The organism is Rhizobium sp. NPDC092011 (assembly GCF_044756305.1).
Classification (GTDB): Bacteria; Pseudomonadota; Alphaproteobacteria; order Rhizobiales; family Rhizobiaceae; genus Rhizobium.
In genome coordinates this window covers 114,232-229,574 of sequence record NZ_JBIVSO010000008.1, presented here as the reverse complement: position 1 = coordinate 229,574, position 115,343 = coordinate 114,232, and the positions used below count along the sequence as shown (strand labels likewise).

Sequence of the window (115,343 nt, the reverse complement as noted above, 5' to 3'; positions counted from 1 at the left end):
GAAAGTCGCGGGCATCCTCTCCCCGAGCGGCCAGCCGTGAAACAGTCGTGCCGTCGGCAAAGGCGCCGGCATTGTCCTCCGAGCCGTCGATGCCATCGGTATCGGCTGCGAGTGCCGAAATTCCCTCCTGGCCTGACATGGCGCAAGCCAGAGACAGCAAGAACTCGCTGTTGCGGCCGCCTTTGCCCTTGCCCTTGATGGTCACCGTCGTCTCGCCGCCGGACAGGACGAGGACAGGGCTTTGCGATACCAGGCCTCGTTTTGAGATTTTGGCCACGATCTCCGCGTGTTGGCGGCCGACTTCGGATGCTTCGCCTTCGATCGCGTCAGAAAGGATGATGGGCTCGACGCCGGCGTTGCGCGCCACCCCGGCAGCGGCCTCAAGGGCAATGGCCGCCGAGGCGACGAGTTTGACCTCGTTTCGGGCGAAGCGGGGATCCGATGGCAAAGGTGGTTTGTCCATGCCATTTGCGATGTGGCGTGTGACGGTTTCCGGCAAGTCGAGCCTGTAGCGGCCTATGATCTCAAGCGCTTCGTCGCGCGTGGCCGTATCGGCAATGGTAGGGCCGGAGGCGACGAGGGCAGGATTGTCGCCGGGAATATCGGAAACGACAAGAGAGACGACGCGGGCGGGGTAGGCAAGGGCGGCCAGGCGTCCGCCCTTGATGCGCGAGACCTGTTTGCGCACGGCGTTCATGGCGCTGATGGGCGCACCGGAGGCAAGCAGCGTCCGATTGACGGCGATCTCGTCAGCGAGCGTGAGATCGCCGGCCGGGGCCGGCAGCAAAGCTGAGCCACCGCCGCAGACCAGGGCAACGACCAGATCGTCCTCGGTAAGGTCACCCACCGCCGCCATCAGCCGCTCTGCAGCAAGCAGACCGCTTTCATCCGGTACGGGATGGGCGGCTTGAAGAACCTCGATGCGTTCACACGGGACCGCATAGCCGTAACGGGTGACGACGACGCCGGACAGCGGGGCATCCCACAGACGCTCGAAGGCGCGCGCCATTTGCGCCGCCCCTTTACCCGCGCCTACGACCACAGTACGGCCCTTCGGCTTTTCCGGCAGATGGGCAACAAGCGCCTTGTCCGGATCGGCCGCAGCCACTGCTGCATAAAACAACTTTTCCAGAAAGGCGCGAGGATCGGAAATGGGCGGCATCGAGCTTCTCACATTCCAGAGCGTTTTCGCCTTTCCGGAGAAGCGCGAAAACGCTCTATTTCAGTTTCGGTACGCATTCCGGTCGGAAAACCGCTCCGCAATTTTCCTGATGGTGTTTTAGGCGACGGGATGGTTCGCCATACGCTCCAGCGCCTTGACCAGCCCGGAGTGGTCGAGCCCGCTATCGCCATTGGCGGCGCACTGATTGAAAAGCTCCTGCGTCAAGGCGGTGTTGGGCAGCGAGACGCCAAGCGCCTTTGCGCCCTGCAGCGCCAGGTTCAGGTCCTTCTGATGCAACGAGATGCGGAAGCCGGGTTCGAAGGTGCGCTTGATCATGCGCTCGCCATGCACTTCGAGGATGCGCGACGAAGCAAAGCCACCCATCAGCGCCGCGCGCACGCGTGCCGGATCGGCTCCGGCCTTGGAAGCGAAGACAAGCGCCTCGGATACCGCCTCGATCGTCAGCGCGACGATGATCTGGTTGGCAACCTTGGTGACCTGGCCGTCGCCGCAATCGCCGACGAGCGTAATATTCTTGCCCATCAGCTGAAAGAGCGGCAGCGCCCGTTCGAAGCTTGCATCCGAGCCGCCGGCCATGATCGACAGCGAGGCATTCTTGGCGCCGACCTCGCCACCCGACACAGGCGCGTCAATATATTCGGCGCCGGTTTCGCGAACCCTCTTTGCGAACTCCTTGGTCTCGATCGGCGAGATCGAGCTCATGTCGATGACGAGCTTGCCTTTCGATAGACCATAGGCGACACCGTTTTCGCCGAAGAGGACATCCTTGACCTCGGGCGTATCCGGCAGCATCAGGATGATTGTGTCGACGGTTTCGGCAAGCACCTTCGGCGTCTCGACGATTTGCAGGCCGTGGTCGAGCAGCTCCTGGCGCGGCGCGATGGAGAATTTGGACGTGCTGACGGTATGGCCGGCGTCCTGAAGGTGGCGTGCCATGGGAGTGCCCATGATGCCGAGGCCGATAAATCCGATATGTGCCATGGTTCTTAGCTCCTGATAGTGAGAATTGCGGCGCTCTCGGCCTGGCGACCGGCTGTCGCAAACCAGCCGAGCCCTGCCTCGGTCGTGGTGCGCGGCTTGTATTCACAGCCGATCCAGCCGTCGTAGCCGAGCGCATCGAGCGCATTGAAGATAAAGGGATAGGCGATCTCGCCGGTGCCCGGTTCGTTGCGACCGGGATTGTCGGCAAGCTGCACATGGGCGATCTGGGCCTGATGCTTCTTGAAGGTGCCGATCAGCTCACCCTCGGTGCGCTGCTGATGATAGAGGTCATACTGAATGAACAGGTTGTCGCTGCCGACCTCTGATATGATCGAGGCGGCCTGGTCGGGCGTGTTCAGATAGAAACCCGGAATATCGAAGTGATTGATCGGCTCGATCAGCAGGCGAATTCCGTGCTTGCCCAATTCGGCTGCGGCATATCTGAGATTGGCGACGAAGGTCGTGCGCAAGATCTCATCGGACACGCTTGACGGGGCAATACCTGAGAGGCAGTTGACCTGGCTGCAGCCAAGCGCCTTTGCATAGTCGATCGCAGAAGCGACACCGCGTCGGAACTCGTCGATGCGGTCGGGGAAGATCGCGATGCCGCGCTCGCCGCCCGCCCAGTTGCCGGCGGGCAGATTGTGCAGGACCTGCGTGAGGCCATGACGATCGAGCTCGGCGCGAAGCGCGTCCCTCTCGAAGTCATAGGGGAAGAGATATTCGACGCCGTCGAAGCCGGCCTTGGCTGCGAGTGCGAAGCGCTCGAGGAAGGGCACCTCGTTGAAAAGCATGGTCAGATTGGCCGCAAATTTCGGCATTTGATCTCTCCTTCAGTCCAGCAGGGCAAGGGTTGCGGTGGGGGCATCCTCGCCGCGCTCGGCAAGTTCCTCGAATTCGACGACGGCATTGATGTCGGCGCCCATGGCGATGTTGGTGACACGCTCCAGAATGAACTCGATGACAACGGGAACCTGGTGTTCCGCCATGAGCTTCTTGGCTGTCGTGAACGCCTCCTGGAATTCGTTCGGGCTGCGCACGCGGATGGCCTTGCAACCGAGACCCTCGGCAACCGCCACATGGTCGACACCGTAACCGGGCTCTGAATCGTCTGACGCGTTGATGTTTTCGAAAGCGAGGCTGACCTCGAAGTCCATGTTGAAGCCGCGCTGGGCTTGGCGGATGAGGCCGAGATAGGAGTTGTTCACGACCACGTGCAGGTAGGGCAGCTTGTGTTGCGCGCCAACGGCCAATTCCTCGATGAGGAACTGGAAGTCGTAATCGCCGGATAGAGCGACGATCGGCCGGTCCGGATCGGCGGCACGTACGCCGAGCGCCGCCGGCAGCGTCCAGCCGAGCGGGCCTGCCTGACCGCAATTGATCCAGTTGCGCGGCTTGTAGACATGCAGGAACTGCGCGCCGGCAATCTGGCTAAGCCCGATGGTCGAGACGTAACAGGTGTCGCGATCAAACGCCTTGTTCATTTCCTCGTAGACGCGCTGTGGCTTCAGTGGCGTCTGGTCGAAATGCGTCTTGCGCAGCATGGTGCGCTTGCGATCGCGGCATTCTTCCGCCCAGGTTGACCAGTCGCGCAGCTTGCCGGCGGTCTTCCATTCGGTCGCGACGTCGAGGAAGAGCTTCAGCGCAGCACCGGCGTCCGAGACGATGCCGAAATCGGGGGCGAAGACACGGCCGATCTGGGTCGGCTCGATATCGACATGAACGAAGGTGCGACCTTCCGTATAGGTTGGTACGTTACCCGTATGACGATTAGCCCAGCGATTGCCGATGCCAAGCACGAAGTCCGAGGCCAGCAGCGTGGCGTTGCCGTAGCGGTGCGATGTCTGCAGCCCGCACATACCGGCCATCAGCGGATGATCGTCGGGGATCGTTCCCCAGCCCATCAATGTCGGGATGACCGGAACGCCGGTGATCTCGGCGAATTCGACGAGCAGATCCGAAGCATCGGCATTGATGATGCCGCCGCCAGCAACGATCAGCGGCCTCTCGGTAGCGTTCAGCATGGCTAGTGCCTTCTCGGCCTGCGCCCGCGTCGCCGACGGCTTGTAGGGCTCGAGCGGGGCGTAGGTGTCGATGTCGAATTCGATTTCCGCGAGCTGGACGTCAACGGGCAGATCGATCAGGACCGGGCCTGGGCGGCCGGAGCGCATCGTATGGAATGCCTTTTGGAAGACAAAGGGAACGAGCGCCGGCTCCATGACGGTCACGGCCCATTTCGTGACGGGGGCTGCGATCTTGGCGATGTCGACGGCCTGAAAATCCTCCTTGTCGAGTCGGGCGCGCGGCGCCTGGCCGGTAATGCAGAGGATCGGGATGGAGTCGGCAGAGGCCGAATAAAGGCCGGTGATCATGTCGGTGCCGGCCGGGCCGGACGTTCCGATGCAGACGCCAATATTGCCGGCCTTGGCGCGCGTATAGCCTTCGGCCATATGACTTGCGCCTTCGACGTGACGGGCAAGCACATGGCGAATGGAGCCCCGCGCCTTCATTGCCGAATAGAAGGGGTTGATCGCAGCGCCCGGGACGCCGAAGGCGCAATGGATGCCTTCCTTCTCCAGAACCAGCACTGCAGCATCGACTGCTCGCATCTTTGCCATGGGAATTCCTCCGTTTCTGCATCGAAGGTAGCGCATGCGCCGGTAAGCGCAATCATTAAATGGAAATCAATCCCATCATATGGAAATAAACATTTTCAACAAATCTGGAACAATCGAGACGAAGCGGATATGTCATGAAGCCGAAGCATGCCGCGTCGAATGGCGCAGCGCGGGTTCGATCGGGAATGGGAATCGTGGCGGAACATCGGGAAAAGACGAGGGGCAGGCCGGGTCGAAAGCCGGCAGAGAATGCGGCGGCTTCGTCCGTCCAGGTGCTGGATCGCAGTTTGAAGCTTTTGGAGCTCGTGGCCGAGGCAGACGGTGCCGTTTTGACCGATCTTGCCGATCAATCGGCCATGGCGCCGTCCACCGTGCACCGGCTGCTGACATCTCTCGCCCAGCACGGCATGGTGGCGCATGACAGCGAAACCGGTGCGTGGACCATCGGGGTCAAAGCCTTCGAGATCGGAACGGCCTATTTGCGGTTCCGCAAGCTCGGTACGATCAGCAGACCGTTTCTGAAGCAATTGATGGAGGAAACCGGCGAGACGGCCAATATCGCCATCGAGGAGGATGGCGACGTCGTTTTCATCTCGCAGGCGGAAAGCCATGCGCCGATGCGCGCCTTTTTCCGGCCCGGCCGGCGCGGACCGATCCATGCCTCCGGTATCGGCAAGGCGATCATTTCGACCTGGCCGGATAGCCGGATCGCATCAGTCCTTGGCGATCGCACGCTCCAGCATTTCACCGAGAAAACCCGCGATACGCTTTCTGCTCTGCTAAAAGACCTCGTCGAAATCCGCTCGCGCGGCTGGTCTATCGACGACGAGGAGCACACGCTCGGCATGCGATGTGTCGCGGCCCCGATCTTCGATGAATATGGCGACGCCGTCGCCGGCATTTCCGTTTCGGGTCCGGCTGTGCGCATGCCCGATGCGAAAGTTGACGCACTTGGCCCCGTCGTGCGGGCTGCGGCGGAAGAGTTGACAAAGGCCATGGGCGGACGCCCAAAAGGAACCTGAACGCCTTCGCCGCCGCCTCCCGATGAGAGAGACGACGGCGTTGGTGGCCCGCCGCATCAATGGTCAGGCAAGCTGAAGTGACGCTTGAGCCATTGTTGCCGGCTTGTTGTTTTTGGTCTTCATCGCTTTTCCGGCAACATAGACTTCGGCGACGCACCGGTCGTCGCCCATGGTTTGAAGAATGAAGAGCTCCTCGGCGAGCGAGGTTGCAGTGCGCATGCGGAATTCCATCGCCGACTTCGCACTGGAATCGAGGACGACGATATCGGCATCCGCCCTGGCCTGCAGCGAACCGATGTGCTGTTCCAGGCCAAGCGCAACCGCATTGCCGCGTGTCATGCGATAGAAGGAATTGAACGGCGTCAAACGCTGACCCTGCAGATGCAGGACCTTATAGGCCTCATCCATGGTTTCCAGCATCGAGAAGCTGGTGCCGGCGCCGACATCGGTCGCAACCGACCAGCGCGCACCAAGCTTGTCGAACTGTGCAGCATTGAAGAGGCCGGAGCCGAGGAAGAGGTTCGATGTCGGGCAGAACACGCCGACCGCGCCGGTTTCGGCCAGAACGGAAACTTCGCGCTCGCTCATATGGATGCAGTGGCCGAGCAACATGCGCTCGTTGAGCAGATCATAACGCGCATAGATGTCTGTATAGTCCTTCGCCTCGGGATAAAGGGAGGTGGCGAAGGCGATCTCGTCGCGATTTTCTGAAAGATGAGTTTGGACGTAGCAGTCCGGATGCTCGGCGACCAGCGTCTTGCTCATTTCCATTTGTTCAGGCGTCGAGGTGATGGCAAAGCGCGGGCTGATCGCGTAACGGGCGCGTCCGCGGCCGTGCCATTTTTCGATCAATCGCTTTGTCTCGTCATAACCCTGCTGCGGGGTGTCGCGCAGCGCGTCCGGCGCATTGCGATCCATCATCACCTTGCCGCCGATCATGCACATGCCGCGGGCCTCGGCCGCCGCAAAATAGGCATCGACGCTTTCCGGATGCACGGAGCAATAAGCAACCGCGGTCGTGGTGCCGTTCGACAGGAGTTCGCCCATGAAGCGGTCGGCGACTTCGGCCGCATGGGCGGCGCGAGCGAATTTCTGCTCCTCGACGAAAATATAGGTGTTCAACCATTCGAGCAGCTGCGCGCCATAGGAGGCGATCGCCTGCGTCTGCGGGAAGTGCAGGTGCGTATCGATAAAACCGGGAAGGATGAGGTTCGGTCGATGATCCAGGATTTTGATATCGGCGCCGGCAAGCTTGGTTATGTCGCCATAGGAGCCGATCTCCACGATCTTTCCGTTGCGGACAAAAACCGCACCGTCCTCGATATAGCGATAGGACGCGGCATCATCGATGCCTTTGGGCTCGGCAAGAAAGGTCAGGACACGACCGCGGATCAGGACTTCATTCATTGGGTCTTCTCCCCATTGACGGCGCTTTCATACCAGGAAACGAGCAGGCGCCGCTCCTCGTCGGTAATGTGCGAGGCGTTGGCGGGCGGCATGGCGTGGCTTCGGCCCGCCTGCAGGTAGATTTCGCGGGCATGGGCTGCGATGTCGCGATCGGTTTCGAAGACGACACCCTTGGGAGGGGCGATGATACCCTCCCAGCTCGGCTCCTTCGCATGACACATTGAGCAGCGACCCATGATGGTATCGCGGACTTTCGGGAAGGCCTGAGCCTCGACGAAGGGCTGCTGGATCGCGGAGATCTTCGTGACCGGTTCGCCGGTCAGAATTTTAGGAACGGTCGAAAGCCACATGATGACGATGAAGAGGACGACAGTAACGATCCAGGTCCAGGTCGGCTTGCCGGCATCGGCGTGGCGGGTGTTGAACCAATGGCGGATCGTCACGCCCATCAGGAATACCAGCGAGGCGATGATCCAGTTGAATTGCGTGCCGAAAGCCAGCGGATAGTGGTTCGACAGCATCAGGAACAACACCGGCAACGTCAGATAGTTGTTGTGCGTCGAGCGTTGCTTGGCGATGCGGCCGTATTTCGGATCGGGCGTGCGGCCGGCGATGAGGTCCGCAACGACGATCTTCTGATTCGGAATGATGATGAAGAACACGTTCGCCGACATGATCGTCGCCGTGAAGGCACCGAGATGCAGGAAGGCGGCTCGGCCGGTAAAGAGGTGTGTGTAGCCCCAGGCCACCGCGACCAGAATGAAATAGAGCGCCACCATCAGCCGCGTATTGTCATTGCCGAAGGGCGACTTGCAGATCAGGTCATACATGATCCAGCCGCCGGCGATCGACGCCAGCGAGATGGCGATCGCGACCGGCTTGGACACGTCGAGCACCGCCGGATCGATCATGTAGAGGTCGGCCCCGGCGTAATAGACGAGACACAGCATGCCGAAGCCGGAAAGCCAGGTGACGTAGCTTTCCCATTTGAACCAGATGAGATGGTTCGGCATGTTGGCAGGCGCCACCAGATACTTCTGGATGTGGTAGAATCCGCCGCCGTGAACCTGCCACTCCTCGCCATAGGCGCCGGGCGGCAGGGCAGGGTGCTTCTTCAGGCCAAGGTCGAGCGCCACGAAATAGAATGACGAGCCGATCCAGGCGATTGCTGTGATAACGTGCAGCCAGCGGACGGCAAAGGTCAGCCAGTCCCAGGCGATGGCATATTCGTACATGGGAACTCCCTCCCGATCTTCATGGGACTGTTTGCCACCATGCGATTTTCTCGAAAATCCCGGTGAGTCCGCCAACACTTTCAAAAAAATCTATAAGATGACCCCCGCTTTGTTCTGCTGTCCGATGTGGTAGAAGGAGGCATGTCCTATCTTGATAATGTGCGTGTCTTCGTTCGCGTGGTCGAACTCGGTACTCTCTCGGCGGCAGGGCGCGATCAACGCGTCACGCCGGCGGTTGCGAGCAATCGTATCAAGGAGCTCGAGCGGCATCTCGGCGTGCGCCTCTTCAATCGCACGACGCGTAAGCTCTCGCCGACCGAACACGGCCGCGTCTTCTACGAGAAGGCGGTCAAGATCATCGAGGCTGTCAATGAGGCGGAAGGGGCGATTGCCGACCTCTCTCGCAATCCGAAAGGATCGCTCAGGATCACAGCACCGCTTGGAATCGGGCGGCGACTTGTCGCGTCGGGCATTCCGGAATTTCACGACAAATACCCGGATATCGAGGTGCGCGTTCGCTTGTCGGACCACAATGTCGATATCTTGGCCGAAGGCGTCGACGTGGCCTTCAAGCTCGGCGTGCTTGAGGATTCAAACCTGCGCATGCGCGGCATCCTCAATTGCGAGCGCGTGTTGTGTGCTTCGCCCGCATATCTGGCGCGCCGCGGCATGCCGGAGACTGCCGATGCCCTGATTGCCGACAAGCATGACTGTCTTTTGCTGCGCTATCCCGGATCCAAGGAATATTACTGGACGCTGATGACGGCGGAAGGGCCACGTAAGTTCGAAGTCGCCGGACCTTACGACAGCGACGACGGCGATGTGTTGACCCAATGGGCGCTCGAGGATCGTGGCATCATCAACAAGCCGCTGTTCGAGGTGAAAGCCTATCTCCGGGAGGGCCGGCTGGTGGAAATTCTGAAGGAAAGCCCGCCGGCGCCAGTGCAGCTCGCTGCCATTTATCCGCACAAGCGCTTCCAGGATCCCAAGGTTCGTCTGATGATCGACTTCATGGCCGAGCGCTGTCAGCGGCTCATCGGCAAGCTGCTTGCGGAGGAGCCTGCCACAGCGACGCCATGATCCGAAGGCCTTGCCTCACGACACTGTCCCGTTGACCAAACGGATTTGGGGCGCGCTTTCTCTCGTGCGAGCGTGAGGAGGATGGTGATGGCGGGCCTTACCTCGAGGACAGACCTGGTTTGAGGGCGCAGTCCGGATGTTGCGATCGCTGCTTGATTAAAAGCAGTAAATTCTTATATGACTACTGGTGGTCATATGGAGAATTGACATGAAGGAGATCCAGTTCAAGGATGCCAAAGCGACGCTTTCTGCCGTCGTTGATCAAGCGGTGGCCGGCGAGCCGACCATTATCACGCGCCATGGCCGTAAAGAGGCCGTGCTCGTTTCTTTCGAGGAATGGGAGAGGATTTCCAGAGTGCCGGACTTTGCCGATCTGCTTTTGGCATTTCCCGGGGAAAAGACCGATATTCCAGAGCGCTCGGGAAAGACTGCCCGCGCATTGCGTGAAAACGGACTTTGACCGTGTATCTTCTGGATACCAACATTGTGTCGGCCGATGCTCCGACCAAGCGCAAGGTCGGTATCGACGCATTTGCCGCATGGATGCGTGCCAATAGCGGCCGACTTTATCTTTCGGCGATCTCTATAGCCGAGATAGAAGCAGGAATCGCGCGAGCAGCAAGGATCGAAGCGACGACTAAAGCAGCGCAGTTGCGCCGCTGGCTAGCTGCGGTAGAGCATTTTTATGCGGGCCGAATTCTGCCATTCGGAATGGAAGAGGCGAGACACGCTGGTCTTATGCTAGATCGAGCACGTGCTCACGATCCCGGCTTCGAGGACATCGCCATTGCCGCGACCGCTGCTGCGCATGGTCTTACTGTCCTGACGGTTAATGAGCGACATTTCGAGCCGCTCGGCGTGCCACTCGCAAATCCCCTAAAGCAGTTACCTGTTATCCAGTGATAGGATTGAGTGAGATTGCCTGCCTGCTGCACCCAACCGAGATCTTGCGATAGCCGTCGCAGGGCTATGATACCGCAAGGGTACTCAGCTCGTTGCCGAAAGGCTAGCGATTGACGGCACCTACAAGTTTGACCCGTTCCGTTGCCCAGCTCAACGCCGCCGTCATGATCTCAGCCGCGGCAAGTGTTGCAATCACGGTGGGGCGCTTGTCCTTTACGGCCGTTCCGCCAATTGGGCAGATGAGGCGATCGAATAGCTCTGCCTGGCCGCTTTCGCGTGTCAGCCAGTTGCGGAAGGTGGCACGCTTCGTCTTCGATCCGATCATGCCGACATAAGCGGCATCCGTGCGCTTGAGCGCTTCGGCTGTTATCAGGAAATCGAGTGCATGGTCATGGGTGAGGATGACGAAGCTGCTGCCGGCTGGCGCATCGCGAACGACGGCCTCCGGCATGGCCGTCAGGCAGGTTTCTATGCGTGGCACAGTGCAGGCGGTCAATTCATCTTCCCGCGTATCCACCAGGACGACACGCAACGGGGCAAGCGAAAGCGCCATGGCGAGCGCGTCACCGACATGGCCGGCTCCGAACACATAGACGTGCGGCCGCGCGGCCATTTCCCGATCGCTGCGGGCGACGAGGTCGTTGGCAAGTTCGAGATTGAGAGCCGTGAAGGCAAGTCCTACCCGGCCGCCGCAGCACTGACCGATCTCGGGGCCGAGCGGCACGTTCATCGGTTCTGCGGCAAGACCGGAGCGCAGAGCCCGCCGTGCCTGATCGATGGCCATATATTCGAGCTGCCCGCCGCCGATCGTTGCGAAGATCTCATGTTCCGACACCAGCATCCAGGCATCGGTATCGCGCGGCGCCGAGCCTGCGACCCCCGTCACTTCGACAAGGATCGAAGCCGGTTCGCGGCGCAGGAAATCCCGGATATCTTCACGGGCGGCAGACATGCTCTCACTCCTTGTTCGCCGCCTTGAGACGCTCGATTGCCATCAGCACCCTTTCCGGTGTCGCCGGCGCGTCGAGCCGCGGGCAGATCTTGTGATCGGCAACACTTGCGACCGCATCCGAAAGCGCGTGCAGCACGGCAAGGCCAAGCGGCAGCGGCGGTTCGCCGACCGCCTTCGACCGGTGGATCGTCGGCTCATAGGCCTCAGACCAATCGGTCAGTGCCACATTGAAAATCTTCGGGCGGTCGGATGCAAGAGGGATCTTGTAAGTCGACGGCGCATGGGTGCGCAGCCGGCCTTTGCCGTCCCACCAGAGTTCTTCCGTCGTCAACCAGCCCATCCCTTGAATGAAGCCACCCTCGATCTGACCGATATCGATCGCCTTGTTCAGCGAGCGACCGGTATCATGCAGAATATCCGTGCGCTCGACGATGTACTCACCGGTCAAGGTATCGATGGAGACTTCCGAGCAGGCCGCACCATAGGCGTAGTAGTAAAAGGCGTGGCCGCGGCCTTTGGAGCGGTCCCAATGGATCTTCGGCGTCTTGTAAAAACCCGCCGCCGAAAGTTGCACGCGGGCCATATAGGCCTTTTTGACAAGATCGTCGAATGGCATCTCGATATCGCCGATCCGCACCCGGTTCGGCAGGAATATCACCTGGTCGCGCGGCACCTGATGGCTTTCAGCGGCAAAGGCGATCAATCGCTCCTTGATCTGGCGCGCGGCATTTTGGGCCGCCATGCCGTTGAGATCGGCACCCGAGGAGGCGGCGGTCGGCGACGTATTCGGAACTTTGGCGGTGGTCGTCGCTGTGATCTTCACCCGATCGAGATCGATCTGAAACTCCTCCGCCACGACCTGAGCCACCTTCAGATGCAGCCCCTGGCCCATCTCGGTGCCGCCGTGGTTCATGTGCACGGAACCGTCGCTATAGACGTGGACCAGCGCGCCGGCCTGGTTCGACTCGGTCTTGGTGAAAGAGATGCCGAATTTCACCGGAGTGAGCGCGATGCCACGCTTGACGATGCGGCTCTTTGCGTTGAACTCGGCAATGGCCTTGCGGCGTCCGGCATAGTCGGCGCTTTCCTCCAGCTCCGCGGTGATGCGCTGGATGATGCAATCCTCGACCTTCTGGTGATAGGGGGTGAGGTTGCGCTCGCCCTCGGTGCCCATCGCGTCATAGAAATTCAGCTTGCGAATCTCGAGCGGATCCTTGCCGACGGCAAAGGCGACTTCGTCGATGACGCGCTCGGCGCCCACCATCCCCTGCGGTCCGCCGAAACCACGAAAGGCGGTGTTGGAAACGGTGTTGGTGTAAAGCGGCGCCGATTTTGCATGAACATGCGGGAAGAAATAGGCATTGTCGCAGTGAAACAGCGCACGGTCGCCAACCGGGCCTGACAGATCGGCGGAAAATCCCGCCCGAAGCGCGAAGGTATAGTCGACGGCAAGGATGCGGCCCTCGTCATCGAAGCCGACATCGTAGTCGATGGCAAAATCATGCCGCTTGCCGGTGGCGACCATATCTTCGTCACGATCGAGCCGGACCTTGACGGCGCGTTTCAGCTTCTTGGCCGCGATGGCCGCGATGGCAGCACACTGGTTCGCTTGCGTTTCCTTGCCACCAAAGCCGCCGCCCATACGGCGCACTTCGATCGTCACGGCATTGCTTGGCACGCCAAGCGCATGCGCGACCATGTGCTGCGTTTCGCTCGGACCCTGGGTGGAGCAATAGACGGCAACTTCGTCGTCCTCGCCGGGAACGGCGAGCGATATCTGACCTTCAAGATAAAAATGGTCCTGTCCGCCGAGCCGCATGCGGCCCGTCACGCGCCGTGGGGCATTTGCAAGGGCTGTTGCCGCATCGCCGCGCTTCAGCGTCAGCGGGGTCACGACCTGCCGATGGGTCGAGACGTCGAGGTCCCATATATCGATATCGGCAGGCAGTTCCTCATATTCGATCTTGGCAAGGCGCGCGGCCCGCCGGGCCTGCTCGCGCGTGTCCGCAATGACGCAGAAGATCGGCTGGCCATGAAACTCGACCTTGCCGTCGGCAAGCACCGGGTCGTCGTGCATGTAGGAAGGCGAGATATCGTTGACACCGGGTACGTCTTCATGGCTGAGGACGGTGACAACGCCGGGAGCGGCCCGCACCGCCGAAAGATCGACCGATTTCAGAATACCGTGCGCGACGGTCGACAGGCCAAGGCCGGCGTGCAGCGTGCCGGCGGGCTCTGCGATGTCGTCGATGTAGACAGCGGCGCCGGAGACGTGTTTGTGCGCTGAATCGTGCCTTGGGCTCGAATGAACGCCACCAATGATGGTTTCGGGTTTAAGGTCTGGAGCGTGCTTGTTCATGGCTTACGCGGCCTCGTATCTGGACACCTGGGCCGGTGTCGCATCGGACGTGGTTTCCAGGTAAAAGCGCAGTAGGAGGTTTTTCGCTGCCAGTGCCCGATATTCCGCAGTGGCGCGCATATCGGTCAGCGGTGAATAGTCCTCTGCGTATTTTTCCATGGCCGCCTCTACCGTCTTCTCGTTCCAGGGTTGGCCGAGCAACGACTGTTCGACCGCGATGGCCCGTTTAGGCGTCGCAGCCATGCCGCCATAGGCGATCCGTATGTCGGCGACCGTGCCATCGTCGGCAAGCGTCAGGCGGAAGGCGCCAAGCGTTGCGGTAATATCCTCGTCGCGGCGTTTCGTCACTTTGTAGATGGCATATTTTTCGATCGCAGCCGGGATCGGAATATGCACGGCTTCGACGAATTCGCCGGGCTGGCGATCCTGCTTGCCATAGGCGATGAAAAAGTCTTCGAGCGCTATGGTGCGTCGGACATTGCCCTTGCGCAGGGTGATCGATGCGCCAAGCGTTATCAGCGCCGGCGGCGTATCGCCGATCGGCGAGCCGTTGGCGATGTTGCCGCCGATCGTGCCCATATTGCGCACCTGCTGGCCGCCGATGCGTGTAATCAGCGGACCAAGTGCCGGGATATGCTGCGAGAGCGTCGCTATCGCCTCGGTATAGGTAACGCCGGCGCCGATGGTGATGACACCGTCTGCCACCGCGATGGACTTCAGTTCCTGCAGTCCGGCGATGAAGAGCACCGGGGTAATGTCGCGCATGTGCTTGGTGACCCAGAGACCGACATCGGTGGAGCCGGCCACCACGGTCGCGGTGGGCGAGGTCTCGAGAACGGCGGCAAAATCATCAAGGTTGGCGGGCACGACCAGCCGATGGCGGCCCTCGCCGATTTCCACGCGCGCACCATCGTGTAGGGCCTTCAGGCGCGCGATCATCGTCTTGCGTTCAACAAGCAACGGATCTTTTTGCGTTCCGCCGTAGCTGGAAATGGAGCGCGCAGCACGCATGATCGGCTCATAGCCGGTGCAGCGACAGAGATTGCCTTGCAAAGCCGTTTCAATTTGCTGGTCCGTCGGGTTCGGCGTCTGCATCCAGAGTCCATAGAGCGACATCACGAAGCCTGGCGTGCAAAAGCCGCATTGTGAGCCGTGAAAGTCGACCATGGCCTGCTGCACCGGATGCAGGCTGGTGTCGCTTGGGGCTAAATGCTCGACGGTGACCACGTGGCAGCCGTCCAGCGAGCCGAGAAAGCGAATGCAGGCATTGACCCCTTCATAGACGAGACCACCTGACGGCGTCAGCCGTCCCACAAGCACGGTACATGCGCCGCAATCGCCCTCGGCGCAGCCCTCCTTGGTGCCCTTCAGCGAGCGCGCAAGCCGCAGCCAGTCGAGCAGCGTCTGGTCCGGCGCGACGTCACTGAGCGCAATGTCCTGGCCGTTGAGAATAAAACGTAATTCGGAGCGGATCGTTACCGGCATCATTCCTAGCTCCCGCGGTAGGTGGAGTAGCTGAAGGGAGAAAGAAGCAGCGGCACGTGGTAATGCGCGCCCTCGTCGCCAAGGCCGAAGCGGATCGGGATGATATCGAGAAACATCGGACCTTCGGTCGAGCGACCGAGATAGTCACCCGCATGGAAGCGTAGCTCGTAGATGCCCGAAGTCATGGTGTCGCCAGCCAGCAGCGGCGCGTCGCAGCGGCCGTCGTCATTCGTCCGCACGGACTTCAGGAGATGCAGCGTCTCTCCATCCACCCGGTAGAGATCGATGCGCAGATCCTCCGCCGGCTTGCCGAGCGCCGTGTCCAGAACGTGGGTCGTGAGCCGGCCGGCTCCTTGCGAATGAGACTGCATTTTCTTCTCCCGAACGTAGCGCTCCTGCCTCCACTATCCGCTAGGCCCATCCCCCTGAAAAGCAGCGGGATCGTTCGAGACTTTCAAAATTTCCAAGGGGAATAGCGTGCGCGATTTGCGGTTAGAAATTTGTCATCGAATACATTTGGAGGAGTGTTTCATGCGATATTGCCGTGATATGCACGGGTATGGCCAGACGCCACCGGCCGCGCAATGGCCTGATGATGCGCGCGTTGCCGTACAATTCGTCCTGAATTACGAAGAGGGTGGCGAGAACTGCGTGCTGCATGGCGATGCGGCATCCGAGGCCTTTCTGTCGGAAATCGTCGGCGCTGCCCAATGGCCGGGTCAGCGCCACTGGAACATGGAATCGATCTACGAATATGGCGCTCGCGCAGGCTTCTGGCGTCTGCATCGGCTGTTTACCGAAAAGCAGGTCCCGGTCACCGTCTATGGCGTCGCGACGGCTCTGCAACGTTCACCGGCGCAGGTCGCCGCCATGCTGGAGGCTGGTTGGGAAGTTGCTTCGCACGGCCTCAAATGGGTCGAGCACAAGGACATGGAACCGGAAGAGGAGCGGGCGGCGATCGCGCAAGCAGTGCGTCTGCACACGCTTGTCACCGGCGCGCGGCCGCGCGGCTGGTATACCGGTCGCTGTTCCGTCAACACCGTCGATCTCGTAACGGAGACCGGCGGCTTTGACTATATTTCCGACACCTATGCCGACGATCTTCCCTACTGGTACGAGCATGGCGGACGTCACCAGCTCATCATTCCCTATACGCTCGATGCCAACGACATGCGTTTCGCGACGCCCCAGGGCTTCAACAGCGGCGACCAGTTCTTCAGCTATCTGAAAGATTCGTTCGATGCGCTTTATGCGGAGGGAACTGCCGGCCATCCGAAGATGATGAGTATCGGTCTGCACTGCCGGCTGATCGGGCGACCGGGCCGTGTCATGGCGCTGGCCCGCTTTATCGACTACGTCCAGAAGCATGAGAAGGTCTGGATCGCGCGGCGTGTCGACATCGCCGGACATTGGGCCGCGACCCATCCGCCCAAGCCGGTTGCCGAGCGGCCCTCGCAGATGCCGGAAGCCGAGTTTGTCGAGCGCTTCGGCAGTGTTTTCGAACATTCGCCCTGGATCGCAAAGCGGGCCTTTGCCGGCGAGCTTTCACCGGCAAACGACACCGCCATCGGCCTCCATGCCGCGCTCACTTTCCAGTTTCGTGCAGCCAGCGAAGACGAGCGGCTCGGTGTGCTCGTCGCCCACCCGGATCTCGCCGGCAAATTGGCGCAGGCCAAGCGCCTGACGGCAAGTTCGACCGAGGAGCAGGCATCCGCTGGCCTTGATGCGTTGACGGATGAGGAGCGCACGCGTTTCACCGAGCTAAACGACCGTTATGTCGCAAAATTCGGCTTCCCCTTCATCATTGCCGTCCGCGACCATACGAAAACCGGGATCCTCGCTGCGTTCGAGACCAGGATAGAGAACGACCGCGCCGACGAATTCGCCACTGCCTGCGGTCAGGTGGAGCGGATCGCACGCCTGCGGCTTGCCGCCATGCTTCCCGATGAGGGGGGCGAGCGACCGCGCGAACAGCGGCCTGCGGTATGAAGGACGGATGCATGCATGGGAGCAACAGAGACGAGGAGAGCGTGAATGAAAGTGATCGAAATTCAGCCGTTGACCAACGCAGCCTTCTTTCCGTTTGGCGACGTCATCGAGATGGAAGGGGCATATAATTACCCCATCAATGCCGGAAAATGCGTGCGCTATCATGATCTGGCGAAGATCGAGACAACGGGCGAAAAGGCACGCGCGATGATCAGCCTCTTGCGCGGCGAACCGTATGAGTTGCCGCTGGAGCTAAAAATGGTCGAGCGGCATCCCCTCGGCAGCCAGGCCTTCATACCGCTGACGGACTACCCGTTCCTCGTCGTCGTCGCCAAGGAGACGGCGAACGGACCGGCCGAACCATTGGCCTTCCGGACGAAGCCGGGGCAGGGCGTCAATATCGGCCGCAATGTCTGGCATGGCATCCTGACGCCGCTCGACGGCCCCTCGGATTTTGCCGTGGTGGATCGCGGCGGTGAGGGCGTAAACCTCGAGGAGCACTTCTTTGACGAACCATTCCTGATCCGCTGAACGGAACCAGCGGAAATAGAAGGGATGAATGGGGACATCGCGGCAGCGGTGCCCCCCTTTTTGAATGGTCAAGCCTTTGAAAAGTATGAGATTGGATCCAGCGAGAAGCTGAGCTTCAGCCGCGAAGATGCACTGCTCGTCCCTCCATAGAGTTTGCTGGTGGTAGCTGCATCCTTCATTGTATATAAAATACGAATATGCAGTGGTCCAAACCCCCAAAGCGAGGTTTTTGATCATTGCTGCGTCGAGGGTAATATTAGGGAAAATCAGATAGTTCATCGCTAAGTGCTGGTGAATTCAAACTACGTGCATTCGGAGGTCAACCATGGTTGCCGACAGGAAGCTTGATAAGCAGACGATTGAGGATGCCTTCGACGCGATCGCAGAACTGGCTTCACAACGCGGCATCGTGTTGGACATGGCGGTTTATGGTGGATCATGCTTAGTTTTGGCCTCCGATATCCGCATGGCGTCGGAAGACGTTGATGCCGTCTATCTTAATCATGAGGAACAGGCGAAAAAGATCGTAGACACCGTTACTCGGAGAAGCCGTCTCCCTGAAGGGTGGATGAACCAGGCAGCAAAGCAATTCGCTCCTCCACGAGGAAACCCTGCTCCTCATCTTCTTGAATTCAGAGACTATCCGAGAGATGGATCGGCGCTGGGGCTACGGATCTTCACACCCACCCCAGAATATTTGCTTGCGATGAAAGTGCTGGCCAATCGAGCATCCGATGATGATAAAAACGTTACGGATGTGACGGACGCTGTAGCGCTCATGAAGCTGACAGGGATCAACACCTTTGAGAAGATTGTTGAGCTCATGGAGCAATGTTATCCTAACATTCCGGGAGTCGTAGTTCCAACCGTGTCCACGCGAATGAGCGCGAAGATCAAGGGTCTGGTCGATGAATATAAAGGCGCCAATGCAGCAAATCCGACCTGGATCGCTGGCCGCGGCCGTCCACTCGCACCTTGAGACGGGTAGCGAGTTTCGCTACCACCTTGCCAGCTTTCTTGATGGTTTCTATCTAGATCCCTCCAGTCGGCGAAGGCGAGATAGGCTCGTTGATTCACCCGATCTGACGGGTGACGAGCGTTTTGATGCACTTGTCGGTGCGATCGGCGAGCATCTCTGCCGTCGATGGAGGTTGGGTCCGCCTCCGCTCTGGACAGAAGAACCTGAACGCTTCCTGAAAAGGCCATGGTTCCTTGGTTCAGAACGCATGAAGCCCTTCTTTCTCGTAGAGAGCCCCAGCGCTTACAGGCGCCGGTTCATTTTCACGGAGATGGAGCCTCTCCGTCGGGCGCGAATGCCTCGTGACGCTATGTGGTGGCATGCGGAGGGTATCCGGACCGGTATGACCCCACTCCCTGAGGATGTTGTGACGACCGAATTTCTGGATGAAATGACTGATATGTCGCCTGCAAATACAATGTGAGTGAGCGTCCTCCCGCTGCCTGGCTTTGACCGCCAACACGGCTTTCCAGCTTGGTAACAAAGCTACCAAAGGGCCGGGCCACCCCGTCGGATGGCCCGGCCCTTTGAAATGCGTTGCTGTCAGTCTGCGAAGAAGGCGAAGCGGACGATGAACAGGGCCGCAACGATCTGCGTTGCCAGATGCAGCGTCGACCAGCGACCAGTGAAGACTTTCAGGACGACGTAGCTGATGAAGCCGAAGGCAAGACCGTTGGCGATCGAGTAGGTGAAGGGCATCGCAAGCGCGGTGAGGGCTGCAGGTGCTGCCTCCGTCAGATCATCCCATTCGATTTCCGTGAGCTCGCGCATCATCAGTCCGGCGACGTAAAGCAGCGCCGGAGCAGTCGCATAGGCCGGAACCGAAGCGGCGAGCGGCGAGAAGAACAGGGCCGCGATGAAGAGCACGGCAATCGTCAGCGCCGTCAGGCCCGTGCGGCCGCCAGCTTGAACGCCCGAGGCGCTCTCGACATAGGCGGTGGTGCTGCTGGTGCCCATCAGGGAGCCAGCAACGATGGCCGCGCTATCGGCGAGCAGGGCTCGGCTGAGACGGCTCGGCTTGCCTTCCTCGAGCAGCTTGGCGCGCTTGGCGACGCCGATCAACGTGCCCGTGGCGTCGAAGACTTCGACCAGGACGAAGACGAGAATGATATGGACGAGGCCGCCATGCAGAGCACCGACGATGTCGAGCTGCAGGAAGGTCGGCAGCATCGAGGGCGGTGCCGAAACGATGCCGTGGAACTGGCTGACGCCGAAGATCCAGGAAAGGACGGTGACGGCGAGAATGCCGATCAGGATCGAGCCCTTCACCTTCATCGCATCGAGAACGGCGATGACGAAGAAGCCGAAGATCGCGAGGAGCGGGCCGGTCTGCTTCAGATCACCGAGGCCGATGAGCGTCGCTTTGTTGGCAACGACGATGCCGGCACTTTTCAGTGCGATGATCGCGAGAAACAGGCCGATACCGGCGGCGATAGCGCTTCTGAGCGAGCGAGGGATGCCGGCAATCAGCCAGCTGCGCACGCCGGTTACCGTCAAGAGGACGAAGATGGAGCCGGAGATGAAGACGGCACCGAGCGCCTGCTGCCAGGTAAAGCCCAGCGCTGCGACGACGGTGAAGGCGAAGAAGGCATTAAGTCCCATGCCGGGTGCCATGCCGATCGGCCAATTGGCGACGACACCCATGATGATCGAACCCAAGGCTGCGGCAAGACAGGTCGCAACGAAGATGGCATTCCGATCCATGCCGGTGGTCGACAGAATATCCGGATTGACGAAGATGATGTAGGACATCGTCAGGAACGTCGTCACGCCTGCGATGAGTTCCGTGCGGACGGACGTGCCGTGCTCGCTTAGTTTGAAAAGCCGTTCAAGCATTGTTCCTCCCAAAGCGTTCCCGACGCTCGTGAAATCAAGGGGCTCGCCTGCATCTCCTCCGATGCCGGCCGCGAGAAGCGCTCATAAACGCTCCGTAGCGAAGGTGGATTGTGCGCTGTTAATGGGTTTGGATGCTAGAGCCGGATTTCCCCGCAATTCGCGAAAGACATTCTAATTTTTCGCACTATTTCCGCGGGTATTGCGATCGATCTGAGGCCGATCGATCACTGCAAGGCCGGTGTCCTTGCAGGCGATATCGCCCAATTACGGGAGCGGGCAAGACTGTTACCAGTCATATCTATAGCGGGACTGTGACAAAGCCAACCTATTTCGCGTCGCACTGCGAAACCGTGATCACTCGTTGCCGGGTGAGAGCGGCAAGGAATGACGTTTATTTATCTCGCTGCCGCGAATGTTCAGCATCCGCAGCACCGAGAAGCTCGTGTCAGGCAGAATCGGTCGTCACCGTCGATCAGGCATAAACAGCATCGAACAGGCGTTGGCAGGCCTCCACCAGATTGCCGGTCTCCAGCAGGGCGCCTCCGACCAGGTACATGATGTCGTTGCCATACGCCGCACGCATCTCGCCCACTCTGTTCAACGTCATGCCGCCGCCGGGTGCTGGTACGACGGCTTTCAGTCCACCCAGTTCAACAGCGCAGGCACTGGCGATGGATAGGCATTCCTCGCGGGTGAAACCGAAGCGACCACCGAAATTCGGATAGATGACGGCGTCCGCACCCATCAGCCGATGAAGGGTTCCGAAGAAAGCGCGATGGGTAAATCCACAGTCGGGCGAAACCACATTGGCACCCGCAAAGGCTGGATGCGAGATAAGAGGCAAGCTGAAATCCGTATCGGCCGCAAGGGTGCGAATGACATCGTAGCCGGCCAGCGCCGGCGCAATCATGACGCCGCCGGCACCGGCTTCCTGAGCCTGCATGGCTCGGTCGATGATCGCATTGGCCGGACCAGTGATATTGGGCACGAAGCTCGTCTTTCCGCCGCTCTTGGCGTTGGCTTCGCCGACTGCGTCCACACAGGCCCGCAACCGCTCGCCAAACGGCGACGTCTTCTGATCGACGAGGCCGTGATCATCCTTGACGTAATGCATGCCGCCAAGTGCGAAATCATGGGCCAGACGGGCGAGTTCCTTCGTCGAGAGGCCGACCGGCTTGATCGCCGACATCAGCAAGGGCGTTTCGCCAACGCCGGCGCGAGCACGCAATCCGGCGATGCCGTGCCGTGGGCCCTTGCAGAGATCAAGGATACCGGGCGAAAGACCGATATCCTCCACCTTCAAACCAGGTTTGATGGAGCTGTTGCCGAAGACAATATTGAGAAATTGCGGGAAATCGCCGCCAATATCGTCTTCGGAATAAGAGATGGTTGCAAGGAAGCCCTGCCGCCCATCTCTATCCTCATCCAGCGCCTCCAGCCGGCCGAGAATTTCGTCTTCGACATAGCCTTTCGGCACGACATGACGCGGAATTTCGACGGTTTGTTCAAGCGCGATGTCGAGGGCACGCTTGCGTGCCTCTTCAGCATCCTCCGTCCGGATGAAATAGGTGACGGCAAAGCGCGGGGACATCAGAGTGCCTCGGCTTTCTGCGCGGAATGAACGTGATCGAGGCGGACCTCTGCCAGTTCATCTTCCCCGATGGCAAGCGGTTTGCCGAGGAGCTGTTCGATGGCTCCGACCAGCGCGCTGGCATCAAGTCCGTACTTCTTCATCAAATATGGTTTGGAAGCGCCATGCGCAAAGGTGTCGTTGAGGCCGAGGCGCTTCAGCTTGATGCCGATACCTTCTTCGGCCAGGATCTCCGCAACCAGCGAGCCGAGGCCGCCGACGATCGTGTGGTTTTCAAGCGTGACGACGCCTTTCTTGCCGCGGGCGGCCTTCAGCAGGCCATCACGGTCGAACGGCTTCAGCGTCGAGGCGTGCAGGTGATGAACGCCAACCCCGCGCGCCTTGAGCGGCCCGCTCGCGCGCAGTGCTTCCTCTGTGCAAACGCCTGAACTGACAACGAGGATGTCGTCGCCTTCGGAGAGCGTACGCAGCCGGTTGAATTCGAAAGGCGTCGAAAAGAGGCGCGGCACCTCGCCGCGCAGGACGCGGACATAGACGGGGCCATCAATGGCGTCCGCGACTTCGAGGACGGTTTCGACTTCCGTTGCATCGCCGGTTTCAAGCACGGTCATGTTCGGCACGGCACGCATGACGGCGATGTCTTCGATCGCCTGATGGGTGATGCCGCCCGGCGTCGTAATGCCAGGCAGAAAACCCATGAGCCGGACCTTGCGGTTGGAATAGGCGATGGAGTTGATCAGTTGATCGTAGGGACGGCGATACAGAAACACCGAGAACGTGTGGAGGAACGGGCGATAGCCCTGCATCGCAAGGCCGCCGGCAAAGGAAAGCATATTCTGCTCGGCCATGCCGAGCGTGAGAAACTGCTCCGGATGCCGGTCACGGAAGCCGTCGACCTCGCAGGAAGAGGTAAGATCCGCCGAAAGGCAGAGAACCTCGGGCCGCGCGACCGCAAAGGTTTCGAACGCCTTGGCATAGGGACGGTTGACGATCTCGACCATGTTCAGGTCCTTTCCACTGCGTTCATGTCGATGCCAAGCTCGGCGGCCAGTGCCGCCTGCATTTCCAGCCGCTCGTCCGCGCTCTTGAAGCGAACATAATGCAGTCGCGGGAAGCGCTTCTTGAGGAAGTTCATGCCCTGATAGGGTGAGGTATTGGCGAGGATCACCAGCGGCTTGCCGGCTTCCGCGCTTTCGGCTGCCTGCCGCATGGCGTCGAGGTCGTGACCATCGACCGAGCGGCATGTCACGCCAAAGGCGCCGACGCGCGCGGCGAGATCGCCAAGGTCAAGCACGGAAGACATGGCGCCATCGCATTGCTGACGGTTGACGTCGACGATGACGCGGATGTTGTCGATGCGATGATAGGCCATAGCCGCAAGGCATTCCCAGGTCTGGCCCTCCTGGAATTCTCCATCCGACATATAGACCCAGACCTTGCCCGGCTCGCCTTTCTTCTGTCTTGCCCAGGCGACGCCCGATGCCATGGAAAGGCCCTGGGCCAGCGACCCGGTCGTCACCTCCATGCCCGGACTATGTTCGGCGCCTATCATCTCCACGGAGCCGCCATCCTTGTTGAAGTGGTCGAGCGCATGTTCGTCCATCCGCCCCGTCTCGATCAGCGCTGAGTAGATCACCAATGCGTAGTGTGCGGGTGAAATGAACAAGCGGTCGAACTCGGGCGCGAACGGACCGTGATAGCCCGCGCCCGTGAAAGCGTCCGGATTGTCGGCCGAAGGCACGCCACGGAAGGGAAGCGGCACTTTCGGAAGCGTCGGTTCGCCGAGCTTCAGGAACTCGTTATAGAGAAGGGCGAGGCTCTCGGCGGCCGAGCAAGCCTGGCTCAGATAGCCGCCATTGTTCTTCATGGTGTGGAAGAAGACGCGACGGCGAATTCCAAGCGCAATATCTTCCGTGGATTTCTGATTGGAGAGGGTCATCGTCTCAGCTCCGTTCGGGGAAAAGGGCCTTCAGACCTTCCGGCGACGGCGTCGCGATGCCGCGTTCCGTTATCAGGCCGGTGATCAGGCGGGCAGGCGTAACGTCGAAGGCGGGATTTGCCGCAGGACTTCCTTCAGGCGAGATGCGAACGCTCGCTATCGAACCATCCCGTGCTTTGCCCTGAACGAAGCTGACTTCGTCCGCGGAGCGCTCCTCGATCGGGATTTCCTTGATGCCGTCGTGAACCGTCCAGTCGATGGTCGGTGACGGCAATGCGACGTAGAAGGGCACGCCATTGTCGCGGGCGGCAAGCGCCTTGAGGTAGGTTCCGATCTTGTTGCACACATCGCCGTTTGCCGTTGTCCGGTCGGTTCCAACGATCACCATGTCGATATCGCCATGCTGCATCAGGTGGCCGCCGGCATTGTCGACGATCAGCGTGTGCGGCACGCCATGGCCGTTCATCTCCCAGGCTGTCAGGTAGGCGCCCTGGTTGCGCGGACGGGTTTCGTCAACATAGACGTGGACGGGAATGCCTTCTTCCGTCGCCATATAGATCGGCGCAGTTGCGGTGCCGTAGTCGACCGTCGCAAGCCAGCCGGCATTGCAATGGGTAAGGATGCGGACAGGTTCGCCCGCCTTCTTTTTCGCGGCGATCTCGCGGATGACCTTCAAGCCATTCGCGCCGATCGCGCGGTTGAGCTGGACATCTTCTTCGGCAATTTCGGCGGCACGCTTGTAGGCGGCTTCAGCGCGTGTGCCTTCTGCCAGCGGCCGCAGGTGTTCGCGCATGGCGTTTAGCGCCCAGCGCAGGTTGATGGCGGTCGGGCGCGTTTCGTTGAGCTCTTCCCAGACGGCGTCGAGATGCGCGTTGGAAGGGTCCTTTGCCATGGCGATGGCAACGCCATAGGCGGCGGTGACACCGATTAGCGGCGCGCCGCGCACCCACATGTCACGGATGGCAACGGCGACGTCATCAACGGTCTTCAGCGTGACGACCCTGAATTCATGCGGCAGCCAGCGTTGGTCGATAATATCGACCGAGCGGCCGTCCTCGTTGAGCCAGATCGTATGGTAATGGCTTTCTCCGACTTTCAAGCGAGTGTCTCCTTCTGAAGCCGTTCTGCTGTCGCGCGGACATCTTTGAGGCTATGGATGCGATGCCGGTTGACGGCGAGGTGGCGCCCAAGCTTCAGCGCCTTCTTCTCGCAGGCGGCCCGATGATTGGGATCGGCGATGGTTTCGAAATCGGCATTGTGGGCGAGGCCGAGAATGCGGCGATGCATCTCGATGCCGGCAAAGCCCAGCATTTCGCGATAGATCTCGTCGAGGACGATGTTCAGAGCCTGTTCGGCTCCGAGCAGGTCGCCTTGATCTTCGAAGAGGCTTGCCTGGTAAAGGATGCCCTTGCGTTCGTTGCGCCAGAGATTGGCGAATTCGGCACGGAATGTTTCCCAGATGGTTTCAACCGTATCGAGCAAATAGGCGCGCATGTCGTCGCGCCCAGAGTTGTCGCTCTCGTGACCGCTTTGGGCGAAATAGCTCATCCAGAAATTGGCAAGCAGCATGCCGACGTCGAAACTGATCGGACCGTAAAAGGCAAATTCCGGATCGATGACGCGCGTTTCGTCGTCGGTGACCATCACCGAGCCGGTATGCAGGTCCCCATGGCAAAGCGTCTCGGTCTTGGCGGAGAAGAGATGCTTCAGCCGCTGTGCCTCGACCTTGAGGTCACGATCCCTACGCAACTCCGCAACGATCGGATCAAGTTGCGGCGAGGTATGCCGGTTGAGTGTCGCTTCGAAATAAGGATCGGAAAAGACGAGGTTCTCGGTGATGTCGCAGAGCTCGACATTATCAGCGAAGAGTGCCACGTCGGCCTTCTTGTCGCGCGTGACCATGGAGAAATCGGAACCGCGAAAGAGGGTGCGTGCGCAAAAAAGCCCGAGGTCGCGACCGATCTTTGGAAGGATGTGCCCATCGATCAATGCCCGTCGCAATATGACATGCGGGGTTAGAAACTCCATGACGATGATGGCCTGGGCGGCGTCGAAGAAAAAGATTTCCGGCGCCATTCCCGGGTCGCGCTGGGATTGGCGTACCAGAGCATGATATTCGAAATATGAGCGCTTCAGAGGAAGCGGCCAGCTTTCGCCGACGAGGCGCACATAAGGCAACGCCTGCTTGACGATGGCGGCTCCCTTTTCACCCGAGACGATGAAAACGAGATTGAGGTTACCGTCGCCGACTTCCTTGACCGTCCACTGCGTGGAATCCTCGCCGATTTTTTCCTTGAGAATGGTGTTGCCGCCAAGCCGGCCCGGCAATGTCTCGACGCTGAGCGCCGCAAAGACTTGGGTGTCCATAATGCTCTCCTCCTGCGCATGTCGCGGCCTCCACCGTGTTTCGACATGCCGTCATGGGCACAACTAAGTCAGCATTCTGTCAAATGTCAATGGCCTTGACATTTGATTAAAAGCTATCCTAACCTGCTGTCATTGGGAGGAGAGAATGAGCGAACATGCAGTGTTTCGCATCGAGGGTGTCCGTAAATCCTTTGGTGCGGTGGCGGTGCTCCAAGGGGTGCATCTGGACCTTAAGGGCGGCGCCGTCACAGCCTTGATGGGTGCCAATGGCGCCGGAAAATCCACGCTCGTGCGCATCTTGAGCGGTGTCTATCCGCGTGATGCCGGTACGATCACTCTTTCCGATGCGCCCTTCGATCCTTCGACGCCCGCGGAAGCGATCCGCGCTGGCGTTGTGACGGTGCATCAAAACATCAATGATGGCGTTGTCGCCGATCTTGATGTGGCGACCAATCTGACGCTCGACCGGTTGAACGGGCGTGGCGCGCGGCTGTTCTTCAACCCGCGCCGCGTTCGGCGCGAGGCAGCACTTGTCGCGTCGCGCATGGGCCTGACGATCGATCTCAAATCCAGCATCAATGATTTGAGCCTTGCCGATCGCCAGATGGTGGCGATTGCGCGCGCCATGGCGCATGAGCCGAAAGTTCTGATCCTCGACGAGCCGACGTCGTCACTGTCGAGCGCGGAAGCCGATCGCCTGTTCGAGCTTGTCGACCGGTTGAAGGCGCGAGGCGTCGCGATTCTTTATATTTCCCACCGCATGTCGGATATTCGCCGGCTTGCGGACAGCATCGTGTCGTTGCGCGACGGCCGCATCACCGGCCGGTTTGAAGGGCCGGATCTCGATTACGAGGGTGCCGTCAACGCAATGCTGGGCCGAAAGGTCTCGGTCGATGCCATCTCGGTGCGCGAGGCAAGCATTCCCGTCTTCCAGGGAAGAGGCTTGAGGCTGTCCGAGCATTCGCGGCCGTTCGATTTTGCGCTTGGAGATGGCGAGATCGTTGCGGTTACGGGTCTTGTCGGTGTCGGCAAGTCGGCGCTTGCCGAAGTATTGGCGGGAGCGCGCATGCCGGCGGCAGGCCAGATGACGCTCGATGGTAAAAGCTATCAGCCAAAATCGACCGGCCAGGCCATCGGCCGAGGCGTCTTCCTCGTGGCCAAGGACCGCGCGATCAGCGGCATCGTGCCGGATTTCAACATTTACGAGAATATCAGCCTGCCATTCCTGCGGCGGCTGTCGCGTTTTGGCATATCGAACCGCGGCAACGAGCGCTCCAGGGCACGTCAGCAAATATCCGCACTTGGCGTCGTCTGCCGCAACGAGCGTGACGAGATGCACACGCTCTCCGGCGGAAATCAGCAGAAGGTCATGGTCGGCCGCTGGCTTTCGGAGCCGTCGCGCCTTCTCGTTCTCGACGAGCCGTTTCAGGGCGTCGACATTGTTGCCCGCCGCGATATCGGCGACAAGCTGCGGTCCTCGGCGCGTGGTCGGGCCACCATTCTTTTTCTCACCGAGCTCGACGAAGCCTTCGAAGTGGCCGACCGCATCCTCGTGATGTCGGAGCAGACGATCGTCGGCGAGCATCGCAATTCCGGCATCGATGTCGAGCGCCTGCTGTCTGAGATCGCAGGTCAATCCTCTCAACAGGTCAGCGCAATATGAGCAGTGAACAGAGCAAATCCGCGGGTGCGGTTCCCTTGTCCCAACCGAGTGTGAGCTTCAGGGATCTCGCGATAAAATATGGTTTCCTCGTGCTGCTCTTCGGCATGGTCATCTATTTCTCGCTCGTCACCGGCGGCTTCGCTTCGCCGCAGAGCGCGGTCTTCATCCTGCAATCGGTATCGATCACCGGGATCCTTGCCCTCGGCGTCACCGCGACGCTCGTAGTCGGCGGCTTCGATCTATCCATCGGTTCGGTTGCGACAAGCGCGATGATGGCTTCGTCCTATGTGATGGTGGTCATGGGCGGCGATGCGGTCACGGCAACGCTCGTCTGCCTGGCCGTTGGGGTGCTGGTCGGGCTCATCAATGGCATCATTATCGTCTACATGCGCGTGCCGGATCTGCTCGCGACGCTCGGCATGATGTTCCTGTTGCTGGGGCTTCAGCGAATTCCGACCGAGGGCCGCTCCGTTGCCACCGGAATGACGCTGCCGGATGGCTCCGTCGCAAGTGGCGCATTCAGCCCGGGCTTTCTCGCTCTTGGCCGCCACCGCTTCGACTTCATCCTGCCCAATCTCGTGCCGGTTTCGGTGGTCGTGTTGATCGTGCTGGCGATCCTGATCTGGTTCTTTCTCGAATATACCAGGTTCGGACGCATGATGTATGCCGTCGGCTCCAACGAGCGCGCAGCCGGGCTCGCCGGCGCACCCGTCAATGCCTACAAGATTTCCGCCTACATCATCTCGGGCATCTTCGCATCGATCGGCGGCATTCTGCTCGCAGCGCGTCTTGGTCGTGGCGATATCGCGTCGGGCAACAACCTCTTGCTCGATGCCGTTGCCGCCGCGCTGATCGGCTTTGCAGTCCTTGGCGCGGCAAAGCCCAATGCCTTGGGGACCGCCATCGGCGCTCTTTTCGTCGGTATCCTGTTGCAGGGCCTGACGATGATGAATGTGCCTTACTACACGCAGGATTTCGTCAAGGGCGCGGTTCTCGTCGTCGCTCTGATTTTCACCTTTGCATTCTCAAAGAGGAGCAAACGCTAAGGGCGGATGTCCCTGGCGGATAATCATAATGTTACCGGAGGAGGAGACTGTTATGAAGATGACACGCAGAACGCTGGGCGCATTGACGCTCGGCCTGATGGGAGCGGCGGCGTTTGGTGCGCCATCCTTTGCCGCCGACATGCCAAAGCCGTTCGACAATCCCGGGAAGGTTAAGATTGCGCTGGTGCGGTATCTTTCGACCGGCGATTTCTTCCAGTCCTATCTGGGCGGTGTCGAAGCGCAGGCCAAGGCGCTCGGCGTCCAGCTGCAGGTGTTCGACAGCCGCCAGGATGCGGCCGTGCAGGCTGACATGGTCGACCAGGCCATCGCGCTCGGCGTGCAGGGTATCATCATTCAGCACGGCCTGACGGAATCCATGAAGGATGCGGCCCAGCGCGCCGTCGACGCCGGCATCAAGGTTGTCGCCTTTGACGTGAATGTCGAAAACCCGAAGATTCCGCAGATCGAGCAGTCTGACCGCGACCTCGCTCGTCTCGCGCTCGAACAGGCCATCAAGGACAATGGCGAAAGCTTCAAGGCCGGCTACGTCTATGTTGCCGGTATTGCGCCGCTCGACCGGCGCGACGAGACCTGGAAAGAGTTCAAGAAGAAATATGCCGGCATCAAGGAAGCCGCCCAGTTCGGTACGATGGATAACCCGATCGCCAACTCCGTCGCTAACCAGGCTCGTTCGGTGGTATCCGCCAATCCTGATATTACCGTGATGTTTGCCCCCTATGACGAATTTGCCAAGGGTGTGAAGATCGCAGTGGACGAGGCGGGAATGTCCTCGAGCGTCAAGATCTATTCGGCCGACATTTCGACGCCTGATATCGCCGCAATGCGCGAATCCGGTTCGGCATGGGCAGCGACGGCGGCGACAAATCCGGCCGTGGTTGGTCAGGTCTCGGTCCGTGCGCTCGCCATGCTGCTTGCCGGTCAGGATCCGGGGCATCAGGTTGTCGTTCCTCCGACACTCATCACCCAGAAGGATCTGAACGCGCAGGACATCAAAAACATGGAGGAACTCGGGGCCAAGCTGCCGCAGTTCGCCCATGCAGATGTCGCCATGCCGGCCTGGATGCCCAAAGCGGCAGCCAAGTAACCATCAAACCTTTCCCAACGACTGGCGGCCGCAAGGCCGCCTTTTTTGTTGCCTGCAGGGCACTGTGTCCCTCGGAGTGACAATAGAAAATGCCCCCAAATGGGGGCATTTTCGTTGTCGAAGTCACGATTACTCTAGCGAAGCGCGGCAGCGATGTTGCCGCCATCGACGGTGGTTACGTCGGCGGTCGTTCGCTCTGCCAGGGCATGGTGAACAAAGGCGCGGGCGACGTCGTCCGCCGTCACTTCAAGGCCAAGCAGGTTTCCGCCCATATACTCCGAAACGGAGAGTCCGCGTGCCGCCGCCCGGTTGGCGATCATCTCATCGTTGAGCAGGCCAGATCGAATGCGGTCGGCATTGACGGCATTGACCCTGATCCGGTCGGCGCCGTGTTCCAGCGCATATTGGCGGGATAGGAAAAGCGTTGCCGCTTTCGGAAGCCCATAGGCGCCGAATTTGGCACCGGGATTGACGGCCTGCTTGGAAGCATTGAAAAGGAGGGCGCCGCCGGTCCTCTGCGCTTTCATGATGCGGACAGCGCTTTGCGCGACGCTCTGATGGGAGAAGAAGTTCAGCTCGAAGCTTTTGCGCAGCAGCGCGTCGTCCATGGTGGCGATCGGGCTTTCCCAGGCGGCTCCGGCATTGGAGACGACAATGTCGACACCGCCAAACGCGGCAACGGCGGCGTCGAACGCGGCGCGCACCGAGGCCGGGTCGGTTATGTCACAGGCAACGCCGATCGAGTTGTTCCCAGCGGATTTGGCGACGGCCTTGGCTTTCTCATCATCGAGGTCGACCACGACGGCATGGGCGCCTTCGGCCGCAAATGCCTTGACGATAGCGGCACCGATGGCACCAGCCCCGCCCGTCACCAGCACGACCTGACCCGTGAAGGGCTTGGGCTTGGCGCCGGCGAGCTTTGCCTGTTCCAGCGACCAATATTCAAGATCGAAGAGATCCGGCCGGCTGACCGGCTCGAAGCGGCCGACAGATTCTGCGTCGCGTGCCGCCTCGATCCACATCTCGCCGACATCAACGGCGATCGCCGCATCCTTGTAGGTCCGGCCGTGGCCATACATGCCAAGGCCCGGCACGAGGGTCAGGCGCGGCATCGGATCGAGCATGATGCGCTTGACGTCGTCGCGGGCATCGTTGCTGCGGAAATATTCGGTATAGTCGGCGGCAAAAGCGGCGACGCGCTCATCGATCACGCCACGATAGCTGTCGAGATTTTCCTTGGTTGGCGCCGGCAACACCATCGGTCCGGTCTTGATGCGGATGGAAAGATCGGGCGTGGAAACGCCGCGTGCCGCCATATCGGCGACTTCGGCTGAGTTCACGAATTCGAGGATATCGGGCGAGGTGCGGAACACGCTGATCATGCGGTCGAAGCGACCTTCGCCTTTGTCGACCGCAACGGCACCGCGCAGCATCGCGGCAATATCGTTGGGGTCTGCGAGATCCGCGGGTAAAGCAGCGGATGTGAAGGGGTGGCGGCCGTTCCGCTTCACATGGTCTTCCGCTAGAGACACGTAATTGATCATTCGGTCGTAGGCTTCTTTTGCCGTCTCGCCGAACGTGAAAATGCCGTGCTTGTCGAGGATCAGTCCCTCGACCGTCGGATCCTGCTCAAAGACCTCCGCGGCCGCCTTGGCGAGTGCAAATCCCGGCATGATATAAGGCACGAAGCCCATCTTCTTGCCGAACAGCTCCGTGCTCATCTCCCTGCTTTTCGCCTGGTCGGCGATAGCAAGGATGGCGGTCGAATGGGTGTGATCGACGAATTTGTGCGGAAGAAAGGCGTGCAGCAGCGCCTCGACCGAAGGATTGGGCGCCAGGGGATCAATGAGATTGGCACGCAGCAAGGTCACCATGTCTTCGTCAGACAGCTTTGCAAGTTTGCGGCTCTTCAGAAGCGGCTCAATCCGGACCGCAGGCAGGCCAGGCGGCTCAATGGCGCCCATGTCCCAGCCGCTGCCCTTGACGCAGAGGACGGCGTGGGTATCGCCCACGAGATCGGTCATTTCCGTTTTCACGGAAGTATTGCCGCCCCCATGCAGCACAAGCCGCGGTTCGCCTCCCAGGAGCCGCGTCGTATAGGTGCGCAACGCGAGATCGCGATTGACGCCCTTGGCCTGATAATCGGCCACGACTTTTTCCGCGACATCGTCGCGCCAAAGATTTTCCATTTCAGTCTGCCTCCCAATGAAAAGGCCCATCCTGATCGGCGGGCCACGTGACAGGCTCAGGTGTTGCCCGAGCTGTTCCTGTCGAGCCCCTCTGTCTGCCAGCGATCCAGAATCCGTCGCGCCATCGATGTGGTGACGACGAGGTGCGAGGCGAAGCCGCCCTTCAGCGCGGCGACCAGGGGTTCGAATTTGCTGTCTTCCTGCACGACGAGCATGCGCTTCTTGATCGCGCGGATGGAGCCGAGGTCCGCGGACATGCAGCGCCGATTGTGCGCACAATCCATCCATTGACCGTCGTGGTCGATGAGCTGTCCGGCAATGACGCCTGCTGCCCCCTTATCCCCCATCGCGTGCATTTCTTCCGCCGAAAGGGCGCCGCATTTGACGAGGTGGCTGTCTTCTTCGATGCCGCCGACCGAATAGAGCGCGAGCTGGCAGTCGGCGATTGTCGCGAGCTGTTCGCGGATGACCGGCTCGGAGCGCAGTTCTTCGGCGAGCCGCTCCGAGGAAAGAACAAGCGGCGCATAAAGGTTGATGCCTTCGGCATTAAGCCGCCGGGCGATTTCGGTCGTACACTGGTCGGGGCGATAGGAGTAGGGCGCGCCCAGATTGCCGCATAGCTGAACGACGGTAACGCCGCGCAGATCGGCAAAAGGCATGACGTCGGCGATGTGATAGACGGTCCGTCCCCAGGCCACGCCGATCCGATCGCCCTTATTGATGAGCTCAAGGAACACCGACGCAGCAACGACGGGCATTTCCGCGGCCGGATCCATTGCCTGTCGGTCTTCGGGAACGATCCAGGCGGCCGTCAGGCCCGTTGCGTCTTCCAGCTCCCGGGCGAGAACATCGTCGGAGAACAGTTCGGAAGACGTCGTGATCGTGACGATGCCCATTTCGCGGGCTCGGCGCAGATACATGGCAATCGAGGCGCGCGAAATCTCCAGGCGCTGGGCAACTTCGTCCTGGCGCATACCGTGGGTATAGTAGAGCCAGGCGGCCTTGTGGATAATTTGGTCGTTGGAGCGGATCGGCATGCTGCTCTCTTAGAAATCAGATGTGCTGACATAATTCATCATCACTGACAAAAGTCAATGCATCATGCCGATGTGGCGGCGCCCGCGCTGTGCAAAGTGGCGGATAAGCTGAGCCATCCTGGGAAAAAAGGAGAGCACCGGACCGGCGGGCCCAATCTGATCCTCGACGCGCGATCGGCGCCTCGCTCCGGTCCTGATGCCAATATGATCTACTGTAACGTGGTTTCTTGTGGCTTTGCGGCAAGGATCGGCAATTGTGCTTCAAGGCCAAGTTGCATGGCCGCGACGGGGCGATGGTTGCGCAGCTTATTGGCCCTGCGGGTCAGCAGCTCCTCGTTGATAATGGCCTGCATACCGGCCATGAAACGATGCCGGCTGAATTGTTCCGCATGCGCCAAAAGCGTTCCGGAATGAAAGTGATGCTCGGTCGCCTCGAATTGATGCACCGCGTCGATAAGCGCGTCGGCGGATTGCTCCTCGAACAGAACGCCGCTTACTCCCGGTATGACCGTTTCCAACGCGCCGCCGCTGCCATAGGCAATGACAGGCCTGCCACTTGCCATGGCTTCCACCGGAACGATGCCGAAATCCTCTTCGCCCGGAAAAATCAAAGCGCGACAGCGGGCAAGCTTTTCTTTGAGAACTGCGAAAGGGGTATGACCGAGAAAAGTAATGGAAGGCCCGGCGTTGCGTTTCAGTTCCTCCAGTTGCCGGCCTTCGCCGATGACCACCAGATTGCGGTTCATCCGGGTAAATGCCTCTATCGCCAGGTCGACCCGCTTGTAGGGAACCAACTGGCCGGCACAGAGATAGAAATCCTCCGTCGATGATGCCGGTGCGAAATCGTCGACATTGACTGGCGGATAGACGACGGTTGCCGGGCGCCGGTAGTATTTGCCGATGCGATCGCAAACATGATGAGAATTGGCGACGAAACGATCGACGCGCAGGCTGGTGCTGACGTCCCAGGAGCGCAGCAGCGGCGCGAGCATCGGCATCATGAGCCGTGAGCCGAGACCTGCATGGGATCGATAGAAATGATAGTGATCCCAAAGATATCGCATGGGTGAATGGCAGTAGCAGACATGCGTCGCCTGAGGCGGCGGAATAATGCCCTTGGCCGGGCCTGATTCACTCGAGATGATGAGATCGTAGTTCGTGAGATCGAAGCTTTCCAGCGCAAACGGCATAAGGGGAAGAAGCGACTGATACGCTCTGACTGCGCCTGGAATTCGCTGCAGGAACGATGTGACGATCTTATGTTTTCGTATCTTGTCGGATAGCCTGCTTTCATCGCAGACGAGGGTGAATATGTCGGCATCCGGATACATGTCGCAGAGCGCCTCGACGACTTTTTCGCCTCCTCGCATCGCCACCAGCCAATAATGTACGATCGCCACCCGCATTTGCGTCCCTCCGTCGGCCGAGACCACATTGAGCAGGCGGCAACTTTTGCGACAGGGCCTACATCGGTTCAACGAAGCATCCAAATGGGCGAAGGTGGTAGCCAAAAGATTTAGCCGGTATCTGCAGCCTCTACACAAGGATATGGCCCCTCGACCAAGAGGGGGCCGGATTGTCCAGCTCCCTCTCAGAAGTGATAAGCCGTGTTGCTGCGGCAGGGGATTTACCTCTGCGTGTCCTGCTGTTGATCTCGTCACCTGTGCCTTCGACTGACCGATGGCACGAGCGTTACGCAAGCGAGAGTTCAGCTGATGTCCAAAGTTTCCGCTTTGATATGCCGTTCGGCGTCCCGGTCGCATAAGGCCCTGACACCCTGGCTGCTTGCAATGGTCCTGTCCGGCGCGGGCTCATATGGAGTCGCAAGCGCGGCAGCCGGCGACATCTACCATGTCGGACCGCAGGCCAGGCTGAAGATCGCCATCGTCGAATGGATCAGCGGCACAGGCGAATACAAAGAATGGACGGCGCTGAATGGCGAATATGTCGTCTCGCAGTCCGGCTCGATCTCTATTCCGATGATCGGTCAAATGCAGGTCGGCGACAAAACGGTCGAGGACATCAGCGCCGACATCGGTGTAAAATTGAAGCAGATCACCGGTTTGGCGGTGGCGCCTACGGCGTCGGTCGAAGTCATCAAATATCCGATGATCTACGTGTCGGGTGCGGTCGAAAAGCCGAGCGAGCTGGAGTTTAGACCCGGCCTGACCGTCAAGCAAGCAATGGCAATGGCCGGAGGGCGCGAGCGCCGCTCCAGTCAGACGGGCGATTATACGGAAGCCCAGCAGATCAGCTACGCGGGTGAAATCAGCCGGATGGAGCTGCAGCTGAAGCAGCTGGGCGCCCGGCGGGCTCGCCTGCTGGCGGAACTTGACGATCAACCCGCAATCACCTTTCCGCCGGAGATCAAAGCGGCTCCCGAGGGCTCGGCTGTCCGGCAGATCATGACGAGCGAAGTGGATTTGTTCAACGCCAGGGCAGACGCCCTGCGCCAGCAACTGGCTTCAGCCGCAGACCTTGAGGCATTATTGCACAATGAAATCAACATCCTCGATGAAAAGATGTCTTCTCAGGATGAGCAGGTGAAGATCGCGCAAGACGAATTGAGCGACATCTCCAAACTGGTCGATACCAAGATACTGACGACATCGCGCAAAACCTCTCTGGAGCGGACGGTCGCCGAAATGCAGGCCGGCAAGCTGGATCTTGTCGTTGCATCGATGCAGGCAAAGCAGAAGCTGAGCGAGACCGAACGCGATGCGCTCAATCTCAAGGGGCAGCGCAAAACCGACGCCGGCCAGCAGCTGCAGGCCACCGAGACCGAAATCGAGGATACCAAGCTCAAGCGCAACACGACGCTGCAGCTTCTGCAGATATCCGGTGCTTCACTGTCAAGAAGCCAGAGCATGAAGGCGCTCGATCTTCAGCCCTTGGAATATTGGATCACGCGGAAGGGCGATGAGGCCGATGCAGTCAAGGTAACCGAGGCGACAGAGTTGCAGCCAGGAGACGTGTTGGATGTCCGCTACAACATTTCCGGAAGTCTGGATAGCACGACGGTCTCATCCGTCGACACCGGTCAATCCCAATAGTGCTAAGCAAGTGAAGATGGGGCGATAGTCATGGCAGTTCACGAGATCGGCAAGGGTTTCTCCGGCACTCCATTGGAGGTCAAGGGTACGGGGAACAGCGAATATATTTCGTTTCGCGACGTTTGGCGCTTCCTGCAACGGCACTGGATGATCTTTGCGCTGTTCGCGGGAGCGGGGCTCGGTATCGGTGGCATCTACATGGCAACGACCCAACCGGTCTATCTGGCAACTACCCGCCTCGTCATGGATCCGGATCAGGGACGTATTGTGTCCCAGGATGCATTCACCGGCACTGTCATCATCGAAGCGGCTGAAATTGCAAGCCAGGTCGAGATCGTCAAATCCGAGGCGATCGCGCGTGCCGTCGTCCAGAAACTGAACCTGACGGAGGACCCGGAAATCATAGGGGGCCCGTCATGGCAAGCTGCCCTGCATGAGAAGCTGCGTGGCTTCTTCAGCTTTTTCAGACATGGCGATGATGGGAGCGCGAAAACGGAGGCCACGGAGGACGACGTCATGCGCCGCACCATGGCCTCTTTCCTGTCACGTGTCGAGGTAACCCGCGTTGGCCAGTCCTACATCCTCGAAATCGGCTATAGCTCGGTCGATCCGCAGAAGGCGGCTGCCGCAGCCAACGCTGTCGCCGAAGCCTATATCAGCACGGGTCTGTCGGAACGCGCTTCGGCAGCGCAAAGCGGCGCCAAATGGCTGGAGACGCGGCTGATCGAAGTTGGACGGCAGGCACGCGAAGCAGCCATGAACGTCGAGGAATTCCGCGCCAAGAACGGGATCATGGAGATCAGCACATCGTCCTCACTCGACCAGCAGCAACTGTCCGAGATCAGCAGCCAGGCCGTTGCGGCCAAGGCGCAGACGGCGGCTGAATCAGCCAAGCTTGCGACACTCAACCAGCTGATGGCCGGAGGCAAGGTCGAAGGCGATGTCGACGAGACGATGAACAACCCGCGCATACAGAAGCTCCAGGAAGATCTGGGTGTCGCGACGGCCAAGCTGAATAGCCTTACAAGCAGATACGATGCCGACAATCCTGCCATCCTTGCTGCGCGGCAGGAAATCGACCGGGTAAAAGGGGACATGCGCAAGGAGTTCGAGCGCATTCAGGCGGTCTACAAGACAAATCTGGACGTGGCGCAAACCCGAGAAAAACTTCTCAGCGACGAAGTAGCCTCGTTGAAGGACGCTGGAACCGACAAGAACCTGGCGAAAGTCGAGCTGTCGGAAATGGAAAGCAGGGCGACCACCTATCGCCGTATGTATGAAAGCATTCTGCAGCAACTGATCGGCGCCTTGCAGAAAGAATCATTCCCGCTTGGCAGCATCCGCGTGGTGACGGCAGCAGCCGTGCCATTGGCAAAGTCATGGCCGAAATCCTCTTTCGTCATGCCGTTCACGGCGATGCTCGGCCTTGCCGCCGGCGTCATGGCCGCCTTGTTGCGGGATGGCCTGGATCGGCGTGTCAGCTCCAGCGAGAAGCTGCGGCGGGAACTGGGGATCAGTTCTCTGGGGCATGTGCCCGTTTACGCAAGCCCCTCATTCCTGCCGGGAGGCATGGCTGTGGCCAACCCCAGCTGGCGACGAACGATGCTGCCGCTGAGGTCCGTGATAGACACGCCATATTCGCAATTCTCCGAAGCGCTGCGCGGCGTCAAGCACTCCATCGATTCCGCCTTTCCGCCCAATGCGCCCATGGTGATCGGCATAACATCCGTCGGCACCGGCGAGGGCAAGACCACGATCGCCACCAATCTTGCGCAGCTCTACCAGCATGAGGGTGCCTCGGTGGTTCTGGTCGATGCCGACTTCCTCAATGCGAGGCTGAGCTGTGTCGTTACGGAATCCGGCACGGAATTCGGCATGGAGGCTTTGAACATCAACGAAGTGCCGCGGCGTTATGCCGTCGCCCACGAAAACGGTCTTCTGGTTGCCAAGGCCGAGCATCAGCCGGATGCGGAATTCGTGCATGCGCATGGCAGCGTCCCGGTGGTGACGGTCGACGAGACCGAAAAATCGGTCGCCGCGTCCCAACGCTACGGACATCTTCCGGCGCTCAAGGCCGAGATCGATTTGCTGCGTCGGCAATATAAGGTCGTTATCGTCGACATGTCCGCGTTCGAGGATTCTGCGGATACACGTGTGATCTGCACCTACCTTGAAGGCATCGTCGTCGTCGTCGGGCAGACGAACAAGATGACCGTGGAAAGACTGTCCGACGCCTTGGCAAGCTTCGGCACGACAACGATCAACATTCTCGGCATTATCGCCAATCGCAGCTACGAAAGACGGCAGAACCGCCACGCGTGGCCCTGGCGTCGCAAGCCGCAGGAGCGTCAGCAGCGGGCTTCGGCAAGGCGGCTGACAGGCCAGCTCCTGGGCCGTCCCTTGAAGATTACCGTTGGCATTGCAAGCGCGGGGCGTCGCGACATCCTGTCGTCCATTCTCCCGCATATCGCCAATCAAACCCGCAAGCCCGACGAGATCGTGGTCTGCCTTTCCTCGCCGGAGGATATCGACCCGAGCTGCCTGCGAAATCTCGACTTTCCGGTACGCGTGCTTATCTGCGAACGCGGGCTGTGCCGCCAGCGCAATCGAATTCTCGACAGCATCCAGGATGCGGACATCGTTCTTTTTCTCGACGACGACTTCCTGATGACATCAACTTACATCGAAGAGGCGGAGCGGCTGTTTCAGCTGCAGCCCGACGTGGCGATATGCACGGGTACGGTTCTCGCCGACGGCGTCACCGGACCGGGCATTTCCGTTCGCGATGGCCTGCGCTTGGTGGAGAGCAAGCGCCGACGTCGATCCGAGCCGACCCTGCAGGTCCGTCAGGTCTATAATGCCTATGGCTGCAACATGGCGATCAGGATGGCCATCGTCAAAGCCGCCAGCCTGCGTTTCGACGAGAACCTGCCGTTTTACGGCTGGCTCGAGGATGTGGATTTCAGCAGGCTCGTTTCCCATTATGGCCAGGTCGTCAGCGCCAGACAGCTTGAAGGCGTTCATCTTGGCACGAAGGGCGGGCGGTCGAGCGGCATCCGCCTCGGCTACTCGCAAGTTGCAAACCCACTCTACCTCATGCGCAAGCGCACCATGAGCGCACGGCAGGCAACGGTGCAGATCAGCCGTAATCTGACGGCCAATCTCCTCAGAGTCTGGCGGCCAGAGCCCTGGATTGATCGCAAAGGCCGCCTTAGAGGCAATTTCATCGCCATGCGCGATCTTCTGAGAGGTCGATTGGCGCCCCAGAACATCGAAGCGCTGGAATAGTTCGGTGACGAACCCGCCCGGCCTCGATCGCGTCGTCGTCATCAACGATCGTTCTGTCCGGGTGGGCGGCGCGTCCAATCTGGCGATCCTTTCAGCCAATCTGTTGCAGGATGTGGGTGTCGCCGTCACCTTTTTCGCCGGCGATGTCGCCGGTGTCGACCGGCCTGTGCCCGATACCATCAATCTGGCCGCGCAGCCGCTCATGCAGCAACCTCGCCTCAGCGCGCTGGTAAGCGGCCTCTACAATCGCCAAGCCCATGACGGTCTCGGTGATGTCATTTCGCGAATCGACACGCCGGGTACGATCTATCATCTCCATGGCTGGTCGAAGATCCTGTCGCCTTCGGTTTTTCGCGCCTTGTGGCCCGTCCGCGCCCGCGTCGTCTTGCACGCGCATGATTATTTTCTGTCCTGCCCGAACGGAGGCTTCGCCAACTACCGCAAAAATCAGGTTTGTCCGCTGACACCCATGTCGATGAGCTGCCTGACGACCAATTGCGACAAGCGCGGCTACCATGAGAAGCTCTGGCGGTCCGTCCGGCACCTCATGCGCGAGCACTACTATCCCATCCAAGAGGTTGCCGCCAATATCGTCATCGTGCATCAGCGCATGCATGACTACTTCCTACGTGGACGGGTTGAGAGCGCCAACATCGAGGTGATCCGCAATCCGGTCGAGCCCTTTCTCGATCGAGCGACAGATCCATGGAAGAAACGCGACTTCTTCTTCGTCGGACGCCTCGAGCCGGAGAAGGGTTTTGAAGACGCCGCGATTGCCGCACGGCTTGCCGGTGCGAAACTGCATGTCATCGGTGATGGTGCTGGTCGCACACGCCTGGAGCGGGATTTCCCGGAGGTTGTCATTCACGGGTGGAAATCCAAGGACGAGATGCGCGACATTCTGTGCGATGCCCGCGCGCTCATCGTTTCGTCGCGAGTGCCAGAACCGTTCGGTCTGGCTGCGCTTGAGGCGGTGACAAGCGGCATACCGGTGATATTGCCGGATGCCGCACTTCTCGGTGAAGAGTTGGCGGCAATGGGCTGCGGGTTGACGTTCCAAAGCGGCAAGGTGGAGACGCTTGCAAGCGGAATTCGCCGGCTTGCCTCCGATGACATGCTACTCCGTTTGATGAGTGTGAATTGCCTGCGGCGGTCAGCCGAGATGGCACATACACCGGCATCATGGCGTGAAGCATTGCTGGCACTGTATGGCCGGGTTCTCGAGCGCGCAAATGCCGTCGATACAAGCTTGAAATCGGCCACAACCGGCGAGTTTTCAGCCTCTCCTCGACTGATCGATGAGACCGGATGAGGCTTGTGGTTAGCCCTGTGCCCGGCTCCCTACGCCATTGGGACTAGGTCGATGCCCGCAGGGTCAATTGTCAAGCAAGAGGGCAGCTGGCAGCCTTTAATGAGAGCATGGAAGCGTTGAGGGAACCAAGATATGTTATCGACTGTTGACGGCGTTGCCCACCGCGAGCGACCGCGCCTCGACCTCAAGCAGGCCGAACGGCTGGGCCGTTCCAAACGTGTTGTCGACCTTCTTCTTTCCGGTGCAGGCTTGCTGTTTCTGGCACCGGCATTGCTCGTCATCGCCATCGCATTGCTTCTGGTCGACGGCCGTCCCATCATCTATCGCCATACACGCGTGGGTCGCGATGGCCGCCTCTTCGAATGCCTGAAGTTCCGAACGATGCGCAAGGATGCCGACCGTCAGCTGGCGGAACTGCTTGCCGGCGACGACACGCGAAAACTGGAATGGCTGTCGACGCAGAAATTGACCAATGATCCGCGCGTCCATTGGCTCGGAAAATATCTGCGCATGAGCAGTGCCGACGAGCTGCCGCAGCTATTGAATGTTCAGCGCGGCGAGATGAGCCTGGTAGGACCGCGGCCCGTCGTCCTCTCGGAACTCGACCGGTATGGTCCCAATCTCTATTGTTATCTCGGGCTCAGACCGGGCATCACCGGTCTCTGGCAAGTCAGCCGCTGTGCCGATACGACCTATGAAGAGCGCGTTCAGTTCGATCTGGACTACTTCCACAGCCGCTCGTTGCGCACTGACTTTGCAATTCTCACCAGGACCATCGGCGTCGTGCTGTTTGCACGCAACGAAAAAGAGCGCCTCACCAAATGAGAAGGGCGGCCATGGCAAACCACACAACAAGGCAGAAGATCACCAGAATCCAGCGCAGCAAATATTTCTGGTTCGATTTGCCTGGCGGTCCCAAGGGGATGCGATCATCGTCGTCTTCTTTCATAAGCGGCTCTGCGTGGTCTTTCATGACAATTGCCGGCAAGCCCTTCTGCTATTATCCAGAAACTCAATCTTGTCTTGGCATCCAGGATAACAATTACTATGAAAAAAAATTGTTTAATTCCGGTTTCCGTCGCCTGCGGGCAGCATTTCATTGCACGCAATCGTGTCCTGAATGGGAACGATATACATTTTATCTGGTGCAAGGCTGGAAGCAACTGATCTGTTACATGTCGCCAGCGCAAGAATTACTTCAACCAGTAGGGGTGACGGCTGAGTTTTACGCGCAACCGCATCCGATGATGATCTGCCAATGAGCAACTTATCGTTTTCCCCCAAGAATGCTGGTCGATCTGGTCTGCGAAACTGGCTCTTAGCCCGCATGCCGTCGATCATCGGCGACGGGGCGTCGACGCTCGTTTCGAAGATCGTCTCCCAAGTCGTGCAGCTTCTGATTTTTCTCGTTGCCGCGCGCATGTTGGAATCCGCCGAATTTGGCCTCTACGCATTCAGTTCGGCGATCGTGGTCATGCTTGTCGTCATCGCCGAAGGCGGATGGGGCGAGTTCGTCATGAAGGCCGAATGCACCGAACGGGAACTCGATCAGGTCGGCACGATCTCGATCATTGCCGGCTTGATGGTGACTTTGCTCGGATCACTTTGCGCCATGACGGCATGGGTCTTTTTCAACCGGCCGCATGAAGCGCTCCTCCTGGCCCTTTTCAGCTGCTGGTTCTTACCGTCATCGCTCTATGCGGTTTATGATGGGCTGCTGGTTGCCCGCGGCCTGCTGCGAAAACAAGCCGCCATTCGCATTGCCAGCGAAATCGCAGGCCTATGCGTCACAATGCTGGGTTTATGGCTCGGATGGAACGTATTTTCGCTCGTCGCGGGGCGGCTTGTTTCGCAACTCGTCTGCCTGGGCGGCTCGGTGGTCGTGCTGTCCTGGTATCCGCGGCCATACCTGACCTGGCCTTTCGCGCGCGAAATTCTCGAGTTTTCGAGCCATATCCTGTCCAACCGGCTCATCCTCTTTCTCCGCTCCTATTCCGGAACGCTCGCCATCGGCAGTTTCCTTGGTCTTGCCGAGGCCGGGTACTACCGCGTCGCGGAGCGCATTGTTGCGGCATTTTCCGAACTTATCGGCGAGCCGGCGCGGATGCTTGCCTGGACACTCTTTCGTCGGTCGGCGATCGTGACTGGGCCGGATGGGCGGGCGGTTCGGGATGCCGGCCCTTCTGCGACCGTGTTCATGATGGTTCTCATGACAATCTCCACGCCCATCTATCTCGGTCTCTCGCTGATATCGTCCAACTTGATTGACATCGTGCTCGGCGACAAATGGGCACCCGCCGCCGTGCTCGTGGTGATCCTTTCCATGAAACAGGTCCTGCTGATGCCTGGCTACGTGACCGAGGCGCTGCTGTCCTTATCCGGCAATATCAAGCGCATGCCCCCCACGCTTTTTCTCAATGCGGTGGTTTCCGTCTCGCTCATCCTGCTTCTCGCGCCGTTCGGCGTCGTGGCTGCGGCCTGGGGGCAGTGCCTGGCCGCCATGGTTTCCTTCGTAACATCGATGCATCTGCAAGAACGCTATGGATCGCTCCGCTGGCGGCGCGTCCTTCGCAAGAGCGGCTATATCGCCATCGCTGTGGCACTGATGGCGGCGGCGGTCTACGGGCTCGGCTATTTCGCGGGATCGCTCAGCCTGCAGCGCGTGCTAACGGTCATGCTGCAGGTCGTCTCAGGCGGTGCGATCTATGTCTGTACGCTTTTTGTCCTGGAGAAGATGATCGGCGATGCGGCCTCTGTTCTATCGCTCCGGCGATGATGGGGGCGGTTGGTTCTGGTGATTCAGAAAGAGCCCTCAGCCGCTTTCCGAGCGGAGTTGCGGGAAATGTAGGGGCGAGAGCCGTTCAGCGCCTCCGTGGCGCGCTGAACGGTTATCGAAACAGATTGGGGGATATGACATGGCAGCTTCATCGTGGTCCGGTTCTTCCTGGCCAACCCACGCACGCTCCATCGTGAAGGCGGCCATTCAGACGGTCGATCACGGGCTTACGCCCTTGCGTCTGGCGCGAGGGCGGCTGACCTATCTCCTGCCTTTCCCGCGGCGCTTTACCGGCGCGTATGCCTCCTATGAGGCGGCGCTCGCCGCTGCGCGGCGGCAGTCGCTCGCCGGTTACGATCATGACGAAATCGCAACCGTTGCCTTCACCAAAATGTGCCAGCTGGCGCCATGGGACTACCCGGTGTTGTTCTGGATCAGCAGCTTGCTGCCCGACATTAACGGTCTTGTCGATGCAGGCGGGCATATGGGCACGAAATATCGCGCCTTTCAGCCGCTCCTGCCGCTCAGCGCCTCATTTCGGTGGACCGTTTACGATCTACCGGCGATTGTTCGCGCCGGCCGAAGCCTGGCCGACAAGGAAGGCTTGGCGCATCTGCATTTTGTCGACCGGATCGAAGAGGCCGGCGAGATGCCATTGTTTCTTGGATCGGGGCTCATGCAGTATCTCGATATACCCTTGTCTCGCCTTCTGATGACAATGCCTTCTCTGCCTCGCCACCTGATCCTCAACAAGGTTGCGCTCCGCAAGGGTGGCAGCCTTGTCACCCTTGAGCGAATTGGCAGATCATACGTGCCTTATCACATGCGCAACGAGGCTGAATTCATCGGTGACGTCACAAGGCTTGGCTACAAGCAGGTTGATCGATGGTCCATTCCCTCTCTGTCGCACGCAATCGACACCCATCCGGAGATGGGGCGCAGCGAAAGTGCCGGCTTTTATTTCCGGCTTGGCTAGCTTTGATGGAGTGAGAAGGCCGGTGTGCTCACCTGCGGTCTGCGCGGCGGAATAGTCCTATGGCGTTCCTTGAGGTGATCGGCAAGCCGGATCGACAAGGCGAGCAGCATCAGTGTCGGATTGGCATGACCGGGGGTCGGAAACACCGAACTGCCCGCAATGAACAAGCCATCCGTGCCATGCACCATGGCATTGGTATCGACCACGCTGGTGCGTGGATCGGTTCCCATGCGGGTGGTGCATGAAGGGTGAGCCATGTCCATGAATGTCGCGTCGGCATCCGCATCCGCGACGATCCAGTCCGGCAATTGCGGCGTCGGCAGGCCGACGCGCGCGAATTCGGCCGAGATTATCAGCGCAAGCCGTTTGACGCTGGCGATTTCGGGCGTTCCTATTTTCCAGTTGATACGCGCCAAGGGTTGGCCGAACCGGTCGCGTCGTTGCGACAGCGTGATGCGGCTTTCCGCGTTGAGTTGCTGTTCGGCCATGACGTCAAAGCGCAGCTCCGTCGAGCGATGCGGCAGACCGCGTTTCCGCACGAGGCGATCATAGAGTCCGCAGGCAAGCATATCCGTCGATTTCGCGACCGTCAGCAGGTCGTCCTTGAGCGTTGTGCCCACGCCCTTGCTCAAGCGCTTGAGCGCGGCCCAAGGATCATCCTCAGCGTGGATCTGAACGGGGTAGGCGGCACAGTTGGTGAGATTTTCCCGCATCTGGATTTCCGGGCTCAAAGACAATCCCCTGAGATAGAAATGTGTGCGTCCCGCATGGTTTAGGCCATAGAAGTTGAAATGACGCGCGATCGTGTCGATATCCCGGCCCGTAAAGTGGCAGAGAGAGGTGCGGGGATGATCGCAGAGATAGCGCCCGACGACATCATGCCCGTTGCCGATGCCGGCAGGCAGCATCGCATTCGATGCGAGCAGGAGGCGTGCATTTTCGATGCCGCCGCCGCAGAGAACGATCGTTCTGGCATGGACGATCGCGCTTCGGCCGATCGCGCTCAGGAGATCCAGCGAGGTTACGCTGCGGCCTTGTTCGTCGACATTGATCCGAGTAACCGTGGCCTGCGTCAAAAAATCTATGTTGGGAGCCGTGACCTCGAGCGCCAGGCGATTGAAGCGGGTCGGCTCGGCGCGAGGGTGCCGCATATGGCTGAATTGCCAGAAGAACGGCCGCAGCAATTGCCGGTCGAGCCCAAGATCTTCCGGGCTGGTGTGCAGCAGCCCAAACAGGCTTTCGTCGTAGTGATTGGGGCCGAGATTAAGCAATTTTCCGGCGCGATCCAGCATCGGCAGCAGGTGCTCGCGCTTAAGCGGCCAGCCCGAGAGCCGGAGCCAGGGCCTGCTTGCGAAATCATTGTCGTCGAATGCGGCGCATTTACCGATCCAGGTATGGCTGCTGCCGCCAAGCATGCGGTTTCGGAGTTCAAACGCCGGGATATCGTTTAGCCACGCCAACTTTCCATTATAGCCTCGCCCTTGCGCTGCTGCGCCTGGCTGTGCGAACGGTTCGCCGATGTTCTCGACGGCGTTGAGCGCCTGAATCTCGGCATCATAGTCTGAGCCGCCGCTTTCGATGACGAGAACGCGGATTGTCGTATCGGCAAATTCGCGTGCGATCGCAATTCCTGCCGGGCCGCCACCGACAATAGCGATATCCGCATATATTTCAATGCCATGTGGCATGGATCTCAAGTCACGCTTCGTCATGATCGCTTTCCCATCGGCCTTGCCATTTTTTAGCAGCATCGCGGGCGCGGGGATAATTGTTCGATTGGCATAGGCGCGGGCGACATCTACCGATTTCGGATAGGTGGCCCGATCGGTTCCGACCTCTTTTCAGTCGGAAGTCCATGCTGAAAATGCGGCGATCACAGGCTAGGCTCTTCTGCAAATGCGGAATTTCCTGGGGAGCTGGAGAATATGGCCAAGGTGGGGTTACGGGAGTGGTTGGCGCTTGCGCCGGTGTTTACCTCCGGAAAATTGGCGCGCTACAGCGACGAGAGCGGTGGCCCGCTGGCGCGTTTTGAGGCCGATTTCTGCACCAAGTTCGGGGTTCAGCACGCACTCACCACGAGCAGCGGAACAGGAGCCCTAATTTCCGCTCTGGTGGCCGCCGGCGTTGGGCCGGGAGACGAAGTTCTGGTGCCGGCCTATACGTGGATCGCAACGGCCGCTGCTCCCTTGGCAGCAGGCGCTGTGCCCGTCCTTGTCGACATCGATCACACGCTCACCATGGATCCGCAGGATATATTGCGCAAGATCACGCCGCAAACCAAGGCGATCATTCCGGTCCACATGTCGAACATGGTTTGCGACATGGACAGCATCATGCGCATCGCACGCGAAAGCAATCTGATCGTCATCGAGGACGCCTGCCAGGCCGTCGGACTACGCTACAAGACCAGGCGGGTCGGCACGATCGGCGATTTTGGCGCGTTCAGTTTCAATCAGTTCAAGAACATAAATTGCGGGGAGGGGGGCGCAATCGTAACCGACGATGCGCGCCTGTTTGCCCGTGCCCGGATGTATCACGATATCGGCTCCATGTTCCGCGGCCATCACGACAACGCCAACGAACCTCCTTTGCTGGGCGTCAATTTCAAGGCGAACCAGATCCAGGGAGCTATGTTGAACGTGCAGTTGAAGAAGCTCGATCCGATGATAGCCCGGATGCGCGAGCGTTATGACGTGATGCGTGAGATCTTTGCCAAGAATACGCGGCTTATGGTTGGCCCCCACAACGATGTCGGCAATGCCGCGGGGTTTCACGTCATCTTCGAAACCTCGGAGGAGGCGAAGAGGTTCGCCGAGGAAAGCAAGCGCGGTGTCTATCGGCTGTTCGATTCCAGCCGTCACGTCTATACCAACTGGCAGCCGATCCTGCAGCAACGCACTGGCCATCCGGCCATGAATCCGTTTCACTGGACGGATCGAAAAATCGACTACACGCCCGAGACCTGTGCGCAGACGCTGGATATTCTGAAGCGCACCTGCCGTATCAGCCTCGGGGAGAACTACCCCTTGGCGCTGGTTGCCTATCTGGCCCGCCGCATGTCGAAACAGGCCAAATCCATCCCCACCAATCTCTTCTACGCAACGATCTGACATGGAGACTATCGGCCCAGACGTCATCGATGTCTGGAGTTGGCGGCTGGACATTTCGCCGCCCGACCTCGACATGCCCGTTGCGCTGTTATCCCCCGACGAATGCGCGCGGGCAGGACGGTTTGTTCATGACCGTGACATACACCGCTTCATCATTGCCAGGAGCAGGATGCGGCTGATTTTGGCCCGATATCTCGGGCTGTCGCCGCAATCGATCCGCTTCAGCTACAGTGAGAACGGAAAGCCCTACGTGTCGGATGCCGGAGCCTCGCCGGTTCACTTTAACCTCACCCATAGCGCAGATCTCGCCATGCTCGCCGTTTCCGATCGCTATGAGCTCGGCATCGATATCGAGGAGATGCGCGTCCTGAAGGAGGATATCGCCAAATGGTTCTTTTCCCGCAGCGAATGTGAAACGCTAAATGCCCTGCCGCCGGAAGACTACCTTGACGGCTTCTATCGCTGCTGGACGCGCAAGGAGGCTTTTGTGAAGGCGCATGGCGCCGGATTGTCGTTGCCGCTGGATAGTTTCGACATGATCTTTGACCGGTTACATGAGCCGCGATTGCATCGCTTCGAAGGACATCCTGATGCGCCCGAAAACTGGGCCGTTCTGGAGCTTGCTGTACCCATCAATTTCGCTGGCGCGGTCGTTGCGTCCACGGGTGGCCACAGGGTTCATCTGCGCTATCGCGACGCACCATAGCTCAGATGGTCAATCTGGCGTCGAGGATATAGCGTCCACCGGACTCGTCGAAATGGTGGCAACCGAGCAGCCCTGACTTGAAGGAAGGGGTTATGGTGCGAATGCACCGTTCGCGATACTCTGTGTGCGAGAGCGCCTCGATCTCCATGATATTCAGCCCATAGCCATATATGCCGTGAGCATTTCTCTGCGAAGGTCGCAGGAGCCGGCCGCATCGCGCGAAGATACGGCCGGCGCCTCGAGCCTCCGTACTGCCGATGACAACCGGATTGTGCTTGTGCGGCTTGATGCCGGTCAATTCCGGTCCGTCGACTTCGAACAGATAGAGTTCGCTGCAATGGTCTTCGTAAGCATGGAAATCAGACAGGTTGGTGAAAAGCCACCATTTGCCGTCATGCTGAAGCAGAACGCTGTCGGCTGGTGATTGCCCTTCAAAGGCCGTCGCATAAAGCTCCCATTTCAACGGGAACTGGCGGCAGCGCCAGACCTCCAGTCGTCGCGCCTGATGCGTTTCCGGTATCATGAAGATCTGGTCGCCGTCGCGAAATATATAGGGATAGGAAAGGTGATAGGGTCGCTCCAACGCGACGCCGAGCGGCTGCACCAGATCTCCGTTGAAGTGGCCGACGGCAATATGGGCCTTGCGGTCGCCGCGGGCATAGTTCTCATAGAAAAGATAGCATTTGTCCTCGTGCTGAAAGAGGAAAGGATCGGCCTTGATGCTGGCATCCGAAGGAGGAATCTCGATTGCCTTGCTCGGATCGAAATCACAGATCTGGCCCTGGCCGGTATAGAGCGTCCAAAGAGCGGAATCGGCTCGGAGCCTTGCTTTAATCGACCTGTATGCCTTGGTCGACATCGTTCCGGCGACGATGGAGCCGTAACGCAGGAGATTGCCAAGTGACGGCACTCGCCGTTCGGAACGATCAACAAAAGCCGTTGGTGAAAATTGTCTGCTATCCGCGAGCCGTGTCAGTTCGCGAATGACCAGCGTCACGCTTCGCTCCCGCACGAAAGCGCTCAATCTCGCCGCGCTAGGCTTGATGTTGAATGCCGCCCGCGCAATTTCAAGCCGCTCGGCCTTGCTGCCGAATTTCGCGTAAAGGATCAGATCCGCGGTGGACGCGCGAGCAAGAACCTCGGCATAGCCGAACCAATCGACATTTGAGGATCGCTGATCGGAGAAGTTGAAGGCCCATTCCCCGAATGGCAGTGCGGCGATCGCATCGTCTGACAGGCCCTTCGGAATGGTGCGGATGACAAGGTCGAGCTTCAGGCGCCGCAGCGAATCGGCGGTAACATTGTCGACGATGCGAGCCGTATCGCCACCGGCGTCGTAGCAATCGATGAAGTGGCGACGGCTGCTGAATTGCTTCGGTGCGTAGGCAGGCTGGCGGGCAAACGCCTTTGCTTCCAATCGCGCGCTCCACGCAAGCAGTTTCGACGGTTTCGGCTCCGCAAATGGTACGGGATGGGTAAAGACTGCGGCGAGCTCCAGCCGTGACGCTGCCAGAATCCGATCCAGGATCATGAGCTCCCAGTTCTCGAGCTTATGTCCGCGCGCGACAAGTATGCCGACCCTCAATGGCTTGGTTGTGTTCATAGCCGCTCCCCCCCTGTGGCTTGGCTTCCTTCAGGCTCATGCGATGGCCCTAACTGCCGGCGAGTTCTCCCGATAGCGTTGACGCAAGCTCGCGGATACCGTTGCTGGTCAGTGAGTCCTCGTGCCAGCCGTCAATGTCTACCACCTTGCAGTCGTCCGCGATTGCGTCACCCCATCCGAACCGCAGTTTGCGCGCTCGAGGATGGGTCGCGCGGCTTCGGATCAGAATTGTCGTGGGATCTTTGGTTTGCGGTGGCTGGTAGTGGCGCGCCGCCGCCACCAGCAACGTGGTGACGGATTCGTTTGTTTCTTCTTCTTGCGAGTATTGCCCTGCCTTGATGCGGAAGATCCTGAGGAGGGACAGGGAAATTTCGAACTCCTTGAGGTAGTCGATCAGCGCGGTGCGCCGGGACAGCAGCTTCTTCGTGAAATAGACGAGACGTTTGCGCCGTCGTTCGCGCCGCCATTTCGCCTGCTCCCGCTTTGGCAAGGATGCGAAGTAACCCGGAGCCCACGCGTCGATAACTGCCGTGGCGCTGACGTCTATTCCCTTTTCGCGCAATTGTCGGCTGACCTCCATGGCAAGAATGCCGTTGACGCATAGTCCGACAATGGCCACCCGGCCGTTCGCTTTGTCGATCTGCATCGCATCTATCGCGTAAGTAGCGATGTCCTCGATACTGAGGCGAGCGAGGCCGCTATCGAGATCGGCATGAAACATGTTGACATTGTATACCGAGACGGCGTCCGGCAGCTCATTGGCAAGGCGATAATACAAGAGCGGATGGTTGAGCGTATAGACGACGCCGTTTCCCGTGCCATGTTTACAGGTGATCAGATCCCACGGATTTACGGCTTTTTGCCGGGGCGGCGATGCCGCATCGACATTGAGAATCGACGCTGCAAAGCCTGCAAACGTCGGCTGCTTGAATAGAAGCTGCAATGTCGGTGTTGCATCGAATCTTGCGCGAGTTTCCGATAGTAGCCGGAGCGCGAGGAGGGAGTGACCGCCGAGCGCGAAAAAATCATCATCCGGACGTATTTGCGGAACCTGTAGGATCTCCTTCCAGAGCTCAGCAAGCGCCTCCATCCGCGTATCCGACTGCGGTGTCTTTGCGACGGCGCCATCCAGCGACGCAATCTCGGCGGCAGCTGCCAGGTGTCGTTCCGGCGCAACGAGCGAAGAAAGCGGCGCCTCAGGGTGATCGAGAGCGATTTCATAGGCATTCCTCAACAATTGCAGAAGGCTCTCGACCGTGCTGGCCTCGAAAAGGTCGGCATTGTACTCGATCGACATGCGCCAACCGGTCGGACGGCCGATCATGATGAAGTTCAGATCATAGATGACTCCCGGTGACTGCGAAGGTGAACTGATCAGCTCGAACTCGCCGTATCGGCGGTCTTCCAGAAATGCCTTCTGCAGATTGAAGTTCACCGAGATCAACGGATTGCGCGCGGGATCGCGCACCGGGTTGATGAGTTCCACCAGCTTGTTGAATGGCATGCGCTGATGGTTCAAGGCACCTTCGATGATCGCACTGACGGATTTGATGTGTTCCGCAAAGCTGACCTCCGCGCCGAAGTCGAACCGCAGCACCATGTTGTTGATGAAGACCCCGATCATGTCTTCCAGGTCACTATGCTCGCGGCCGGCAATTTGTGAGCCGAACAGGACGGTTGAAGCCCCGGTCAAACGATGGAGGACCGCGCTCAGGACCGCCGCTCCGAAGCTGTATTGGGAAACGCAGTGCGCGCGGGCTGCCGCATCCAGCCGATCGGTGAAGGCGGCGGGCTGATTGACCGAAAGGATGTCGCCGCGATTGGTCTTGACCTGGCCGCGGGGATGGTCCGGCATGACTTCGAAATAGGGTACGCCCTGCAATCTTTCGCGCCAGAAGACCTTCTCCGTCTCGAAGCCGTAACTTTGAAGATACTCCTGCTGCCAAAGGGCGTAATCGCCATATTGCAGCGGCAGTTCAGGGAGGGTCGGCGCGCGCCCTGCATCCATTGCCGCCGCTATTTCGCCGATCTCGCGTCCGAGCACGCGAATGGACCAGCCATCGAAGCAGCTCTGGTGGGCGGTGATCAACAAAACACCCCGATCGTTTTCGGCCATCAGCAGCGTGACGCGAAACAGGCAGGCCGTGCTAAGATCGAAGGGGGCTTGCGCTGTTTCCTCGCCGATTGACAGGATCCTCGACTGGCGCTGTTCCGGCGGCATACCGCGCAGATCGATCACGGGCATCTTGAAGTTGACGTCGCTCAAGGCTTGCTGGAACGGCCGCCCGTCTTTCTCGACGAACCTTGTGCGAAGTATTTCATGCCTTTGAATGGCCTTTCTAAAGGCGGCTTCAAGGGTCGAGGCCTTGAAGGTCCCTCGGATTTCCCATCGGACAGCGACATTCAGGGCGGGATTGCCGGGATTGAGCTGATCGAGAATCCAGCAGCGCAGCTGCGTCTGTGTACAGGGAAACTCTCCGATGATCTGCGGTTCGGCAACCGAACCGCTCAGACTGCTGTCAATTGTATTCATGTGGTTGCCCCCAGGCTGCGGCGTGCGCCGTTACGAAAATCTCGCAATGATGGTACGTGAAGTTGAACGGGGTCGGACGGAGCGTCTGTCTGGCTCTCGGCAAAGGCCGCCAGTGCACCGATCGTCGGATGACGCAGCAAATGCTTTGCTTCCAGCGGCAGGCCGCTGTCACGCATCCGCGCGGCAATGCGGAATATGGCAAGCGAATCTGCTCCGAGCGCATAGAGATTGTCGTCGACGCCGATATCGCCGAGATTGAGAACGTCCTGCCAGATCGCGAGCAGGCGCTGTTCCATCTCTGTCTTTGGCTCGAGCTTTGCCGGCGCGGCTTCGCGCTGAGGCACGCCGCGTTGCTCCAGGGCTTTGCGGTCGAGCTTGCCGTTCGCGGTGTGGGGCAACTCGGACTCGATAACCCAGAAGCTCGGCACCATATGTCCGGGCAGGCTGGCTTTCGCGTGCGCGGCAACGGTTGCGATGGCCACTTCCTTGCTGCCTGCATTTTGCAGGATGTAGCAGACGAGCGAGCGATCACCCTTGGCGTTTTCTGCAACCACGGTGGCGCATTGACGCACACCTTCCGCCTTTGAGATTACGGCTTCTATATCGCCGAGCTCGATGCGGAACCCTCGCAATTTGATCTGCTGGTCGCGCCGCCCAAGCAATTGCAGCGAGCCATCTGCAAGCCGCCGGCCGACATCGCCGGTCTTGTAGAGGCGCATTGGTCTGCCGGTTGCAAAGCAATGTGGAGCAAAGGCCTTTTCCGTAAGGTCGAGACGATCGAAGTAGCCTTCCGCCAGACCGTCGCCGCCGATATAGAGTTCGCCGACCACACCGATCGGTGCAATAGCCTCGCTTTGATCGAGGATGAAGAGCTTCGTATTGGCAATCGGATGTCCGATCGTGATTGGCTGATCCGCATCCGTGATGCGTTGCAGCGACGACCAAATCGTCGTTTCAGTCGGACCGTACATGTTCCAGAGCTCACCGCCAACGCTCAGCAGCGAGCGGGCGAGTTCTTTGGGCAAGGGTTCGCCGCCGCAGAGCATCTTCATCGCCGGCCTGTCCTTCAGGCCGGCTTCGACCAGCATCTGCCAGAGCGTCGGTGTGGCCTGCAGCACCGTGGCATCGTGGTCGCCGATGAGCTTGACAAGCGCAAAGCCGTCCTGGACCTCGCCGCGGCTCGCAATGACCACTTTCCCACCCGATATCAGCGGCAGGTAAAGCTCCAGTCCGGCGATGTCGAATGAGATCGTCGTCACGGCGATGAGTGTGTCCTTGGCGTTGAAGCCCGGTTCCGTGGCCATGGAGAGGAGGAAGTTGGTCAGAGACCGGTGCGACACTTCGACCCCCTTCGGCATGCCGGTCGAACCGGAGGTGAAGATAATGTAGGCGGATGCCGTCGTGTCGATCGGCAGGGTTTTCAAAGGCTGCCCCGTCATCGAGCCGATAGCCTTTGCGTCCTGATCGAGCCGGATGACAGGGGTATCAGGCGCCGCAAGGCGAGCCATGGCGTCGCTGTCGCAGATGAGGGCGCCGATGCGGGCAATATCCAGGGTCTGTCGCAGGCGCGGCTCCGGATGCGCTGGATCCATCGGGACGTAGGTATGTCCCGCCTTCATCACCGCGAAAAGGGCGACGATCATTCCGAGCGAGCGCTCTACCAGAATAGCGATGCGCTGGCCTGGATCGGGAAGCGCCATCTGCAGATAGAGGGCCAGCTGGTTCGAGCGTGTTTCCAGCTCTGCATATGTCATCGCCTGGCCGTCAAACTCAACGGCGACCGCATTCGGTTGCGCTGCCGCCCGCTTGGAGAAAAGCGTGAAGACGAATTGATCGTGATCGTAAGGCACCGCCGTATGATTGAGCGTGTCGATCAGCCAGGATTTCTCCTCGCTTGACAGCAAGGACAGCTCGCCGATCTTTCGATCCATGTCCTTGGCGAGTGTGGCGGCGAGCGTTGAGAAATGGCCAATCCATCGCTCGACCGTCGCGCGGTCGAAGACGTCGGCATTGTAGTCGACGTCGATGCGAATGTGATCGGCCGCTTCGATCATGTTGAAGAACAGGTCGAAGTTGGAGAAAGCCTTAGCGTTCGGCTCCATGGTCGGTTTGAGGTCGCCGAAAGACGATCCGCCGGCCATCCGTTCGAGATTGAACTGGATTTCGGTCAGGGGCAGGCGGCGCGGATCGCGTTTGGCATCCAGTTTGTGGACGAGCGTGCCGTAGGTGTAGTCCTGATGCTCGAAGGCCTGGAAGACGAGATGCTGGGTTGCCTTCAGATGCGCGGCAAACGGCTCCGTCAGCGGAACTGCCTGGCGCAGCGGCAATAGGTTGACGCAATGGCCAACCAGAATCTGGCCATCAAGCAGGCTCTGGCCGGCGGAGGGAATGGCGATGACGATATCGTCCTGGCCGGACAGTCGCGATACCATCACCTGCAGCGTCGCCAGCAGGGTGGAAAATAGCGTGGCGCCGGATTTTGCCCCCTTCTTCTTCAGCGTCTTATAGACATCCGCATCGATATAACCGGTGCAGCTTCCGCCTGCGAAACTACGATATTCCGGCCGCGGCCGGTCGAGGGGCAGGTCGGGAAGGTCCGGAATCGATTTGAATTGGTCGAGCCAGAACTGTTCCGTCGCTTGCGACTTTTCCGGTCTGGGCGACAGATCGGTCGCGTAGGTGGCAAAGGAGAGGGCCGGCTGAAGTTCCGGCACGGTGCCGGCCCTGAAGGCTTCATAGGCCGTCGCAAGTTCTTCGACGAAGGTGTTGATCGACCAGCCGTCGCAGATGATGTGATGGGCTGTGAAGACCAGGACATGCTTGTCAGCCGACAACTTCACGATGCTTGCACGCACAAGCGGACCATTGATCAGGTCAAAGGGCGTACGGGCTTCGTCATCCTTAAGATCGGCAAGACCCTTTTCATCGAGGCCTTCGACGACAGGCAGATCGAGCTTGAAGTCCGGGATGAACTGGAAATGCTCGCCGTTGCGGTCAAAGCGGATGTGCAGGGCGTCATGGCGGGAGACTACGGTGTCAAAGGCTTTCCTGATGGCTGTTTCATCGAGTGCTCCCTCAAGCGTCAGCGAAAAGGACTCGTTGAATGAGCAGGAGGCTTCGTCTCCCGCTTGGGCTGCAAGCCATATTTCCGTTTGTGCTTCGGTCAGAGGCGCTGATTGAGGCTTGGCGATAGCGGCCGGCATCTGCATCTGGGCAGGGGATACGGGTGGCTGCTCTTTCGCCGTGAATATGCCGGCCGATTGCATGGCGTCGAGACTGTCACGGAACGCCTTTGCGATCAGGCGGAAGTCGTCCTCGCTATGCGCCGTCGTCAGGAAGCAGGGATAGCCGTCCTGTATGTGAACGCCATTCAGCCGCATCTGGGCATAGAACAGGGCTCCGAGCGCATCCTGGCTCGAGAAGTCGGTGGCAAACCAACTCTTATAGCCGTGAACGACATCCGCAATGCCGCGGCTGGAAAGGTCAGCCTTTATTTCAGCGACCAACGCTTGCGTACGTTCTGCCACGCGGTCGTAAAGGGCGGATCCGTCACCTCTGATGTGATGCAGCACGGCGTTGGCGGCTGCCAGCGTCAGTGGATGACGCACGAAAGTGCCGGCAAAGAAAGTGGGCGCCGTCATGGGGACGGAGGCGTCACCATAGGACCAATAGCCGCCATCGAGCGCGTCCATGAAGCGGGCATCGCCAACCAGCACACCGATGGGCATTCCGCCACCGACGACCTTGCCATAGGTCGCCATGTCACCCTTGATGCCCCAGATTGCCTGCATGCCGCCCGGATCGACGCGGAAGCCGGTGACGACTTCATCGAAGACAAGCGCGAATTCCGATTTGGTGGCGATATCTCGCAGCTCGAGGACAAATTCGCGCGGTTGCAGCTCCGGATGGCGGCTCTGGATCGGCTCGATGATAACGGCTGCGATTTCGGTGGCGTTGGCGCGGATGAAGTCGAGGCTTTCTGGTGCGCCGTAGCGCAGCACCGTCATGTTGGACACGGAAGCCATAGGAATGCCGGAGGCAACCGGCAGGGCGATCGGTTTATCGGCACGATTGCGGCCCTTGACCAGGACTTCGTCGAACTGACCGTGATAGTCATTGGCGAAAACCACGACGCGGTCGCGGCCGGTGACCGCACGGGCAATCCGCATTGCAGCCATGACAGCTTCGGAGCCGGTATTGCAGAATGTCACCCGTTCATGGCCGGTCATCTCTGCAATCATCTTGGCGACATCGCCGGCAAGCGGCGTCTGAGGGCCGATGGCAAAGCCGCGATCTGCCTGCTCCTTGACCGCATCGATGACGAAGTCCGGCGCATGCCCGAAGGCTGTCTGGCCGAAACCATTGACCAGGTCGACATATTGGTTGCCGTCAACATCCCAGATATAGGCGCCCTTGGAATGGTCGCAGACGATCGGGAACACCATCTCTTTCCAATCGGCCCTGAAGCCCGATGCCGAGCGGGGATCGGCGAGGTGGCGGCGATGCTCCTGAGTAAAGGTCTTGGATCTGGCGTTCTTGGTCTCGTATGCCTTGGTAAGATTGGCGATGAAATCCAGTTTGGCGGGTGAAATTTCCGCCGCCACGCTCTTGGCGTTCGGGCGATAGAGCTTGATGCGCTCAGTGCCGAAATCGCTATCCGCAGATGCGGCCGAAGCCGGCTGGGCTGGCGTTGGTTGGACGGGTGCCGGCTGCGCCGGAGCCGGAGCTGCGGGTGTTGCGACGGGCCTTGCCTGCGATGTTGGAGCGCCGCCCTGCATGGCTTGCAGCATGAGCAGCTGCTGCGAAAACAGCGACTGTGCCATCTGAATCTGAGACTGCATCACGGTAGCAAGATCCGATGTTGCTGCCGGCATCGATACGGCTTGCGGCGATGACGCTGCGATTGCTGACGGTACGGGTTGTGTCGCGGCCGCCATCGGCATGGCGGCGAGTGGAACGGCTTGTACAGCCGGTTCTGCAGCCTTCATTATGTCCGCCGGCATTTGCCGGTCGAGATGGGCCGCGAGATCGGCGACGGAGGGTATGTCGCTCAGCAATTCCCGGAAGGAAATCTTGACCTTGAAATCCTTCTCGATGCGTTGGGCGAATTGGCCGACAAACAGCGAGTCGAAGCCAAGCTCCAGGAATGTTGCCGTCCGTTCGTCCGGCCCGAGCGTTTCGCCCGACATGTCACTGAGCAATGTTAGAAGCGCTGTTTCCAATTGTGGCAGTCGGTTGGGGACAGAGATTGATGCTGCAACGTTCATCGCTGGTTTCTCCTCGGTGAGGTTGACGTCAGAGACAAAGGGGATGGTGGGAAGGTGAGTGCTCGGTTCTGCGTCGGCCCGCATGGTCGCGGAGCGGCGTGCAGATGGAGGAGCATCGATCCAATGGCGCTGCCGCTGGAAAGGATAGGTCGGCAGGGGCAATCGCCGCTGTGCCGCCGCGGGAAGAGCCGGCCAGTTGGGACGGCAGCCCGCCATCCATAATTTGCCATGCGCTTCCGCAAGCGTTGCGGCCGCGGCAGATGCGCGATCATGTTCGGGCAGGGACTGTACGACGGCGGTAAGACCATCCCGCGCGATCGTCTGGGCAGCAAAGACCGACAATGTGCGCCCTGGTCCCACCTCGAGAAGAACCGGCTTACGATCACGGCAAAGCGTGGCGAGCCCATCGGCAAAACGCACGGCATCGCGGCAATGCATGGCCCAATAGTCCGGCGATGTCGCCAATTCCGCCGTCTGCCAATCGCCCGTGACACCGGAGATGAACGGTATGGTCGCCGTACCGTAGGTGACCTTCTCCGTCTCTTGCCGTAGCGCCTGCGCCGCATCGTTCATCATGGCAGAATGAAACGCATGTGAGGTATGCAGTCGACTGAAAGCGATCTCGGCTTCCGACAGCGCTGCGCAAACCTTGTCGATATCGGCAAACGGACCGGAGATGACGCAGAGCTTCGGAGCATTGATCGCCGCGATCTCGACGGCGCCTTGCAGATGGGAGGCCGTCGTTGCGGCGTCGGCACGAACCGATACCATCGCTCCTTGCGGCTGATGCTGCATCAGCCGTCCGCGATTGGCCACGAGACGCAGGCCGTCTTCGAAGGAAATGACGTTGGCAAGCGTTGCGGCGACAAACTCGCCGACGCTATGGCCGATCATGGCATAGGGCTTGACGCCGCGGCTGAGCCACAATCGTGCAAGCGCATATTCGACAAGATAAAGGCAGGGCTGAGCGATGCGGGTTTCGCGCTGCTCATCGGCGATTGCCTGCGTTACGGCGCCGGCATGGCAGATATAGTCGCGCAGATCGAGCCCGAGTGTCATTTTCAGAAGTTCGGAGCCACGATCGATCCAACGGGCAAATTCCGGCTCGGAGCGGTAGAGCCCAGCTCCCATACCGACATATTGTGCGCCTTGCCCCGGAAACATGAAGGCGACCGGTGGTCTGTCCGCGGCGACAAGGGGCTGATATTTGTCTGCCGTCAGTTTGATGATCGCCTCTTCGGCGCTTTCGGCAACGATTGCGAGCCTATGGCTGAATTCGCGCCGGCCGGCTTGGAGTGTGTGGGCAAGCTGTGCGATCGCAAGCCCGGGATTTTCGGCGAGATGATTGCTCAGCTTGGTTCGCATCGTCGTAAGCGCCGGCATGCTGCGCGCCGAAAGTGGTAGAATGTACTGGCCGTCTACCTCTTCCGACCTAGCCGCCGGGACAGACGGCTCCTCCAGTATGACGTGGATGTTGGTGCCGCCGACACCGAAGGCGCTCACCCCGGCGCGTCGTGGCGCAGGCCCTTGCGGCCAATCGACCGTTGCCGTTGGAATGTAAAAGGGGCTCTTGTCGAGATCGATACGTGGATTGGGCTGGCGATAATTGGGCATGGGCGGGATCTTGGCGCTGCGCAACGCCAACGCCGTCTTGATGAGCCCGGTGACGCCCGCTGCCGCATCGGTATGACCGATCGTGCCCTTGACCGAGCCAAGCGCACAATTTGCCGGACCCGGTGCCGCATCTGCGAAAGCGCGCGTCAAGCCATTGAACTCGATCGGATCGCCAAGCGGCGTCGCAGTGCCATGGCACTCGATGTAGCCGATCGTCGAGGGATCGACCGCTGCATTGGCAAGCGCTGCGGCAATGGCCTCGGCCTGTCCCTCCACACTCGGCGCGGTAAAGCCAACCTTGTCGCTGCCGTCATTGTTGATGCCGTAGCCGCGAATGATCGCATAGACGTGATCGCCATTCTCGATCGCATCCTCATAGCGCTTCAGGAGAACAACGCCGGCGCCGCTGGCAAAGACCGTCCCGGCCGCACTGGCGTCGAAGGGTCTGCAAGCGCCATCCGGTGAGGCCATGCCGCCCTCCTGATAGATGTATCCTCTCTTTTGCGGGATGGTGACCGAGACGCCGCCCGCAAGCGCCATATCGCAGCTATAGGTCAGGAGATTCTGACAGGCCTGCGAGACGGCGAGCAGCGAGCTCGAACATGCCGATTGCAAGGTAAATGCGGGGCCGCGCAGATTGAACTTGTAGGCGACGCGCGTCGCCAGCGTATCATTGAGCGCGCCGACGAGTTCATGAAAACAACCGATCTGGTAGTTCGATGTGAATTCCTCTGCCTTTGCGCGGTCGTAGAGGACATTGTTGATCAGATAGGTCGGCATCGAGGAGCCGGCGAAAACCCCAATCAGGCCAGAATAGCGGTGCGGGTCGTATCCGCCATCCTCCAGCGCTTCCCAGCATATCTCCAGAAAAATGCGATGTTGTGGGTCGGTGACGGCAGCCTCGCGCGGAAACATGCCGAAGAATTCCGCGTCGAACATGTCTGCATCATCGAGATGCGGTCTTGCCGCCACATAATTCGGTTGTGCCCGTTCTTCGTCGGTGAAGGAATCTTCGATTTCATCCGGCGCGAAATGGGAGAAGGCGGTCTTTCCTTCGAGTACCAGTTGCCACAGCTCACGCACCGAGGCGGCGCCGGGAAAGCGACCGGACATGCCGACGATGGCAATATGTCCGGAATTTTGACCGTTCGGTTCGTCATTGGTTTCGAAATCACGCTCGCTGACATTCTCTTGGTGATTCCGTTTCATAAGGAGCTCCTGCGGATATGAGAAATGGCCCTCTTCTGCAGAGCTGCGCGTTGTGCGGCGGCGGCGATGCGGGTCGGCGCGGGGGCATCGCCGTCCAGATAAAGCGCCAGGTCCCGAATAGTCGGGTGGCGTAGCAGGGCAACCACGTCAATCGCGCGGCCGAGGGCTTCTTCGAGCCCCGCATGGATCTCCATCAGCTGAAGCGAAGTACCGCCGAGATCGAAGAAGTTCCTGTCGAGATCGACGCTTACCAGCGCCAATGCATCCTGCCAGAGGGCCGTCAGCAGCTCCTCTGTCTTGCTCTTGCTGTCGGTCGGCTTGACGTGTGCCTCGATTGGCGGCGGTGCCAGTTTCGAACGATCGACCTTGCCTGCCGGCGTTAGCGGCAAACTATCGACGACGACAGCTGCGTTCGGGATCATATAGGCCGGAAGCGTGGCACGTAGCATTGTCAGGACCGCCTTCACGAGATCGGCGCCGGCCCCCACATGGCTTTCCTTCGGGCACAGGTAGGCAACGATGCGTTTCAGGTTTTCGCCCTGGACATGGCAAAGCACCACGCCATCGGCCAGGCGCGGATCGCGCCTGAGCGCGGCTTCGATTTCGTCGAGCTCGATGCGCTTGCCGTTGATCTTGACCTGACGGTCGCGGCGACCCTTGAAGGTGACGGTGCCATCCGACGTCAGGCATGCGATATCGCCGGTCAGATAAAAGCGCGTCCGTCCCTCTTTCGTGTCAATGATGACGAATTTCTCGGCCGTCAGTTCGGGGCGTTTGAAATAGCCAATGGCAAGGCCGTCGCCCGATATCGCCAGTTGACCTTCCATCCCTGAAGGCAGGACACGCAGTTCTTCGTCGACTATTGCAATGCCCGTATGTGCAATGACCTTTCCGATCGGTAGTTCCCCGGCCGAAAAGCTGGGCAATACCTGGAAAGCGGTAGCAAAGACGGTGGTCTCGGTCGGGCCGTAGGCATTGGTAAGCCTGCAGCCGGGGTGATGTTCGAGAAAACGCCTGGCGTGAACGGCTGAGCCGACATCACCCCCAAACAGGATATGCCGAAGTTTCGGCAAGGGTGTGCGGGCATGATCCGCGAAGAGGTTGAACAGGCCCGTCGTCAGGAAAGAGATACTGACGCCGGTCTTGCTCATGAAGTTCGACAGGTGCGATATGGAGAAGTCCGCCTCGGGCATGATCGCCAATGTGCAACCATTGAGAAGCGCGCCCCAGATCTCCAAGGTCGCGGCGTCGAAGGCGATCGTGGCTGTGTGAAGAACGACGTCGTCAGCGCGGAAGTCTATATAGGTCTGGTCTAGAACAACGCGGGCGATGCTGCGATGGCAGATCATCGTTCCCTTGGGCCGCCCGGTCGAGCCGGAGGTATACATGATGTAGGCTGGATCACCGCCGGTTACGCTTACGTGAGGAGCGGCAACGGCCGGCCGGCTTGTCATCTCGCTGATAATGGCATCCGCTTCGATGACCCTGCCATTCATGCTTGGTACGCTTGCCAGCTTGTCGCCGTGGGAGGAGTCGACGAATATGACTGTGGGCGCACATTCGCCGATCACGAAATCGAGATGTTCAATCGGAAGTGCCGGATCTAGCGGGAGATAGACGCCGCCTGCCTTCAGGATCGCCACCGTGCAAATAACCGCATTGACGCTTCGTGGCAGGAAAAGCCCGACAATATCGGCCTTATGGACGCCGACTCTTGTCAAATGCGCCGCAAGCGCGTCCGAGATGCGATCGAGATCTTGATATTTGATGCCGACATCGCCGAAGACGAGGGCCGTTGTTCGTGGTGCCGCTCTGGCCTGGACGCGCAGCATTTCGTGAAGACATAGATCGCGGTCATAATGCATGTTCACGGCACCAAGTGTCTCAGCCTGCCCCTCACGGTCACTCATCATCGCTCTCCGGGTTGTCCTGCGATTGACGACGGCACGATGCGAGACGCTCCATCGTCGTCAGCAGAATTTCATGCTGAGGCAAAAGCACCAGTTGATCATTGGGATGACTGTTCCCACCACCGAAAGTCGTAAGTCATGATGGAGCGTAGCCATTTGGTCGGAAAGGCTTGGCACGGCTAAGACAACCCGACCGAAAGCATTACAATCAACGTCTGGCGGCCAGCATCGACGCGATAGGCCTGTGTCGCGCGCGCAGGCAGACAACAATGTCGAGATGAGTGATTGTGAGGTTGTCGGTCGCGAGATTACACGAACTGGTAAGCTCTTACATAATCCACGAACATGAAAGACGGATCGGCTGCGGCCATTTTCGTAACACCGTCAACGATGCCCAGGTCTACGAGAAGATACATGGGCTGGCGATGTTCGGGCAACGTCTTTGTCTTCCAGACAAGATTGCCATCGAAATACATGCGTATGAAATCCGAATCGATCTTCACGCCGTAGGTGTGCAGGTCGGAAGGAGTTGCATTGGCGAAAGCATTGATGCGTGAATAAGCGGAATCATGTCGGCCGTCCTTGTGCCAAACATGGACTGTCGAAGAATAGGCGCCCGGCTTGTCGCCGTAATACTCGATGACATCTATCTCGGCAGTCGATGCTGAACGGTCCTTGCCGATGAGCCAGAATGCCGGCCAGACGCCCGGGCCGTCCGGCAATCGTGCGCGCATTTCGAAGTAACCATATTGTTGAGAAAAGCCATTCCCATCGCGATCGACAGAGGCAATAAGACCCGAGCGCCAAACACCTTTTCCGTCACGCGCAGCAGTAATGCGCAACATGCCATCCTGTATCGCAAACGGGAATTCGCCATTCGGATCCGAGAAGCGAGCGCCCCCGAAATCACCATTCCAAGGTGTATGGGAGATCCAGCGCGTACCTGGCCCCCAGGCCGAAACACTCAATGTGTCAAACGGATCTTCGAAGGTCATTTTCATCTTGCCAACATCGAGCGCATCATCGGCGTCACCAGCATCAGCGAGCCTGACGTCGCAAATAGCAATCATGGCCGTAGCAACCGATGCACGAAGGAAAGCGCGCCGGTTGACCAACCCATGAGCTCGATCAATTGTCGATAGACGATCCATACATAATAACATGATCGCCCCGATGCCCACGGTATACAACGTATTTCGGCCGATGCGTCCACCAAAAGGCTTAGGGAAGGCGGAGATACAACGACGCTGACGCCATGATAGTTTGCGGCAATAATGAGGCAAAGCGGCTGGACTACAAAACATGAATGCCATGGGGCTCATAACACTGATTGTCGGTGTAGCGATATTGGCTGCGCCCGTTCGATGGTCATTCATCGTGATGGCCATATCGACGGTGTTTGGCGCCGCCGCGGCCTTCAGCGTGCCTGGTCTCGGGGGCGCATCGGTGCTTGTCCCTAGCCTGTTCCTGCTGTTTTTCGCCGCGCGGCTGTTCGCGGCCTATGGCGAAGGGCCGTTTCTGACCGCGCTTGCCCCCTGGCGTCCCGGATTTTTCCTTCTGCTTTTGACGGCCTTTGGACTGTTCACGGCCGTGTTCTTTCCACGGATGTTCCATGGCATGACGCAGACGATGACGGTGCAGCGATCGATCGGCTCACACAGCCTTATTGCGCTGGTGCCGTTGCAAGCCTCATCGAACAACATTACCCAATCGGTCTACGCCGTTGGCGGTCTTATCGCGTTCATTGCCACTTTTGCGTTCTTCCGACGAAATAACGTTCCGGCGATCTTTGTCAGTGGTATCCTGATCGTCGCCGGCGTCAATCTCAGCTTTGCACTTGCCGATATCGTGACGTACTTCACGCATACGGATTTTCTGCTCGCCTTTGTTCGAACGGCAAACTACGCGCTTCTGACCAATGCCGAGAAAGGCGGACTGAAGCGCATTTCCGGCACCTTCCCGGAAGCCTCGGCATTTGCCGATTTTACTCTTGTGCTTTTCGCGATCGTCGCAAGTCTCTGGCTTGCAGGCATTCGCTCAAGCATAACAGGCCTTATCTCCGGTTTGCTGCTGGTGGCACTAATCCTGTCGACATCTGCGACTGCGCTTGTCGGGCTTGCCGTCATCCTGCCCATCCTGTGCCTGCAGTCCTTCCAGGCGTCACGTTTCGAGCCAGGGACGGGCCGGCCGGTCATGATCGTTTCGATACTAGCCGGCATGCCGCTCGTCATATTCTTCGTTCTGATCGTCATGCCCGACCTTGTGCACAACCTCCGCGAGTTTCTCGATGAGATGCTGTTCTCCAAGGCGGACAGCCAATCGGGCCGAGAGCGCTTCATGTGGAATGCGATGGCGTATCAGGCCTTCCTCGATACGAACGGCTTCGGCGCCGGGCTCGGGAGCGCGCGGGCATCGAGTTTTGGTCTTGTCTTGCTGTCCAATATCGGCGTCTTCGGCACGCTGCTCTTTGCCGCTTTCGTAGCGCGGCTGCTGATGGTGGATACTCGCCCAGGGCCCTCATCCTCGAAACAGGCGCTTGCCGTCGTGCGTGCGGCCAAGGCCGGCCTCATCACGGTTCTGATTTCTGCGGCAACTTCCGGCACCGTCTATGATCTTGGGCTGATGTTCTACATACTGGCAGGCAGCATTTCAGCCCTCAGTCCCGGCAGGCACCTCGCCCGCGCCGACTATGCGCCACGTTACGGTGCCGTTGGAGAGCTGAGATGAAAGTCCTTGTTTTCAATGTCAAATATAGCGAAAATCTCGGCGACGGGCTGCTTGCGGAGTGCATCGAAGCCGCTCTTGCAAATGGGGGAGGCGGCGTAGAGGTGGAGACCGTCGACCTTGCAGGGCGCCGGGACTTCTCCGGAGGACATGGTGCACGTAGGCGCCTGATACTTGGATTGCTGCGCTGGCTGCCCGCTGCCGCAAGGCGCTCACTGGTCAGCCAGGGGTTGAAGCGCAACCTGCGCCGACTTGCCGCCGGCTGGAACCAGAAAATCGCCAATGCCGATGTCGTGGTGATCGGCGGCGGCAACCTATTTCAAGATGATGACCTCAATTTCCCATTGAAAATCGGCACGGTGCTAGACTGCGTTTGCCGGCAGGATCGTCCCTTGGCGATCTATGCGGTCGGAGTCAGCCAACACTGGTCGAATTCCGCATATGAACTCTTCGCGCGTGCGAAACGGGCGCGGCTTGTTCATCTCTCCGTGCGCGACGGGTTTGCTCAGGACAATTGGCACGAACACTTTCCGGAAGGGCCGAGGGCGAAAATCGTTCGGGACCCTGGACTTTTGATCGGCTCTCTGTCGGCGATGCAAAGGCCCACACAGTCAGCAGGCGGGAGATTGACCATCGGCCTGTGCGTGACCGATCCTATCATACTGCGCCGGCATAGCACATCGGCCGTCGCCGCTATCCCGTTTTCCAATATTGGTGCCTACAGGGATCTGATCGGCCTGTTCCTGGATGATGGGCTGCGGGTGGTGTTGTTTTGCAACGGGGCCAGGGAAGATCAGAGATTTGCGGAACGCATTCTCGGGTCGGTGGCCAGGCACAGAGCTGTCGATCGCGATGTCCTTGATATTGCTCGGCGTCCGGCAACTCCCGGCGACCTCGTCGATATAATCTCATCGATGGATGTGATCCTGGCGCATCGTCTGCATGCTTGTATTGCCGCCTATGCATTGGGGATCCCGCATGTGGGCTTGAGCTGGGACAAGAAGGTCGAAGGCTTTTTCAATTCCGTTGGACGAGAAGACTATCTGGTAAAGGACGCGACGTTGTCGCCAGTATTTGTCGCCTCCCTGGTCAGGGCGGCCGACAGGGACGGGATTGAGCCACTTCGGCATCAGATTGTTGTTGCGGAGACCCGAGCGGGAATTTCGAACATGCGTCGCCATCTGTTGGAATGTGATCAATCCGATGTGCCTTTGCCGTATCCAATGCGCGGCGAATAATCTCTGAGTTTAAAGTATATTGCATGTTGATACTTTGAAGCTTTATTTAAGTATACATAAGAAATTATTTGAGGCGCCATCAGATGACGCAAATTCAAAGAAGAATAAAATGTGAATTTGAATTAAAGACTTTACGAAAAAACCATGCTATTAAGTAGTTGGAGCTTACTATGTTTCCGAATGCTCAGAGGTGTATTCGGGAAATGCTTCTCGTCCAAGGGGATGACGGCATGGCGGCGCAGATTCCGATTGAACATATTCGCAACCTAGGTGGCGTAACGCGAACGTTTACAGCCGGCAGTGCGATCTGTGGGTACGATGATGACGCGCCGCGTCTTCTGTTCGTTGTGAACGGATGGGCTGCCTGCAGCAAGATGCTGCCGAACGGCACGCGCTTCGTGACGGAATTTGTACTGCACGGTGGCATGATCTCAACAACGTTGACGGCGCTCTCACGCGAGATCGTGCGAGCCGTCACCAACGTGACGGTCGTGGCTTTTCCAGATTTCACCTCTCTTCCCAAGATTGAGGCGCCGACATTTTTCTATCGCATCGTCATTGGCGAATTGATGCGACATCAGGCTCGCATGTCCGAGCGGCTAGCCAATATGGGTCGGCGCGATGCGCTTGAGAGAACCGGGCATATGCTGCTTGAGCTTGGAACACGTGCCGGCATGTCTCGCGACTATGATAATTGCGAGTATTTCGATTGTCCTTTGACGCAAGCGGATATCGGTGATGCCGTCGGCTTATCGACGGTACATATAAACCGGGTGTTGCGGGATATGCGGGAAGCCCGTCTTTTGTTGTTCCGTAACGGTATAGTTGTTTTTCTTGATCGTGCACGCCTTGCCGATCTTGTCGACTTCGACGAGTCCTGTTTCGATGCAACTATGATTTGATTGCGTATAAATAACTATCTTGAAGTGAATAGATAAGCATCGATTTATTTAATATTTCCATTAACTATTAACACATGTTAATGCGCAAGAAAGCAAAATACGTAATTACTAACATGCAAAACCAAAAAGAGGGGGATGACATGTCAAATCAGAATGATATTCGATCAATGTGCCGGCTATGCTATTTGAGTCGAATGAATACTAGGGCTTCCTCCAAAGATACAATGCGATTTTTAATGAATAGAGGTAACGGCCATGCATGGACAATCTATAACAAGTGAGAAATTCACGTCAGATGGAACTGCGCGTATCATTTCTGTTCGGGCATCGGATAGTTTGAGACCATTCAGCACGCCGGGTGTTGATGAATGGGAGGACTACATTCTCCTGATTGATTCCAGGGCATTGGACCGTGAGTGCCTGTCCAAGAGCCTGGCCGAATGCGACAGCGCCATGCACATCATCACTGTCGGCTCGTTGGACGAATGGCAAACGCGCAATATGCAAGCATTGCCCTCGGCAGTTCTCTTCATGATTGGCGGTCGCAAGGTTTCTGATACTGACGTCAGTGCCAAGATCTGCGCGCTGGTGGAAAGGTTCCAGACAAGCCCGGTCATCGTGGGTGCTGACGGCGATGAGCTTGCCCAGCTCCTGCATGCACTTGAATGTGGTGCGCGTGGCTATATCCCAACCAGCGTCGGCATCAAGGTTGCGGCAGAGGCTCTAGCATTGGCACGTGCGGGCGGCGTCTTCGTTCCTGCGAGCAGCTTGCTGGCAGCCAAGGAGGCAATCACGCCAGTGGCAAGTCGAAACGGTTGTCTCGACAGTCTGTTTACGCCGCGTGAAGTGGTCGTTGCCGAGGCCCTGCGACGAGGGAAAGCGAACAAGATCATTGCTTATGAGATGGATCTTTGCGAGAGCACCGTCAAAGTTCACATTCGCAATATCATGAAGAAGCTGAATGCCACGAACCGAACCGAAGTGGCCTACAAGATCCGCGAACTCGTCCGCTAGTATAGTCGGGATCACGACTGCCGGACGGACAATCTCAGAGGCGGTATAGTCGTACCCGGAACCTTCTAACCCCGGCAAGTGCCGGGACAAGCAAATGTCGCAGACCAGCCGGGCTGCATCACCTTAGATTGCTGGGCAGGTGCTGGTGGTTGATGCGCCACTGGCCGAATGATGGAGACGCTGAGGAATGCCATCGCGCTTCCTGGTCATTGCCATCACATTTTTGCGGTGGTCTTGTCGTCGTTGAAATGGCGCGTAAGCGAGCGGCAGGGCATGTTCACGCCGCCATCCAAGCCCGAAGGCTCTGAAGCCGCGACAACATTTCATCCCAAGGATTCCCTTTGTATTGCAGGTCGAGGCGCGCCGCGCGCTTTTCCGCGAGATGTTCTCGCTCGCCCCGGATCGAGAAGGCCGACCGCCAGGCGCGGCAATTATAAACCTCCCCGGCAGATGCTTAGGCTCTCAATCCCTTCAGCGGAATGACAGTCGACTGCCCGGTCCAGTCATCGGGGGGGGGGGTGGCAGGGCAACCTCAGCGTTGCGCTACGCGCAGAGAAGCGATTTCTGCCGGTTTGTCGTCGATGATGGCGCTGACCGTCAGCAAGCCGGGCTGGCGCAATCTCAACGGCGAGAAGATAAGGCTGGCGCCGATGACGACATTGAGCGGAGTGTCGTTCACTTCCACCCCTGAGGACAGATCCTTTTGCTCATCGAGTTGGGCCGGATCCAATCGCTCTTCCAGAATTGGCTGTCGATCACCGGGCGCGGCGCAGCGCAGGACGATGGAACGATATGGTTCCGTTGAGGAGGTGATCAAGTTCACATGCACGCAGAATTTGGGCAGTGAAAACGGAAACTCCGGTAGCGTCAGCACGCCACTGTAAACGCCGATGAAGCTTAGCTTCTCTCCGATTTCGGTGCGAACGTCGTCGCAAAAGATACAATATCCATAACGCATGTCTTCACTCGTCCCGATCAATGTTGGTGCGGACCACAATCGTGCGGATCGCGCGCGAGGAACTCCAAGTCGCGACCCCACTGGAGCAAACTGGATGGAGAGCGGCCTGCGTCTCGGGTCCCGAGGCGCAACCGCCATCCGGCGATCCCATGGGGTCACGCAGCTCGACATGAATCTCCTTGTCGAGTGCCCAGGCGAGATCTGCGATCGATCGAAGCGGAAGCTCCCTTTGACCGCAGAGATAGCTGTTCAACTCCTTTCGGCTAACGCCGACGAACTCCGCGAGCTGCTGCTGCGTGATGCCATTCTCAGACCTCCTTGCAATGATGGCGGCGACGAGGTCGCTACGAACATTGGCAACAAAGCGGCTAGCCGCACGCGCACGCGCGCCAATCTCAAACCGAAATGACATCTTCCGGATTTGCTCCCTCTACGCATAATGCATCACCGATACCGAGCTCGCGGCGCAACCTGCGCACCTCCAGTCGGTAGCCACGGTAAAGATCATGGTCTTTCACGTGATCGGCCCAGTCCCCGAACACCGCGACAAAACAATTGTGCATGGCAAACCAGCCGAATATGCGGAAATCTACCGTCTTTAGTTCCCATACCGCATTTCGCTCGAGCCGAATTGCTCTGAACTGTCTTGAATGAATGAGCGGCTTGCCCGAGACAAATGTATAGAAGAGAAAATCCAGCTGTTCGACAGGCCTAAGCACTGCGCCGAGCGTTGACGGTTCGTCTTTGCTTACACGTTCACTCAGCCAATCAATAAAACCCGGAGTGGCAAAAAGCAGTCTCTTGGGCAACTGCTTTCGACCAAGCTGAATCTCAACTTTAACGATTGCTTCTGATGCTACGAGACTGTCAAACGTCGTCATGACTGTCAACTAATCCATTATCATGTGGCAAGCCTTTCACTGCAGTTACCTGAGGGTAAGATGAATAGCTGCACATCTGGATTGCACTTATCTACCTTCCTGATGGCTTAGTGAGCCTAGTTAAAGATGAGTATAATATCTGTATTGTGAAAATTCATATCTAAACTCCTACTCACTTTGAGGTAGGCCTCTAATATTTCATCTATTTTGACCCTCCGCTGCTAGTACGAAGGGTTCTCTTGTTCGGCTCTCGCCAGGCGGCCTATTAAAAGGCTTGAGGGCGGCGAATAGTCGCTTGCCCCGTCTTGGAGAACAGGGAGGATCGACATGAAGACGATTGGAGCTCTCGCCATTCTTCTGGCAAGTACTTCATTGGCACTTGCGCAGCCACCATCAACACCGGCTGACAATGAATCATTCATTGGTCAGATGGGCGCCTTCAATGGCGCGTTCGTCAGCCAGGACACTGGCAACAACCAGGCGCTGACCCTTCAGAACGGTGTCGGCAACTTTGCGGTCACCAATCAGGACAAGGCGAAGTCCAACACATCCGACATCCTGCAATTTGGCGCCGGCAATTTTGCTGTCGCTGACCAGAAGGGCAAGACCAACGACCAGAGCACGCTTCAGTTTGGTACCTTGAACTTCGCGTCGACACGCCAGCGTGACGGCGGGCAGAACAACTCTACAATAGGCCAATTCGGCTTCGGCAATGCCGCATTCGTGGATCAGTCCAAGGGTGACAATTCCCAGGATACGCTCCAGGTCGGCGGGTTGAATTTTGCCTCGACCACCCAGACCAACGGTTCCCATGGCTCGAACAGTTCGGACACCATGCAGTTCGGTTGGGGCAACGGCGCTGTTGTCGGCCAGGACGGCGGCAGGAACGACCAGACGACGCTGCAGGTGGGCGTCGGCAATTTTGCCGCCACCTCACAATGGGGCGTCATCGGTAGCAACGGCAATGCCTCTTCCACGACACAGTTTGGTTGGGAGAACGTGTCCTTTGCCAGCCAGGCCGGCGGCAACAATTCGCAGGACACATTCCAGGCCGGCGGGCGTAACTTTGCCGCGACAAGCCAGTCGTCGTTCTTCGGTGTAAATAAAGCAAGCACTGCGCAATTCGGCATTGGAAATACCGCACTGACGGCACAGATCGCCAATCCGCTCGGTTCCAACGATTCCCTCATCGTGCAGGCTGGCTATCACAACACGGCCATAGCATCCCAGTCCGGCGTACAGGGCGGCGGCTTCCAGCTCGGAGGCTCCAACCTCCAGGGGACCGTTCAGATCGGTACCGGGAACTATGCACTGACTTCGCAGACCAGCTCGAGTTCGGTGACGAATACGTCGGTGACGGCACAGTTCGGTTATAGGAACGTCGCCGTCACGGTCCAGCATTAAAGGGGACGATAGGGGAGGCGAAACGAAATGTCCGCCTCCTCTTTCCAAAGGATCGCGTCCGCTGCACTGGCGGTCGCCGGCTACCAGTATTCATCGGCTTTTGGAACTCGTAAATCTCTCTTCCTTTGCGCCATGGTGCTTTCGTGCGCGGTTCCCGCCGCCTCGCAAGCAGGGACGGAATGTCTGATTGCGACAAGCAAGAGAGAGCCGTTTCTGGTGGTGCAGGTGATTGGCAAGTCGACCACGGCGGCATCGGGGACATACAGGCTGGTTCTTCTCACGCATGGGGCCGGCGGCACCAGTGAGAGCGTTCAACAGGGCAGTTTTGATCTGCAGCCCGGCTCGGATCGCATACTCGCCACGACGATGGTCGCTGTGGCAGACAAGGTTGACGTGAGTGCGAGACTACAGATCGAAACCGATCGAGGTGCATCACAATGTGGGTTATCGGAATGAAACGCGCATGCCGTTCGGGACTGGTGCAAAGTCTCGGCATAGCGCTGGCTGTTTTGCTTCTCCAGACGGCAGACGAATGCCGAGCCGAGACTGCCTATGTGGTTCAGATCCCGGTCAACGTGACGACGACGTTGACATTCAACAGTGGGACGCCACCGCAGCAGACGGAGCAATATCACAACCCCGCGAACCATATGACGGCTGGTATCCCGGGCTTGCCCGAGGCCGGAGGCACGGTCCGCGGCAACAATCTGGCGCAAACGCTGGAAATCGGCATGCGTAACAGCGTCTATCACCTTCAGAGCGGCGCAGGAAATATCTCAACTGCCGGCATCATCGGAAACTACGGCAATATAAACGTGCTCCAAGCCGGAAATAATCTGAGATCGAACGTCGTGCTGCTGAACGGCATTGGCATGAACGTAAGCGTACTGCAGCCCGCAGGTTCCGCGCCGGTCAATGTGTTGATCGCGCGATTGCCAGGCGGTGGGCTGCTTATCAAGCGTTGAGTGGGCGTAGTTGCGTCCGGGAACCAGGGAGAGGAATGACAATGATCGTACGTGCGGCAATTATCGCGGTTGGTTTGACCGCCGGATTGGCAGCGTCAACATCAGCGGGACAGCTGGTCTATCAGCCAACCAATCCGACATTTGGCGGCAATCCGCTAAATGGGTCATTCCTTTTGTCGACCGCACAGACGCAGGGAGATGGCGTTAAGTCCGGCCAACAGCAGACGCCGGATCTCTCGGGCCTCAACAGTGCATTGAGTAATCTTGGAAACGTAAATCAGGGAGCAGGCTCAAGTGGATCGTCTCCGGTCATCGTGATCCAAAGCGGGCAGGTGCCCACCAATCCCTAACCGAATTGACTGCGTAACTTCTCAATTCCTTATGGGGGCGATTCAATCGTAAAGCCATGTCGCGTTTCGGTTTTCCCATTGCAGCCATCTTATGCGGATTAGGTCTGGGAGGCTGTGCTGCCGCGGGCAGCAGCCTTGATCCGATGAGTACTCCAGCAACACTCATGCCCGCCACGAAGACGGGTGTAGCCCTGGAAAGTCTGCCGCAACCCAAGCAGAAGCTTGATGTCGCGGTATACTCCTTCCCCGATCTTACGGGACAGAACAAGCCCAATGAAAACTTCGCCGAGTTTTCGCGCGCCCTGACCCAGGGCGGCGCCCAAATGCTGGCCGACGTCCTGACCAAGGCGGGTAATGGCCAGTGGTTCAGTGTCGTGGAGCGAACCGATCTGCAATCACTGCTGCAGGAGCGTCAGATCATTCAGAACACCCGGTCTGCGGTGTACGGCGCAAAGGCGGGCGGCATACCGCCACTGCGCTTTGCCGGCGTCCTGCTCGACGGTGGCATCATCGGCTACGATTCAAACGAAACGACGGGTGGCATCGGCGCCAACTATCTCGGCATCGGCGGAAACACCCAGTATCGCAAGGATATAGTAACGGTATCGCTGCGAGCCGTCAGCGTCAGCACGGGGCGCGTCCTCGCCTCCGTGAGCACCACCAAGACTGTCTATTCCGTGCAATTGCAGGGATCGGCATTCCGCTTCGTCGGCGTCGACCAGTTGCTCCAGATCGAAGGTGGTGTTACTCGCAACGCGCCGACAACCCTGGGGGTTCAGGAGGGGATACAGCTCGCCGTCTATGCGCTGATCTTCGAAGGCGTCAAGAATGGGCTGTGGGAGTTCCAGGATGCCGCCGCTGGAGCCGCATTCATGCGTTATCTCCAGGAACATCAAAGGGCCATGACGTACAAGCTGGACAGCAATGGAAGGCCTATCGCGCCGGCGGTCGATCTTCAGCAGGCCAGCGCGGCGCCGCCTGTGGTCGCGACGGCATCCAAGCCGCCCGTGGTGGCCGACAAGCCGAAGAGCCTGTGACCGCTAGCGATGCTGGATCATCTTTCGGCAAATATCGGATTGCGCGTTCTCAGGTCCGCAGCTCACGGTTCCGTTCTGCGTGGTGTCGCTTGAATTCTGTTTGGTCAACGTCTTGGCGGCGTTTGCCTTCTCAAGATTGCTGTTCTTCCGAATGGGAACGTTGCCGTTTACCTGGGGGATGCGAGTTTCGGAAAATCCGGAATGTCGGAGAACGGACTGATCGACGGCAAATGCATCCGCCGAGCCGAGCGTGCCGGCGAGCAGGCCAAATAAGGCGGCGATAATCTGATCGGTATGTCTCATCTCGATGTTGCTCCTCGATCATCAGAGTAGTGAGGTCGACATCTTTGGAAGTGCCGCTCACAAGGGCCCAAACGGGGGCGGTGGAGTGCGTTCAGTGTCCGACTGTGCCTTGTCCTACGGTCGGCAGGCTATTGTCCGCGGGCGCAGGTGCTGCTCGTTCGGTAACGCCGTTGCCCACGCTTGGAAAGATGCTGTTTGCCAATGCGGTCTGTGGCCGGACGCTTGGCGCTGCTCGTGGTCGATGCGGCGGCTTCCGGTGCTCGGTCGGCAATTGCTGTGCCGGCACCACGGAGGTCTCCGGGAGCTGTTCGACGAATGCAGGATTGGTTTTTTCAGGAGGTGCCTGTTGCAGATAGCTTTCACCAAATAGCGGGCTGCCGCTCACCGCGAACAGCGCAACGATAGAGTATTTTGCGATGATCATCGACATCATCCGAGCATATCCTTCTGCGCGCCTGAAGTAATAATCCTAAAACAGCGACATAAACTATATAATAGTTGAAATATATAGAATATAAAGTGAAATTTAAATGGAATTATTTCCGATATAATTGTACGATTAGCAGAAATATGCAAATAAAATATTGGAGGGGTGTATGCGCTTATCTCGGCAACCTGCAATCTTCTGTGCGACGCTTCTGCTTTCGCACGTGTTTGCATCCTTTGCACTCGGCGCTGACAACGATGCGGCGAAACCACAAGCCGATCCTCCCAAGGAGGAATCCCGACCTGGCAACACCGTTTTACCGAGCAGCGCGTCGACAAATGCCCCGGCCGCCGCGCCGCTTGCATCAAAAGTGACGGAGCAGCAGTTTGCGGCCTGGACGCTGCAATGCAGTACGGATGCATCCATGAAGCCTCCATGTCAGATCATGTATCGATTGACGTCGCCCGATCAAAAGCAGGTATTCATGGTGATCAGCATGGCGCGCTCTGCCGACAACAAGATTGGCATGCAGATGGCTCTCCCGCTGGGATTTGCTATTCAGGGGGGCGTAAAGATCGGGTTCGGCACCAAATATTCGACGGTTGCGAAGATATCGCGTTGTACCACGCAAGGGTGCCTGGTGGAGGGGCTCTGTCCGCCTGGAATGCTCGATGTCCTGATGAAGGAAAAGTCAGGAAAAGTCTCTATTCGGATGATGCAGGGAAATGCCGCGGAACTTCCCGTATCTCTCGAAGGGTTCAACGCTGCCTATCAGGCAATGCGAGCCAAGAATGGCTAGAGCATGTCGCGCAAAAGTGTGCAGCGGTTTTGCGACTACGACATGCAACAGGTCTCGAACCTGCCAAGGGTGTGCTCTTTTTGGGGCCGCAGGAGAGCAAGCAGGGCTGTCTGGCGCGCATGATCGGGTCCAACCGGTAGAGGTCGGCGCATCATGTCCGATACAGTGACCTGACATATCTGACAGCAATCGCGGCAACAGCTTCGATGCAGCAATTGCCGGGAGCTTTGTCAATATGTTGGCACCGCATCATGCCTATGCGAGTTGATCCTTGGCCAGGTGATAGAAGTACATGGCGCCCTGATGCAGGATATCATCGTTGAAATCATAGGTCGTTGTATGCAGGCCGGCACTGTCGCCGTTGCCGATGAGCACATAGGCGCCGGGAACCTTTTCCAGCAGGAAGGAGAAGTCTTCGCTGCCCATCAAGGGAAAGTCGAGTTCTTTAAACGCATCCTCGCCGAAACGCCTTATGATCGTCGATCTCGCAACGTCCACTGCCTGTCGGTCATTGATGGTGGCCGGATAACCGACCTGCCAGTCGAACGAGATGTCGGCACCGTAGCTTTTGGCCTGTAGTGTCGCCACCTGCTCGACGCGCTCGCGTATCTCCTCGCGCACCTTCGGGTTCATCGCCCTCATGCTGATCTCAAGCACGGCCGTATCGGGAATGATATTGGAGGCCGAACCAGACAGGAAGGCACCGACGGTGACGACCGCCGGCTGGTGAGGAGAGATATTGCGCGCAACCAGCGTCTGGAGCGCCATGACGATGCCGGAGCCGACGACTACAGGATCGACGGTCAGCTCCGGCTGTGCCCCGTGGCCGCCTTTGCCCTTGACGGTTACCGTCACCACATCGATCGAGGCTGCGATCGGTCCGGCTCGGGTCGTGAAGGTGCCGGCCGGGATGCCTGGCCAATTGTGCAGGGCAAAGACCTGATCGCAGGGAAAGCGCTCAAACAGCCCGTCTTCGATCATCAGCTTGCCGCCGCCGAAGTTTTCCTCGGCCGGCTGGAAGATGAAATACACGGTACCAGAGAAGCTCTTGTCATTGGAGAGTGCCCAGGCCGCGCCGAGAAGCATGCTGGTATGGCCGTCATGGCCGCAGGCATGCATGGCGCCGGGATGCTGGCTGGCATAGGGAAGATGGGTTTCCTCCTGCATCGGCAGGGCGTCGAAATCGGCGCGGAAACCTATGGCGCGATTGCTATTGCCGGCCCGAAGAGTAGCGACGATGCCGGTCTTGCCGAGGCCGCGCGTGATTTCGAAGCCCCATTTTTCGAGCTGGGCGGCAATGAAATCAGAGGTCTTGAACTCGGAAAGCCCAATTTCCGGAATTCGGTGCAGATGATGCCTGATCTCAACGAGTTCCGGCAGGAAATTCTCGAAATCGCTATTGCTCATCACCGTTCTCATCCCATCCGCAGAAATTGACGAAGCCGTTCGGATTGCGGGTCTCTCATGACATTCTCAGGAGCACCACGCTCTTCCACCAGCCCCTTGTGAAGGAAGATCACCTCACTCGAAATGTCGCGAGCGAGCGCCATCTCATGCGTGACCATCACCATGGTGCGTCCTTCTTCGGCGAGCTTCTTGATGACCTGAAGCACCTCGTTGACGAGCTCGGGATCGAGCGCCGAGGTTGGCTCGTCGAACAGCATCACTTCGGGTTTCATGGCAAGCGCGCGGGCGATGGCCGCACGTTGCTGCTGACCACCGGACAATTGCGCCGGATATTGGTCGCGCTTCGGCGTGATGCCGACTTTCTCCATGAGCACCTCCGCTTCGGCGATCGCCTCCTTCCGCGACGTGCCGAGGACGTGGATCGGCCCCTCGATGATGTTTTCGAGGATTGTCCGGTGGGACCAAAGATTAAAGCTCTGGAACACCATGCCGAGGCGCGAGCGAATGTGCTCAAGTTGCCGGGGATCGGCGGCATGCATCTTGCCGCCGCGTGAGGGCGCCGTTCGGATAACCTCACCCGCAACCGAGATTTCGCCCTGATCCGGCGTTTCGAGATAGTTGATGCAGCGAAGCAGCGTGCTCTTGCCAGAGCCACTGCTGCCGATCAGCGAGATGACGTCACCCTTTCGGGCTTCAAATGAGATACCCTTCAAGACTTCGACACCGCCGAAGCTCTTGTGGATGTCCTTCACGGAAAGTGCAGTCTCGACCATTTCAATTCCTCCCGAGGCTTGCAAGCTCACGCTCGAGCGGCGCGATAGCGCGTCATGCGGAACTCGACGACGTTCATGATCCGGGTCAGGATGAAGACCACGGTGAAATAGATGATGCCGGCGGCGATCAACGGTTCGAAGATCAAGAGCGACTGGCGCTGCAACATCCGCGCCGTGCCCATGACCTCAAGAATAGTGATGGTCGAGGCAAGAGACGTGGTCTTCAAAAGGATGATCAGATCGCTCGTCAGCACCGGCATGCAATGGCGGAACGCTTGCGGCAGCGTGACACGGCGTAGGATGGTCCAACGCCTCATGCCGACCGACAGCGCGGCTTCGATCTGACCGCGCGGGATTGCCTGGATCGCACCCCGAATGACCTCCGCATTGTAGGACGCCTGGTTCAGGCTGAGTGCGGCGATTGCGTACCACAATCCGTCACGCAGATAGGGCCAGAGGAAGCTGTGGCGAACCCAGGTCCCGGGCAGAATCTGGCCGAGGCCGTAATAGATCAGATAGATCTGCACCAACAGCGGCGTTCCGCGAAATGCAAAGGTGAAGGCAAAGGCGGGCCACGCGAGAAGCCTGTATTTCGACAGACGGGCAAGCGCGGTCAGCGTACCGATGACGAGGCCGAAGATACCAGCCGTTGCCGTCAGCAGCAGCGTCAGCGGCATCGCCCTGATGAGGGCGGGCAGGAAGGAGATGACGTTGGTGATCGTTTCCATCAGCGATGCCCCCGGTTGAGGTGGTTTTCGATACGGCTGATGATGAAGACGGAAACCAGCGTGATCAGCAGGAAGAGCAGGGCCGTCAGGCCATAGAAGAGAATATATTGCTTGGTGCTGGCGGCTGCGCGATAGCCCGTATAGAGCAACTCGCTAAACGAGCCGAGCACGGAGATGATGGCGCTTTCCTTGGTGATGGACAGCCAGAGATTGCCCATGCCGGGGACCGCGTGGCGCATCATTTGCGGGAGGACGACGCGTGTCAGGATCTTGCGCCGCCGCATGCCGATCGACACGGCTGCCTCTATCTGGCCGGGGGGCACCGCCAGGTAGGCGGAGCGCAGAACTTCGGTCATAAAGGCGCCGGAGACGAAGGCGAGTGCGATGATCGCCGCCCAGAAGGGGCTGAACTGGAAGTTGTCATCGACGAGGCGGGTATATTTCAAAAAGCGCTCCGCGCCGCTGGCAACGGAAAAATAGAGCAGAAGGATGACCAGCAATTCCGGAAGCGAGCGGACGACGGTCGTGTAAAGTCCGGCAAAAAAGCGAAGCGAGCGATGATGTGAAAGCTTGCCGGCCGCTCCCAGAAAGCCGAAAATCACGGCCACGATGTAGGAGATGATCGATACCTGAAGGGTCATCAGCAAGCCCCAGGCGAAATTCGCGCCCCAGCCTTCCGGCCCCCAGCCGAGCAAGTGCCAATATGTGTCCATGCGTTTTACCTGCTCTATGCGGCTTTGCCTGTTGCAATCAGCCGGACGGCCCAACAGGCCGGTATGCGGGATCAGGCGTCGTCTGCTCCTCGATGCTGCGATGAGGCTTTGGAAGCGATCTCACGACAGGAGCAAGAAAGGGCGCCCCGGGCGCGGCCAAGGCCACGCCCGGTGTCACGCGATTACTTCTTGCCGAAGATCCACTTGTCGACAAGCTTCTGCGTCGTGCCGTCCTTGTTGAGCTCGGCAAGCGCGCCGTTGACCTTGCCGAGCGTGTCGGCATCGCCCTTGCGAATGGCATAGGCAACGCCTTCGCCAAGAGCGGAGTTCTTCGGCACTTCGAGCTTTACTTCATAATCGGCGCCGGCGGCCGACTTCAGGAACGTCTGAATGTAAAGATCGGGGATGAGGACATAGTCTACGCGACCGGCAACGAGGTCGGCGACGGAGTTGTCGGCGGTGTCGTAGCTCTTGGCCTCTGCACCCTTCAGATATTTCGCGACATAGGCAGCCTGAACGCTTGATGTCTGGACGCCGATAATCTTGCCCGACACGATCGAGGGATCGATGATCTTGCCCGAACCGTCGGGAGCGTCGATTGTCGCGATCTTGGTGCTGTCGGATTTGGCGCCGACGAAGGACGTACCTTCGGTGTAGTAGGGCGTGCTGAAATCGACGACCTTGCGGCGATCATCGGTGATCGAGAAAGCGCCGATGATGAAATCGACCTTCTTTTCGTTCAGCGACGGGATAAGACCGTCCCAGGCCATCTGCTTGATGTCGCACTTGATCTTCATCTTTTCGCAGACGGCGCGGGAAAGATCGGCTTCCAGGCCCTCCCATTCCCCGGCTGCGTTCACCTGCGTGAACGGCATGTAGGGCTCGGGCGTCATGCCGAGGCGGATGGTATCCTCGGCATGAGCAAAGCCGGCGGACAGTATCAGTGCGACACCGGCGATGATTTTCGATTTGAAGCTGTGCATTCTGTTCTCCCGTTTGTTCTTGAGTTTGCTTATCGGCCGTTGCGGAACCAGCGCAGCGACATGCAGGACAGGCCTGCATCGATCTTTCCGATCTCCGTGGTCTTCATCGGCACGACCTTGTAGCCGAGCTTGTCGAGCATCTCGATCGTGCGCGGGAAGTCGGAGCCGACCATGACGACATCATTGACGCGCAAGGCGTTGGCGGCCGGCTCTTCGCCTTCCGGAATGATGATCTGCTTGAAATCCTTGAAGACGCCGGAACGTGCGAGACGCGCGGTCGACAGGACGTTTTCGTCGTCGAGCAGCGAGCAATCGGTCTTGAAATGCAGCACGCCTTCCGGCGTTGCGACGATCTCAGCCTTCCGGCCGAGTTTTTCGATGCAAGCGGACAGAGCCTCGGCGCCGACCTTGTCGGTGCGTGCCGAAAGGCCGATCATGACGCTCTTCGGTGTCGTCAGCACGTCGCCGCCATCGGCAAAGCCCGGGGTTGGCAAATCGAGCACAGTTTCGAACATGCCGCGCAGTGTCGGCGTGATTTCGGCCGTTTCACCGACACGGCTGATTGCGCCCGGGCGAAGCAGGATCGCGCCTTCGGTAAAGACAAGGGCAGGATCCTCGACGAAGATCGAGTCTGGGAAGGCTTCGAGCGCGGGAAGAACCGTCACTTCGACGCCGGCGTCGCGCATGGCGGCGATATAGGCATCGTGCTCGGCCTTGACGCCTTCGAACGTCGGATTGCCACGATCGTCGGCGCGAAGGCCGTTGACGACCGAGCGCGAGGGTTCGCGCACGATGACGGAATTGAAGTGATAGACTGATCTTGCTTGCGACATTGCGGGTACCTTTACTTTTGTACGGGCTTCTCTATCCGGCTCAACCGGCGGCGTAAAGCAATTGTGTGGCTGCCGGTTCGCGACGCGACAGGTGAATGCCAGCGAGCATGCAGCGGACAGATCCGCCGGCAAGTTCGATGGTCGAAACATCGAATGGCAGCAGTTGTGCCGATTCTTGGATGTCGGCGATCTGGGCGGCATCGAGTGCCGCGTGAGCCCTGGCGGACAGCACGACCAGCCTGCCGTCCCGCCCGTCCAGCTCGATGGCATTGCCGGCGAAATTCTCGATCTGCTCGATCGAAAGATCGATCACCTTGCGGCCAGTCTCTTCGAGACGCGCAATGATTTCTCGCCTGCGCGCGACATCCGGGATCATCTGAGATCCGAGAAGCGCAAAGTCGGTGCCGATGCACATCAGGACGTTCGTGTGGTAGATCGCCTTGCCGTTGCGGTCGACGGCGTCGAAGACCATCGGCTCGAAGTTGAAGTGGGTGCAGAAGCGTTCCAAAGCCACTTCGTTGGTGCGGTTGGAACGGACGGCATAGGCAACGCGACCGATATGGTCGAGCACCATAGCGCCGGTGCCTTCGAGATAGACATGGTCTTTTTCGAGACCGGAATAGTCGATGACGTCCTGGACGCGGTAGTCCGTCTTCAACATTTCGATCACGTCGCTGCGCCGTTCGGACTGGCGGCTGGCCGAATACATCGGATAGATGGCGACATGGCCGCCGGAATGCGTCGAGAACCAATTGTTCGGGAAGACGGAATCGGGCGTTGCCGCGGTCTTGTCTTCGAACACATGCACCGTTACGCCGGCCGCCGCCAGGCCCTCAGCCATATGCGTGACTTCCGCGAAGGCTGTGCTCGCGATTGCCGCTGCTGCCCGCTTTTCGTCATTCGATTGGAACGAATTGTCGTTGGCGGTCATCGGATTCGGGGTGAAGTGATGCGGCCTGATCATGACGACGGATTTCGGGGCCTGGACGGATAGTTTGCTCATTCTTCAGGCGATGCTCCGCTGATGAATCGTTGTTAGGTGATGCGACGGGCCGCGGAGATCGTGTGTGCCTTGCGACATGATTCCTTCCCGCGACTTGGTCTTGCCGTTAAATTGCTCGAAGCGGTCAGGCCGACCAGCGCAGGTCGAAATGAGTGTCTTGGCACGGATACCGAAATAGCCGACAAGCTGAGCCGTCTTCTTGCAATCATCCCCGCGATCGGAATGCGGCTCGATACGATCATCGAGATCACGCAGCAATGTCATGATGTCGACCGGACAGACCAATGCATTAACGCCGCCAACATCTAGAAATTGAACCATGTTTCCAGTTCCGCAAGGAAGTTTGATGAGGCAGCGTAGGTAGCCATAGCGTCAGTTAAAATTCGAGAACTGTAGAAATTTTGACAATAAATCTGGCAAATTGCCTAGTCGCTTTGCGCAGATTTATACCCCTCGCGATCAGGCGCCCCATGGTGTGCCGAACGCCGGGTTCAATTCCGCCGAATGATGGCAGTCAGCGTGCGGCCGAGATTGCACGCCGCGGTCGGCATCGAAACACGACGATCGCTGCCGTAGGAAGGAAGTTTGTCTGTTGGAAGCCTGCGATTGGGCGGCCGGTCGGCGGGCTTGTGACCACCGCAATTATCCGGATGCTGGTAGTTGCCATCGGGGATCGGGGTTGCTGCGCAGTTTTGCCAATGTGGGCCTTTGCGGTTATGGAAACCGCACGATAAATTTGCATGATACCGCAAAAGCACCTTATCAGTTCCCCAAACACCGTGCTAACGATGACTGCTGAAGGCGCTTGCCGCCCGACAGCTCTAAGGAGAATGAGACAGTGACGGATTTTCTTCAGAAATGGTCTTCCAAGAAGGCTGATAAACCCAAAGCAGGAGCGAAAACTGTCATTGACACCTTCCGCGCCAGAATTGCGGAACAGAAGGCCTATCTCGAAGAGTATGAGCGCGATGTCGACGGCTTCAGCAAATGGCGCTCGACCTGGTTTCAGCGCGTGCCGGGCGGCTTCGGTGTAACCGTTGGCCGCGACTCGGTGAATGCCGGCAAGGGTTTGAGCTACGTCGTCGTCGAAACCCTCAAGGATGTCGCAGAGTTTCTCGATGATCTCGCGCATCACGCGCAGAACGATACCGGCTTCCAGCAGGCCCTCGAAAGCAACCGCCAGCGCCGCGCCGCGCTTTTGAACGCTGGAAAGACCGGTGCAGTTGCCGCTTCGAAGGCGGCAAAGCCCGCCGCTGCCAAAGCCCCGCGGGCGAAGGCTGCCGCGGTTGCCGCCGAAGGTGACGCGAAGCCGAAAAGAGGCCGCAAGTCCAAAGCTGAGACGACGACGAACTGACGTCAATCAGCCTCAAGTGAATTGACCTATTGAGAGGCCGGAGTTTCTGAAGGATTCTTCGGCCCTTAATTTTTTGAGTGGCTGTCAGCATCGAGCCTCACTCATCAGTCTCGATCCGACCCACCGCCAGCGACGTCAACTGAGGGATAATCCAGGCAATGTTGAACACATTCCCCAACAAGGCGGGAACGGCTGGAGAGGTCGCTGCGGATGCTCTCTGGATCGATCTGCTCAACCCCTCCGCCGAGGAGATCGCTGCAGTCGAAAAGCTGCTCGGAGCAAAATTACCATCCCTGGGCTCACTCAGCGAGATTGAGGTATCGAGTCGCCTCAGGAAGCAAAACGGCATGCTCTATATGAGCACACCCTCGGCGGCCCGCCGTCCCGAAGGTGTGCAGGCAACCCCGCCATTGGGATTTGTGCTGTCGGCCGACCGGCTGGTCACTGTTCGATTCATGCAGCTGCCGACCTTCGATGCGATTGCCGGTAAGTTTGGTGGCGATCAAGACGCGCCGAAATCGAGCCTGGAAGTGTTCGTCCTGATTTGCGAAGAAATCGTCGACCATGTTGCCGACATTCTGGAGCATTTGGCTGCCGAGCTGAATGGCCTGTCTGTAGACACGTTCCGCGCCGACGATACCCGCGGTCGCCATCCCGCGCGCGCCAATCGGGTTTTACGTGGTCAGTTGCAGCAGGTCGGTCGCCTTGGCGAGCGTCTTTCGGAACTGCGCGACGGCCTCCTGGGGCTCGGGCGCGTCATTGCCTATGCGGAGCAATATGCCTGCGATTGGGACGGTGGAACGCTGAAGCCACGGGTCGGCAGCCTGCGACAGGACGTCCACTCCCTTTCGGATTATGACGAGCAACTGGCCAATAAGGTACAGTTCGTCCTGGATGCGCTGGTCGGCCTGATCGGCATAGCGCAGAACGATATTTTCAAGGTTCTGACGATCGTCTCGATCGTCGGCATCCCGCCGACCCTGATGGCTGGTGTTTATGGGATGAACTTCAAAAACATGCCGGAATATGATTGGGCCTGGGGCTATCAGTTCGGTTGGGCGGTGATCCTGCTCAGTGCCATCATCCCCTTGGTCTGGTTCAAGGTGAAAGGCTGGTTCTGAGCCAGGTAATGACGGCGAACGGCCAATCCGCGAGCAGGTCAATCGATCGCGAACTCAGCCGCGGCGAAGGCGAGCATGGTCGGCACGATCGAAAGGCCGGAAGCGGAGGCGCCCGCCAGGATGCCTGATATCATCAGACGGAATGATGCCAATGGAGGCTGCCGCCAAGCCCGGAAACGCTCGCTCCTGTCCCAAAGAGGATCTCTCGGGCAAACTCTGGGCGATTTTTACGAGTATTGTGCCGGCGGTCTTCGTTACCTCTGCGACAGGATCCAGTCTCGCACGATTGCGACTTCAGGCCGCTTCAGGCTCGGCTCCGGCGTCATCAGCATATAGGGCTGACGGATCGGCAGGTAGATGCCGAAAGGCTCGACCAGAGTTCCGTTGGCCAGTTCCTCTTCGATCATGAAATTCGGAATGAGCGCAAATCCGGCACCTGCGATGCAGGCCTCGACGGCGAGGAAAATGAGATTGAAGGTGATGGCGAAATGCAGATCCACATTGCCGAAGCCGGTCTCGAGGAACCACGCCGCCCAGCCGACGTCATGCCAGCCCGGTTCCATGAACTCGATCTTGATCAGCGGCTGTCCGAAAAGGTCGGCAGGCGTCGGCTGCTTCGGCAGGCGCTTAAGGAACTCCGGAGCGCATACCGCGGCAAGATGCCCGCCTAGCAGCAGATCCTGCTGCATGCCTGCGACATTGCCGAGCCTTTGATAAATGGCGAGATCGGGCGGCGGATCCTGAACATTCCACCGCTGCGGAAGGGCTGAGATGCTGACGGATATGTCGGGATGGACCTGATTGAAACGCGCCATGCGCGGTGCAAGCCATCGCGAGGCAACAGAGAATTGCGAGCGGATCAACACCTGGCTTTTCATCTCGCCCGCGCGGGTGGAGAGCGAGGCGGATGAGATCTGATCGAAAACCGCGCCGAGCTTCTTGGCATAAAGCAGACCTTTTTCTGTCAGGGTGACGCCATTGGCGCGGCGCTCGAACAGCGCTCCTCCAACCCATTCTTCCAGCTGTTTCATCTGGTGGCTGATAGCGCCTGCGGTAACGCCGAGCTCGGCTCCGGCCTGAACGAAACTTAAATGTCTCGCAGCGGCTTCGAACGCTCTCAATGCAGTCAGAGGTGGTAGATGACGAACCATAGGTGGCTTAATTTTTCTAAGGGTGGTTAGGAAAAATATTGGTTTGCGCCAGAATTCGCGCTCTGATTTATCTTTGTCAACGATCAAGATGAGGGAAATTATGTCTCGAGTGGCTGCTTTGGAAATTGCTCGTGCCTATGGTTCGAACGGGCGCTTCCTCCATGATCTGGCAAAGAGGGTCGCTATTCCCACCGAGAGCCAGAATGCAGCCCGCATTGACGATTGCTACCGATACCTTGCTCATTTTGCCAATGATCTGGAACAGCTTGGCTTTGACCGTCAGATCATCGACAACGAGGCGCCAGGCGGCGGGCCGTTTCTCATCGCACGCAGGGTCGAAGACCCGGTACTTCCGACCTTGCTCGTTTATGGCCATGCCGATGTCGTGCTTGGCATGGAGGGGGCATGGAGCAACAATCGGGATCCGTGGACGATCTCTGTCGAAGGCGATCGGATCTTCGGACGCGGAACAGCGGACAATAAGGGGCAGCATACGATCGTGGCATTGGCGGTCGAGGCCGTATTGGCCGCACGCCAACGGCTCGGATACAACCTCGTCTTTCTGTTGGAGACCTCCGAGGAGACCGGCTCGGCCGGGCTCTATGAAATCTGCGAGAAATATCAGCATATGCTGAAGGCGGACTGGTTGATCGCCTCGGATGGCCCAAGGTTGCTCGCCGATCGGCCGACGCTTGTCGGCGGGACGCGGGGAACCTACGATTTCGATCTGATCTGCGATCTGCGCGCCGGCGGACATCATTCCGGCAACTGGGGCGGCCTGATCGCAAATCCGGCGACGATCCTCAGCAATGCGATAGCCGCTCTCGTTTCCGAACAGGGGCACATAAGGGTGCGCGGCATCGTTCCCGCCGTCATACCGCCAGCGGTCTCGCAAGCCTTGCGGACGATCGAGATCAAGGAGAATCCCGAAGGACCTAAACTCGATCCCTGGTGGGGGGAGCCGGATCTGACGCCAGCGGAACGTGTCTTCGGCTGGACCTCCCTGGAGGTTTTGGCGATGACTGCCGGTACACCTGACCATCCGGTCAATGCCATCCCGCCAAAAGCCTGGGCTCGCATGCAGATCCGCTACACGGTGGACGTCGATCCCACTCGGTTTCACGATGTGATCCGGGAATTCCTCGACCGCAAAGGCTTCGGCCAAATCCAGGTGGTCACCAGCTCTTTCGAGTATGATTGGGGCGCCACCCGGCTTGACCCGGAGCATCCTCTGATGACATGGGCCGCCGCATCCATCCAAAGGACAACAGGGCAGGTTGCGACCATTCTCCCCAATGCTGGCGGTTCCTTGCCCAATAATTGTTTCGCCGATCTTCTTGGCATACCGACGGTCTGGGTGCCGCATTCCTACTCAGGCTGCAGCCAGCATGCCCCCGACGAGCATCTGCTGATGCCGCTCGTCTCTGAGGGGCTGGCGATCATGACGGGCCTGTTCTGGGATCTGGGGGCGGACGATCAGCCGCCAAGGCTCGGCTGACATAACGACAATCGGGAGCAGGAAGGCCGATGATCACGAATTGATCCTCGGCGATAGAAGAGAGTGGGGAGGAGCAAATGAACCTGTTGAAATCATGGGTGGCTATCGGCGTAGCCATAGCCGCCGCAGCTTGCCTTGGCGCCGTGGGCGTCGGCGCGCAGGACGGCACAAAGCCGGAGGTGCGGATCGGCACGGAAGGTGCTTATAAGCCATGGGCCAGCATGGAGGCCTCCGGCGAACTGGTGGGTTTCGACATCGATCTCGCCAAGGCCGTCTGTGAAGAGATGCACCGGTCCTGCCGTTTCGGCACGCAGCCATGGGAGGGCCTGATCCCGGCACTTGAGCAGGGCAAATATGACATCCTGATCGGCGGTATCTCGATTACGCCGCAGCGCGCAAAACGGCTGCTGTTCACACAGAGCTACGGCAATTTGCCGATCAATGTCGCAGCCCGGAAGAGTGCAGGGCTGAATGGCGCAAAGTCGTGGCCGGAATTGAAAGCCGCGTTGAAGGGCAAGGCCGTCGGTGTTCAATCGGGCACGCAGAGCCAGAAGTTTGTCGATGCGGAGCTGGGCGGCGACGTGACCGTGCGGCTTTACGACAATCAGGATAGCCTCAATCTCGATTTGTTGGCCGGTCGCGTCGATGCGGCCGTGGCCGGACGTTCGCCCTGGGTCGATCTGGTCCGCTCGAGCAGCGGGAAGGATGTCGAGGTCCTCAGCCCGGACCTCACCTTCAAGGATTTTCCTTACCTGGGCGTCGGCGTCGGTGGATTGCTGCGCAAGAACGAACAGCCGTTACAGGGCGATTGGGACAAGGCCCTTTGTACGCTCAAACGAAAGGGCATCGTCAGTCAGATCTCTGAGAAATGGCTGGGCTTCGACATTGCGACGGCGCCTGATCCGGATCGTTGCAAGGAAGCCGGTTGATGAGCGGGGTTTCCCTTGCCGCTCTTCTGCCCTTCGACGCGTTGGCATGGAGCAAGCCCTTGCTTAAAGGGCTTGGCGTGACCGTGATCTGTGCGCTGCTTGGCTATCTGTTCGGCGCGCTGCTCGGCCTTTTCATTGCCTTCGCCAAGCTTGGGTCCTCACGGCTCCTGTCGGCTACGGCGACGCTTTACACGGTGCTTCTGCGCGGGGTGCCGCCATTGCTCATCATCTTCCTGTTGTTCTTCGGCACCAACAGCCTGTTGATGTGGATTGCGAGCGGCTTCGGATACAATGACTATATTGAAATCGATGCATTCTTCATCGGCGTCATCGCCGTGACGCTCGTCGTTGCGGCCTATAGTTCGGAAGTCTATCGCGGCGGGTTCAAGGCGGTGCCGGCGGGCCAGTTCGAGGCATGTCACGCCCTCGGGCTGAGGCCGATGCACGGGATGATGTTCGTGGTCATTCCGCAAATGCTTCGGCTGGCGCTGCCCGGGCTCGGCAATGTGTGGATCATGGCGATCAAGGAGACGACACTCCTGTCGATTATCGCCGTCAACGAGCTGATGCGCGTCGCAAGCACCGCCGGACGTACGACTGGGCAGCCCTTCCTGTTTTACGGGCTTGCCGCCCTGGTCTATTTCTCGATCGTCCTCGTCTCGAACCAATTCTTCCATTGGGTGGAAGACAGATTGAGGCATCGTTGATCGCATGGATACGGAGGAATTTCTCTATATCGCCGGAAAGCTGTTGGGCGCGTCGGTGGCAACGCTCAGCCTGACCGCCTGTGTCGTCCCCCTGGCTTTCGGCTTTGGGGCCCTGGCATCATGGGCCAGATGCTCTCGTTATCGCATTCTACGGGCCTTGGCTGACCTCTACGTCTTGATTTTCAGATCGACGCCGATGCTGGTGCAGCTCTTCGTGCTCTATTATGGATTGAGCCAGTTCGAGGCGGTGCGCAGCAGTTTCATCTGGCCCGTGTTGCGCGATCCATATGTCTGCGCGGTGTTTGCAATGGCGATTGGATCGGGAGCCTATGTCGCCGAGGTCATGCGGGGCGCCCTCGGCGCGGTGCCGAAAGGGGTGACGGAAGCAAGCACATCGCTTGGCATGACCCGCATCAAGACATTTTTCCTCATCACCCTGCCGATCGCCGCGCGCAGTGCCATCCCCGCATCGAGCAGCGAGATCGTCATCGCCATCAAGGCGACATCTCTCGCCTCGACAGTGACGATCATGGAACTGACGGGCACGGCGAGAGATCTGATGAGCGAGACCTACGATGTGATCGAGGTCTTTGTCATGGTGTCCGCCATCTATCTTGTCCTCAACGCAGCCATCATGTTGCTGTTCAGGACGATCGAAGCGCGTTTTACAATTCCGGGATATTCCGCTTAGCTTATTCGTCTTCGTCCGCTTTCTGCTGGCAACAAGACGCGATCTCGATCAGGATATCACCAGCATCATGGAGGCCCAGAATATGCTTGCCCGCTCGATTTTTATCGCCGGATTTCTCATCGCTCTTTCCCTAATGCCGACCGAGGCGGCGCTTGCTCGTGCTTCCCATGCGCAGGTCGGGGTGGGCGCGCAATATGACACGACCCATGTCTATGTCGATCCAGACAAGGTGGACGCTTTCGTCACAAGTTTTCTCGGCACGTTCGGCGGCACGAGCACGAAGCAGGCGGTTGTGACTGTGACGCCGACGACGAGCAGCACGACGTCGCAACTTTTACAGACACCGGTTGGAACCGTATCGCTCTTCGGCTTCAAGACGCCAATTCCCTATCCCTTTGGAGCGGAGCGCACCGGCTATCTGGTGAGCGACCTGGACAAGGCTGTCGCAGCCGCCCGCGCCGCAGGCGCTTCGGTCGTCGTCGATACCTTCCCCGATCCGATCGGCCGCGATGCGGTCGTTCAATGGCCCGGTGGCATCAACATGCAGCTCTACTGGCATACGGCCAAGCCAAACTATCCCGCCCTCGGCACGGTTCCGGATAATCGGGTCTATGTGTCTCCGGATGTCGCCGACAAGTTCGTCAGGGCTTTTCTTGCCTTCTCGCAGGGCAAGGTTGTTTCCGATGAGCAGAAAGCTTCCGGCGCCGAAATCGGTCGTCCCGACTCCGCATTTCGCCGCATTGGCATCGAGTCCGTCTTCGGCAATATGGTCGTACTCGTCACGGACGGGCATTTGCCGTACCCCTACGGCCGCGAGACGACGGGCTATGCGGTCTCAGATCTTGCCGCGACGCTGGAAAAGGCCAAGGCAAAGGGCGCAGCCGTCCTCATTGGTCCCTACGTCTCCGACAAACGACAGGCGGCCATGGTCGAATTCCCCGGCGGTTATATCGCCGAGATCCACGCGGCCGCATCTCCGTGATCCTCGACCCCGTACGGTCCCATGCCGAGACTGTAAGAGGTTGATCACCCTGCCGCCGGATGAGACGTCGCGTGACTTCATCCGTGATGAGGGTTTCCAGCTCGTGGCACCCGTCGGGACATTCTGCCGCAGTAGGGCCCGGGATAGATGTTTGCGATAATCATGAGCCTAGCGTTATAGGTCTTACGCTTGCTGGGGGAGCCAAATGCCAACGACCGCACTCGACTTTAATTCTGAGCTGCATGCGCGGCCGTCGATCTATTTTTCCGGTCCCGCCATTGTCGAGCACATTGCGCTTTCCGCATCTGCGACGGCGGCCTTCAATCCAAGCCATTCCACAATCGACGCCGATGATGGTGCCGCCGGCGCCTCGACCCAGGTCGAGTTTCATACGGAATTCGTCACCGTAACGCGGGTGACCCCTCTTGAAAGAGAGCCGCAGGAATGGCCGAAGGGCAGCCTTTCGACAGACGAGGCGGCGCGATTGGCGGGGCTGACGGATTGGTCGTTTATCTGCCGATTGGAGGTCCTTGTCTGCGGGGCCGCTCCGGCCGAACTGGGGCCGTTTCTGTCGGCATTTCACTTTGGCGATACGGCCGCCTCCACGATTGGTGGCGGAGCGGCATTGGTCTGTTCGGATTTCCGCGTGGGAGAGAGCAACTCCAGCCGAACCGTCCTGTTCAACAGCGATCTGAACGCTTATCGTCTGGGGCGCATGATCCGGCGGGTCTATGAGATCGAGACCTATCGCGTGATGGCGCTGCTGGGGCTGCCCGAGGCGCGGCGGCTTGGTCCGGCTCTCGGTGGCTACGACAAGAAGCTGGTGGAGTTGACCAATCGCCATGCGACGATCTCCGCAGAAGAGCACAAACGTCTTCTCGATGAGATCTCGCAATTGTCAGCCGAAGTGATTTCCGCGGCTGCGCAGACGCGCAACCGCTTTGGCGCGACGGCGGCCTACGCCAAGATCGTCGAGGAGCGCATCGTCGAATTGCGGGAGACGCATGTGCCCGGTTTTCAGCGTTTCGGCGTGTTCGTTGCCCGACGGTTCAAGCCGGCGATACGAAGCTGCGAGGCGACGGCATTGCGGCTGGAGCAGCTTTCGCATGCGACGATGCATCTGATCGATCTGCTCCAGACCCGCATCCAAGTGGATATCGAAGTGCAAAATGCGGTTCAGATTCAGGCGATGGCCGAGCGGGCGGAAACGCAGGTCAAGATCCAGAGGGCGGTAGAAGGGCTGTCGATCATCGCGATCAGCTACTATCTTCTAAGCCTGATCAAGGTCGCGTTCGAGACCGCCGATCATGCCGGGCTTCATATCGATCCGATCTATATGCTGATTTCAATTCCCGTGGTCATCGGCGCAGTTGCTCTGGCGATCCTGAGAGTAAGGCACGCGCTCAAGTCATAGGGTCGCTCTGTTAAAGCCTTGCGGGGCTGATCCATGTGCCCGAATGCGAGTGTCCCGGCTCCGTCCTCGCACAGGTTCTAACCGCATCGCATGGAAATGGGAGAAGTCGGTTGAGAATCATTGATGTCAACGAGCGGCTGTTACCCCTCTCCAGATACGCGGATCGCAGTTCGCTCACGGGTGGTCTGACCACGAGTATTGTCGCCGTGACGACGGACATATTGCGGGACGGCAGGCCCGTTGTCGGATACGGCTATGCTTCCGTCGGCCGGTTCGGGCAGAGCGGCCTGATCCGCGAGCGCTTTGCGCCTCGTCTTCTAAGCGCGTCGCAGGATCTGCTGATCACCGAAGCCGGTGACAATATCGATCCGTTCCGAGCGTGGACGGTGATGATGACGGGCGAAAAGCCGGGCGGTCATGGCGAGAGATGTGTCGCGGTCGGCGCATTGGACATGGCGATCTGGGACGCCGCTGCGAAGATTGCGGGCTTGCCGCTCTTTCGTTTTCTTGCCCAGCGTCTCAACCGAGCCGTCGACGATCGTCCCAAGGTTCGCGTCTATGCGTCCGGCGGCTACCTCCATCCGCAAAACGATCTTGGCAATCTGGCCGACGAAATTCGCAGCTTCGTCGATTCAGGCTTCGAGGACGTGAAGATCAAGATAGGCGCGACGGGCCTGAAGCGGGATCTTCAGCGCGTCGAGACGGCAGTTTCGCAGCTCCCGGACAGCAAGCATCTGAGCGTCGATGCGATGAATGTCTACGGTCTCGAGCAGGGGCTTGCTGCAGCGTCGGCGCTCGCGCCCTTTGGGCTTCGCTGGTTCGAAGATGTCTGCGATCCGTTGGATTTTCCGGTTCAAGCCTGCATTGCCGAAGCCTATGCGAGCCCGCTTGCCGCCGGTGAAGCTCTGTTTTCGCTCGCGGAAGCCAAGCTCCTCGACCGCCACGCAGGGCTTCGTCGCGCAAAAGACATTCTCGTCTTCGATCCGGTCCATTGCTATGGCCTTCCGGTATATATCGACATTGTCGATCATCTCACCTCTCTCGGGTGGGCGCGCAATTCCTTCTGGCCGCACGGCGGGCACTTGTTCTGCCTGCATGTGGTTGCCGCGATGGGGCTTGCCGGTGCGGAGCTGACCCCGCTTGCCTTCTATCCGTTCAATGGACTTTTTGATGGAGCGGTGATCGATGAGGGGTGGACAAGTCCCCCCGATATTCCAGGCATCGGGTTTGAACTGAACGATGGCGCCTGGCGCGAATTTCAGACGTTGACCTGACTTCACGGCAAGCCGGAACGAGCCCTTCGGTTCCAAGTCAGCTGACCATGCCTTGCTTTATCACCGAAGAAAACAGGATTCACACGGCCAGCAGGCAGAGGACAAAACCGATCCCACCCCACATCGATATGTTCCGGCCGTGCGCCACCATCATAGGCGTAGTTGCCGTGCAGCGGACGTTAGGCTGCCGCCCCTCGGGGCAGGCGAGAGGAGTGCGGTTGGATTTCCTGATCGCCAGCCGCTGCCGCGTGACGCGACAGCGGCTGGTTTGGCCGCCGCCACCTTTGGGGCATGTCGGTGGCGGGACGACTGCGCATGACCGGAGCAACGGGAAGGATTTCGACCTATGTGCCTCAGGCGCTAGCTGCGGTTTCTCCCTTGGAAAAAATGCGATCAAGTGAGGGCGCCAGGCGCAGAAGCTCGCGCGTGTAGTCATGCTTGGGCGCGGAAAACAGGATCTCCGTGTCCGCAAGCTCGACGATCTGGCCTGTCTTCATGACGGCGACGCGGTCGCACATCTGGCGGATGACCGCGAGATCATGGCTGATGAAGAGGATCGACAGGCCGGCAAGGTCACGGAGGTCCTTCAGGAGATTGAGGATCTGGGCCTGGACGGAGACATCAAGTGCCGAGGTCGGCTCGTCGCAGATGAGCATTGTCGGCCGTGGTCCCAGTGCCCTGGCGATGGCGATACGCTGACGCTGTCCTCCGGAGAAGGCATGCGAGAAACGAGCACCGGCATCGCCCGGCAGGCCGACCGCCTCAAGTAAAGTTCTGGCGTCCAGCCTGGCTTCCTCGGCGTTCGCCGCAAGCTTGTAGAAGAGGATGGGCTCGGCGATTGCCGAATTGATCCGCAGGCGCGGATTGAGTGCCGAATAAGGATCCTGAAACACCATTTGCATCGAGCGACGGACGGACTGATCGCGATTGCCCGCGAGCGGCTTCCCCTGGAAATCGATGCTGCCTGAGCTCTGTTTAACCAGCCCGGCAATCGTGTTGGCAACGGTGGTCTTGCCACAACCGGATTCGCCGACAAGACCAAAAATCTCGCCGCGGCGCACGTCGAAAGACACATCGTCGACCGCCTTGAAGACCGAGGTCCTTTGGCTGGACAAAAGAGAACGTCGACCATACTCCACACACAGATTGCGGACGTTCAGCACGATGTCGTTGGTCGTAGCCGCTCCGGTCTCGACGCTCTTGCGGCGCACGCTTTCGCGTGCATCGAGGGTGATTTTAGTTTCTTCGCTGGGAACCGGCAGGCGATCGAGCCTGACGTCGATGGGGGGAACTGCTGCGATCAGCGTGCGGGCATACGGCGCCTTCGGTGCCGTCAGGACCTCGCGCGTCGACCCGGTCTCGACCACGCGACCGTTCTGCATGATCGTCACGCTATCGGCGATTTCGGCGACGACGCCCATATTGTGCGTTACCAGCAGAACGCCCACCCGCCGCGCGTTGGCGAGGTCGCGGATCAGTTTGAGGATCTGAGCCTGTACCGAAACGTCGAGCGCCGTGGTCGGCTCGTCGGCGACCAGCAGCTTGGGGTCACAGGCGAGCGCGGTTGCGATGACGACGCGTTGGCGCTGGCCGCCCGAAAGCTGATGGGGATAGCTGCCGAGCCGTCGCTCCGGTTCCGGAATGCCGACTGCCTTCATCAGGTCGAGTGCACGGGCGCGCGCCTCGCGCCGGCTGATTTTCAGATGCGTCAGCATGCCCTCGCACAACTGGCTTTCCACCGTAAACAGCGGATTGAGGCTGGTCATGGGATCTTGAAAGATCGCACCGACATCACGGCCGGGAACGATGCCTTCCGTGCGGCCGGTGCGCACATCGATGGGCTTGCCGTCGATCGTGATCGACCCCGCCGCAATTCGGCCCGGTGACTGCAGAAGGCCCATGAGCGCGTTGCCGACGGTGGTCTTGCCGGCGCCGGATTCGCCAACCAGTGCATGGATCTCGCCGGGAGCAATCGTCAGATTGATGTCATTGACGGCTGCCAGCGTCTCACCGTTGGCGAGCGGGTATTCGACCCGCAAATTCCTGATGTCGAGAGCGGGTGTTGGTGTGTGTATCATCAGCGTGCCATCAGTTTGGGGTTGAAGCGGTCGCGGAGATAATCGCCGATGACGTTGACGGCGAGAACGAGGATCACCAGAACGCTGGCGGGCATCACAGCGATCCACCAGAGGCCGGAGAACAGGAACTGATTGCCGATACGGATCAGTGTGCCGAGCGACGGATAAGTCGGCGGCATGCCCGCGCCGAGGAACGACAAGGTCGCTTCGGTGAGGATGGCGCCGGCAAGGTTGATGGTGGCGATGACCATCACGGCGCTGATGACGTTCGGCAGGATGTGGCGGATCATGATGCGGCGCGATGGAAGCCCGATAACCTTTGCCGCCCGCACATAGTCTCGAGACACCTCGACCATGGTGGAGGCCCTGACAGTGCGCGCATATTGCACCCATTCGTTGACGGCGATCGCAAAGACGAGAATGGCCGGCGCCCAGTTGAGAACCGTGTCGGCATCCAGCTGGGCCTTGGCAATGCCGCTGATGAGGAGAGCCACCAAGATCGTCGGGAAGCTGACCAGCACGTCGGCGATACGCATTACAATGCTGTCGACCCGCCCGCCGAAGAAGCCGGCGACAAGGCCGAGGAGAACGCCGAGCACGGCTGCAAACAGCACGGCGCCGATACCGATCAGCACCGAGATGCGCAGACCGAACAGGATGACGGAGACAAGATCGCGTCCCTGGTTGTCGGTGCCGAGCAGGAAGCGCGGATCGCCGCCATCCATGAAGGCCGGCGGGATCTCGGCGTCGATGAGCGAATAGGACGAGACGTCGCGCGGATCCATCGGTGCGATCATCGGTGCGAAGATCACCAGCGCCAGCATCGTGATGAGCACCAGGCCGGCAATGATGACCGAGACCGGGGGAAGTCGGTGAATGAGTTGAACTCGACTGGCCATTATCTTGTCCTCAGCCGCGGATCGATGAAGATGTACAGAATGTCGACGACCGTGTTGATGAGCACGAACAGGAAGCCGACGAACAGGAGATAGGCGGAAAGCACCGGAATATCCGGGTAGCCGACCGCGTTAGTGAAGAGCAGGCCCATACCGGGCCATTGGAAGACCGTTTCGGTGACGATGGCAAAAGCGATCAGCTGGCCGATCTGCAACCCCGTCACGGTGACGACGGGCATCAGCGCGTTGCGAAGAGCGAGGCGACCGTAGATGTAGGAACGCGGCAGGCCGCGCGCGAAGGCAAAGCGGATATAGTCCGACGACAGCACGTCGATCATCTCCGAGCGCACCAGCCGCATGATCAGCGTTAATTGGAAGAGGGCAAGCGTGATCGACGGCAGGATCAGCGATTTCAAGCCGGAGATCGTCAGAAAACCGGTCTGCCAGAAGCCGAGATCGACGACGTCGCCGCGACCCGAAGAGGGCAGCCAGCGCAGATTGACGGCGAAAACCAGGATCAGCAGCAGTCCGGTGACGAAGGTGGGCATCGAGATGCCGACCAGCGTCAGGGACTGGGTCAGCCGGGAAAGCGCTCCGTTCGGTTTCAGTGCGCAGACGACACCGAGGGGAATGCCGATCGCAAGCGACATGATCGTGGCAACGATCACCAATTCCAGTGTCGTCGGAAGCCGGCTAAGCAACAGGTTGGCAACGGGTTGCTGATAGCGGAAGCTCGTTCCGAGGTCACCATGCAGCACCCGACCCACAAAGTCGAGAAACTGGATGATGAGAGGCCTGTCGAGGCCGAGCGTGGCGCGAAGCGCATCCTTTTCGGCCTGGCCTGCGCCTTCCTGCACCATTGCGGCGACTGGATCGCCGACGAACCGGAACATGATGAAGGCGATAGCGGTCACGGCGACCATCACGAGGATGGCCTGCAGTAGCCTTGTCGTTAGAATCCTGATCATAGGAATATACCTTACGGGCGCACGGCTAGGCTCTCTGACCCAAAAGAGCGCGTTGCTTCGCTCATCCTGCCTTATGAGTGATCCCGAACCTTGGTCCGGGATCGCTAGGCATGATGAGCTATGAGGTCACTTCATCTGGGCGAACCAGGGACGTACATATTCGTCAGCAAACTGAGGAATATCGACCTTATCGCTCATGGCCCAGGCAACCGGCTGCTGATGCAGCGGGATGTAGAGGGCCTGATCATGGGTGATCTTGAACGCTTCCTTGAGCATCTCGACACGCTTGCTCTCGTCGAGTTCGGTCGACGCCGAATGTGCCAATGCATCGATTTTCGGATCGGACAGACCGTTCGGATTGCTGCCGCCATAGGTGCCGTCATTGGTGGCTAGCAGGGACTGCAGGACGCTATAGCCATCCATCGGTGGCAACGAGGCCCAGCCGAGGATGTAGATGTCGAGATCCCCCTTATCCATGCGCGGGAAATAGGTGGTCTTGCTTTCGACGCTGACGTCGGCCTTGACGCCAATCTTGGCCCACATGGAGGCGATGGCCAGGCAGATCTGTTCGTCGGCGATGTAGCGGTCGTTCGAGCAGTTCAGCCCGACCTTAAATCCGTCGGCGTAACCGGCGTCGGTCAATAGCGACTTGGCCTGTTTCAGATCATAGGCAAGCGGGACGTCGATGGACTTGTCGTAGCCGGTGACCTCGGGTGCGACCAGCATCCCGGAGATGCGGGACTTGCCGCGCATCAGCCGCTTCTGGATCGTGTTCAAATCGATGGCATGCCACAGCGCCTGGCGCACCTTGACGTTCAAAAGCGGATTGGGTTTGCCCGGCATGGCATGAAGTTCAGGCCGGAAGTTGAGGCCGAGGAAGATTTCACGCAGTGATGGGTTTTCGACGACTTTAAGGCCCGGCGTGTTGCTGACGCGATCAATATCCTGCAGCGGAATAGGGGCGATCATATCCAGTTCGCCCGAGAGAAGTGCTGCGACACGCGTGGCATCCGACGCGATCGGGCGATATTCCACGCCTGTCAGATTGTGCTGAGGCTTGTCCCACCAGTTTTCATTGACCGCGAAAACCGACTTCGAGTCCGGCTCGTAGCTGACGAGTTTGAACGGGCCGGTGCCGTTGGCATGATTGCTGGCATAGGTGGTGACGCCTGTCGAGGCGTTTCCAGGCTTCAGGGCATCATGCTCCTGCATCCATGGCTTGCTCATGATGTAGACGGCGGCGAGATCGTTGAGAAGCAAGGGGTATGGGCCGCGCAGAATAATGTCGACCGTGTAGTCGTCGACCTTTTCGGCGCCGATCACCGCCGGCAGGTTCTCGCGATTGCGCGAGCCGGGATCGATTTCACGCATGATCGTGGCGACGACATCGTCGGCGTTGAAGGGTTGGCCCTCATGGAACTTGACCCCTTGGCGCAATTTGAAGCGCCAGCGTGTGGGCTCGATCGCTTCCCAGGAGAGAGCAAGCGCCGGCTCAAGCTGCAGGTTCTTGTTTCGGCGCACCAGCGGATCGAACACCATGTGATGAACGCTCTGCGTGAAGCTGTCGACCTGTGCGTTCGGATCGTAGGAGATGACGTCTCCGGCCGAGGACCAACGCAGCGTTTTCGCAAGCGCCGGTGTCGTCAGCGGTATGATGATGGCGAGCCCCGCCAAAAGGGTCTTTACATAATTGTTCACGTAAGTCTCCCATTTCACGTATACATTGTACTGAATTTTGCGTATACGATTGTTCCCGAAATTCAGTATACATATGATGTGCACAGTTTCAAGGTGCGGGGATTCGATTTCACGAAACGACGTGGAAGACTTGCATTGATGACGAGGGAGGAGGGCCGGATGACGAAATCGCTTCTGATCACAAATGGCGTTGTTGTCACCATGGATGCGGAGCGCCGCATTCTTGAAAAAGGGGATATTCTGATAGAGGGCGGTCGTATCGCGTCGATCGGAGATCTGCAGCCGGACGTGGGCGGAGCTGTCGAACGAATTGATGCGGCGGGCATGGTGGTAATGCCCGGCCTCATCGACACGCACGCACATGCCGGACACATGTTGACCAAGGGCTTAGGCGAGGATTCCGAGCAGTGGATGGAGACGACCGGGCGCATCTATGCTGAAGCCACCGATATCGAATTCTGGTCGGCGGAAGCAGCACTCTCGGCATTTGAGCGCATCAGATGCGGCACGACGACCGCAGCGCTGTTGTTCGGCGGTGGTCCCGATATCATGCGTACCGAAGCTCCCGAAGCCGCACAAGCTCATCTTGCCGCGATCGCCGACATGGGCGTGCGCGAGGTGCTCGCCGTCGGACCGAACCGGCCAAGCAGCGCCCATCTATACCGTAATTATACACATGGATCGTATACAAATATCGTCGTGGATCCAATGCAACAGCTGTCGGTATGCGCAGAACTCATCGACGATTGGGCCGGTCGCAACGATTGCCTGCAGGTAGCGCTCTCGCTCCCAGTCTTCGATGCGATGGAATTGGAGAATGGGGTCGTATTTGACTTGTCTCGGCAGGCGCGCGCACTCGCGCGCGAGAAGGGGGTACTGCTAATTCAGGACGGCCATCGCGAAGGTTCGATTGCCGCCAACGCGGCGCGGCTTGATCTCTTCGACCACCGCTCCTTGCTGGCGCATTGCATCGAGCTCACCGAGGAGGATTTTGCCGCATTGAAGCGGACCGGCGCCAAGGTCGCGCATAATCCGAGTGCCCTGATGTCGGTGTTCGGCCGCTGCCCCGCGCCGGAATTGATGGAGGCCGGCGTGACGGTGTCGCTCGGCACGGACGCCGCCGCCCCTGATCGCCCTTTCGACATGTTCCGCAATATGTTTCAGGCCCATCGCTATCATGCACGGCATTTCAAGGACGACAGCGTTCTGCCACCCATGCAGCTTCTGGAAATGGCGACCATTGAGGGCGCGCGCGCGCTTTCGATGGACGCGGAAATCGGCTCGCTTGAAGTCGGCAAGCGTGCCGATATCATCCTCGTCAATATGAGGCAGCCGCATCTCTGGCCACCGGTCAATCCAGTCCAGCGGCTCACACGCTTTGCCAATGGCGCAGACGTCGATACCACGATCGTCGGCGGCCGGGTGCTCATGCGCTCGAGGCGGCTGGTGCATCACGACGAAAATGCCATTCTGGACCGCGCCGAGTGCGCCTTCCATCGGATGATGGAGCGCATGGCGCTGGCGTGAAGGCGTCGCCCACTTCCGAGGATTGATTGGAGACCAAGCCATGAACGACCTTCTCATTCGCAATGTCAGACCGTTCGCTGGAGAGCCAACGGATCTCTACATCCGAAATGGCCGCTTTTGCGAGGATCGACCCGACGAGGTCGTGACCGAGATCGACGGCAGCGGCCATATCGCGCTGCCGGGATTGGTCGAGGCGCATACGCATCTCGACAAGAATCTGATCGGTATGGACTGGTTTGAGAATCGTGTCGGCCCAACAAGAAACCAGCGGATTATCGCCGACCGGCAGGCAAAACAGCAGCTTGGCATCGACGCGCGCCGGCAGTCGGCCAGGCAGATCCTGCAGACGCTTGCCCTTGGCGTGCTGCATATCCGCAGTCATGTCGACGTCGACACGGAGATCGGTATTTCGAATATAGAAGGCGTCATCGAGGCGCGAAACGCTTTCCGGGATCTGGTCGACGTGCAGATCGCAGCCTTTCCGCAGAGCGGCATGCTAATAAGACATGGCACGCTCGAACTGATGGAGGCGGCATTGGAGGCAGGTGCCGACATCGTCGGCGGCATCGATCCGGCAAGCATCGACCGTGATCCGGTGCGCCATCTGGATGCGATCTTTGCGCTTGCCGACCGTCATGGCAAGCCGGTCGATATCCATCTGCACGAGCCGGGCGAACTTGGCGCTTTCTGCCTTGAACTGATTGCCGAAAGAACCCGCGCCCTTTCCATGCGCGGCAAGGTCATGGTCAGCCACGCCTATTGTCTCGGCATGCTGGATGGGGCAAGGCAGCAGGCGCTTATCGGTCTGCTTGCTGCCGAAGGCATCGCCATCATGACGGTCGGTAGCCCGACTGCGCCGGCGCTGCCGCTGCGGGCGATGCGCGAAGCTGGCGTGGTATTAGCCTCAGGGTCCGACGGCATCCAGGGTACATGGGAGCCATGGGGCAGTGGCGATATGTTGGAACGGGCAAAGTATCTGGCGCAGCGCAATGGCATGACCAACGATACCGATTTGGCAGAGGCCGCGCGCGTCTGCACCTTCGGCGGCGCCGAGGGCATCGCACTTGCCGACTACGGCCTATCGGTCGGTTGCCATGGCGACGTGGTTCTCGTTCCGGCTCGTACGCTTGCGGAGGCGGTTGCGCTGACGCCGCAGCAACGAACCGTCATTCGTCGCGGACGTATCGTCGCGCGCGATGGTGTCCTAAGCGATGAGCTTTCACATAGGCGCGAGTTGGGTCGATAAACACAGCAGCGCTTCGAATCGGGTTGAGGATAGGATTCTTCGGCCCATGAATGAGTGGATTTTTTCTCATTTATATCGTCGGATATCTCAGTTCAGGATCATCATGGCAACCAATCTCAGTGACAAGAAACCGAAGTCCGCGGTCTCCAAGTCGGATGCCGTCTACCGCACCTTGAAGCGTGCGATCCTCGATCAGGCGCTGGCGGCCGGAACGAAGCTGCCGGAGGATTCGATCGGTGATCGGCTCGGCGTCAGCCGGACGATCGTTCGACAGGCGCTTGCCCGGCTCAATGGAGAGGGCCTGATCGAGCAGCGCCCGCACAAGGGCGCCTGCGTTGCCCAGCCAAGCCTCGAGGATGGCCGCAACATCCTGGCGGTGCGCAGCGTATTGGAGGCGATGGTGGTGGACACGCTCGTCGGCAAGCTGACACCGCAACAGATCCGCCTACTGGAGGCGCATGTCGATGCGGAAGACAATGCCAGGGCCAACAACGCCTCCACCTCGATCCAGCTTTCCGGCGAATTCCACGTGCTGCTCGCCACGCTGACCGAGAACGACGTGTTGTCGCGCTATGTCACCGAGCTCGTTTCGCGCTCGTCTCTCATCCTTTCGCTCTATGGGCGCCCACATTCTCCAGATTGTGCCGTCTCTGAACACAGGGAACTGATCGCCGCACTCGCTGAGGCCAACCGTGACAAGGTGCGAACCTTGATGACCGACCACATCGAAGCCATCACCACACGAGCTTTGCTGAAGGCGACGCCGGAAAAGGATTTCCCCGATCTGTTGACCGCCTATGCGCGGGAGGAGGGGTTGTAGAGCCCAGGGCCAGCTGACGACTTGCTGGCATGGTCATGCGCGCCAAGAGTGATGGTTAGGGAAGACGTGTTGGCTTGGATGCACCGATCATACGCTACCTCTCAATTTCAGAGCGAGTTGTTCCCCGACGAAATCCAGGAAGACGCGGACCCTGGGTGCCATATGCCGGTTCGACGGCCACAGCAGGCGTAGCGTCGTTGCGTCTCCCACGTATCGATCGAGCACTTTGACCAGCGTTCCGCGCGCGAGATCGTCCTCGACAGCGAAGTCGGGCAGAAAGGCGAAGCCGGCCCCTTGCCGTGCGAAGACCAGCTGCGGTTCAAGGAAGTTGGTAATCGTCGTGGCCGAGAGCTCGACATCAACCACGGTGTCGCCGTCGCGGAAAAGCCATCGGATAAGCCTGCCCGTTGCGAACTGCCGGTACATGACGCAGGCGTGTCGTTTCAGATCTTCGGGCGTCTCGGGAACGCCGTTTTGATTGAGATAATCGGGGGATACGACGACGATCTGGCGGTAGGTGCCGACCACGCGTGACATCAGTCGTGAATCCGTTGTATTGCCGGTGCGCAGCACGACGTCGAACCCTTCATCGATCACATCGACCAGCCGATCCGAGCAATCGATGTCGAGCTCGATTTCCGCATAGCATTTCTGGAACTCGGCCAGCATCGGCATGAACGGCATTCCCGCCGATGGAAGGCTGAATTTAAGCCTGCCGCGCGGAGCCTCGTGGATCTGGGCAAGATCCAGTTCGGCAGCTTCCATCTCTGCTGCTATGCGCCGGCACCGTTCGAGAAACAGGCGGCCTTCGGGCGTAAGCGTGACGCTGCGTGTCGATCGGTGGAAGAGCTTCGTCCGCAATCTCTCTTCCAGGCGCAACACAGCCTTGCTGACGGCAGATGCCGAAATGCCAAGCTTGCGGCCGGCCTCCGTGAAGCTTCCGGAATCGGCGGCCTCCGTGAAGGCAGCCAGTGAGCCAAGGCGGTCCATGCTTGCTCCAAGGGCGACAAATATTCATAAGTGAAATGAATTGAAGCATATTTTTCATTCAAAGGCGATCCCTTAACCTTCGTCGTCGAAATGGTCGCTCTGTCTGATTTTGCCGCGCAACAGCTGGCCGAAAGGGCCAGCGCCGCCTCGCAAATCTAGTGAAGGAACACCCAAATGATTGGAAATGAGGCTCAAAGCATCAGGCCTGACGGCTTGCCTGCCAGCGTCTCCTGCCAGACGGACAAACTGCCGCTGGCCGGACTGCTGACGCTCGCAGGTGCCGCTTTCATCACGCTCATGACCGAGATCATGCCCGCCGGCCTATTGTCGTCGATGGCGACAGGTCTGAGCATTTCCGAAGGTATGACGGGTCAGTTCATTACCGCCTTTGCTTGTGGCGCGTTGATCGCCGCCATTCCGGTCACGGCGGTCACGCGAGGGATGCGCAGGAAGCCACTGATGCTTGCCGCGATTGCCGGCTTCGCCATCGTCAATCTGATCACGGCGCTGTCCACGAACTATTCGATCTCATTGATGGCGCGTTTCGCTGCCGGCGTGTTCGGCGGTGTGGTTTGGTCGTTGCTTGCCGGATATGCTGTCCGCATGACACCGCAGCATCTGAGCGGGAGAGCAATCGCGATATCCGGCGCCGGAGCCGCGGTTGCTCTCGTGCTAGGGGTGCCTGCCAGCGCCCTGCTGGGGCGGATCACCGGCTGGCAAGGCGCATTCGGCACGATGTCGGCAATCGCTATCTTGCTCATTGTCTGCGGCCTCATTGTCCTGCCCGATTTTCCGGGGCAAAAGAAGAGTGAACGACCATCCCTTGCCGCCATCTTTCTGAAGGCGGGAATTCCATCTGCGCTCCTCGTCGTTTTCACTTTCGTAGCGGCGCACAGCATTCTCTATGTCTACATCGAACCCTTTCTCGGATCGGTTGCCGTGTCGGCAAGTGCAGATATTGTTCTTTTCATCTTCGGGCTCGGTTCTTTTGTGAGCCTGTGGTTCGTCGGTGCAACGGTCGATCGTTGGCTACGTCTTCTCCTCGTTGCAAGCATTGGTACCTTCGCTCTCGCCGTATTGCTGCTCGGCATTTGCAGTTCGATGCCGGCAATAATCTATGCTGCCGTTTTCGCCTGGGGGCTGGCCTTCGGTGGCTTTGCGACGTTGACGCAGACCATGTTGTCCCAGTTTGCCGGGAACACCGTGGATGTCGCCCTATCCATGAACACGACGGTTTGGAACGGCGCTGTTGCCACCGCCGGCGTCGGTGGCGGATTATTGCTCGATCGAATGGGGCCGACGTCGTTCCCATGGGTCGTCGTTGCGACGCTGATCGTGTCCCTCGGCGCAGTGATCCTTGGCGTCGACAAAGTCCTGGCTCGTGATGCTGCCCGAAACTTGCCGCAGCGCTGATATGACGAGCGGCGAGGCGACAACGCCGGAAGCAAAAACCTGCTTCCGGCGCCGCGAAAGAGGCCAGGCCGATCAGCCGTCGGTGGCAGGTTAACCCAGACAAACCCGCCGAAACCTCTCTCTCGCGGTGCTCTATCCCGGCAGAGCCGAGAGCGAAACGTGGACGCTTTTCAGCTCCGAATACTCATCAAATCCATGCTTGCCGAGTTCGCGGCCGACGCCACTCTGCTTATAGCCGCCGATTGCCAGTTGCGGTGCGCCGTCTCCCATGCCGTTGATCCAGGTTCTGCCCGCTTTGATGCGGCGGATGGCCTGGAAGGCGGTCGACAAATTCGTCGACCAGACGCAGGCGGACAGGCCGTAAGGCGTATCATTGGCCATGCGGATGGCGTCCTCCGCGGTCTTGAAGCGAAAGGTGGTCAGCACGGGGCCGAAAATCTCGTCCTGGGCAATGGTCATCCGCGGAGTGACTTCCGTGAAAATCGTCGGGGCATAGAAGGCACCCGCGTCGCCGAGCCTGCTGCCGCCGGTCAATATCTGGGCGCCGTCAGCCTTGCCTTGCTCGACATACTTAGCGACCTTGTCCAGATGAGCCTGGTGAATGAGGGCGCCGACGTTGACACGATCATCCAGCGGATCCCCCGTGACGATCTGTGCGGCGACCGCTTGAACCTTTTCCAGGAGCGCGTCCGCGACGCTCTCATGGACGATCAGACGGCTGCCGGAGATGCAGACCTGCCCGGAACAATGAAAGACGCCGCCGGATATCTTGGCTGCCGCGGCATCGAGATCTGCGTCGGCAAAAACCACCTGGGGACCCTTGCCTCCAAGCTCCAGTCCGACCTTCTTGATATTCTGTCCTGCAAGGGCGCCGATAAGGCGTCCGACGCGCTGCGATCCGGTGAAGTTGACGACGTCGACATCCGGATGCTCTGCCAAAATCTGTCCGACATCCGCCCCATATCCGGTGATGACGTTCAATACGCCTTCGGGCAGGCCTGCCTGGAGCGCAAGTTCGGCCAGGCGGATCGTCGAGCCCGAGGTAAACTCGCTCGGCTTGATGACGACGGTGCAGCCGGCACCGATCGCCCAGGGGATGCGTTCCGAACCGATCAGCAGCGGAAAATTCCACGGCGTGATGAGCCCGACCACTCCCGCGGGTTCGCGAAGGATAAGGCCGAGTGTATTCGCCCCGAGATCATTATGCGCTTCGCCCTCGAGTCCCTGGGCATGTCCTGCCGCATAGCGCCAAAGGCTGACGGCAAAACCGATTTCTCCCCGCGCCTGGCCGATCGCCTTGCCGACCTCAAGCGCTTCAATGGTCGCGAGTTCCTCGACATGCGCCTCGATCTGATCGGCGACCCGGTTCATGATGCGGCCACGCTCGCCGCCGGTCATCCGCGGCCATGGGCCATTGTCGAATGCGCGGCGTGCGGCGGCAATGGCCGTTTCCGCATCCGCACGGCTGCCTTTCGGGATGACGCTGACGATGTGGCCGGGATGGCCCGGGCTCTCGCGTGAGATTGTCTCTCCAGAAAGAGCAGAAACAGATTTGCCGTCTATTACCATGCCATACTGCCGCCGCTGCGTGAGCCGCGGATCGTTAAGGCGAGGGACAATGAAAGGGAATGCGGTCATGTGGCTATCCTCACAATACGAAATCTCAGACAACTGCACATCCGGCGTTTCAAGCCTGGTAGCGCAGGCTTTCCAATGTCAGGCCATGTTGCAGTGGTGCGCCGCCGACGAAACGCTCTATCTCCTCGGTGACGAGCCGACCCAGGCGCTGGCGCTCACTACCAATCGCCCCGGCAATATGTGGCGTCAGGACGACATTCGGCAGATCATAGAGAGGGGATGTCGGCGGGGGTGCTTCCGGTTCGGTAACATCGAGAATGGCCGATAGTCTTCCGCTCGAAAGCTCGGCTTCGAGTGCCGCCTGATCGATAAGGCCGCCCCGCGCAGTATTGATCAGTGTTGCACCATCCGGCATCAGCCGAAGCATTTCGCCACTGATCATATGCTGCGTCGCGGTCAGAAGAGGCGCATGCAGCGAAATGGTCTGGCACCGCGCCATCAGCTCCGGGAGAGACACCAGCCGGGTGCCCAATTGCGCGGCTTCTGCGGCGGTGACGAGCGGATCGTACAGCAAGATTTCCATATCGTGCGGGCGAAGCAGCTCCAGCACGCGGCGGCCAATGCGCGATGCGCCGACAATCCCGACCTTCTTGCGCCAGCTGCCGCAGTCGCCATCGAAGGATTGATGTAGTTCGAGGGAGCGCCGCTGTTGCCGATAGAGCTGCGCGAAGCGGAAGACACTCTTGTTGGCAAACAGGATCGCGGCAAGCGCATATTCGGCGACCGGAACCGCATTGGCTGCGGCAGCATTCGTGACGGCAATGCCCTTCTCGAAGACCAATGACCCGATAAGATGCTTCACCGATCCCGCCGCGTGCGCGACAAGCTTCAGAGAGGACGCCGTTTCCAACACGGTTTCGTCGATGGGAGGGCAGCCCCAACCGCTAATCAGTATATCCGTATCGGCGAGTTGCGCCCTCGCGATCTCGCTTTGAAACTCCGTGAGAGGCTCCTTAGACACGATGTCACAGCAGTTTTGCAGCCGATGCAGATCTCCAGGAGAAAACAACGTCTCTATGGCGAGCGGGCCGAAAGCAAAACTGAGCCTAGGCGCGAGTGTTGGGTGTCTGAGGGACGGCAACTGCGAACTCCTGGCGGAACGACGTCCGCAAATGCGGAATGGCAACCGGGCCATTCGCCCGATGAAATCGCATGGAAACGCAAATTGCGCAATATCAGAACGAATATTTCTTGATTTTACGCAAATTGCGCAATCGTTGCGCCGGGCTGCAGCGTGACAGCGCATTCCAGCTGGACCGGCATGGCGTCAGGCTCTGCGATCCGTCGTTGCGCGAGCAGGATCGCCTGGCGGGCCATCTCAAGACAATTGACCCGCATGGTTGTCAGTCGCGGATGCATCATTGCGGCATAGGGCAAGTCGTCAAAGCCGATAACGGAAATCTCGCCAGGAACGTTGAGCCCGGCTGCTTCCAACGCATTCATCAGGCGGAAGGCGCCCATATCATTGGCGCAGAACACGCTTGTCCAGTCCGTCTCCCCCTTTGCCCGCCGCTCGACTTCCGCAAGCAGCGCGGTGTCGACGCCGTTGGCGACCCCGATCGAGCTGCATGACGCGTCGGGAAAATCTTCAAGGGCCGCATAGAAGCCGCGTCGGCGCTGTGTCGTGGTCCACCGCGTATGGTCATGAATGTAAAGCAATTTTCTATGTCCGGCCTTGAGCAGAGCTCGTCCAGCCATTCGTGCGCCGTAAAAATTATTCGGCGCGACACAGTCGAAGCGCATGTCGGGATCGTACCCGTTTACAAGTATCGCGCGATGGCTGCCGTTCTGGAAATAGTTGGCAAGTCCGTCATTCAGATCGATGCCGACAAAAATCGTGGCGTTTGCCTCTTCCTGTTCCTGGTCGCGTGCCATGCGATGCGGACCGAGCGAGGTCTCATCCACCATGCGGATCGAAAGGCTAAAGCCGCCCTCATTGGAGCTATCGCGCAGCCCGGCAATAACGGCTTCATAGAAGGGAGCCAATCCGCCGGTGGCAAGGCTGCCGGTCACGTAGGCCCGCAGATGCTTGGTCGGTGCCGCGGTGTTTCGAGCCTTGCCGAAATACCCGGCATCCTCCGCTATCTTGCGAATTTGCATGCGGCGCTCGTCGCTGATCCCTCGCGCATCGGACAGCGCACGTGATACCGTGCTGACGGAAACCCCCGCCGCTTTGGCAATTTCGAGCTGATTTGCGTTGGACTTGGATGAACGAGTCAAATGCCTACCCTTCAATTTGCCTTGATAATCATGGGATTCCCGAGAGAAATCCATCCCCGGACATCGATATCAACGGCTCTGTCACGACCACATACACGAAAATTGCGATAAAAATTGCATAAATACGCAAATTGCGCAATTGACAACGAAAATTGCGCATGATGAATTGCGCATCATCACGAAAGAGCCGATCCGGGAGGGTGCGGTTCCGCCGAATGTGGGAGGACATGCAATGACCAACGACATGAAAAGAGACGCCATCCAGATAGCCTTGAACCGGCGCCAGTTACTGCAGGCGGCCGGCGCAGGTGCGGCCGCAGTGGCCTTGTCCGGTCTCGGTGCGCCAGCCATGGCGCAGGAGAAGGTCGAGCTGACGATGTGGGCCTGGACGCCGAACACGCAGGCGGAGATCGATCTGTTCACCAAGGCCTTTCCGCATATCAGCGTCAAGCTCGAGAATGCCGGGCAGGGGCCTGATGAATACGTCAAGCTGCGCAATGCTATTCAGGCCGGCACCGGTCTGCCTGACGTCGGCCAGGTCGAGTTCACCAATATTCCGGGCTTCCGCCAGCTCGAGGCACTGCTCGACATGGGCCAGCACGGTGCAAACGACGTCAAGGACAAGTTCATCGACTGGACATGGGCCTCGGCATCCGACGGCAACGCCGTTTACGGCATCCCCTGGGACTCCGGTCCGATGGGCATTCTCTACCGCGCCGACGTTTTGGACGCGCACAAGATCGAAGTGCCGAAGACCTGGGCTGCCTTTGCCGAAAGCTCGAAAGCGCTGACAAAGGCCTCGCCGGACACCTATCTCACCAACTTCGGCGGCACCGCCGACGGTGGTTGGGTCATCGCGCTGCTGGCGCAGGCCGGTTGGAAGCCGTTCGAGCTGAAGGGCACCGATCTCAAGCTTAATCTGAACGATGCAATCGCTAAGAAATGGGCTGCCTTCTGGCAGGATTTGATCGATGCGAAGGCCGTGGGCGTCAAGACTCCGGTTTGGACGACCGACTGGTTCACCGGACTTGACGAAGGCACCTATGCCTCTTGGATGACCGGCGCCTGGGGGGCGGTGTTCATTCCGCAATTTGCCAAGAAGAGCAATGGTCATTGGCGCGCCGCTCCATTGCCACAATGGGACGAAGGAAAATATGTCACCGCCAATCTGGGCGGATCGACCTTCGCGGTGTTCAAGACCTCGAAGCATCCGAAGGAAGCAACGCAGCTTGCGATGTTCCTTGGCGCAGATCCGCAGGCCGCACGCCTCTGGAACACCAAACAGTTCCTCTTCCCCGTGCTCAAGGAGCTTGTGGCTGATCCCGAGTTGATCAATCACAAATACGATCTCTATGGCGGCCAGGCGGTCAACGAAGTCTTTGTCGAGGCAGCCAAGCACGTCGACTCGTCTTTCCAGTATGCACCCTTCCAGGATTATCTCGCCGGCCAGGTCCAGCAGGAGCTGTCCGCGTCCATCGGAGGCAAGGGATCGCTCGGAGATGCTTTCGATCGCCTGCAGGAAGGTGTCAGCGCCTATTGCTCCGATCAGGGTTACACGGTCTCCAAGGGGTGACGACCGGCATGCGGGTTGCAGGCACTCGCATGCCCCTTCGCAATGCCCGCGCTTCGGCGCGGGCCCATTTCGCAGCCGGAGACAAAGCAGATGGCCGGTCCTATCAGCCGCAAACGTCATCGACGCGTAGGCAAGAAGCTGGCGCCTTTTCTCTTTCTTGCACCTTTCGTGCTGTTGTTCGCAGCCTTTCTGATCGCGCCGATGCTCTATGCCCTCAACCTCGCGGTCTACAAGACGACCGTGGTCGCCGGCACCAAGTTCGTCGGAGCGGACAATTTCGTGCGTGCGCTGGGCGACCCGAAGTTCTGGCAGGGTGTCGTCGTGCTCCTGAAGTTCGCCACTATCCAAATCCCCGGAATGGTCGCGATTGCACTGTTGATCGCGCTGATCCTCGATAGCGGCACCGTCTATGCCAAGAGCTTTTTCCGGATCAGCCTGTTCTTGCCCTACGCCGTTCCCGCTGTGATCGCCACATTGATTTGGGGCTATCTCTATGGTCCAGCCTTCGGCCCATTCACCCAGCTTGCGAACGCCATTGGGCTTCCGGCGCCGAATTTCCTCGGCCCGAATGCCATTTTGCCGTCGATCGCCAATATCGCCAATTGGGAATATACCGGCTACCAAATGATCATCTACTACGCCGCGCTACAGGCGATCCCCACGGATCTCGAAGAGGCGGCATCCATGGATGGGGCCAGCAGTCTGGTCTATGCGCTGCGCGTCAAGCTTCCGCTGATTGCCCCTATGGTCGTCGTCACCATCATCTTCTCGATCATCGGTTCACTGCAGCTTTTCTCGGAGCCCTACCTATTGCGCAATCTGGCACCGCTCAGCATCACCAATTCCTATACGCCGAACTACTATGCCTACACGCTTGCCTTCGCCAATCAGCAATATAACTATTCCGCCGCCGTTTCCTTCGTCCTCGGTGCCGTGACGGCCGTCATTTCCTATGCATTCATGTTGATCGTCAACCGCAGGGGCAATGCATGACCATTGTCGGCAAGTCCAGGCGCTCTTCTTCGTTTCGCCGCAACCGTTGGATGTTGACGGCGATCCTGCTGGTCATCTGGCTCTATACCGCGTTGCCGCTTTTCTATGTCCTGGTATCGGCGTCGAAATCGAACAATGATCTCTTCACGACGTTCGGCCTCTGGTTCGCAAGCGACTTCAAGCTGTTTGAGAACATAAGACAGGTTTTCAGCTTCCAGGGCGGTATATTTTCCCGATGGCTGCTCAATACCATCATTTACGCGACGACGGCCGGCATCGGCGCTGCGCTGTTTTCCACCATGGCCGGATATGCGCTTGCAAAATACGACTTCCGCGGCAAACGGCTCATCTTCGCGATCATCCTCGGTGCCGTCATGATCCCCCAGACGGCCCTCGTCGTGCCGCTGTTCCTGTTGATGTCAAAGGTCGGTATCGTCAATACGCCCTGGGCCGTGATCCTGCCGTCCCTTGTCTATCCGCCGGGCGTGTTCCTGATGCGTGTCTACGCCGACGACGCGATACCGAACGAATTGATCGATGCTGGCCGGGTCGATGGGGCGGGGGAGCTTCATATCTTCTTCTCGCTGGCCCTGCGTCTGTTGATGCCCGGCTTTGCCACCGTGCTGATCCTCTCTTTCGTCGCGACCTGGAATAACTATTTCCTGCCCCTCGTCGTCCTGAGTTCGGCGGAATATTTTCCCGTCACCGTTGGTCTGGCGCAGTGGTATGCGACGGCGACGGTCGGCTCCGGCGGCGGCGCCGCGCTTTTCACCCTCGTGCTGGCCGGTGCTCTGATCAGCATCGTTCCCGTCATCATAGCTTTCATCGTCATGCAGCGCTTCTGGCAAGGCGGTCTTGGTGCCGGCGGCGTCAAGGCTTGAAGCTGCGGAGAGATCGACATGGCCGTTATCGAACTGAACAATGTCAAAAAATCCTTTGGTGCATTGGACATCATCCGCGGGCTCGACCTGCGGATCGAGGACGGCGAATTCGTCGTCTTCGTCGGCCCCTCCGGCAGCGGGAAATCAACGCTGCTGCGCCTCGTCGCCGGTCTGGAGGAGGTCACCTCCGGCCAAATCCTGATCGGCGGCGAGGATGTGACCGACCTCGGTCCAGCGGACCGCGCCTTGTCCATGGTCTTCCAATCCTACGCTCTCTATCCGCACAAGACCGTGCGGGCGAACATGGCCTTCGGCCTTGAGGTCGCACGCACGCCGCGCGCCGAGATCAAACGGCGCGTCGAGGCGGCGGCGGCATCACTGCGTCTCGAAAGCTATCTCGACCGCAAGCCCAAGGAATTGTCCGGCGGCCAACGCCAGCGCGTCGCCATCGGTCGCGCCATCGTCCGCGACCCCGTCGCATTTCTCTTTGACGAACCTTTGTCAAACCTGGATGCCGCGTTACGGGCAGAGATGCGCATCGAGATTGCCAGGCTGCACCAGCGGCTTGGCGCGACGATGATTTATGTGACCCACGATCAGGTCGAGGCGATGACGCTCGCCGACAAGATCGTCGTCTTGAAGGATGGCGAGATCCAGCAAATCGGCTCGCCAATCGACCTCTACGAGAAGCCTTCCAATCTCTTCGTTGCACAGTTTCTCGGGTCACCGAAGATGAATGTCTACGATGTCGAGCCGACGGCCGCAGGGTTGAAGATCGCCTCCAGCGGCCTGCTACAGCTTCCCAAGGCGCCGGCCGAAGTCGTCAAGCTTGGCGCCCGGCCCGAGCATATCGGCATCGTGGCGCCGGGGGAGGGCAATCTGGACGGCAAGATCGATGTTATCGAGCGGCTCGGCTCAGATACCTATGCCTATGTCATGCATGATGGCAATCAGCTCACGACCGTCCGCTTGCCGGGCAATGTTCAAATGAGAGTCGGTCAGCCCGTCAGCCTCGCCATCGATCGAGAACAGCTGCATCTGTTTGATCGCGAGGCCCGGTGTATCCAGTAGGATTGTGACATCGCGGAGCTTCAAATCGTTAGGCCCCGGGGTCTGCAACATCGGAGCGAATGGGCATTGTTCACAAGGCTGAGCGGCAATGATGCCCGTCAACGCCCATGAACGGCGGCACAGCGACAAGCTTGCCATTTTTTGCCATTCAGCTATTGTTTCCAAATGAGCACGATGAATATTTCTCTACCTGATCACCTCAAGAGCTTCGTCGATGAACAAGTCGCCGGCGGTGGCTACGGGACGAGCAGCGAATATATTCGCGAACTGATCCGTCGTGATCAAGATCGCCTGAACTTGCGCAGCCTTCTGCTTGACGGAGCTTCGTCGGTCCAGGGCGCTCCCGCCGACGAGCGCTACTTCACCAATCTGCGCGATCGCGTGGGCGGTCGTGGCAAGTGACCGCTGACAAGTGACGCTCAAGACCGTTATCCCGCGAGACCTGGCCCAAAGCGACGTGGAGGCAGCCGTCGATTACTATATGCAGGAATCCGGCGCTGAACTTGCTCTCGGCTTTATCGATGCTCTCGAGGTTGCCTATGATCTCATCGCAAGGCATCCGCAGGCAGGGTCTCCGCGATTTGGATATGAGCTGGGATTGCCTGAACTGCGCAGTGTTTCCTTACAGCGATATCCCTATGTCGTTTTTTACCGTGATCAAACGGACTATGTCGATGTATGGCGCGTGCTTCACGGCAAGCGGGATATTCCCCGGACGATGCATGAACCGGATAGCCACTGACGATTGAGGTCGTTCAGCAATCCGGTCTGCCTGACAGGCTTGAATGCTGGTCGACATGCTAGTTCGATCAAAGTCGACCGCTTGATCCCCGCGCTACTTCTGATCCTCATACGAATACAGAGCGCACATCTGCCCATTGCTCTTGGGGGCTCGCTCGCTCGTGAAGACGGCAATTGCCGTCGTGCCCTCACCGTCGGCCCATGTGGCGACAAAGGTGACATCGCCTGAACCGCAGAGCTGGTTGCCATTTTGCAGCTCCGGATCGGCCGGCTCTTTGACGCGGTAGACGGATCCGGGCACCGAGCGGCCGTCGACGTTGAAATGATCTGCGACAAGGTTGGAAAATTCCAGCGTCTCGCCATTTTCGAACTTGATGCTGAAATCATCCATCCAGACGTCGCCAGTGACACTCATGGCGGTATTGCTCATTGCCGTATAGTGGTCTGCCTGCTGGGCAAATGCCGCGGTGGCCATGAGGGTGCTGAGGATGCTGGAAACGATAAGACGACGCATTTTAGTCCTTGAGGGAATCGCTGAGGGGCATGGCTTGCCGCAAGCATCGCATCTTTTGCTGAAGTCGTAGAGGCTCATTTTGAGTAGCTTTATACTTTACTGCTCAGCGGTGCTGATGCTCGTGCTTGGACACCGCGAAAATGGTCGCAGGCGTCGGTAAAGTCGGTCAGCGCAGGGTGGGGTCGAGCCTGTCGCGCAGCCAGTCTCCGACGATCGATACCGACAGCGTCGTCAGCACGATGATGACTGCCGGCGTCAGCATGATCCAGGGTGCGGATTGGATGTAGTCGCGACCATAACCGACCATGTTGCCAAGGCTGGTTTGCGGCGGTTGCAGGCCGATCCCAAGGAAGGAGAGGCTCGACTCGAGCAGGATGACGCCGGGAATATTGAGTGTCATGGCGACGATGATCGTTGTCGCGATATTGGGAAGAATGTGCCTGAGGTAGATGCAAGCCGGCGAGGCGCCGATGTCGCGCGCCGCCACGGCATAGCCCTGGGCGTTGGCGGAGATGGCAAGGCTCCGCGCGATGCGGGTGATGACCTCCCAGCCGTTGAGGCCTAGCAGCAGCACGAAGATAACGAGGGAATTGCCAAGAAACGCCAGTACGGCAATGGCA

At 59.0% G+C, this 115,343-nt stretch carries 97 protein-coding genes (2 of these 97 only partly in view); 48 read left to right on the top strand and 49 right to left on the bottom strand.

The features are described 5' to 3' along the window. The 4 genes from ACIQJ2_RS26820 to gcl form a co-directional block, all read right to left on the bottom strand. Window positions 1-1,162 carry the 5' portion of a glycerate kinase gene (locus ACIQJ2_RS26820; RefSeq protein ID WP_400670669.1) on the bottom strand. 110 nt of this gene lie to the left of the window's left edge, so the window shows 1,162 of its 1,272 coding nt (coding positions 1-1,162); its start codon is at window positions 1,160-1,162; its stop codon lies off the left edge, out of view. A gap of 117 nt (window positions 1,163-1,279) precedes the next feature. Further along, a complete protein-coding gene (glxR, locus tag ACIQJ2_RS26815; RefSeq protein WP_400670666.1) occupies window positions 1,280-2,164 on the bottom strand; it encodes a 2-hydroxy-3-oxopropionate reductase in 885 nt (294 codons plus the stop codon). 5 nt (window positions 2,165-2,169) lie between these two features. Further along, a complete protein-coding gene (gene hyi / locus ACIQJ2_RS26810; RefSeq protein WP_400670663.1) occupies window positions 2,170-2,985 on the bottom strand; it encodes a hydroxypyruvate isomerase in 816 nt (271 codons plus the stop codon). A 12-nt stretch (window positions 2,986-2,997) separates the two neighbouring features. Continuing rightward, window positions 2,998-4,782, bottom strand: coding sequence for a glyoxylate carboligase (gene gcl, locus ACIQJ2_RS26805; RefSeq protein WP_199148563.1), 1,785 nt, complete (start codon window positions 4,780-4,782; stop codon window positions 2,998-3,000). Between the two features lie 185 nt (window positions 4,783-4,967). On the opposite strand from gcl, the gene bhcR reads away from it, so the two are divergent. After that, window positions 4,968-5,804, top strand: coding sequence for an HTH-type transcriptional regulator BhcR (bhcR, locus tag ACIQJ2_RS26800; protein WP_400670783.1), 837 nt, complete (start codon window positions 4,968-4,970; stop codon window positions 5,802-5,804). 63 nt (window positions 5,805-5,867) lie between these two features. Here the strand turns inward: bhcR and guaD are convergent, their stop codons facing one another. After that, the gene (gene guaD, locus ACIQJ2_RS26795; RefSeq protein WP_400670660.1) at window positions 5,868-7,211 is read right to left on the bottom strand and encodes a guanine deaminase; all 1,344 of its coding nucleotides are present in this window, start codon (window positions 7,209-7,211) and stop codon (window positions 5,868-5,870) included. Further along, window positions 7,208-8,446, bottom strand: coding sequence for a urate hydroxylase PuuD (locus ACIQJ2_RS26790; protein ID WP_199148565.1), 1,239 nt, complete (start codon window positions 8,444-8,446; stop codon window positions 7,208-7,210). Before ACIQJ2_RS26790 ends, guaD begins: the two co-directional genes overlap by 4 nt. Window positions 8,447-8,587: 141 nt before the next feature. Between ACIQJ2_RS26790 and ACIQJ2_RS26785 the strand changes: the two genes are divergently transcribed. The 3 genes from ACIQJ2_RS26785 to ACIQJ2_RS26775 all read left to right on the top strand — a co-directional run bounded on the left by ACIQJ2_RS26785 (window position 8,588) and on the right by ACIQJ2_RS26775 (window position 10,429). Continuing rightward, entirely contained in the window at window positions 8,588-9,526 is a 939-nt protein-coding gene (locus ACIQJ2_RS26785) for a LysR family transcriptional regulator (protein ID WP_199148566.1), read from the top strand. Window positions 9,527-9,734: 208 nt separating this feature from the next. Next, window positions 9,735-9,986 (top strand): type II toxin-antitoxin system Phd/YefM family antitoxin, encoded by a 252-nt coding sequence (locus ACIQJ2_RS26780; RefSeq protein ID WP_199148567.1) that lies wholly within the window; start codon window positions 9,735-9,737, stop codon window positions 9,984-9,986. Between the two features lie 2 nt (window positions 9,987-9,988). Next, the gene (locus ACIQJ2_RS26775; protein ID WP_400670780.1) at window positions 9,989-10,429 is read left to right on the top strand and encodes a PIN domain-containing protein; all 441 of its coding nucleotides are present in this window, start codon (window positions 9,989-9,991) and stop codon (window positions 10,427-10,429) included. Window positions 10,430-10,532: 103 nt separating this feature from the next. On the opposite strand, the gene xdhC is transcribed toward ACIQJ2_RS26775, so the two are convergent. From xdhC to uraH, 4 genes are read right to left on the bottom strand one after another with little or no spacing between them, the layout of a single operon-like run. Continuing rightward, on the bottom strand, window positions 10,533-11,381 hold the full coding sequence (xdhC, locus tag ACIQJ2_RS26770; RefSeq protein ID WP_400670656.1) for a xanthine dehydrogenase accessory protein XdhC: 849 nt from the start codon (window positions 11,379-11,381) through the stop codon (window positions 10,533-10,535). A 4-nt stretch (window positions 11,382-11,385) separates the two neighbouring features. Continuing rightward, window positions 11,386-13,740 (bottom strand): xanthine dehydrogenase molybdopterin binding subunit, encoded by a 2,355-nt coding sequence (gene xdhB / locus ACIQJ2_RS26765; RefSeq protein ID WP_400670654.1) that lies wholly within the window; start codon window positions 13,738-13,740, stop codon window positions 11,386-11,388. 3 nt (window positions 13,741-13,743) lie between these two features. Then, entirely contained in the window at window positions 13,744-15,228 is a 1,485-nt protein-coding gene (gene xdhA, locus ACIQJ2_RS26760) for a xanthine dehydrogenase small subunit (protein ID WP_400670652.1), read from the bottom strand. 2 nt (window positions 15,229-15,230) lie between these two features. Further along, window positions 15,231-15,596, bottom strand: a complete 366-nt coding sequence (gene uraH, locus ACIQJ2_RS26755) for a hydroxyisourate hydrolase (RefSeq protein WP_400670650.1) — start codon at window positions 15,594-15,596, stop codon at window positions 15,231-15,233. Between the two features lie 160 nt (window positions 15,597-15,756). Between uraH and puuE the strand changes: the two genes are divergently transcribed. From puuE to ACIQJ2_RS26740, 3 genes are all read left to right on the top strand, one after another. Then, window positions 15,757-17,214 carry an allantoinase PuuE gene (gene puuE, locus ACIQJ2_RS26750; protein ID WP_400670648.1) on the top strand — a complete coding sequence of 486 codons (1,458 nt, stop codon included), beginning with the start codon at window positions 15,757-15,759 and terminating at the stop codon, window positions 17,212-17,214. 45 nt (window positions 17,215-17,259) lie between these two features. Further along, window positions 17,260-17,745 (top strand): ureidoglycolate lyase, encoded by a 486-nt coding sequence (locus ACIQJ2_RS26745; protein WP_184705984.1) that lies wholly within the window; start codon window positions 17,260-17,262, stop codon window positions 17,743-17,745. Between the two features lie 325 nt (window positions 17,746-18,070). Next, window positions 18,071-18,724 (top strand): hypothetical protein, encoded by a 654-nt coding sequence (locus ACIQJ2_RS26740; protein ID WP_400670646.1) that lies wholly within the window; start codon window positions 18,071-18,073, stop codon window positions 18,722-18,724. A gap of 582 nt (window positions 18,725-19,306) precedes the next feature. Here the strand turns inward: ACIQJ2_RS26740 and ACIQJ2_RS26735 are convergent. The 6 genes from ACIQJ2_RS26735 to mtnK form a co-directional block, all read right to left on the bottom strand. Continuing rightward, window positions 19,307-20,599, bottom strand: a complete 1,293-nt coding sequence (locus ACIQJ2_RS26735; protein ID WP_199148573.1) for an NCS2 family permease — start codon at window positions 20,597-20,599, stop codon at window positions 19,307-19,309. Between the two features lie 472 nt (window positions 20,600-21,071). Next, window positions 21,072-22,190, bottom strand: a complete 1,119-nt coding sequence (locus ACIQJ2_RS26730; RefSeq protein WP_400670643.1) for a RuBisCO large subunit C-terminal-like domain-containing protein — start codon at window positions 22,188-22,190, stop codon at window positions 21,072-21,074. Continuing rightward, complete coding sequence (locus ACIQJ2_RS26725) at window positions 22,190-23,191, bottom strand: transketolase family protein (protein ID WP_184705993.1); 1,002 nt, start codon at window positions 23,189-23,191, stop codon at window positions 22,190-22,192. The genes ACIQJ2_RS26730 and ACIQJ2_RS26725 overlap by 1 nt, the downstream gene beginning before the upstream one ends. A 2-nt stretch (window positions 23,192-23,193) precedes the next feature. Next, window positions 23,194-24,129, bottom strand: a complete 936-nt coding sequence (locus tag ACIQJ2_RS26720; RefSeq protein ID WP_400670641.1) for a transketolase — start codon at window positions 24,127-24,129, stop codon at window positions 23,194-23,196. Between the two features lie 4 nt (window positions 24,130-24,133). Beyond that, the gene (gene mtnA / locus ACIQJ2_RS26715) at window positions 24,134-25,228 is read right to left on the bottom strand and encodes an S-methyl-5-thioribose-1-phosphate isomerase (protein ID WP_400670639.1); all 1,095 of its coding nucleotides are present in this window, start codon (window positions 25,226-25,228) and stop codon (window positions 24,134-24,136) included. Further along, complete coding sequence (mtnK, locus tag ACIQJ2_RS26710; RefSeq protein ID WP_400670637.1) at window positions 25,225-26,496, bottom strand: S-methyl-5-thioribose kinase; 1,272 nt, start codon at window positions 26,494-26,496, stop codon at window positions 25,225-25,227. The genes mtnA and mtnK overlap by 4 nt, the downstream gene beginning before the upstream one ends. A 145-nt stretch (window positions 26,497-26,641) precedes the next feature. Here mtnK and ACIQJ2_RS26705 point away from each other — a divergent pair, with 145 nt between their 5' ends. From ACIQJ2_RS26705 to ACIQJ2_RS26695, 3 genes are read left to right on the top strand one after another with little or no spacing between them, the layout of a single operon-like run. Further along, on the top strand, window positions 26,642-28,159 hold the full coding sequence (locus ACIQJ2_RS26705) for a sugar ABC transporter ATP-binding protein (RefSeq protein WP_400670635.1): 1,518 nt from the start codon (window positions 26,642-26,644) through the stop codon (window positions 28,157-28,159). After that, the gene (locus tag ACIQJ2_RS26700; RefSeq protein ID WP_400670633.1) at window positions 28,156-29,205 is read left to right on the top strand and encodes an ABC transporter permease; all 1,050 of its coding nucleotides are present in this window, start codon (window positions 28,156-28,158) and stop codon (window positions 29,203-29,205) included. Before ACIQJ2_RS26705 ends, ACIQJ2_RS26700 begins: the two co-directional genes overlap by 4 nt. Window positions 29,206-29,257: 52 nt before the next feature. After that, window positions 29,258-30,310, top strand: coding sequence for a substrate-binding domain-containing protein (locus ACIQJ2_RS26695; protein WP_400670631.1), 1,053 nt, complete (start codon window positions 29,258-29,260; stop codon window positions 30,308-30,310). Window positions 30,311-30,444: 134 nt separating this feature from the next. Here ACIQJ2_RS26695 and ACIQJ2_RS26690 read toward each other — a convergent pair whose 3' ends face one another. The 3 genes from ACIQJ2_RS26690 to ACIQJ2_RS26680 all read right to left on the bottom strand — a co-directional run bounded on the left by ACIQJ2_RS26690 (window position 30,445) and on the right by ACIQJ2_RS26680 (window position 34,942). After that, window positions 30,445-32,499 carry a bifunctional aldolase/short-chain dehydrogenase gene (locus ACIQJ2_RS26690; protein ID WP_400670628.1) on the bottom strand — a complete coding sequence of 685 codons (2,055 nt, stop codon included), beginning with the start codon at window positions 32,497-32,499 and terminating at the stop codon, window positions 30,445-30,447. A gap of 56 nt (window positions 32,500-32,555) precedes the next feature. Next, window positions 32,556-33,536 (bottom strand): sugar-binding transcriptional regulator, encoded by a 981-nt coding sequence (locus ACIQJ2_RS26685; protein WP_400670626.1) that lies wholly within the window; start codon window positions 33,534-33,536, stop codon window positions 32,556-32,558. Window positions 33,537-33,745: 209 nt separating this feature from the next. Then, window positions 33,746-34,942 (bottom strand): glycosyltransferase, encoded by a 1,197-nt coding sequence (locus ACIQJ2_RS26680; RefSeq protein ID WP_199148582.1) that lies wholly within the window; start codon window positions 34,940-34,942, stop codon window positions 33,746-33,748. A 309-nt stretch (window positions 34,943-35,251) separates the two neighbouring features. Between ACIQJ2_RS26680 and ACIQJ2_RS26675 the strand changes: the two genes are divergently transcribed. From ACIQJ2_RS26675 to ACIQJ2_RS26645, 7 genes are all read left to right on the top strand, one after another. After that, entirely contained in the window at window positions 35,252-36,589 is a 1,338-nt protein-coding gene (locus tag ACIQJ2_RS26675) for a polysaccharide biosynthesis/export family protein (protein ID WP_400670624.1), read from the top strand. Window positions 36,590-36,619: 30 nt separating this feature from the next. Beyond that, entirely contained in the window at window positions 36,620-39,877 is a 3,258-nt protein-coding gene (locus ACIQJ2_RS26670) for a glycosyltransferase (protein WP_400670622.1), read from the top strand. A gap of 4 nt (window positions 39,878-39,881) precedes the next feature. Continuing rightward, on the top strand, window positions 39,882-41,189 hold the full coding sequence (locus ACIQJ2_RS26665) for a glycosyltransferase family 4 protein (RefSeq protein ID WP_400670620.1): 1,308 nt from the start codon (window positions 39,882-39,884) through the stop codon (window positions 41,187-41,189). A gap of 132 nt (window positions 41,190-41,321) precedes the next feature. Beyond that, entirely contained in the window at window positions 41,322-42,014 is a 693-nt protein-coding gene (locus ACIQJ2_RS26660) for a sugar transferase (RefSeq protein WP_199148585.1), read from the top strand. Between the two features lie 11 nt (window positions 42,015-42,025). Continuing rightward, entirely contained in the window at window positions 42,026-42,451 is a 426-nt protein-coding gene (locus ACIQJ2_RS26655) for a hypothetical protein (protein WP_400670617.1), read from the top strand. Then, window positions 42,448-43,965 (top strand): oligosaccharide flippase family protein, encoded by a 1,518-nt coding sequence (locus ACIQJ2_RS26650; protein WP_400670615.1) that lies wholly within the window; start codon window positions 42,448-42,450, stop codon window positions 43,963-43,965. The genes ACIQJ2_RS26655 and ACIQJ2_RS26650 overlap by 4 nt, the downstream gene beginning before the upstream one ends. A gap of 139 nt (window positions 43,966-44,104) precedes the next feature. After that, complete coding sequence (locus tag ACIQJ2_RS26645; protein WP_400670612.1) at window positions 44,105-44,941, top strand: methyltransferase, TIGR04325 family; 837 nt, start codon at window positions 44,105-44,107, stop codon at window positions 44,939-44,941. Here ACIQJ2_RS26645 and ACIQJ2_RS26640 read toward each other — a convergent pair. Continuing rightward, a complete protein-coding gene (locus ACIQJ2_RS26640; protein WP_400670609.1) occupies window positions 44,938-46,653 on the bottom strand; it encodes a GMC oxidoreductase in 1,716 nt (571 codons plus the stop codon). The genes ACIQJ2_RS26645 and ACIQJ2_RS26640 overlap by 4 nt on opposite strands. A gap of 213 nt (window positions 46,654-46,866) precedes the next feature. Here ACIQJ2_RS26640 and ACIQJ2_RS26635 point away from each other — a divergent pair, with 213 nt between their 5' ends. Together ACIQJ2_RS26635 and ACIQJ2_RS26630 are read left to right on the top strand one after the other, a co-directional pair. Continuing rightward, entirely contained in the window at window positions 46,867-48,051 is a 1,185-nt protein-coding gene (locus ACIQJ2_RS26635; RefSeq protein ID WP_400670606.1) for a DegT/DnrJ/EryC1/StrS family aminotransferase, read from the top strand. A gap of 1 nt (window position 48,052) precedes the next feature. Next, window positions 48,053-48,757: a 4'-phosphopantetheinyl transferase family protein gene (locus tag ACIQJ2_RS26630; protein ID WP_400670603.1), complete on the top strand. Its 705-nt coding sequence runs from the start codon at window positions 48,053-48,055 to the stop codon at window positions 48,755-48,757. Window position 48,758: 1 nt separating this feature from the next. On the opposite strand, the gene ACIQJ2_RS26625 is transcribed toward ACIQJ2_RS26630, so the two are convergent. The 5 genes from ACIQJ2_RS26625 to ACIQJ2_RS26605 form a co-directional block, all read right to left on the bottom strand. Next, on the bottom strand, window positions 48,759-50,360 hold the full coding sequence (locus ACIQJ2_RS26625) for a hypothetical protein (RefSeq protein WP_400670601.1): 1,602 nt from the start codon (window positions 50,358-50,360) through the stop codon (window positions 48,759-48,761). Window positions 50,361-50,409: 49 nt separating this feature from the next. After that, window positions 50,410-52,893 carry a condensation domain-containing protein gene (locus ACIQJ2_RS26620; RefSeq protein ID WP_400670599.1) on the bottom strand — a complete coding sequence of 828 codons (2,484 nt, stop codon included), beginning with the start codon at window positions 52,891-52,893 and terminating at the stop codon, window positions 50,410-50,412. Next, window positions 52,890-60,983 (bottom strand): amino acid adenylation domain-containing protein, encoded by an 8,094-nt coding sequence (locus ACIQJ2_RS26615; protein ID WP_400670597.1) that lies wholly within the window; start codon window positions 60,981-60,983, stop codon window positions 52,890-52,892. The genes ACIQJ2_RS26620 and ACIQJ2_RS26615 overlap by 4 nt, the downstream gene beginning before the upstream one ends. Beyond that, window positions 60,980-62,893: a non-ribosomal peptide synthetase gene (locus ACIQJ2_RS26610; protein ID WP_400670595.1), complete on the bottom strand. Its 1,914-nt coding sequence runs from the start codon at window positions 62,891-62,893 to the stop codon at window positions 60,980-60,982. The genes ACIQJ2_RS26615 and ACIQJ2_RS26610 overlap by 4 nt, the downstream gene beginning before the upstream one ends. Before the next feature lie 308 nt (window positions 62,894-63,201). After that, entirely contained in the window at window positions 63,202-64,206 is a 1,005-nt protein-coding gene (locus ACIQJ2_RS26605) for a glycoside hydrolase family 16 protein (RefSeq protein WP_400670593.1), read from the bottom strand. Between ACIQJ2_RS26605 and ACIQJ2_RS26600 the strand changes: the two genes are divergently transcribed. From ACIQJ2_RS26600 to ACIQJ2_RS26585, 4 genes are all read left to right on the top strand, one after another. After that, the gene (locus ACIQJ2_RS26600; protein ID WP_400670591.1) at window positions 64,196-65,620 is read left to right on the top strand and encodes a hypothetical protein; all 1,425 of its coding nucleotides are present in this window, start codon (window positions 64,196-64,198) and stop codon (window positions 65,618-65,620) included. The two genes, ACIQJ2_RS26605 and ACIQJ2_RS26600, sit on opposite strands and share 11 nt — an antisense overlap. Then, window positions 65,617-66,855, top strand: coding sequence for a polysaccharide pyruvyl transferase family protein (locus ACIQJ2_RS26595; protein ID WP_400670589.1), 1,239 nt, complete (start codon window positions 65,617-65,619; stop codon window positions 66,853-66,855). The genes ACIQJ2_RS26600 and ACIQJ2_RS26595 overlap by 4 nt, the downstream gene beginning before the upstream one ends. Before the next feature lie 230 nt (window positions 66,856-67,085). After that, the gene (locus ACIQJ2_RS26590; RefSeq protein ID WP_199149576.1) at window positions 67,086-67,757 is read left to right on the top strand and encodes a Crp/Fnr family transcriptional regulator; all 672 of its coding nucleotides are present in this window, start codon (window positions 67,086-67,088) and stop codon (window positions 67,755-67,757) included. A gap of 336 nt (window positions 67,758-68,093) precedes the next feature. Continuing rightward, complete coding sequence (locus tag ACIQJ2_RS26585) at window positions 68,094-68,771, top strand: LuxR C-terminal-related transcriptional regulator (RefSeq protein WP_400670585.1); 678 nt, start codon at window positions 68,094-68,096, stop codon at window positions 68,769-68,771. Between the two features lie 532 nt (window positions 68,772-69,303). On the opposite strand, the gene ACIQJ2_RS26580 is transcribed toward ACIQJ2_RS26585, so the two are convergent. The 3 genes from ACIQJ2_RS26580 to ACIQJ2_RS26570 are packed head-to-tail and all read right to left on the bottom strand — an operon-like array spanning window position 69,304 to window position 70,610. After that, entirely contained in the window at window positions 69,304-69,768 is a 465-nt protein-coding gene (locus ACIQJ2_RS26580; protein ID WP_400746639.1) for a DUF6941 family protein, read from the bottom strand. Continuing rightward, entirely contained in the window at window positions 69,734-70,141 is a 408-nt protein-coding gene (locus ACIQJ2_RS26575) for a helix-turn-helix domain-containing protein (RefSeq protein ID WP_400670581.1), read from the bottom strand. Before ACIQJ2_RS26575 ends, ACIQJ2_RS26580 begins: the two co-directional genes overlap by 35 nt. Further along, entirely contained in the window at window positions 70,125-70,610 is a 486-nt protein-coding gene (locus ACIQJ2_RS26570) for a hypothetical protein (RefSeq protein ID WP_199149579.1), read from the bottom strand. The genes ACIQJ2_RS26575 and ACIQJ2_RS26570 overlap by 17 nt, the downstream gene beginning before the upstream one ends. Window positions 70,611-70,937: 327 nt before the next feature. Here ACIQJ2_RS26570 and ACIQJ2_RS26565 point away from each other — a divergent pair, with 327 nt between their 5' ends. The 5 genes from ACIQJ2_RS26565 to ACIQJ2_RS26545 all read left to right on the top strand — a co-directional run bounded on the left by ACIQJ2_RS26565 (window position 70,938) and on the right by ACIQJ2_RS26545 (window position 74,366). Beyond that, on the top strand, window positions 70,938-72,014 hold the full coding sequence (locus tag ACIQJ2_RS26565; RefSeq protein WP_199149580.1) for a hypothetical protein: 1,077 nt from the start codon (window positions 70,938-70,940) through the stop codon (window positions 72,012-72,014). Between the two features lie 27 nt (window positions 72,015-72,041). Continuing rightward, entirely contained in the window at window positions 72,042-72,470 is a 429-nt protein-coding gene (gene csgH, locus ACIQJ2_RS26560) for a curli-like amyloid fiber formation chaperone CsgH (RefSeq protein ID WP_400670577.1), read from the top strand. Beyond that, window positions 72,467-72,979, top strand: a complete 513-nt coding sequence (locus ACIQJ2_RS26555; RefSeq protein WP_400670575.1) for a hypothetical protein — start codon at window positions 72,467-72,469, stop codon at window positions 72,977-72,979. The genes csgH and ACIQJ2_RS26555 overlap by 4 nt, the downstream gene beginning before the upstream one ends. Window positions 72,980-73,020: 41 nt before the next feature. Continuing rightward, window positions 73,021-73,329 (top strand): curli assembly protein CsgF, encoded by a 309-nt coding sequence (locus ACIQJ2_RS26550; RefSeq protein ID WP_199149583.1) that lies wholly within the window; start codon window positions 73,021-73,023, stop codon window positions 73,327-73,329. A 143-nt stretch (window positions 73,330-73,472) separates the two neighbouring features. After that, the gene (locus ACIQJ2_RS26545) at window positions 73,473-74,366 is read left to right on the top strand and encodes a CsgG/HfaB family protein (protein ID WP_400670570.1); all 894 of its coding nucleotides are present in this window, start codon (window positions 73,473-73,475) and stop codon (window positions 74,364-74,366) included. Window positions 74,367-74,369: 3 nt separating this feature from the next. On the opposite strand, the gene ACIQJ2_RS26540 is transcribed toward ACIQJ2_RS26545, so the two are convergent. Both ACIQJ2_RS26540 and ACIQJ2_RS26535 read right to left on the bottom strand, forming a co-directional pair. Beyond that, entirely contained in the window at window positions 74,370-74,669 is a 300-nt protein-coding gene (locus tag ACIQJ2_RS26540; protein ID WP_400670568.1) for a hypothetical protein, read from the bottom strand. Window positions 74,670-74,760: 91 nt separating this feature from the next. Beyond that, on the bottom strand, window positions 74,761-75,102 hold the full coding sequence (locus tag ACIQJ2_RS26535; protein ID WP_400670566.1) for a hypothetical protein: 342 nt from the start codon (window positions 75,100-75,102) through the stop codon (window positions 74,761-74,763). A 217-nt stretch (window positions 75,103-75,319) separates the two neighbouring features. Between ACIQJ2_RS26535 and ACIQJ2_RS26530 the strand changes: the two genes are divergently transcribed. Then, the gene (locus ACIQJ2_RS26530; RefSeq protein WP_400670564.1) at window positions 75,320-75,895 is read left to right on the top strand and encodes an invasion associated locus B family protein; all 576 of its coding nucleotides are present in this window, start codon (window positions 75,320-75,322) and stop codon (window positions 75,893-75,895) included. 255 nt (window positions 75,896-76,150) lie between these two features. Here the strand turns inward: ACIQJ2_RS26530 and ACIQJ2_RS26525 are convergent, their stop codons facing one another. From ACIQJ2_RS26525 to ACIQJ2_RS26490, 8 genes are all read right to left on the bottom strand, one after another. Then, window positions 76,151-77,302, bottom strand: coding sequence for a M20 aminoacylase family protein (locus ACIQJ2_RS26525; protein ID WP_400670562.1), 1,152 nt, complete (start codon window positions 77,300-77,302; stop codon window positions 76,151-76,153). Between the two features lie 8 nt (window positions 77,303-77,310). After that, a complete protein-coding gene (locus ACIQJ2_RS26520) occupies window positions 77,311-78,075 on the bottom strand; it encodes an ABC transporter ATP-binding protein (RefSeq protein ID WP_400670560.1) in 765 nt (254 codons plus the stop codon). A gap of 26 nt (window positions 78,076-78,101) precedes the next feature. Continuing rightward, window positions 78,102-78,803, bottom strand: coding sequence for an ABC transporter permease subunit (locus ACIQJ2_RS26515; protein ID WP_199149590.1), 702 nt, complete (start codon window positions 78,801-78,803; stop codon window positions 78,102-78,104). After that, complete coding sequence (locus ACIQJ2_RS26510) at window positions 78,803-79,516, bottom strand: ABC transporter permease subunit (RefSeq protein WP_199149591.1); 714 nt, start codon at window positions 79,514-79,516, stop codon at window positions 78,803-78,805. Before ACIQJ2_RS26510 ends, ACIQJ2_RS26515 begins: the two co-directional genes overlap by 1 nt. Before the next feature lie 182 nt (window positions 79,517-79,698). Further along, window positions 79,699-80,499: a transporter substrate-binding domain-containing protein gene (locus ACIQJ2_RS26505; RefSeq protein ID WP_400670557.1), complete on the bottom strand. Its 801-nt coding sequence runs from the start codon at window positions 80,497-80,499 to the stop codon at window positions 79,699-79,701. A gap of 29 nt (window positions 80,500-80,528) precedes the next feature. Continuing rightward, a complete protein-coding gene (locus ACIQJ2_RS26500) occupies window positions 80,529-81,332 on the bottom strand; it encodes an arginine deiminase family protein (protein WP_199151021.1) in 804 nt (267 codons plus the stop codon). Between the two features lie 40 nt (window positions 81,333-81,372). Further along, the gene (ctlX, locus tag ACIQJ2_RS26495; RefSeq protein ID WP_400670554.1) at window positions 81,373-82,335 is read right to left on the bottom strand and encodes a citrulline utilization hydrolase CtlX; all 963 of its coding nucleotides are present in this window, start codon (window positions 82,333-82,335) and stop codon (window positions 81,373-81,375) included. A gap of 3 nt (window positions 82,336-82,338) precedes the next feature. Further along, window positions 82,339-82,656: a hypothetical protein gene (locus ACIQJ2_RS26490; RefSeq protein ID WP_400670551.1), complete on the bottom strand. Its 318-nt coding sequence runs from the start codon at window positions 82,654-82,656 to the stop codon at window positions 82,339-82,341. 517 nt (window positions 82,657-83,173) lie between these two features. Here ACIQJ2_RS26490 and ACIQJ2_RS26485 point away from each other — a divergent pair. Together ACIQJ2_RS26485 and ACIQJ2_RS26480 are read left to right on the top strand one after the other, a co-directional pair. Further along, window positions 83,174-83,689: a hypothetical protein gene (locus ACIQJ2_RS26485; RefSeq protein WP_400670548.1), complete on the top strand. Its 516-nt coding sequence runs from the start codon at window positions 83,174-83,176 to the stop codon at window positions 83,687-83,689. A gap of 158 nt (window positions 83,690-83,847) precedes the next feature. Further along, on the top strand, window positions 83,848-84,810 hold the full coding sequence (locus ACIQJ2_RS26480; RefSeq protein ID WP_199151025.1) for a magnesium transporter CorA family protein: 963 nt from the start codon (window positions 83,848-83,850) through the stop codon (window positions 84,808-84,810). A gap of 254 nt (window positions 84,811-85,064) precedes the next feature. Here ACIQJ2_RS26480 and ACIQJ2_RS26475 read toward each other — a convergent pair whose 3' ends face one another. Continuing rightward, entirely contained in the window at window positions 85,065-85,961 is an 897-nt protein-coding gene (locus ACIQJ2_RS26475; protein WP_400670545.1) for a LysR substrate-binding domain-containing protein, read from the bottom strand. Between the two features lie 100 nt (window positions 85,962-86,061). Between ACIQJ2_RS26475 and ACIQJ2_RS26470 the strand changes: the two genes are divergently transcribed. From ACIQJ2_RS26470 to ACIQJ2_RS26440, 7 genes are all read left to right on the top strand, one after another. Continuing rightward, window positions 86,062-87,459 (top strand): M20 family metallopeptidase, encoded by a 1,398-nt coding sequence (locus tag ACIQJ2_RS26470; protein WP_400670542.1) that lies wholly within the window; start codon window positions 86,062-86,064, stop codon window positions 87,457-87,459. Window positions 87,460-87,536: 77 nt separating this feature from the next. Next, the gene (locus ACIQJ2_RS26465; protein ID WP_400670540.1) at window positions 87,537-88,388 is read left to right on the top strand and encodes a transporter substrate-binding domain-containing protein; all 852 of its coding nucleotides are present in this window, start codon (window positions 87,537-87,539) and stop codon (window positions 88,386-88,388) included. Beyond that, complete coding sequence (locus ACIQJ2_RS26460; RefSeq protein WP_400670537.1) at window positions 88,388-89,095, top strand: ABC transporter permease; 708 nt, start codon at window positions 88,388-88,390, stop codon at window positions 89,093-89,095. The genes ACIQJ2_RS26465 and ACIQJ2_RS26460 overlap by 1 nt, the downstream gene beginning before the upstream one ends. A 4-nt stretch (window positions 89,096-89,099) precedes the next feature. Then, window positions 89,100-89,786 (top strand): ABC transporter permease, encoded by a 687-nt coding sequence (locus tag ACIQJ2_RS26455; RefSeq protein WP_400670534.1) that lies wholly within the window; start codon window positions 89,100-89,102, stop codon window positions 89,784-89,786. Window positions 89,787-89,919: 133 nt separating this feature from the next. Continuing rightward, window positions 89,920-90,768 carry a glyoxalase gene (locus ACIQJ2_RS26450; RefSeq protein ID WP_400670778.1) on the top strand — a complete coding sequence of 283 codons (849 nt, stop codon included), beginning with the start codon at window positions 89,920-89,922 and terminating at the stop codon, window positions 90,766-90,768. Window positions 90,769-90,973: 205 nt separating this feature from the next. Then, window positions 90,974-92,182, top strand: a complete 1,209-nt coding sequence (locus tag ACIQJ2_RS26445; protein WP_400670531.1) for a DUF3422 domain-containing protein — start codon at window positions 90,974-90,976, stop codon at window positions 92,180-92,182. A gap of 110 nt (window positions 92,183-92,292) precedes the next feature. Beyond that, on the top strand, window positions 92,293-93,456 hold the full coding sequence (locus ACIQJ2_RS26440; RefSeq protein WP_400670528.1) for an enolase C-terminal domain-like protein: 1,164 nt from the start codon (window positions 92,293-92,295) through the stop codon (window positions 93,454-93,456). Window positions 93,457-93,809: 353 nt separating this feature from the next. On the opposite strand, the gene ACIQJ2_RS26435 is transcribed toward ACIQJ2_RS26440, so the two are convergent. The 4 genes from ACIQJ2_RS26435 to ACIQJ2_RS26420 form a co-directional block, all read right to left on the bottom strand. Beyond that, window positions 93,810-95,534, bottom strand: a complete 1,725-nt coding sequence (locus ACIQJ2_RS26435) for a dipeptide ABC transporter ATP-binding protein (protein WP_400670525.1) — start codon at window positions 95,532-95,534, stop codon at window positions 93,810-93,812. Beyond that, a complete protein-coding gene (locus ACIQJ2_RS26430) occupies window positions 95,534-96,433 on the bottom strand; it encodes an ABC transporter permease (RefSeq protein ID WP_400670522.1) in 900 nt (299 codons plus the stop codon). Before ACIQJ2_RS26430 ends, ACIQJ2_RS26435 begins: the two co-directional genes overlap by 1 nt. After that, window positions 96,433-97,398, bottom strand: a complete 966-nt coding sequence (locus ACIQJ2_RS26425) for an ABC transporter permease (protein ID WP_400670519.1) — start codon at window positions 97,396-97,398, stop codon at window positions 96,433-96,435. Before ACIQJ2_RS26425 ends, ACIQJ2_RS26430 begins: the two co-directional genes overlap by 1 nt. Window positions 97,399-97,524: 126 nt before the next feature. Beyond that, window positions 97,525-99,096, bottom strand: coding sequence for an ABC transporter substrate-binding protein (locus ACIQJ2_RS26420; RefSeq protein WP_400670516.1), 1,572 nt, complete (start codon window positions 99,094-99,096; stop codon window positions 97,525-97,527). 159 nt (window positions 99,097-99,255) lie between these two features. On the opposite strand from ACIQJ2_RS26420, the gene ACIQJ2_RS26415 reads away from it, so the two are divergent. The 3 genes from ACIQJ2_RS26415 to ACIQJ2_RS26405 all read left to right on the top strand — a co-directional run bounded on the left by ACIQJ2_RS26415 (window position 99,256) and on the right by ACIQJ2_RS26405 (window position 102,689). Beyond that, window positions 99,256-100,623, top strand: a complete 1,368-nt coding sequence (locus ACIQJ2_RS26415; protein ID WP_400670513.1) for an amidohydrolase family protein — start codon at window positions 99,256-99,258, stop codon at window positions 100,621-100,623. A 40-nt stretch (window positions 100,624-100,663) separates the two neighbouring features. Beyond that, on the top strand, window positions 100,664-101,869 hold the full coding sequence (locus ACIQJ2_RS26410) for an amidohydrolase family protein (RefSeq protein ID WP_400670510.1): 1,206 nt from the start codon (window positions 100,664-100,666) through the stop codon (window positions 101,867-101,869). 103 nt (window positions 101,870-101,972) lie between these two features. Next, the gene (locus ACIQJ2_RS26405; protein ID WP_400670507.1) at window positions 101,973-102,689 is read left to right on the top strand and encodes a GntR family transcriptional regulator; all 717 of its coding nucleotides are present in this window, start codon (window positions 101,973-101,975) and stop codon (window positions 102,687-102,689) included. Between the two features lie 87 nt (window positions 102,690-102,776). Here ACIQJ2_RS26405 and ACIQJ2_RS26400 read toward each other — a convergent pair whose 3' ends face one another. Then, a complete protein-coding gene (locus ACIQJ2_RS26400) occupies window positions 102,777-103,679 on the bottom strand; it encodes a LysR family transcriptional regulator (protein WP_400670504.1) in 903 nt (300 codons plus the stop codon). Window positions 103,680-103,853: 174 nt separating this feature from the next. Here ACIQJ2_RS26400 and ACIQJ2_RS26395 point away from each other — a divergent pair, with 174 nt between their 5' ends. Further along, window positions 103,854-105,092 carry an MFS transporter gene (locus ACIQJ2_RS26395; protein ID WP_400670502.1) on the top strand — a complete coding sequence of 413 codons (1,239 nt, stop codon included), beginning with the start codon at window positions 103,854-103,856 and terminating at the stop codon, window positions 105,090-105,092. A 132-nt stretch (window positions 105,093-105,224) separates the two neighbouring features. On the opposite strand, the gene ACIQJ2_RS26390 is transcribed toward ACIQJ2_RS26395, so the two are convergent. The 3 genes from ACIQJ2_RS26390 to ACIQJ2_RS26380 form a co-directional block, all read right to left on the bottom strand. Continuing rightward, window positions 105,225-106,730 carry an aldehyde dehydrogenase family protein gene (locus ACIQJ2_RS26390; protein ID WP_400670500.1) on the bottom strand — a complete coding sequence of 502 codons (1,506 nt, stop codon included), beginning with the start codon at window positions 106,728-106,730 and terminating at the stop codon, window positions 105,225-105,227. A 49-nt stretch (window positions 106,731-106,779) separates the two neighbouring features. Then, on the bottom strand, window positions 106,780-107,739 hold the full coding sequence (locus ACIQJ2_RS26385) for a hydroxyacid dehydrogenase (RefSeq protein ID WP_400670775.1): 960 nt from the start codon (window positions 107,737-107,739) through the stop codon (window positions 106,780-106,782). Window positions 107,740-107,927: 188 nt separating this feature from the next. Next, a complete protein-coding gene (locus ACIQJ2_RS26380) occupies window positions 107,928-108,950 on the bottom strand; it encodes a LacI family DNA-binding transcriptional regulator (protein WP_400670498.1) in 1,023 nt (340 codons plus the stop codon). Window positions 108,951-109,182: 232 nt separating this feature from the next. On the opposite strand from ACIQJ2_RS26380, the gene ACIQJ2_RS26375 reads away from it, so the two are divergent. From ACIQJ2_RS26375 to ACIQJ2_RS26350, 6 genes are all read left to right on the top strand, one after another. After that, complete coding sequence (locus tag ACIQJ2_RS26375; RefSeq protein ID WP_400670496.1) at window positions 109,183-110,523, top strand: ABC transporter substrate-binding protein; 1,341 nt, start codon at window positions 109,183-109,185, stop codon at window positions 110,521-110,523. A 90-nt stretch (window positions 110,524-110,613) separates the two neighbouring features. Then, window positions 110,614-111,516, top strand: coding sequence for a carbohydrate ABC transporter permease (locus tag ACIQJ2_RS26370; RefSeq protein WP_400670494.1), 903 nt, complete (start codon window positions 110,614-110,616; stop codon window positions 111,514-111,516). Next, on the top strand, window positions 111,513-112,397 hold the full coding sequence (locus ACIQJ2_RS26365; protein WP_400670492.1) for a carbohydrate ABC transporter permease: 885 nt from the start codon (window positions 111,513-111,515) through the stop codon (window positions 112,395-112,397). The genes ACIQJ2_RS26370 and ACIQJ2_RS26365 overlap by 4 nt, the downstream gene beginning before the upstream one ends. A gap of 18 nt (window positions 112,398-112,415) precedes the next feature. Continuing rightward, a complete protein-coding gene (locus ACIQJ2_RS26360) occupies window positions 112,416-113,468 on the top strand; it encodes an ABC transporter ATP-binding protein (protein WP_400670490.1) in 1,053 nt (350 codons plus the stop codon). A gap of 165 nt (window positions 113,469-113,633) precedes the next feature. Continuing rightward, the gene (locus tag ACIQJ2_RS26355) at window positions 113,634-113,870 is read left to right on the top strand and encodes a type II toxin-antitoxin system ParD family antitoxin (RefSeq protein ID WP_400670488.1); all 237 of its coding nucleotides are present in this window, start codon (window positions 113,634-113,636) and stop codon (window positions 113,868-113,870) included. A gap of 10 nt (window positions 113,871-113,880) precedes the next feature. Continuing rightward, window positions 113,881-114,210 carry a type II toxin-antitoxin system RelE/ParE family toxin gene (locus ACIQJ2_RS26350; protein ID WP_199147221.1) on the top strand — a complete coding sequence of 110 codons (330 nt, stop codon included), beginning with the start codon at window positions 113,881-113,883 and terminating at the stop codon, window positions 114,208-114,210. Window positions 114,211-114,303: 93 nt separating this feature from the next. Here ACIQJ2_RS26350 and ACIQJ2_RS26345 read toward each other — a convergent pair whose 3' ends face one another. Continuing rightward, window positions 114,304-114,723, bottom strand: a complete 420-nt coding sequence (locus tag ACIQJ2_RS26345; protein ID WP_400670485.1) for a hypothetical protein — start codon at window positions 114,721-114,723, stop codon at window positions 114,304-114,306. Between the two features lie 166 nt (window positions 114,724-114,889). After that, window positions 114,890-115,343: the 3' portion of an ABC transporter permease gene (locus ACIQJ2_RS26340; RefSeq protein WP_400670482.1), read on the bottom strand. The gene runs 443 nt beyond the window's last position; 454 of the gene's 897 nt are visible here — the last part of the coding sequence; its start codon lies beyond the right edge, outside the window — the gene reads right to left on this strand; it ends in the stop codon at window positions 114,890-114,892.

What these genes read in the sequence shown, in the direction of transcription:
- glxR (WP_400670666.1), bottom strand. Translation starts at nt 2,164, where the DNA reads ATGGCACATATCGGATTTATCGGCCTCGGCATCATGGGCACTCCCATG.
- hyi (WP_400670663.1), bottom strand. Translation starts at nt 2,985, where the DNA reads ATGCCGAAATTTGCGGCCAATCTGACCATGCTTTTCAACGAGGTGCCC.
- gcl (WP_199148563.1), bottom strand. Translation starts at nt 4,782, where the DNA reads ATGGCAAAGATGCGAGCAGTCGATGCTGCAGTGCTGGTTCTGGAGAAG.
- bhcR (WP_400670783.1), top strand. Translation starts at nt 4,968, where the DNA reads ATGGGAATCGTGGCGGAACATCGGGAAAAGACGAGGGGCAGGCCGGGT.
- guaD (WP_400670660.1), bottom strand. Translation starts at nt 7,211, where the DNA reads ATGAATGAAGTCCTGATCCGCGGTCGTGTCCTGACCTTTCTTGCCGAG.
- ACIQJ2_RS26790 (WP_199148565.1), bottom strand. Translation starts at nt 8,446, where the DNA reads ATGTACGAATATGCCATCGCCTGGGACTGGCTGACCTTTGCCGTCCGC.
- ACIQJ2_RS26785 (WP_199148566.1), top strand. Translation starts at nt 8,588, where the DNA reads ATGTCCTATCTTGATAATGTGCGTGTCTTCGTTCGCGTGGTCGAACTC.
- ACIQJ2_RS26780 (WP_199148567.1), top strand. Translation starts at nt 9,735, where the DNA reads ATGAAGGAGATCCAGTTCAAGGATGCCAAAGCGACGCTTTCTGCCGTC.
- xdhC (WP_400670656.1), bottom strand. Translation starts at nt 11,381, where the DNA reads ATGTCTGCCGCCCGTGAAGATATCCGGGATTTCCTGCGCCGCGAACCG.
- xdhB (WP_400670654.1), bottom strand. Translation starts at nt 13,740, where the DNA reads ATGAACAAGCACGCTCCAGACCTTAAACCCGAAACCATCATTGGTGGC.
- xdhA (WP_400670652.1), bottom strand. Translation starts at nt 15,228, where the DNA reads ATGATGCCGGTAACGATCCGCTCCGAATTACGTTTTATTCTCAACGGC.
- uraH (WP_400670650.1), bottom strand. Translation starts at nt 15,596, where the DNA reads ATGCAGTCTCATTCGCAAGGAGCCGGCCGGCTCACGACCCACGTTCTG.
- puuE (WP_400670648.1), top strand. Translation starts at nt 15,757, where the DNA reads ATGCGATATTGCCGTGATATGCACGGGTATGGCCAGACGCCACCGGCC.
- ACIQJ2_RS26745 (WP_184705984.1), top strand. Translation starts at nt 17,260, where the DNA reads ATGAAAGTGATCGAAATTCAGCCGTTGACCAACGCAGCCTTCTTTCCG.
- ACIQJ2_RS26740 (WP_400670646.1), top strand. Translation starts at nt 18,071, where the DNA reads ATGGTTGCCGACAGGAAGCTTGATAAGCAGACGATTGAGGATGCCTTC.
- ACIQJ2_RS26735 (WP_199148573.1), bottom strand. Translation starts at nt 20,599, where the DNA reads ATGCTTGAACGGCTTTTCAAACTAAGCGAGCACGGCACGTCCGTCCGC.
- ACIQJ2_RS26730 (WP_400670643.1), bottom strand. Translation starts at nt 22,190, where the DNA reads ATGTCCCCGCGCTTTGCCGTCACCTATTTCATCCGGACGGAGGATGCT.
- ACIQJ2_RS26725 (WP_184705993.1), bottom strand. Translation starts at nt 23,191, where the DNA reads ATGGTCGAGATCGTCAACCGTCCCTATGCCAAGGCGTTCGAAACCTTT.
- ACIQJ2_RS26720 (WP_400670641.1), bottom strand. Translation starts at nt 24,129, where the DNA reads ATGACCCTCTCCAATCAGAAATCCACGGAAGATATTGCGCTTGGAATT.
- mtnK (WP_400670637.1), bottom strand. Translation starts at nt 26,496, where the DNA reads ATGGACACCCAAGTCTTTGCGGCGCTCAGCGTCGAGACATTGCCGGGC.
- ACIQJ2_RS26705 (WP_400670635.1), top strand. Translation starts at nt 26,642, where the DNA reads ATGAGCGAACATGCAGTGTTTCGCATCGAGGGTGTCCGTAAATCCTTT.
- ACIQJ2_RS26700 (WP_400670633.1), top strand. Translation starts at nt 28,156, where the DNA reads ATGAGCAGTGAACAGAGCAAATCCGCGGGTGCGGTTCCCTTGTCCCAA.
- ACIQJ2_RS26695 (WP_400670631.1), top strand. Translation starts at nt 29,258, where the DNA reads ATGAAGATGACACGCAGAACGCTGGGCGCATTGACGCTCGGCCTGATG.
- ACIQJ2_RS26690 (WP_400670628.1), bottom strand. Translation starts at nt 32,499, where the DNA reads ATGGAAAATCTTTGGCGCGACGATGTCGCGGAAAAAGTCGTGGCCGAT.
- ACIQJ2_RS26685 (WP_400670626.1), bottom strand. Translation starts at nt 33,536, where the DNA reads ATGCCGATCCGCTCCAACGACCAAATTATCCACAAGGCCGCCTGGCTC.
- ACIQJ2_RS26680 (WP_199148582.1), bottom strand. Translation starts at nt 34,942, where the DNA reads ATGCGGGTGGCGATCGTACATTATTGGCTGGTGGCGATGCGAGGAGGC.
- ACIQJ2_RS26675 (WP_400670624.1), top strand. Translation starts at nt 35,252, where the DNA reads ATGTCCAAAGTTTCCGCTTTGATATGCCGTTCGGCGTCCCGGTCGCAT.
- ACIQJ2_RS26670 (WP_400670622.1), top strand. Translation starts at nt 36,620, where the DNA reads ATGGCAGTTCACGAGATCGGCAAGGGTTTCTCCGGCACTCCATTGGAG.
- ACIQJ2_RS26660 (WP_199148585.1), top strand. Translation starts at nt 41,322, where the DNA reads ATGTTATCGACTGTTGACGGCGTTGCCCACCGCGAGCGACCGCGCCTC.
- ACIQJ2_RS26655 (WP_400670617.1), top strand. Translation starts at nt 42,026, where the DNA reads ATGGCAAACCACACAACAAGGCAGAAGATCACCAGAATCCAGCGCAGC.
- ACIQJ2_RS26650 (WP_400670615.1), top strand. Translation starts at nt 42,448, where the DNA reads ATGAGCAACTTATCGTTTTCCCCCAAGAATGCTGGTCGATCTGGTCTG.
- ACIQJ2_RS26645 (WP_400670612.1), top strand. Translation starts at nt 44,105, where the DNA reads ATGGCAGCTTCATCGTGGTCCGGTTCTTCCTGGCCAACCCACGCACGC.
- ACIQJ2_RS26640 (WP_400670609.1), bottom strand. Translation starts at nt 46,653, where the DNA reads ATGACGAAGCGTGACTTGAGATCCATGCCACATGGCATTGAAATATAT.
- ACIQJ2_RS26635 (WP_400670606.1), top strand. Translation starts at nt 46,867, where the DNA reads ATGGCCAAGGTGGGGTTACGGGAGTGGTTGGCGCTTGCGCCGGTGTTT.
- ACIQJ2_RS26630 (WP_400670603.1), top strand. Translation starts at nt 48,053, where the DNA reads ATGGAGACTATCGGCCCAGACGTCATCGATGTCTGGAGTTGGCGGCTG.
- ACIQJ2_RS26625 (WP_400670601.1), bottom strand. Translation starts at nt 50,360, where the DNA reads ATGAACACAACCAAGCCATTGAGGGTCGGCATACTTGTCGCGCGCGGA.
- ACIQJ2_RS26620 (WP_400670599.1), bottom strand. Translation starts at nt 52,893, where the DNA reads ATGAATACAATTGACAGCAGTCTGAGCGGTTCGGTTGCCGAACCGCAG.
- ACIQJ2_RS26615 (WP_400670597.1), bottom strand. Translation starts at nt 60,983, where the DNA reads ATGAAACGGAATCACCAAGAGAATGTCAGCGAGCGTGATTTCGAAACC.
- ACIQJ2_RS26610 (WP_400670595.1), bottom strand. Translation starts at nt 62,893, where the DNA reads ATGAGTGACCGTGAGGGGCAGGCTGAGACACTTGGTGCCGTGAACATG.
- ACIQJ2_RS26600 (WP_400670591.1), top strand. Translation starts at nt 64,196, where the DNA reads ATGAATGCCATGGGGCTCATAACACTGATTGTCGGTGTAGCGATATTG.
- ACIQJ2_RS26605 (WP_400670593.1), bottom strand. Translation starts at nt 64,206, where the DNA reads ATGGCATTCATGTTTTGTAGTCCAGCCGCTTTGCCTCATTATTGCCGC.
- ACIQJ2_RS26595 (WP_400670589.1), top strand. Translation starts at nt 65,617, where the DNA reads ATGAAAGTCCTTGTTTTCAATGTCAAATATAGCGAAAATCTCGGCGAC.
- ACIQJ2_RS26590 (WP_199149576.1), top strand. Translation starts at nt 67,086, where the DNA reads ATGGCGGCGCAGATTCCGATTGAACATATTCGCAACCTAGGTGGCGTA.
- ACIQJ2_RS26575 (WP_400670581.1), bottom strand. Translation starts at nt 70,141, where the DNA reads ATGTCATTTCGGTTTGAGATTGGCGCGCGTGCGCGTGCGGCTAGCCGC.
- ACIQJ2_RS26570 (WP_199149579.1), bottom strand. Translation starts at nt 70,610, where the DNA reads ATGACGACGTTTGACAGTCTCGTAGCATCAGAAGCAATCGTTAAAGTT.
- ACIQJ2_RS26565 (WP_199149580.1), top strand. Translation starts at nt 70,938, where the DNA reads ATGAAGACGATTGGAGCTCTCGCCATTCTTCTGGCAAGTACTTCATTG.
- csgH (WP_400670577.1), top strand. Translation starts at nt 72,042, where the DNA reads ATGTCCGCCTCCTCTTTCCAAAGGATCGCGTCCGCTGCACTGGCGGTC.
- ACIQJ2_RS26555 (WP_400670575.1), top strand. Translation starts at nt 72,467, where the DNA reads ATGAAACGCGCATGCCGTTCGGGACTGGTGCAAAGTCTCGGCATAGCG.
- ACIQJ2_RS26550 (WP_199149583.1), top strand. Translation starts at nt 73,021, where the DNA reads ATGATCGTACGTGCGGCAATTATCGCGGTTGGTTTGACCGCCGGATTG.
- ACIQJ2_RS26545 (WP_400670570.1), top strand. Translation starts at nt 73,473, where the DNA reads ATGAGTACTCCAGCAACACTCATGCCCGCCACGAAGACGGGTGTAGCC.
- ACIQJ2_RS26540 (WP_400670568.1), bottom strand. Translation starts at nt 74,669, where the DNA reads ATGAGACATACCGATCAGATTATCGCCGCCTTATTTGGCCTGCTCGCC.
- ACIQJ2_RS26535 (WP_400670566.1), bottom strand. Translation starts at nt 75,102, where the DNA reads ATGATGTCGATGATCATCGCAAAATACTCTATCGTTGCGCTGTTCGCG.
- ACIQJ2_RS26525 (WP_400670562.1), bottom strand. Translation starts at nt 77,302, where the DNA reads ATGAGCAATAGCGATTTCGAGAATTTCCTGCCGGAACTCGTTGAGATC.
- ACIQJ2_RS26520 (WP_400670560.1), bottom strand. Translation starts at nt 78,075, where the DNA reads ATGGTCGAGACTGCACTTTCCGTGAAGGACATCCACAAGAGCTTCGGC.
- ACIQJ2_RS26515 (WP_199149590.1), bottom strand. Translation starts at nt 78,803, where the DNA reads ATGGAAACGATCACCAACGTCATCTCCTTCCTGCCCGCCCTCATCAGG.
- ACIQJ2_RS26510 (WP_199149591.1), bottom strand. Translation starts at nt 79,516, where the DNA reads ATGGACACATATTGGCACTTGCTCGGCTGGGGGCCGGAAGGCTGGGGC.
- ACIQJ2_RS26505 (WP_400670557.1), bottom strand. Translation starts at nt 80,499, where the DNA reads ATGCACAGCTTCAAATCGAAAATCATCGCCGGTGTCGCACTGATACTG.
- ACIQJ2_RS26500 (WP_199151021.1), bottom strand. Translation starts at nt 81,332, where the DNA reads ATGTCGCAAGCAAGATCAGTCTATCACTTCAATTCCGTCATCGTGCGC.
- ctlX (WP_400670554.1), bottom strand. Translation starts at nt 82,335, where the DNA reads ATGAGCAAACTATCCGTCCAGGCCCCGAAATCCGTCGTCATGATCAGG.
- ACIQJ2_RS26490 (WP_400670551.1), bottom strand. Translation starts at nt 82,656, where the DNA reads ATGGTTCAATTTCTAGATGTTGGCGGCGTTAATGCATTGGTCTGTCCG.
- ACIQJ2_RS26480 (WP_199151025.1), top strand. Translation starts at nt 83,848, where the DNA reads ATGTTGAACACATTCCCCAACAAGGCGGGAACGGCTGGAGAGGTCGCT.
- ACIQJ2_RS26475 (WP_400670545.1), bottom strand. Translation starts at nt 85,961, where the DNA reads ATGGTTCGTCATCTACCACCTCTGACTGCATTGAGAGCGTTCGAAGCC.
- ACIQJ2_RS26470 (WP_400670542.1), top strand. Translation starts at nt 86,062, where the DNA reads ATGTCTCGAGTGGCTGCTTTGGAAATTGCTCGTGCCTATGGTTCGAAC.
- ACIQJ2_RS26465 (WP_400670540.1), top strand. Translation starts at nt 87,537, where the DNA reads ATGAACCTGTTGAAATCATGGGTGGCTATCGGCGTAGCCATAGCCGCC.
- ACIQJ2_RS26460 (WP_400670537.1), top strand. Translation starts at nt 88,388, where the DNA reads ATGAGCGGGGTTTCCCTTGCCGCTCTTCTGCCCTTCGACGCGTTGGCA.
- ACIQJ2_RS26455 (WP_400670534.1), top strand. Translation starts at nt 89,100, where the DNA reads ATGGATACGGAGGAATTTCTCTATATCGCCGGAAAGCTGTTGGGCGCG.
- ACIQJ2_RS26450 (WP_400670778.1), top strand. Translation starts at nt 89,920, where the DNA reads ATGCCGACCGAGGCGGCGCTTGCTCGTGCTTCCCATGCGCAGGTCGGG.
- ACIQJ2_RS26445 (WP_400670531.1), top strand. Translation starts at nt 90,974, where the DNA reads ATGCCAACGACCGCACTCGACTTTAATTCTGAGCTGCATGCGCGGCCG.
- ACIQJ2_RS26435 (WP_400670525.1), bottom strand. Translation starts at nt 95,534, where the DNA reads ATGATACACACACCAACACCCGCTCTCGACATCAGGAATTTGCGGGTC.
- ACIQJ2_RS26430 (WP_400670522.1), bottom strand. Translation starts at nt 96,433, where the DNA reads ATGGCCAGTCGAGTTCAACTCATTCACCGACTTCCCCCGGTCTCGGTC.
- ACIQJ2_RS26425 (WP_400670519.1), bottom strand. Translation starts at nt 97,398, where the DNA reads ATGATCAGGATTCTAACGACAAGGCTACTGCAGGCCATCCTCGTGATG.
- ACIQJ2_RS26415 (WP_400670513.1), top strand. Translation starts at nt 99,256, where the DNA reads ATGACGAAATCGCTTCTGATCACAAATGGCGTTGTTGTCACCATGGAT.
- ACIQJ2_RS26410 (WP_400670510.1), top strand. Translation starts at nt 100,664, where the DNA reads ATGAACGACCTTCTCATTCGCAATGTCAGACCGTTCGCTGGAGAGCCA.
- ACIQJ2_RS26405 (WP_400670507.1), top strand. Translation starts at nt 101,973, where the DNA reads ATGGCAACCAATCTCAGTGACAAGAAACCGAAGTCCGCGGTCTCCAAG.
- ACIQJ2_RS26400 (WP_400670504.1), bottom strand. Translation starts at nt 103,679, where the DNA reads ATGGACCGCCTTGGCTCACTGGCTGCCTTCACGGAGGCCGCCGATTCC.
- ACIQJ2_RS26395 (WP_400670502.1), top strand. Translation starts at nt 103,854, where the DNA reads ATGATTGGAAATGAGGCTCAAAGCATCAGGCCTGACGGCTTGCCTGCC.
- ACIQJ2_RS26390 (WP_400670500.1), bottom strand. Translation starts at nt 106,730, where the DNA reads ATGACCGCATTCCCTTTCATTGTCCCTCGCCTTAACGATCCGCGGCTC.
- ACIQJ2_RS26375 (WP_400670496.1), top strand. Translation starts at nt 109,183, where the DNA reads ATGACCAACGACATGAAAAGAGACGCCATCCAGATAGCCTTGAACCGG.
- ACIQJ2_RS26370 (WP_400670494.1), top strand. Translation starts at nt 110,614, where the DNA reads ATGGCCGGTCCTATCAGCCGCAAACGTCATCGACGCGTAGGCAAGAAG.
- ACIQJ2_RS26365 (WP_400670492.1), top strand. Translation starts at nt 111,513, where the DNA reads ATGACCATTGTCGGCAAGTCCAGGCGCTCTTCTTCGTTTCGCCGCAAC.
- ACIQJ2_RS26360 (WP_400670490.1), top strand. Translation starts at nt 112,416, where the DNA reads ATGGCCGTTATCGAACTGAACAATGTCAAAAAATCCTTTGGTGCATTG.
- ACIQJ2_RS26355 (WP_400670488.1), top strand. Translation starts at nt 113,634, where the DNA reads ATGAGCACGATGAATATTTCTCTACCTGATCACCTCAAGAGCTTCGTC.
- ACIQJ2_RS26345 (WP_400670485.1), bottom strand. Translation starts at nt 114,723, where the DNA reads ATGCGTCGTCTTATCGTTTCCAGCATCCTCAGCACCCTCATGGCCACC.